This is a genomic window from Allobosea vaviloviae, assembly GCF_001298265.1.
Taxonomy (GTDB): Bacteria; Pseudomonadota; Alphaproteobacteria; order Rhizobiales; family Beijerinckiaceae; genus Allobosea; species Allobosea vaviloviae_B.
Genome location: NZ_LGSZ01000028.1, coordinates 169,047 through 279,818, shown reverse-complemented (window position 1 = coordinate 279,818; position 110,772 = coordinate 169,047). Strand labels below are relative to the sequence as shown.

At 66.4% G+C, this 110,772-nt stretch carries 114 protein-coding genes and 1 other RNA gene (2 of these 115 running past the window's edge); 67 read left to right on the top strand and 48 right to left on the bottom strand.

Features of this window, described 5'->3' with window-relative positions; all coding sequences use genetic code 11:
* From AE618_RS07985 to tkt, 10 genes are all read right to left on the bottom strand, one after another.
* Nucleotides 1–456, bottom strand: the 5' portion of a protein-coding gene (locus tag AE618_RS07985) for a thiamine phosphate synthase (protein WP_054208509.1). The gene continues 198 nt to the left of window position 1, outside the view; the window shows 456 of its 654 coding nt (coding positions 1–456); its start codon is at nt 454–456; the stop codon falls past the left edge of the window.
* Nucleotides 453–1,643: a benzoate/H(+) symporter BenE family transporter gene (locus AE618_RS07980; protein ID WP_282568495.1), complete on the bottom strand. Its 1,191-nt coding sequence runs from the start codon at nt 1,641–1,643 to the stop codon at nt 453–455. The genes AE618_RS07985 and AE618_RS07980 overlap by 4 nt, the downstream gene beginning before the upstream one ends.
* 85 nt (nt 1,644–1,728) lie before the next feature.
* Nucleotides 1,729–2,184 carry a RidA family protein gene (locus AE618_RS07975; RefSeq protein WP_197280713.1) on the bottom strand — a complete coding sequence of 152 codons (456 nt, stop codon included), beginning with the start codon at nt 2,182–2,184 and terminating at the stop codon, nt 1,729–1,731.
* Nucleotides 2,185–2,301: 117 nt separating this feature from the next.
* Nucleotides 2,302–2,625: a low molecular weight protein tyrosine phosphatase family protein gene (locus AE618_RS07970; protein ID WP_054208507.1), complete on the bottom strand. Its 324-nt coding sequence runs from the start codon at nt 2,623–2,625 to the stop codon at nt 2,302–2,304.
* Between the two features lie 61 nt (nt 2,626–2,686).
* Nucleotides 2,687–3,769 carry a class II fructose-bisphosphate aldolase gene (fba, locus tag AE618_RS07965; protein WP_054208506.1) on the bottom strand — a complete coding sequence of 361 codons (1,083 nt, stop codon included), beginning with the start codon at nt 3,767–3,769 and terminating at the stop codon, nt 2,687–2,689.
* Between the two features lie 90 nt (nt 3,770–3,859).
* Nucleotides 3,860–4,117: a hypothetical protein gene (locus tag AE618_RS07960; RefSeq protein WP_054208505.1), complete on the bottom strand. Its 258-nt coding sequence runs from the start codon at nt 4,115–4,117 to the stop codon at nt 3,860–3,862.
* A 65-nt stretch (nt 4,118–4,182) separates the two neighbouring features.
* Entirely contained in the window at nt 4,183–5,376 is a 1,194-nt protein-coding gene (locus AE618_RS07955; RefSeq protein WP_054208504.1) for a phosphoglycerate kinase, read from the bottom strand.
* Nucleotides 5,373–5,831: a hypothetical protein gene (locus AE618_RS27890; protein ID WP_054208503.1), complete on the bottom strand. Its 459-nt coding sequence runs from the start codon at nt 5,829–5,831 to the stop codon at nt 5,373–5,375. Before AE618_RS27890 ends, AE618_RS07955 begins: the two co-directional genes overlap by 4 nt.
* A 68-nt stretch (nt 5,832–5,899) precedes the next feature.
* Entirely contained in the window at nt 5,900–6,910 is a 1,011-nt protein-coding gene (gap, locus tag AE618_RS07945; RefSeq protein WP_054208502.1) for a type I glyceraldehyde-3-phosphate dehydrogenase, read from the bottom strand.
* Nucleotides 6,911–7,091: 181 nt separating this feature from the next.
* Nucleotides 7,092–9,089: a transketolase gene (gene tkt, locus AE618_RS07940; RefSeq protein ID WP_054208501.1), complete on the bottom strand. Its 1,998-nt coding sequence runs from the start codon at nt 9,087–9,089 to the stop codon at nt 7,092–7,094.
* Nucleotides 9,090–9,423: 334 nt separating this feature from the next.
* On the opposite strand from tkt, the gene AE618_RS28780 reads away from it, so the two are divergent.
* The 6 genes from AE618_RS28780 (at nt 9,424) to AE618_RS07915 (ending at nt 12,957) form a co-directional block, all read left to right on the top strand.
* Nucleotides 9,424–9,813 (top strand): DUF4164 domain-containing protein, encoded by a 390-nt coding sequence (locus AE618_RS28780; RefSeq protein WP_349236429.1) that lies wholly within the window; start codon nt 9,424–9,426, stop codon nt 9,811–9,813.
* Between the two features lie 12 nt (nt 9,814–9,825).
* Nucleotides 9,826–10,194: a cell division protein ZapA gene (locus AE618_RS07930; RefSeq protein ID WP_054208500.1), complete on the top strand. Its 369-nt coding sequence runs from the start codon at nt 9,826–9,828 to the stop codon at nt 10,192–10,194.
* 43 nt (nt 10,195–10,237) lie between these two features.
* Nucleotides 10,238–10,394: non-coding RNA, 6S RNA (ssrS, locus tag AE618_RS27230), on the top strand.
* 8 nt (nt 10,395–10,402) lie between these two features.
* Nucleotides 10,403–10,987 carry a 5-formyltetrahydrofolate cyclo-ligase gene (locus AE618_RS07925; protein ID WP_054208499.1) on the top strand — a complete coding sequence of 195 codons (585 nt, stop codon included), beginning with the start codon at nt 10,403–10,405 and terminating at the stop codon, nt 10,985–10,987.
* A 271-nt stretch (nt 10,988–11,258) separates the two neighbouring features.
* On the top strand, nt 11,259–12,083 hold the full coding sequence (locus tag AE618_RS07920) for a TIGR00282 family metallophosphoesterase (RefSeq protein WP_054208498.1): 825 nt from the start codon (nt 11,259–11,261) through the stop codon (nt 12,081–12,083).
* 130 nt (nt 12,084–12,213) lie between these two features.
* Complete coding sequence (locus tag AE618_RS07915) at nt 12,214–12,957, top strand: YebC/PmpR family DNA-binding transcriptional regulator (RefSeq protein ID WP_054208497.1); 744 nt, start codon at nt 12,214–12,216, stop codon at nt 12,955–12,957.
* A 155-nt stretch (nt 12,958–13,112) separates the two neighbouring features.
* Here AE618_RS07915 and AE618_RS07910 read toward each other — a convergent pair whose 3' ends face one another.
* Entirely contained in the window at nt 13,113–13,892 is a 780-nt protein-coding gene (locus AE618_RS07910) for a sulfite exporter TauE/SafE family protein (RefSeq protein WP_054208496.1), read from the bottom strand.
* Between the two features lie 195 nt (nt 13,893–14,087).
* Between AE618_RS07910 and ruvC the strand changes: the two genes are divergently transcribed.
* The 10 genes from ruvC (at nt 14,088) to AE618_RS07860 (ending at nt 20,337) form a co-directional block, all read left to right on the top strand.
* Complete coding sequence (gene ruvC, locus AE618_RS07905; protein WP_054208495.1) at nt 14,088–14,600, top strand: crossover junction endodeoxyribonuclease RuvC; 513 nt, start codon at nt 14,088–14,090, stop codon at nt 14,598–14,600.
* Nucleotides 14,601–14,785: 185 nt separating this feature from the next.
* Nucleotides 14,786–15,403 carry a Holliday junction branch migration protein RuvA gene (gene ruvA / locus AE618_RS07900; protein WP_054208494.1) on the top strand — a complete coding sequence of 206 codons (618 nt, stop codon included), beginning with the start codon at nt 14,786–14,788 and terminating at the stop codon, nt 15,401–15,403.
* Nucleotides 15,400–15,885 carry a GNAT family N-acetyltransferase gene (locus AE618_RS07895; protein WP_054208493.1) on the top strand — a complete coding sequence of 162 codons (486 nt, stop codon included), beginning with the start codon at nt 15,400–15,402 and terminating at the stop codon, nt 15,883–15,885. Before ruvA ends, AE618_RS07895 begins: the two co-directional genes overlap by 4 nt.
* The gene (ruvB, locus tag AE618_RS07890) at nt 15,882–16,928 is read left to right on the top strand and encodes a Holliday junction branch migration DNA helicase RuvB (protein ID WP_054208492.1); all 1,047 of its coding nucleotides are present in this window, start codon (nt 15,882–15,884) and stop codon (nt 16,926–16,928) included. The genes AE618_RS07895 and ruvB overlap by 4 nt, the downstream gene beginning before the upstream one ends.
* 76 nt (nt 16,929–17,004) lie before the next feature.
* Entirely contained in the window at nt 17,005–17,259 is a 255-nt protein-coding gene (locus tag AE618_RS07885; protein WP_054208491.1) for a ribbon-helix-helix domain-containing protein, read from the top strand.
* Nucleotides 17,256–17,555 carry a type II toxin-antitoxin system RelE/ParE family toxin gene (locus AE618_RS07880; RefSeq protein WP_248310786.1) on the top strand — a complete coding sequence of 100 codons (300 nt, stop codon included), beginning with the start codon at nt 17,256–17,258 and terminating at the stop codon, nt 17,553–17,555. The genes AE618_RS07885 and AE618_RS07880 overlap by 4 nt, the downstream gene beginning before the upstream one ends.
* 2 nt (nt 17,556–17,557) lie before the next feature.
* Nucleotides 17,558–18,100 carry a DUF3828 domain-containing protein gene (locus tag AE618_RS07875; RefSeq protein ID WP_197280711.1) on the top strand — a complete coding sequence of 181 codons (543 nt, stop codon included), beginning with the start codon at nt 17,558–17,560 and terminating at the stop codon, nt 18,098–18,100.
* 144 nt (nt 18,101–18,244) lie between these two features.
* Nucleotides 18,245–19,147, top strand: coding sequence for a metallophosphoesterase (locus AE618_RS07870; protein ID WP_054208489.1), 903 nt, complete (start codon nt 18,245–18,247; stop codon nt 19,145–19,147).
* An 83-nt stretch (nt 19,148–19,230) separates the two neighbouring features.
* Entirely contained in the window at nt 19,231–19,635 is a 405-nt protein-coding gene (ybgC, locus tag AE618_RS07865) for a tol-pal system-associated acyl-CoA thioesterase (RefSeq protein ID WP_054208488.1), read from the top strand.
* 42 nt (nt 19,636–19,677) lie between these two features.
* Entirely contained in the window at nt 19,678–20,337 is a 660-nt protein-coding gene (locus AE618_RS07860; protein ID WP_054208487.1) for a TetR/AcrR family transcriptional regulator, read from the top strand.
* Between the two features lie 47 nt (nt 20,338–20,384).
* Here the strand turns inward: AE618_RS07860 and AE618_RS07855 are convergent, their stop codons facing one another.
* The gene (locus AE618_RS07855) at nt 20,385–20,693 is read right to left on the bottom strand and encodes a hypothetical protein (protein WP_156330165.1); all 309 of its coding nucleotides are present in this window, start codon (nt 20,691–20,693) and stop codon (nt 20,385–20,387) included.
* Nucleotides 20,694–20,705: 12 nt separating this feature from the next.
* On the opposite strand from AE618_RS07855, the gene AE618_RS07850 reads away from it, so the two are divergent.
* Nucleotides 20,706–21,143, top strand: a complete 438-nt coding sequence (locus tag AE618_RS07850) for a DUF2852 domain-containing protein (RefSeq protein ID WP_054208485.1) — start codon at nt 20,706–20,708, stop codon at nt 21,141–21,143.
* Nucleotides 21,144–21,255: 112 nt separating this feature from the next.
* Here the strand turns inward: AE618_RS07850 and AE618_RS07845 are convergent, their stop codons facing one another.
* Nucleotides 21,256–21,963: a class I SAM-dependent methyltransferase gene (locus AE618_RS07845; RefSeq protein ID WP_054208484.1), complete on the bottom strand. Its 708-nt coding sequence runs from the start codon at nt 21,961–21,963 to the stop codon at nt 21,256–21,258.
* Nucleotides 21,960–22,412, bottom strand: a complete 453-nt coding sequence (locus AE618_RS07840; RefSeq protein ID WP_054208483.1) for an Rrf2 family transcriptional regulator — start codon at nt 22,410–22,412, stop codon at nt 21,960–21,962. The genes AE618_RS07845 and AE618_RS07840 overlap by 4 nt, the downstream gene beginning before the upstream one ends.
* A 327-nt stretch (nt 22,413–22,739) precedes the next feature.
* Here AE618_RS07840 and tolQ point away from each other — a divergent pair, with 327 nt between their 5' ends.
* Genes tolQ through tolB form a run of 4 tightly spaced genes read left to right on the top strand, consistent with a single transcriptional unit; the run spans nt 22,740 to nt 26,488 of the window.
* On the top strand, nt 22,740–23,450 hold the full coding sequence (gene tolQ, locus AE618_RS07835; protein ID WP_054208482.1) for a protein TolQ: 711 nt from the start codon (nt 22,740–22,742) through the stop codon (nt 23,448–23,450).
* 14 nt (nt 23,451–23,464) lie between these two features.
* Entirely contained in the window at nt 23,465–23,914 is a 450-nt protein-coding gene (locus tag AE618_RS07830) for an ExbD/TolR family protein (RefSeq protein WP_054208481.1), read from the top strand.
* A gap of 28 nt (nt 23,915–23,942) precedes the next feature.
* Nucleotides 23,943–25,145, top strand: coding sequence for a cell envelope integrity protein TolA (gene tolA / locus AE618_RS07825; RefSeq protein ID WP_054208480.1), 1,203 nt, complete (start codon nt 23,943–23,945; stop codon nt 25,143–25,145).
* Between the two features lie 56 nt (nt 25,146–25,201).
* Nucleotides 25,202–26,488, top strand: a complete 1,287-nt coding sequence (tolB, locus tag AE618_RS07820; RefSeq protein WP_054208604.1) for a Tol-Pal system beta propeller repeat protein TolB — start codon at nt 25,202–25,204, stop codon at nt 26,486–26,488.
* Nucleotides 26,489–26,545: 57 nt separating this feature from the next.
* Here tolB and AE618_RS07815 read toward each other — a convergent pair whose 3' ends face one another.
* Complete coding sequence (locus AE618_RS07815) at nt 26,546–26,950, bottom strand: rhodanese-like domain-containing protein (protein ID WP_054208479.1); 405 nt, start codon at nt 26,948–26,950, stop codon at nt 26,546–26,548.
* An 83-nt stretch (nt 26,951–27,033) separates the two neighbouring features.
* Here AE618_RS07815 and ftrA point away from each other — a divergent pair, with 83 nt between their 5' ends.
* The 5 genes from ftrA (at nt 27,034) to ftsH (ending at nt 32,992) form a co-directional block, all read left to right on the top strand.
* Entirely contained in the window at nt 27,034–28,089 is a 1,056-nt protein-coding gene (ftrA, locus tag AE618_RS07810; RefSeq protein WP_054208603.1) for a transcriptional regulator FtrA, read from the top strand.
* A gap of 146 nt (nt 28,090–28,235) precedes the next feature.
* A complete protein-coding gene (pal, locus tag AE618_RS07805; protein WP_054208478.1) occupies nt 28,236–28,754 on the top strand; it encodes a peptidoglycan-associated lipoprotein Pal in 519 nt (172 codons plus the stop codon).
* A 154-nt stretch (nt 28,755–28,908) separates the two neighbouring features.
* On the top strand, nt 28,909–29,874 hold the full coding sequence (ybgF, locus tag AE618_RS07800) for a tol-pal system protein YbgF (RefSeq protein WP_082365078.1): 966 nt from the start codon (nt 28,909–28,911) through the stop codon (nt 29,872–29,874).
* Nucleotides 29,871–30,956, top strand: coding sequence for a tRNA lysidine(34) synthetase TilS (tilS, locus tag AE618_RS07795; protein WP_054208477.1), 1,086 nt, complete (start codon nt 29,871–29,873; stop codon nt 30,954–30,956). The genes ybgF and tilS overlap by 4 nt, the downstream gene beginning before the upstream one ends.
* 110 nt (nt 30,957–31,066) lie before the next feature.
* Complete coding sequence (ftsH, locus tag AE618_RS07790) at nt 31,067–32,992, top strand: ATP-dependent zinc metalloprotease FtsH (protein WP_054208476.1); 1,926 nt, start codon at nt 31,067–31,069, stop codon at nt 32,990–32,992.
* A gap of 110 nt (nt 32,993–33,102) precedes the next feature.
* On the opposite strand, the gene AE618_RS07785 is transcribed toward ftsH, so the two are convergent.
* Nucleotides 33,103–34,860 carry a sensor domain-containing diguanylate cyclase gene (locus AE618_RS07785; RefSeq protein ID WP_054208475.1) on the bottom strand — a complete coding sequence of 586 codons (1,758 nt, stop codon included), beginning with the start codon at nt 34,858–34,860 and terminating at the stop codon, nt 33,103–33,105.
* Nucleotides 34,861–35,014: 154 nt separating this feature from the next.
* Nucleotides 35,015–36,688 (bottom strand): formate--tetrahydrofolate ligase, encoded by a 1,674-nt coding sequence (locus AE618_RS07780; RefSeq protein ID WP_054208474.1) that lies wholly within the window; start codon nt 36,686–36,688, stop codon nt 35,015–35,017.
* Between the two features lie 307 nt (nt 36,689–36,995).
* Between AE618_RS07780 and AE618_RS07775 the strand changes: the two genes are divergently transcribed.
* The gene (locus tag AE618_RS07775; RefSeq protein WP_197280710.1) at nt 36,996–38,504 is read left to right on the top strand and encodes a sensor histidine kinase; all 1,509 of its coding nucleotides are present in this window, start codon (nt 36,996–36,998) and stop codon (nt 38,502–38,504) included.
* A 176-nt stretch (nt 38,505–38,680) separates the two neighbouring features.
* Here AE618_RS07775 and AE618_RS07770 read toward each other — a convergent pair whose 3' ends face one another.
* Nucleotides 38,681–39,373 (bottom strand): glutathione S-transferase family protein, encoded by a 693-nt coding sequence (locus AE618_RS07770; protein ID WP_054208472.1) that lies wholly within the window; start codon nt 39,371–39,373, stop codon nt 38,681–38,683.
* A 40-nt stretch (nt 39,374–39,413) separates the two neighbouring features.
* Complete coding sequence (locus tag AE618_RS07765; protein WP_054208471.1) at nt 39,414–40,172, bottom strand: haloacid dehalogenase type II; 759 nt, start codon at nt 40,170–40,172, stop codon at nt 39,414–39,416.
* A 103-nt stretch (nt 40,173–40,275) separates the two neighbouring features.
* Here AE618_RS07765 and gpmI point away from each other — a divergent pair, with 103 nt between their 5' ends.
* The gene (gene gpmI, locus AE618_RS07760; RefSeq protein WP_054208470.1) at nt 40,276–41,790 is read left to right on the top strand and encodes a 2,3-bisphosphoglycerate-independent phosphoglycerate mutase; all 1,515 of its coding nucleotides are present in this window, start codon (nt 40,276–40,278) and stop codon (nt 41,788–41,790) included.
* 73 nt (nt 41,791–41,863) lie between these two features.
* Here the strand turns inward: gpmI and AE618_RS07755 are convergent, their stop codons facing one another.
* From AE618_RS07755 to AE618_RS07745, 3 genes are all read right to left on the bottom strand, one after another.
* Nucleotides 41,864–42,763 carry an outer membrane protein gene (locus AE618_RS07755; protein WP_054208469.1) on the bottom strand — a complete coding sequence of 300 codons (900 nt, stop codon included), beginning with the start codon at nt 42,761–42,763 and terminating at the stop codon, nt 41,864–41,866.
* A 325-nt stretch (nt 42,764–43,088) separates the two neighbouring features.
* Nucleotides 43,089–44,432, bottom strand: a complete 1,344-nt coding sequence (gene glmM / locus AE618_RS07750; RefSeq protein ID WP_054208468.1) for a phosphoglucosamine mutase — start codon at nt 44,430–44,432, stop codon at nt 43,089–43,091.
* A gap of 253 nt (nt 44,433–44,685) precedes the next feature.
* Nucleotides 44,686–45,723 (bottom strand): L-idonate 5-dehydrogenase, encoded by a 1,038-nt coding sequence (locus AE618_RS07745; protein WP_054208467.1) that lies wholly within the window; start codon nt 45,721–45,723, stop codon nt 44,686–44,688.
* 148 nt (nt 45,724–45,871) lie between these two features.
* Between AE618_RS07745 and AE618_RS07740 the strand changes: the two genes are divergently transcribed.
* Entirely contained in the window at nt 45,872–46,639 is a 768-nt protein-coding gene (locus AE618_RS07740) for an SDR family NAD(P)-dependent oxidoreductase (protein WP_156330164.1), read from the top strand.
* A gap of 15 nt (nt 46,640–46,654) precedes the next feature.
* Here AE618_RS07740 and AE618_RS07735 read toward each other — a convergent pair whose 3' ends face one another.
* The 7 genes from AE618_RS07735 to AE618_RS07705 all read right to left on the bottom strand — a co-directional run bounded on the left by AE618_RS07735 (nt 46,655) and on the right by AE618_RS07705 (nt 51,788).
* Complete coding sequence (locus tag AE618_RS07735; RefSeq protein ID WP_054208466.1) at nt 46,655–47,071, bottom strand: low affinity iron permease family protein; 417 nt, start codon at nt 47,069–47,071, stop codon at nt 46,655–46,657.
* Nucleotides 47,072–47,143: 72 nt separating this feature from the next.
* A complete protein-coding gene (fghA, locus tag AE618_RS07730) occupies nt 47,144–47,983 on the bottom strand; it encodes an S-formylglutathione hydrolase (protein WP_054208465.1) in 840 nt (279 codons plus the stop codon).
* Between the two features lie 208 nt (nt 47,984–48,191).
* Nucleotides 48,192–49,304 (bottom strand): S-(hydroxymethyl)glutathione dehydrogenase/class III alcohol dehydrogenase, encoded by a 1,113-nt coding sequence (locus AE618_RS07725; protein ID WP_054208464.1) that lies wholly within the window; start codon nt 49,302–49,304, stop codon nt 48,192–48,194.
* 25 nt (nt 49,305–49,329) lie between these two features.
* Complete coding sequence (locus tag AE618_RS07720; RefSeq protein WP_054208463.1) at nt 49,330–49,635, bottom strand: metal-sensing transcriptional repressor; 306 nt, start codon at nt 49,633–49,635, stop codon at nt 49,330–49,332.
* A gap of 115 nt (nt 49,636–49,750) precedes the next feature.
* On the bottom strand, nt 49,751–50,008 hold the full coding sequence (locus AE618_RS07715) for a hypothetical protein (RefSeq protein WP_054208462.1): 258 nt from the start codon (nt 50,006–50,008) through the stop codon (nt 49,751–49,753).
* A 119-nt stretch (nt 50,009–50,127) separates the two neighbouring features.
* Nucleotides 50,128–51,054, bottom strand: coding sequence for a hypothetical protein (locus AE618_RS07710; protein WP_054208461.1), 927 nt, complete (start codon nt 51,052–51,054; stop codon nt 50,128–50,130).
* A 167-nt stretch (nt 51,055–51,221) separates the two neighbouring features.
* Entirely contained in the window at nt 51,222–51,788 is a 567-nt protein-coding gene (locus AE618_RS07705; protein WP_197280709.1) for an NUDIX hydrolase, read from the bottom strand.
* A 717-nt stretch (nt 51,789–52,505) separates the two neighbouring features.
* Between AE618_RS07705 and AE618_RS07700 the strand changes: the two genes are divergently transcribed.
* On the top strand, nt 52,506–56,318 hold the full coding sequence (locus tag AE618_RS07700; protein ID WP_054208459.1) for a hypothetical protein: 3,813 nt from the start codon (nt 52,506–52,508) through the stop codon (nt 56,316–56,318).
* 36 nt (nt 56,319–56,354) lie between these two features.
* On the opposite strand, the gene aceB is transcribed toward AE618_RS07700, so the two are convergent.
* Nucleotides 56,355–57,956: a malate synthase A gene (gene aceB, locus AE618_RS07695; protein ID WP_054208600.1), complete on the bottom strand. Its 1,602-nt coding sequence runs from the start codon at nt 57,954–57,956 to the stop codon at nt 56,355–56,357.
* 182 nt (nt 57,957–58,138) lie between these two features.
* On the opposite strand from aceB, the gene AE618_RS07690 reads away from it, so the two are divergent.
* Entirely contained in the window at nt 58,139–59,575 is a 1,437-nt protein-coding gene (locus AE618_RS07690; protein WP_082365076.1) for a VWA domain-containing protein, read from the top strand.
* A gap of 24 nt (nt 59,576–59,599) precedes the next feature.
* Here the strand turns inward: AE618_RS07690 and AE618_RS07685 are convergent, their stop codons facing one another.
* From AE618_RS07685 to AE618_RS07675, 3 genes are read right to left on the bottom strand one after another with little or no spacing between them, the layout of a single operon-like run.
* On the bottom strand, nt 59,600–60,202 hold the full coding sequence (locus AE618_RS07685; protein WP_054208457.1) for a YfbR-like 5'-deoxynucleotidase: 603 nt from the start codon (nt 60,200–60,202) through the stop codon (nt 59,600–59,602).
* 3 nt (nt 60,203–60,205) lie between these two features.
* A complete protein-coding gene (locus AE618_RS07680) occupies nt 60,206–60,850 on the bottom strand; it encodes a DNA-3-methyladenine glycosylase I (RefSeq protein ID WP_082365075.1) in 645 nt (214 codons plus the stop codon).
* Complete coding sequence (locus tag AE618_RS07675) at nt 60,847–61,731, bottom strand: YgfZ/GcvT domain-containing protein (protein WP_054208456.1); 885 nt, start codon at nt 61,729–61,731, stop codon at nt 60,847–60,849. The genes AE618_RS07680 and AE618_RS07675 overlap by 4 nt, the downstream gene beginning before the upstream one ends.
* Nucleotides 61,732–62,066: 335 nt before the next feature.
* Here AE618_RS07675 and AE618_RS07670 point away from each other — a divergent pair, with 335 nt between their 5' ends.
* Entirely contained in the window at nt 62,067–63,404 is a 1,338-nt protein-coding gene (locus AE618_RS07670; RefSeq protein ID WP_054208455.1) for a dihydroorotase, read from the top strand.
* 35 nt (nt 63,405–63,439) lie between these two features.
* Here the strand turns inward: AE618_RS07670 and AE618_RS07665 are convergent, their stop codons facing one another.
* A complete protein-coding gene (locus AE618_RS07665) occupies nt 63,440–63,775 on the bottom strand; it encodes a hypothetical protein (protein WP_054208454.1) in 336 nt (111 codons plus the stop codon).
* A gap of 65 nt (nt 63,776–63,840) precedes the next feature.
* Nucleotides 63,841–64,350: a 2'-5' RNA ligase family protein gene (locus AE618_RS07660; protein ID WP_054208453.1), complete on the bottom strand. Its 510-nt coding sequence runs from the start codon at nt 64,348–64,350 to the stop codon at nt 63,841–63,843.
* A 122-nt stretch (nt 64,351–64,472) separates the two neighbouring features.
* Here AE618_RS07660 and AE618_RS07655 point away from each other — a divergent pair, with 122 nt between their 5' ends.
* From AE618_RS07655 to AE618_RS07620, 8 genes are all read left to right on the top strand, one after another.
* Entirely contained in the window at nt 64,473–65,591 is a 1,119-nt protein-coding gene (locus tag AE618_RS07655) for an ABC transporter ATP-binding protein (RefSeq protein ID WP_349236428.1), read from the top strand.
* 22 nt (nt 65,592–65,613) lie between these two features.
* Nucleotides 65,614–66,744, top strand: coding sequence for an extracellular solute-binding protein (locus AE618_RS07650; RefSeq protein WP_054208452.1), 1,131 nt, complete (start codon nt 65,614–65,616; stop codon nt 66,742–66,744).
* A gap of 165 nt (nt 66,745–66,909) precedes the next feature.
* On the top strand, nt 66,910–67,743 hold the full coding sequence (locus tag AE618_RS07645) for an ABC transporter permease (RefSeq protein WP_197280707.1): 834 nt from the start codon (nt 66,910–66,912) through the stop codon (nt 67,741–67,743).
* On the top strand, nt 67,740–68,555 hold the full coding sequence (locus tag AE618_RS07640; protein WP_054208451.1) for an ABC transporter permease: 816 nt from the start codon (nt 67,740–67,742) through the stop codon (nt 68,553–68,555). Before AE618_RS07645 ends, AE618_RS07640 begins: the two co-directional genes overlap by 4 nt.
* Nucleotides 68,556–68,709: 154 nt before the next feature.
* Nucleotides 68,710–69,510, top strand: a complete 801-nt coding sequence (gene modA / locus AE618_RS07635) for a molybdate ABC transporter substrate-binding protein (RefSeq protein WP_054208450.1) — start codon at nt 68,710–68,712, stop codon at nt 69,508–69,510.
* 12 nt (nt 69,511–69,522) lie between these two features.
* On the top strand, nt 69,523–70,221 hold the full coding sequence (gene modB / locus AE618_RS07630) for a molybdate ABC transporter permease subunit (RefSeq protein ID WP_054208449.1): 699 nt from the start codon (nt 69,523–69,525) through the stop codon (nt 70,219–70,221).
* Entirely contained in the window at nt 70,218–71,306 is a 1,089-nt protein-coding gene (gene modC / locus AE618_RS07625; RefSeq protein ID WP_054208448.1) for a molybdenum ABC transporter ATP-binding protein, read from the top strand. Before modB ends, modC begins: the two co-directional genes overlap by 4 nt.
* Nucleotides 71,307–71,361: 55 nt before the next feature.
* Nucleotides 71,362–71,751, top strand: coding sequence for a winged helix-turn-helix domain-containing protein (locus AE618_RS07620; protein WP_054208447.1), 390 nt, complete (start codon nt 71,362–71,364; stop codon nt 71,749–71,751).
* Nucleotides 71,752–71,846: 95 nt separating this feature from the next.
* Here the strand turns inward: AE618_RS07620 and AE618_RS07615 are convergent, their stop codons facing one another.
* The 4 genes from AE618_RS07615 to AE618_RS07600 form a co-directional block, all read right to left on the bottom strand.
* A complete protein-coding gene (locus AE618_RS07615; RefSeq protein WP_054208446.1) occupies nt 71,847–74,270 on the bottom strand; it encodes an FdhF/YdeP family oxidoreductase in 2,424 nt (807 codons plus the stop codon).
* A 97-nt stretch (nt 74,271–74,367) separates the two neighbouring features.
* Nucleotides 74,368–76,617, bottom strand: coding sequence for a xanthine dehydrogenase family protein molybdopterin-binding subunit (locus tag AE618_RS07610; protein ID WP_054208445.1), 2,250 nt, complete (start codon nt 76,615–76,617; stop codon nt 74,368–74,370).
* 12 nt (nt 76,618–76,629) lie between these two features.
* Nucleotides 76,630–77,655 carry an FAD binding domain-containing protein gene (locus AE618_RS07605; protein WP_054208444.1) on the bottom strand — a complete coding sequence of 342 codons (1,026 nt, stop codon included), beginning with the start codon at nt 77,653–77,655 and terminating at the stop codon, nt 76,630–76,632.
* A complete protein-coding gene (locus AE618_RS07600) occupies nt 77,652–78,170 on the bottom strand; it encodes a (2Fe-2S)-binding protein (RefSeq protein WP_054208443.1) in 519 nt (172 codons plus the stop codon). The genes AE618_RS07605 and AE618_RS07600 overlap by 4 nt, the downstream gene beginning before the upstream one ends.
* Before the next feature lie 172 nt (nt 78,171–78,342).
* Between AE618_RS07600 and AE618_RS07595 the strand changes: the two genes are divergently transcribed.
* Nucleotides 78,343–79,452, top strand: a complete 1,110-nt coding sequence (locus AE618_RS07595; RefSeq protein WP_054208442.1) for a catalase family protein — start codon at nt 78,343–78,345, stop codon at nt 79,450–79,452.
* 125 nt (nt 79,453–79,577) lie between these two features.
* Here AE618_RS07595 and AE618_RS07590 read toward each other — a convergent pair whose 3' ends face one another.
* Nucleotides 79,578–80,585: an alpha/beta fold hydrolase gene (locus AE618_RS07590; RefSeq protein ID WP_432704495.1), complete on the bottom strand. Its 1,008-nt coding sequence runs from the start codon at nt 80,583–80,585 to the stop codon at nt 79,578–79,580.
* Nucleotides 80,586–80,750: 165 nt separating this feature from the next.
* Between AE618_RS07590 and AE618_RS07585 the strand changes: the two genes are divergently transcribed.
* Entirely contained in the window at nt 80,751–81,200 is a 450-nt protein-coding gene (locus tag AE618_RS07585; RefSeq protein WP_054208440.1) for a MarR family winged helix-turn-helix transcriptional regulator, read from the top strand.
* Nucleotides 81,201–81,397: 197 nt separating this feature from the next.
* On the opposite strand, the gene AE618_RS07580 is transcribed toward AE618_RS07585, so the two are convergent.
* The gene (locus AE618_RS07580; protein ID WP_054208439.1) at nt 81,398–82,453 is read right to left on the bottom strand and encodes a flavin reductase family protein; all 1,056 of its coding nucleotides are present in this window, start codon (nt 82,451–82,453) and stop codon (nt 81,398–81,400) included.
* The gene (locus AE618_RS07575) at nt 82,450–83,130 is read right to left on the bottom strand and encodes an SRPBCC family protein (RefSeq protein ID WP_197280706.1); all 681 of its coding nucleotides are present in this window, start codon (nt 83,128–83,130) and stop codon (nt 82,450–82,452) included. Before AE618_RS07575 ends, AE618_RS07580 begins: the two co-directional genes overlap by 4 nt.
* On the opposite strand from AE618_RS07575, the gene AE618_RS28440 reads away from it, so the two are divergent.
* Nucleotides 83,129–83,266 carry a hypothetical protein gene (locus AE618_RS28440; RefSeq protein WP_197280705.1) on the top strand — a complete coding sequence of 46 codons (138 nt, stop codon included), beginning with the start codon at nt 83,129–83,131 and terminating at the stop codon, nt 83,264–83,266. The genes AE618_RS07575 and AE618_RS28440 overlap by 2 nt on opposite strands.
* 237 nt (nt 83,267–83,503) lie before the next feature.
* Here the strand turns inward: AE618_RS28440 and AE618_RS07570 are convergent, their stop codons facing one another.
* Nucleotides 83,504–84,121, bottom strand: coding sequence for a TetR/AcrR family transcriptional regulator (locus tag AE618_RS07570; protein ID WP_054208438.1), 618 nt, complete (start codon nt 84,119–84,121; stop codon nt 83,504–83,506).
* Between the two features lie 103 nt (nt 84,122–84,224).
* Between AE618_RS07570 and AE618_RS07565 the strand changes: the two genes are divergently transcribed.
* The 8 genes from AE618_RS07565 to AE618_RS07530 all read left to right on the top strand — a co-directional run bounded on the left by AE618_RS07565 (nt 84,225) and on the right by AE618_RS07530 (nt 93,952).
* Nucleotides 84,225–84,917, top strand: coding sequence for a PspA/IM30 family protein (locus AE618_RS07565; RefSeq protein ID WP_054208437.1), 693 nt, complete (start codon nt 84,225–84,227; stop codon nt 84,915–84,917).
* Between the two features lie 75 nt (nt 84,918–84,992).
* Nucleotides 84,993–85,271: a YiaA/YiaB family inner membrane protein gene (locus AE618_RS07560; protein ID WP_054208436.1), complete on the top strand. Its 279-nt coding sequence runs from the start codon at nt 84,993–84,995 to the stop codon at nt 85,269–85,271.
* A gap of 131 nt (nt 85,272–85,402) precedes the next feature.
* A complete protein-coding gene (locus tag AE618_RS07555) occupies nt 85,403–88,801 on the top strand; it encodes an acyl-[ACP]--phospholipid O-acyltransferase (RefSeq protein ID WP_054208435.1) in 3,399 nt (1,132 codons plus the stop codon).
* Between the two features lie 5 nt (nt 88,802–88,806).
* Nucleotides 88,807–89,769, top strand: coding sequence for a hypothetical protein (locus tag AE618_RS07550; protein WP_054208434.1), 963 nt, complete (start codon nt 88,807–88,809; stop codon nt 89,767–89,769).
* A complete protein-coding gene (locus AE618_RS07545; protein WP_054208433.1) occupies nt 89,766–90,647 on the top strand; it encodes a ThiF family adenylyltransferase in 882 nt (293 codons plus the stop codon). Before AE618_RS07550 ends, AE618_RS07545 begins: the two co-directional genes overlap by 4 nt.
* Nucleotides 90,644–91,846 carry a hypothetical protein gene (locus AE618_RS07540; RefSeq protein WP_054208432.1) on the top strand — a complete coding sequence of 401 codons (1,203 nt, stop codon included), beginning with the start codon at nt 90,644–90,646 and terminating at the stop codon, nt 91,844–91,846. The genes AE618_RS07545 and AE618_RS07540 overlap by 4 nt, the downstream gene beginning before the upstream one ends.
* Nucleotides 91,843–92,958 carry a hypothetical protein gene (locus AE618_RS07535; RefSeq protein ID WP_054208431.1) on the top strand — a complete coding sequence of 372 codons (1,116 nt, stop codon included), beginning with the start codon at nt 91,843–91,845 and terminating at the stop codon, nt 92,956–92,958. The genes AE618_RS07540 and AE618_RS07535 overlap by 4 nt, the downstream gene beginning before the upstream one ends.
* A gap of 7 nt (nt 92,959–92,965) precedes the next feature.
* Entirely contained in the window at nt 92,966–93,952 is a 987-nt protein-coding gene (locus tag AE618_RS07530) for a hypothetical protein (protein ID WP_054208430.1), read from the top strand.
* Between the two features lie 125 nt (nt 93,953–94,077).
* Here AE618_RS07530 and AE618_RS07525 read toward each other — a convergent pair whose 3' ends face one another.
* Nucleotides 94,078–95,412 (bottom strand): sensor histidine kinase N-terminal domain-containing protein, encoded by a 1,335-nt coding sequence (locus AE618_RS07525; RefSeq protein WP_054208429.1) that lies wholly within the window; start codon nt 95,410–95,412, stop codon nt 94,078–94,080.
* The gene (locus tag AE618_RS07520) at nt 95,409–96,071 is read right to left on the bottom strand and encodes a response regulator (RefSeq protein WP_054208428.1); all 663 of its coding nucleotides are present in this window, start codon (nt 96,069–96,071) and stop codon (nt 95,409–95,411) included. Before AE618_RS07520 ends, AE618_RS07525 begins: the two co-directional genes overlap by 4 nt.
* A 122-nt stretch (nt 96,072–96,193) precedes the next feature.
* Between AE618_RS07520 and AE618_RS07515 the strand changes: the two genes are divergently transcribed.
* From AE618_RS07515 to AE618_RS07490, 6 genes are all read left to right on the top strand, one after another.
* Nucleotides 96,194–96,814, top strand: coding sequence for a DsbA family protein (locus AE618_RS07515; protein WP_054208427.1), 621 nt, complete (start codon nt 96,194–96,196; stop codon nt 96,812–96,814).
* Between the two features lie 20 nt (nt 96,815–96,834).
* Nucleotides 96,835–97,506, top strand: coding sequence for a L,D-transpeptidase (locus AE618_RS07510; RefSeq protein WP_054208426.1), 672 nt, complete (start codon nt 96,835–96,837; stop codon nt 97,504–97,506).
* Between the two features lie 100 nt (nt 97,507–97,606).
* Nucleotides 97,607–98,902: a bifunctional sulfur transferase/dioxygenase Blh gene (blh, locus tag AE618_RS07505; RefSeq protein WP_054208425.1), complete on the top strand. Its 1,296-nt coding sequence runs from the start codon at nt 97,607–97,609 to the stop codon at nt 98,900–98,902.
* A 41-nt stretch (nt 98,903–98,943) separates the two neighbouring features.
* On the top strand, nt 98,944–99,237 hold the full coding sequence (gene bigR / locus AE618_RS07500) for a sulfite-sensing transcriptional repressor BigR (RefSeq protein ID WP_054208424.1): 294 nt from the start codon (nt 98,944–98,946) through the stop codon (nt 99,235–99,237).
* A complete protein-coding gene (locus AE618_RS07495; RefSeq protein WP_054208423.1) occupies nt 99,234–99,641 on the top strand; it encodes a YeeE/YedE family protein in 408 nt (135 codons plus the stop codon). The genes bigR and AE618_RS07495 overlap by 4 nt, the downstream gene beginning before the upstream one ends.
* Nucleotides 99,638–100,075 carry a YeeE/YedE family protein gene (locus AE618_RS07490; protein WP_054208422.1) on the top strand — a complete coding sequence of 146 codons (438 nt, stop codon included), beginning with the start codon at nt 99,638–99,640 and terminating at the stop codon, nt 100,073–100,075. The genes AE618_RS07495 and AE618_RS07490 overlap by 4 nt, the downstream gene beginning before the upstream one ends.
* Nucleotides 100,076–100,094: 19 nt before the next feature.
* On the opposite strand, the gene AE618_RS07485 is transcribed toward AE618_RS07490, so the two are convergent.
* Entirely contained in the window at nt 100,095–100,859 is a 765-nt protein-coding gene (locus AE618_RS07485; protein ID WP_082365073.1) for an acetolactate decarboxylase, read from the bottom strand.
* A gap of 53 nt (nt 100,860–100,912) precedes the next feature.
* On the opposite strand from AE618_RS07485, the gene AE618_RS07480 reads away from it, so the two are divergent.
* Complete coding sequence (locus tag AE618_RS07480; protein ID WP_054208420.1) at nt 100,913–101,536, top strand: Crp/Fnr family transcriptional regulator; 624 nt, start codon at nt 100,913–100,915, stop codon at nt 101,534–101,536.
* An 86-nt stretch (nt 101,537–101,622) separates the two neighbouring features.
* Here AE618_RS07480 and cydB read toward each other — a convergent pair whose 3' ends face one another.
* Both cydB and AE618_RS07470 read right to left on the bottom strand, forming a co-directional pair.
* Nucleotides 101,623–102,624: a cytochrome d ubiquinol oxidase subunit II gene (gene cydB, locus AE618_RS07475; RefSeq protein WP_054208419.1), complete on the bottom strand. Its 1,002-nt coding sequence runs from the start codon at nt 102,622–102,624 to the stop codon at nt 101,623–101,625.
* 15 nt (nt 102,625–102,639) lie between these two features.
* Complete coding sequence (locus AE618_RS07470; RefSeq protein WP_054208418.1) at nt 102,640–104,055, bottom strand: cytochrome ubiquinol oxidase subunit I; 1,416 nt, start codon at nt 104,053–104,055, stop codon at nt 102,640–102,642.
* 97 nt (nt 104,056–104,152) lie between these two features.
* Between AE618_RS07470 and AE618_RS07465 the strand changes: the two genes are divergently transcribed.
* From AE618_RS07465 to AE618_RS07425, 9 genes are all read left to right on the top strand, one after another.
* Nucleotides 104,153–104,659, top strand: a complete 507-nt coding sequence (locus AE618_RS07465; protein WP_054208417.1) for an RrF2 family transcriptional regulator — start codon at nt 104,153–104,155, stop codon at nt 104,657–104,659.
* 83 nt (nt 104,660–104,742) lie between these two features.
* Nucleotides 104,743–104,967, top strand: coding sequence for a YgaP family membrane protein (locus tag AE618_RS07460; protein WP_054208416.1), 225 nt, complete (start codon nt 104,743–104,745; stop codon nt 104,965–104,967).
* 80 nt (nt 104,968–105,047) lie between these two features.
* Nucleotides 105,048–105,941 (top strand): MBL fold metallo-hydrolase, encoded by an 894-nt coding sequence (locus AE618_RS07455; protein WP_054208415.1) that lies wholly within the window; start codon nt 105,048–105,050, stop codon nt 105,939–105,941.
* Nucleotides 105,942–105,958: 17 nt separating this feature from the next.
* Nucleotides 105,959–106,618: a peroxiredoxin gene (locus AE618_RS07450; protein WP_197280721.1), complete on the top strand. Its 660-nt coding sequence runs from the start codon at nt 105,959–105,961 to the stop codon at nt 106,616–106,618.
* 124 nt (nt 106,619–106,742) lie between these two features.
* Nucleotides 106,743–107,330 carry a rhodanese-like domain-containing protein gene (locus tag AE618_RS07445; RefSeq protein ID WP_054208414.1) on the top strand — a complete coding sequence of 196 codons (588 nt, stop codon included), beginning with the start codon at nt 106,743–106,745 and terminating at the stop codon, nt 107,328–107,330.
* A 145-nt stretch (nt 107,331–107,475) separates the two neighbouring features.
* Nucleotides 107,476–107,832 carry a DsrE family protein gene (locus AE618_RS07440; RefSeq protein ID WP_197280704.1) on the top strand — a complete coding sequence of 119 codons (357 nt, stop codon included), beginning with the start codon at nt 107,476–107,478 and terminating at the stop codon, nt 107,830–107,832.
* Nucleotides 107,833–107,887: 55 nt separating this feature from the next.
* On the top strand, nt 107,888–109,561 hold the full coding sequence (locus AE618_RS07435) for a bifunctional protein tyrosine phosphatase family protein/NAD(P)/FAD-dependent oxidoreductase (protein ID WP_054208412.1): 1,674 nt from the start codon (nt 107,888–107,890) through the stop codon (nt 109,559–109,561).
* Nucleotides 109,558–110,352, top strand: coding sequence for a sulfite exporter TauE/SafE family protein (locus tag AE618_RS07430; RefSeq protein WP_054208411.1), 795 nt, complete (start codon nt 109,558–109,560; stop codon nt 110,350–110,352). The genes AE618_RS07435 and AE618_RS07430 overlap by 4 nt, the downstream gene beginning before the upstream one ends.
* 87 nt (nt 110,353–110,439) lie before the next feature.
* Nucleotides 110,440–110,772 carry the start of an efflux RND transporter periplasmic adaptor subunit gene (locus AE618_RS07425; protein ID WP_054208410.1) on the top strand. Its footprint extends 837 nt past the window's final position, so 333 of the gene's 1,170 nt are visible here — the first part of the coding sequence; its start codon is at nt 110,440–110,442; its stop codon lies off the right edge, out of view.

The window sequence follows — 110,772 nt, the reverse complement described above, 5'->3', positions numbered from 1 at the left end:
GCCGGCGCGCTCGATCACGGCCGCGAGCGGCGGCAGGCTGCCATCCGGGCGGGGGTCGCCGAACATGACGTAATCCACGCCGGCCTCGCCGACATCCATGGCGTCGTGGCGGGCGCGCAAGGCCCCGGCGCCGATGATGCGCTCGCCCTTCAGGCTGGAGCGGGCCTCGGCGATCGCCTCGGGGCCGCCAGTCAGGTGGACGCCGTCGGCGCCGCCGCGCGCGGCGACCAGGGCGCTGTCCTCGACCACCAGCGCCACATTGGCGCCCTGGACGGGGCCGGCGAGGCGCTTGACGCGCTCGATGCGGCTGCGCTCGTCGCCATCGGTCAGGCGCAGCAGAACCGCGGCGAGATCGCCGCCGGCCTGGGCCTGCATCAGCTTGAAGGCCATCGCATCGGCATCCGCCACAGGCGGGGTGACGAGCATCAGGCGGGTGGGTGGGTTCTGTGTGGTCATGATCTTGCGCGCAAACGGCCCGCGATGGCGTCCAATGTCAAGACGCCGAGGCCGGCAACGAGGCTCCAGAAGGCCGAGCCCACCCCGAACAGCGACAGGCTGGAGGCGGCGACGGCGAAGGTGACGATCGCCGCGAAGCGGTCCCGGTCGGATGACATCGCCTGTCCGAGCGCGCCGGTCAGCGAGCCGACGAGGCCCAGACCCGCAACGGCGACGATCAGCGCCTTGGGCATGGCGACGATCAGGGCGAGCAGAAGACCGGCCGTCGCGGCGATGGCGAGCCAGGCGAACCCGTAGACGACGCCGGCCTTCCAGCGCTGTGCGGGATCGCGATGCGTGTCGGGGCCCGTGCAGATCGAGGCTGATATCGCGGCCATGTTGACCATATGGGCTCCCAGCGGCGCGGTGAGGAGCGACGTCAGGCCGGTGACGAACAGGCAGGAGGGGACGGGCGGGTGGAAGTCCGCGGCGCGCAGCACGGCGAAGCCCGGCAGGTTCTGCGCCGCCATGGTGACGAGATAGAGCGGGACGCCGACGCCGAGCATGGCCGCGATATCGAGGCGCGGTGTGACGAATTCGAGGCCGGTCAGCGCAAATCCCACCGAGGGCCAGCTGGCGAGCCCGCCCGCGAAGCTGAGCGCGAGGCCGGCGCCGAGCGCGGCGATGACGCCGAGGAAGGGGTTGATCAGCCGTGCCATCAGGAACACCGCCAGCAGCGGCAGGACGAGGCCCGGCGAGAGCCGCATCTCGTCGAACACCGCGACGACGAAGCGGAAGATCACGCCGGCCAGCATCGCGGCGGCGATCGGCATCGGGATGCGCTCGATCAGCGCGCCGAGCGGGCGGAAGGCTGCGGTCAGCATCATCAGTGCGGCCGCAAGCAGGAAGGCGCCGACGGCCGCCGCCATGTCGACACCGCTCGTCGCGGCGATCAGCGCGGCTCCGGGCGTCGACCACGCGCAGATGATCGGCATGCGGTGGCGCCAGGACAGCCAGATGCTGGCGAGGCCCTTGGCGATGGCGAGGCCGGCGATCCAGGAGACGGTCTGCGCCGGCGTCGCGCCCACAGCCTGGGCCGCCGCCAGCACGACGGCGACGGAGGCGGCGAAGCCGACGAAGACCGCGACCAGCGCTGAAAAGACGATCGACATCGGCCATCTGCTGCGAAGACGCCAGACCGCTTCGATGCGCCCCGGCTGGGAGCGTCTTCAACCAGAAATCGTTGCCGGATGGAAGGCGGAAGCGGAACGTCCGCGCTTCCGGGATAGCAGGCTATTCGTCGCCGACGACGGCGACGGCCTGGACCTCGACGAGGAAGCCCGGCACCGCCAGCGCCGAGATGGTGATCTGGGCGCTGGCAGGCGGGTTCTTCGCGAAGAGCTCGTTGCGGACCTTGGAGAGCTGGTCACGGAAGCGCGCATCCGTGAGATAGACCGTCATCGTCACGATGTCCGAGAGCTTGCCGCCTTGCTTGGCGAGCGTGCGCTCGATCTCGCGGAAGATGAAGCGGATCTGGCCCTCGACATCGCCGGCCAGCGACTTGCCCTGCTCGTCGGCGAGCGTGGTCACGCCCGCGAGCCAGATCGTCTTGCCGCCCTTTGTCACGACGCCGGGCGAATAGCTGCGGCCCGCCTGTTCGGGTGGCAGCGGGATGAACTCACGCGCCATGACGGGAGCTGTCGGCGCCATCAGAGCAGCGACGGTGAGGGCAGATGCGATGAGCTTCATGGCGGCGTCCGGGTCGAGGCGAGATGCGCGATCGACGCAAGGATCAGGCCATATGTCGGTGGGCATGACCGGTCAGCGGAGCTTCGATGGCGAGCCCATCGAAAACGCGCCTGCGCGTCAGCGCAGATGCCGGGCGACCTTGCTCTCGAGCAGCGCCACGAGAGCGGGATCCATGAAGGCATAGTCGTCGGGGATGTCGAGACAGACCAGACGGGTCGACTTCATGTGCTTGCCGAAGCGCTGCCGCAGCTTGGCCGCGTGGACGCGCTCCATGACGAAGACGATGTCGGCCCATGCGACGAGGTCGCCCGTCAGCGGCACATCGGCATCGTGATTGGTGCCGGCCGACGCGACCTCAAGGCCGCGCCGCGTCGAGAATACCTGCTCGGCCGTGGGGCTGCGCAGGCGGTTGCGGCTGCAGACGAAGAGGACTTTCCTCATGCGATGCAACGCAGGCGGTCGGCGCGGATGAAGACGGGCAGCGCCCGCGCCGGACGCTGGCTCAAGCGGCCTTCGGCGAACCGAAGGTCGGGTCGAGCTCGCCCTTGGCGTAGCGCTTGGCCATCTCGGCGGTGGTGGCGACGCGCTTGATCTTGCTGGCCTGGCCGGCGGTGTTGAACTCCTGCAGGCGAAGCGAGCAGAGCTTCGTCATCGCCTCCATGGCGGGCTTGAGGTATTTGCGCGGGTCGAACTCGCCGGGATGCTCGGAGAGAATCTTGCGGATCTGTCCGGTCATCGCCATGCGGTTGTCGGTGTCGATGTTGATCTTGCGAACGCCGTGCTTGATGCCGCGCTGGATCTCCTCGACCGGCACGCCCCAGGTCTGGGGCATCTTGCCGCCATACTGATTGATGATGTCCTGGAGGTCCTGCGGCACGCTGGACGAGCCGTGCATGACGAGGTGCATGCTCGGCAGCTTCTTGTGGATCTCCTCGATGACGTTCATCGCCAGGATCGCGCCGTCGGGCTTGCGGGTGAACTTGTAGGCGCCATGCGAGGTGCCCATGGCGATGGCGAGCGCATCGACCTTGGTCTCGGCAACGAACTTCACGGCCTCGTCCGGGTTGGTCAGGAGCTGGTCATGGGAGAGCTTGCCCTCGAAGCCGTGACCGTCCTCCTTCTCGCCTTCGCCCGACTCAAGCGAGCCGAGCACGCCGAGCTCACCCTCGACCGAAATGCCGCCGAGATGGGCCATGTCGACGACCTGCTTGGTGACGCCGACATTGTAGTCCCAATCGCCCGGTGTCTTGCCGTCGGCATGCAGCGAGCCGTCCATCATCACCGAGGTGAAGCCGGCCTGGATGGCGGTCATGCAGGTCGCGGCTTCGTTGCCATGGTCGAGATGCACGCAGACGGGGATGTGCGGATAGATCTCGGTGACCGCGTCCATCATGTGCTTGAGCATGATGTCGTTGGCGTAGCTGCGGGCGCCGCGCGAGGCCTGGATGATGACGGGGGCGTCGGTGGCGTCCGCCGCGGCCATGATCGCCAGGGCCTGCTCCATGTTGTTGATGTTGAAGGCGGGCACGCCGTAGTCGTTTTCGGCGGCATGGTCGAGCAACTGACGGAGCGTGATGCGGGCCACGATGGAACTCCCCTTGAGGCAATGGATCTGGGGAGCGTTTAAAAGCCAACTGCGTCAAAGGTAAAGCGAAAGCGGGGAAAACGCTTAAAATCAGAGGCCGCGCGCTTCCAGCACGCGAACGCGCTCCTCGACGGCGGCAAGGTCCTCGGCAAATTGTCCGGCGGCGCCCTTAGCCATCACCAGCAGTCCGGCGGTGTCGCGGCGATGCTTGCGGACAAGGTCACCCATCTCGTCGAAGCGCTTCTCGAACCCTTCGAAACGAGCGTTCATGTCGGTTCGGAGCGATGACATGTCGGCCTGAATTCTCTTCAGGATTTCGAACATCGCTGTCTGCACGTTCTCGGTCATCGCAGCGCTCCCCGAAGCGATGAGAACATAGCATAAACACGCGCGGCCGCAAGAGGCAGGGGCCGTCAGCCCTTCCGCAGCGCCTCGACGCCCGGCAGGGCCTTGCCTTCCATCCATTCGAGGAAGGCCCCGCCGGCGGTCGAGACATAGGTGAGGTCGTCGGCCACGCCGGCGTGGTTCATGGCCGAGACGGTGTCGCCACCGCCTGCGACCGCGACCAGCGTGCCGGCCTTGACGCGCTTGGCCGCTGCCTTGGCGACGGTGACGGTCGCGGTATCGAAGGGCGGCAGTTCGAAGGCGCCAAAGGGCCCGTTCCAGACCAGCGTCTTGATCGAATCGAGCTTGAGCACGACCTCGGCGACGCTGAGCGGGCCGGCGTCGAGGATCATCTCGTCGGGCGCGACCTCGCCGACCTGGACCACGCGATGACCGGGATGGGCCTTGAACTCGCGGGCGACCAGTGCATCGACCGGCAGCATGATCTCGCAGCCGGCGGCCTTGGCCTTCGCCTCGATCTCGCGGGCGGTGGCGACGAGGTCGTGCTCGCAGAGCGACTTGCCGACATCGATGCCGCGCGCGGCGAGGAAAGTGTTCGCCATGCCGCCGCCGATGACGAGGACGTCGACCTTCTTCACGAGGTTGCCGAGCAGCTCGAGCTTGGTCGAGACCTTGGCGCCGCCGACGATGGCCATGACCGGGCGGGCGGGGTGGTCGAGGCCGGCCGAGAGCGCCTCCAGCTCCGCCTGCATGGTGCGCCCGGCGAAGGCCGGCAGCACATGGGCGAGGCCTTCTGTGGAGGCATGGGCGCGGTGGGCGGCCGAGAACGCGTCGTTGACGAAGAGGTCGCCATTGGCGGCGAGCGCTTTCACGAATTCCGGGTCGTTCTTTTCGTCACCGGCATGGAAGCGGGTGTTCTCGAGCAGCAGGACTTCGCCGTTCTTGGCGCCGGCAATGGCCCGGGCGGCGTCCTCGCCGATGCAGTCGGACACGAAGGTCACGGGCTGTCCCAGCGCATGGGCGAGTGCCGGCACGACCTGCTTCAGGCTGTTCTTGTCGTCGCGGCCCTTCGGACGGCCGAAATGGGCGAGCAGGACCACCTTGGCGCCCTTGGCCGACATCTCGCGGATCGTCGGCAGGATGCGGTCGATGCGGGTGGTGTCGGTGACCTTGCCGTCCTCCATGGGGACGTTGAGGTCGACGCGGACAAGCGCGCGCCGGCCCGCGAGATCGGCGTCGTCGAGGGTCTTAAAGGCGGTCACGGCAGCAGTCTCGGCATCAGGCCCGGCACGCCGAAGCGCAGCACGAGCACGGTGAGGACGACGGTGAGAACCGCAGTGACGATCGCCGTGGTGAAGAGCGTAGCGGCGCGCGGCGTCGCATCGACGCGGTCGCGCAGGGCGGCGATCTCGCCACGGATGGCGGCGAAGTCCATGGTGCCGGCGGCCGCATCGACCTTGTGGGCGCTGCGCTCCAGCGACGCCTCGGCGCGGGTCAGCACGGCCTCGTAGCGGGCGAATTTCTCCTCGATGCGCGCCGCCTTCTCCTCGATGCGGGAGAGCTGGTCGAGCTGGCGCGGGTCGGTGACTGGCGCGGCCTCGGTCGCAGGCGTCGCGCTGCCGACGACATAGGGCGTGCCGTAGGTCGGCGCGGGCGTGAGCGTCGTGGGCAGGGATGCGTCGGCTGTCGATGCGACGGTCGGCTCGATCTTGGCCATGGTCGTTCCGTTCGATTCGAGAAGGGACGAGGCCGCGCCGGAGCGGCGCGGCCTCGAAAGGTGTCGGATCAGAGCAGCTTGCCCATGGCGACGGCGGTGTCGCTCATGCGGTTGGAGAAGCCCCATTCATTGTCGTACCAGGCGACGACGCTGACGAACTTGTCGTCCATGACCTTGGTCTGGTCGAGCGCGAAGGTCGACGAAGCCGGGTCGTGGTTGAAGTCGATCGAGACATTGGGCTGGTCGGTGACGGCGAGGATGCCCTTGAGGGCGCCGCGCCGGCTCGCCTTGAGGATCGCTTCGTTGATCTTCTCGACCGTGGTCTTGCGCTTGGCGATGAACTTGAAGTCCACCATCGAGACGTTGGGGGTCGGCACGCGCACCGAGGAGCCGTCGAGACGGCCCTTGAGCTCGGGGATGACGAGGCCGATCGCCTTGGCGGCGCCGGTCGAGGTCGGGATCATCGACAGCGCGGCGGCGCGGCCGCGGTAGAGATCCTTATGCATGGTGTCGAGCGTCGGCTGGTCGCCGGTATAGGCGTGGATCGTGGTCATGAAGCCCTTGTCGATGCCCACCGCGTCATGGAGCACGCGCACGACCGGCGCGAGGCAGTTGGTCGTGCAGGAGGCGTTCGAGACGACGACATGATCGCTCGAGAGCTGGCCGTCATTGACGCCGAAGACGACCGTCAGGTCGGCGCCGTCGCAAGGAGCCGAGACCAGGACGCGCTTGGCGCCGGCGGCGAGATGGGCCGAGGCCTTCTCCTTGGTGGTGAAGATGCCGGTGCATTCCAGCGCGATGTCGACGCCCAGCGCCTTGTGCGGGAGATCCTTGGGGTCGCGCACGGCGGTGACCTTGATCGGGCCGCGGCCGACATCGATCGTGTCGCCGGAGACCGTCACCGTGCCGGGGAAGCGGCCATGGACGGAGTCGAAGCGGAAGAGATGGGCGTTGGTCTCGACCGGGCCGAGATCGTTGATCGCGACGACCTCGATATCCTTGCGCTTGGACTCGATGATCGCGCGCAGCACGTTGCGCCCGATGCGGCCGAACCCGTTGATCGCCACCTTGATCGTCATCTCAAACCTCTCCTTCGCCTGCCTGTGGCGCTTGCACGCCATTCATGCGGGCAATTCGGCCAAAGCGTGGCGCAACGCAAGTGAAAATCCGTCATTGCGAGGAGCGAAGCGACGAAGCAATCCAGAGCGGCAGAGCTCTACGTCTCCTGGATTGCTTCGCTGCGCTCGCAATGACGGTGTGTCAGCCGTTGTGACGCTTCATCGCGGCATCGACGACGGCTTCCGGCGTGATGCCGAAATGCTTGTAGACCTCCTTGTAGGGGCCGCTCGCCCCGAAGGAGTGCATGCCGACGAAGCCGCCGTCTTCGCCGATCACGGCGTCCCAGCCGAAGCGGACGCCGGCCTCGACCGCGACGTTGATCGGGGCGCTGCCGATGATGGCGGCTTGCGTGGCCTCATCCTGCGCCAGCAGCAATTCGAGCGAGGGCACCGAGACGACGCGCGCCTTGACGCCCTTCTCGGCCAGCAGCTTGCGGGCGGCGACCGCGATCTCGACCTCGGAGCCCGAGGCGAAGAGCGAGACCTCCGCCTTGCCGCCCTCGGCCGGCAGCAGCTCGTAGCCGCCCTTGGCCGAGCGGTTGGTCGCGGTGGCGTCGGTGCGCAGCTGCGGCAGGTTCTGGCGCGAGAGCGCCAGCACCGTCGGCCCCTTGGTGTTCTCGAGCGCGAACTGCCAGGCTTCCGCCGTCTCGATCGTGTCGGCCGGGCGGAAGACATGCATGTTGGGCATGGCGCGCAAGGAGGCGATCTGCTCGACAGGCTGGTGCGTCGGGCCGTCCTCGCCGAGACCGATCGAATCGTGGGTCATGACGTAGACGACGGGTAAGCCCATCAGGGCGGCGAGCCGCATCGAGGGGCGGGCGTAATCGGCGAAGACCAGGAAGGTGCCGCCGCCGGTGCGGAAGCCGCCATGCAGGGTGATGCCGTTCATCGCGGCGGCCATGCCGTGCTCGCGGATGCCGTAGCGGACATAGCGGCCCTTGGGGGTCTTGGGCGTGAAGTCCTGCGCGGCCTTGGTGCGGGTGTTGTTGGAGGGCGTCAGGTCGGCCGAGCCCATGACGAGCTCGGGCATGACCGGCGTGATCGCCTCCAGCGCGAGCTCCGAGGCCTTGCGGGTGGCGACGTTCTGCGGCGTCGCGATCAGCGCCTTCTTGTGGGCGAGGATCGCCTTGTCGAGCTTGGCCGGGATGCCATGGACCTGGCGGCGGTCGAACTCGTCGCGCTTGCGCTCGGACATCGCCTCGTAGCGGCCCTTCCAGTCGGCATGGGCGGCGGCGCCCGCCTTGCCGTAGCCGCGCCAGGCCTTGAGCACGTCGGCTGCGACCTCGAAGGGGCCGCCGGTGATGCCGAGATTCTTCTTGGCGGCGGCGAGTTCCTCGGCTCCGAGCGCCTCGCCATGGGCCTTGGAGGTGCCCTGCTTCTTGGGCGCGCCGAAGCCGATGATCGTCTTGCAGGCGATCATGGTCGGCTTGTTCGACTTCTGGGCACGGCGGACCGCGGCCTCGATCGCGTCGGGGTCATGGCCGTCGACGCGCTCGGCGCGCCAGCCGCACGCCTTGAAGCGCGCGACCTGGTCGACATTGTCGGAGATCGAGAGCGGGCCGTCGATCGAGATGCCGTTGTCGTCCCAGAAGACGATCAGCTTGTTGAGCTTCTGATGGCCGGCGAGCGCGATCGCCTCATGGCTGATGCCCTCCATCAGGTCGCCGTCGGAGGCCAGCACATAGGTGTGGTGGTCGACGATCTTCTTCCCGTACTCCGCTGCGAGCATGCGCTCCGCCATGGCCATGCCGACGGCGGTAGCCAGGCCCTGGCCGAGCGGGCCGGTCGTGGTCTCGACGCCGGCGGTCATGAAGTTCTCGGGATGGCCCGGGGTCTTGGACTCGGTCTGGCGGAACTTCTTGAGGTCGTCGAGCTCCATGCCGGGCACACCGGTGAGATAGAGCAGGGCGTAGAGCAGCATCGAGCCATGGCCGGCCGAGAGCACGAAGCGGTCACGGTCGGGCCAGCGCGGATCGGCGGCGTCATAGGTCATGACGCGGGTGAACAGCACGGTCGCGACGTCGGCGGCGCCCATCGGCAGGCCGGGATGGCCGGAATTCGCCTTCTCGACGCCGTCCATCGCGAGCGAGCGGATGGCGTTGGCGAGCTTGTCGTGCTGGGCGCGGTCGATCGTGGTCATGATGGTCTCAAGTCTCCGTCTGGCGGGGGACGAGGCCGCGGCCACATCCTGCGCAGGCGGCAGGCCGGGGGCGGTCCGAATTCCGATGTCGCGGTTATCGCTGTGAATGGTGGCTCGATTAGGCCGCTGGTCCGCTTCGAGTCAATTCGCCTGGCCTGCTCTCCCTGCGGGGCGCGCTTGCCCCGCCGCCGTCTTTGCTGCAAGTGCGAATACAGCAAGCGGGTGCAAGTCCTTGGGATCGGCCGGCATCGGTCCCGACCGATTCCCGTTTTTCGACGACATGGGCTAGGGTCCGAATCGTGTGAGCCGGCTTCGATCTGAAGGGGGAGCGACGGTGGCGAGCCTGATGCTGGAGAATGCCCTGGCGCGTCTCGACGGAGCGCTGGCGCAGCTCGAGGCTGCGGCGCGGCGACGCGTCGATGCCGAGCGCGGACGGGCCAATCTGGAAACGGAATTGGCCTTGATGCAGGACGACAGGGCGAGGCTGGCGGCCGAGCTCGACGGAGCGACCGCCCGGCTCGGCGATGTCGAGACCGCCGCCGCCGATGTCGACCAGCGCCTGCAGCGCGCGATGAACGTGATCGGCGCCGTGATCGCGCGGGCCCAGCCCGATAGCGAGCCGCAGGTTGGCGATGGCGACGAGCCGGGCGAGCTTGAACCAGCCTATTCGGAACCGGGCGAAGCCGGGGCCGGCCTCCGGGAGCCGGTTCTTCGAGAGCGTTGAGCGGGGAGCGCCATGCCGCAAGTCAATGTCACCATCGCCGGCAAGGCCTATCGCATGGCCTGCGGGGAGGGCGAGGAGCCGCATCTGGAGAGCCTCGCGCGCGCTTATGACGGCAAGATCCAGGAGATGCGCGAGGCCTTCGGCGAGATCGGCGACATGCGCCTGCACGTCATGGCGGCGCTGATGGTCGCCGACGAGGCCTCCGAGCTGCAGCGGCGCGTCGCCAGGTTGGAAGCCGATCTCGCCGCGATCCAGGGCGATGCCGGAGCCGCCGACCAGCGCCTCGGCGAGGTCGAGGACAGGGCGGCCGAGGCGCTGGCCGCAGCCGCCGAGCGGATCGAGGGTATCGCGCGGAGCCTGATTCCGAGCCCGGTGGGGTGAAACCGCACTGGCGCTTTGCCGGCGCATTCCCTACATTGATTTTGCTGGGCTGCCTGGTGCGTGCGAGAACTGTATTCCCGGGCCCATACGACTCCCTAGGGAGCTGTCCCTGACCGGGTCCCTGGACCCGGACACACGGCGCCCACCTACTTTAGTAGGTGTCCCGGGATCGAAATCTCCACGGCCAAGGTGGCTCAGCACTTTACCCATGACCAATCCGTCCTCCTCCGACAGCGCCGCACCGAAAAAGACCGCGCTCCGCGAGGCCGCACTGGCGCTTCGCGACCGCATCGAGATCGACGACCGCCTGGAATGGGATCCGCTCATCGCCGAGCGCGTGCTGGCGCTGCCGGTGTTCAATGACGGCGCAGGCCCCGTCTCCGCCTATTGGCCGATGCGGTCGGAAGCCGATCCGCGCCCGATCCTCGAAGTCCTGCATGAGCGCGGCATTCCGCTGTGCCTGCCGGCGATCGTCGGACAGCGCATGCTGTTCCGGCGCTGGGCGCCCTATGAGCCGATCGTGCCCGGCGGCTTCGGCACGCTGGTGCCGCAGCCGGAGCAGCCCGAGGTCGTGCCTGCGATCCTGATCGTGCCGCTGGCGGCCTTCGACCGGCGCGGCTACCGCATCGGCTATGGCAAGGGCCATTACGATGCCAAGCTCACCGAACTCGGCCCCGTCGTCAGCATCGGCATCGCCTATGCCGCGCAGGAGATCGCCGCCGTGCCCGACGAGCCGCATGACCGGCGCCTCGACTGGATCGTGACCGAGCGCGAGACGATCGCCTGCGGTTGACCGATCTGGCTGGCAATGCCGATCTCGGTAGCCTCGCAGCCCAATGACATCCATGCCGTCATCCCGGACGCAGCGAAGCGGAGATCCGGGATCCATTCCGGAGCCTTGACCGGAGAGGTTCCGGAATGGATCCCGGGTCTCCCTTCGGGCGCCCGGGATGACGCGCGCTTGTTCCATGTGTGTTGGCGAAACGCCGCCGTCTTTGTGCTGCGGTTGATTCCGCGCTGCATTCGCGCGACGGAGGGGTTTGCCTCCTTCCGGACAGTCCCAGATGCGTTTTCTCTTCCTCGGTGATGTCGTCGGCCGTCCCGGCCGGATCGCGGTGCAGGATCGCCTGCCGGGGCTGCGCCGGGCCTGGGCGCTCGACTGCGTCGTCATCAACGGCGAGAACGCCGCCGGCGGCTTCGGCATCACCGAAGCGATCTGCGACGAGTTTCTGGCTGCTGGCGCCGATGCGGTGACGCTCGGCAACCATTCCTGGGACCAGCGCGAGGCGCTCGTCTTCATCGAGCGGCAGGACAGGCTGGTGCGGCCGGCGAATTATCCCAAGGGGACGCCTGGACGCGGCGCCGCCGTGATCGAGGCGGGCAACGGCGCGCGCGTGCTGGTCGTCAATGTGATGGGGCGCATCTTCATGGATGCGCTGGACGATCCCTTCGCCGCGATCGAGCGCGAATTGTCGGCCTGCCCGCTGGGTGAGGTGGCGGATGCCGTGATCGTCGATTTCCATGCCGAGGCGACAAGCGAGAAACAGGCGGCCGGGCATTTCTTCGACGGTCGCGCCAGCCTCGTCGTCGGCACGCATACCCATGTGCCGACCTCGGACACGCGCATCCTGCCGGGCGGCACAGCCTACCAATCCGACGCCGGCATGTGCGGCGACTATGATTCGATCCTCGGCATGCAGAAGGAGGAGCCGATCAGGCGCTTCCTGCAGAAGACCCCGGGCGCGCGGCTCGAACCCGCCACAGGCCAGGGCACGCTGTCGGGCGTCGCGGTCGAGATCGACGATGCGACCGGCCTGGCCAAGGCGGTCTGGCCGGTGCGGCTCGGCCCGCATCTGTCCGAATCCGTGCCGCCCTGGGCTCAGGGCTGAGGCGCAGCGCAGCCGCCCCGCCCTTGCGCGGCTGCGTCCGTCACAGGCCCGTCTTGCATGGGGGTGGAGGCGACGCCTATAAGGCCGGCTTCCGGAGATTTCGCCGCAGCATCAGAGGCAAAGAATACCCATGGCCGGTCATTCCCAGTTCAAGAACATCATGCACCGCAAGGGCAAGCAGGACGCGGTGCGCGCCAAGCTGTTCTCGAAACTCGGGCGTGAAATCACCGTGGCCGCCAAGATGGGCATGCCGGACCCGGCGATGAACCCGCGCCTGCGCATGGCCGTGATCGCCGCGCGCGCCGAAAACATGCCCAAGGACAACATCCAGCGCGCCATCAACAAGGCGGCCGGCGGCGAAGGCGACAATTACGACGAGGTCCGCTACGAGGGCTACGGGCCGGGCGGCGCCGCCGTCATCGTCGAGGCGCTGACCGACAACCGCAATCGCACTGCGTCCGCCGTGCGCTCCTACTTCACCAAATCGGGCGGGGCGCTGGGCGAGAGCAACTCGGTCTCGTTCATGTTCAACCGCGTCGGCGAGATCAGCTATCCGCTGGAAGCCGGCGATGCCGACAAGCTGATGGAAGCGGCGATCGAGGCCGGCGCCGACGACGTCATCACCGACGAGAACGGGCACACCATCCTGTGCGCCTTCGATTCGCTGAACGAGGTCTCGAAGGCGCTGGAAGCCACGCTCGGCGCGCCGGCCTCGGCCAAACCAGTCTGGCGGCCGACGACCTCCGCGCCGCTCGACGAGGAGAAGGCCGCCTCGATGATGCGGCTGATGGAAGCCCTCGACAACGACGACGACGTCCAGAACGTCTTCGCCAATTACGAGATCTCCGACGAGGTGATGGCCAAGCTGGGGTGATGCGGCGTCATTCTCGGGCGAAGCCCTCGGGTCCGATCTTCGATCGACCCAAGGATAAACTCCGCGCAGACCCGAGAATCTCTCGCGGAACGAGGCTCCCAAGGCCTCTGGTCATGAGATGCTCGGGGCAGGCCCGAGCATGACGCGCTTGGTTGTTACCGCCCGTCCACTCCATCCCACAGCGGCAGGCTGACCAGCGCGCTCAGGAAGATCACGGCATAGGCGATGCGGCGGAAAGTGATCTCGTTCGCCAGGCGAAAGCCATGCGTGCCCGCCAACATGCCGGCGCCATAGACCGCCATCAGCGGCAGGGCCATCGTCAGCGCGGTCAGGGTCAGGATGCCGTTGCGCCAGAGGATCGTGCCCGAGATCAGCGTCGAGACGCCGAAGAAGGTCTGCAGATTGGCGCGGGTCTTGTGGCGGTCGTTGCGCTGGGCGCCGAGCCAGAACACGGCGAGCGGCATGCCGCCGATCGAGGCCATGCCGTTGAACAGCCCCGAGAGCACGCCGACGCCAAGCGAAAGCGGGATTCCCGGCCTGCCGTGATAGCGCCAGCCCGAGGCCATCAGCGCCACGGCGGTGAGGATCAGCCCGGCGAGAATCCAGCGCATGGTTTCGCGGTCGAGCCAGATCAGGAGCCAGATGCCGGCGGGCAAGGCGAGCGTCGCGGTCAGCAGCAGCGGCGCGACCTCGCGCCATTCGGCCTGCCTAGCGTTGCGTGCCGCGATCGGCAGGGCGAAGGGCGCGTCGATGCACCAGATCAGCCCGAGCGCGGCGACCGGACCGACCACCATCGAGGCCAATGGCATGAACACCATGGCGAAGCCGAAGCCGGTGAAGCCGCGCACGAGCCCGCCGAGCAGCGTCGCCGCCAGCAGGACAGCCAAACTGGTCGTGGAGACGCCGGGGAAGAGGAGGCTGAGGAGATCTGACATCGGCCTGAGGGATAAGGGAGCAAGGTCCCAGGGAAGGCAGGAGCCATTCGCACCAACAACCTGCCGCGCGCCGGGGCAACCCCCGTCCGCGTGATGCGAGCGATGCGCGGTGTTCATCGATCGGCTGTGGACGGGAAGGGATCGTTAGGACGCCGCATGGAACAAAGCGTGTCCAAGGTTTAGGCTGTGACTGACATGAACCCACCGATTCGCATTCTCGGCATTGACCCCGGCCTCCGAAAGACCGGCTGGGGCGTCGTCGTCAGCGAGGGCAGCAAGCTCGGCTTCGTCGCCTGCGGCTGCGTCGAGAGCGATGGAGCCTTGCCGCTGTCGGAGCGGCTGCGGCAATTGCATGACGGGCTGTCGCGGATCGTCTCATCCTTCTCGCCTGACGAGGTCGCGGTCGAGGAGACCTTCGTCAACCGCGATCCGCAATCGGCGCTGAAGCTCGGCCAGGCGCGCGGTGTGGCTCTGGTGGTGCCGGCACTGGCGGGCCTGAGCGTGGCGGAGTATGCCGCCAACCTCGTCAAGAAGACGGTGGTCGGCGTCGGCCATGCCGACAAGAAACAGGTGCAGATGATGATCCGCGTGCTGCTGCCCAAGGCCGAGACCAAATCGGCCGATGCCGCGGATGCGCTGGCGGTGGCGATCTGCCATGCCCAGCATCGCGGCATGCGCGCGCTGGTCGCGCAGATGCGGGCGGGGTGAAGGCGTGGTCAACGTGGAATTCAATCGTCAGTCGAGGTTTGCGTGACCTTGTTCCAGAGCGCGTCATCCCGGGCGACCGCAGGGAGACCCGGGATCCATTCCGGAGCCTCTCCGAGTCGCGTTCCGGAATGGATCCCGGGTCTGCGCTACGCTTCGCCCGGGATGACATGCGGAGGGGGCAAGGCATGATCGGCAAGCTGAAAGGAATCGTCGATTCCTATGGCGAGGACCATGTCATCCTGGACGTGCAGGGTGTCGGCTATGTCGTGCAGTGCTCGGCCAGGACGCTGCAGCGGTTGCCGAAGCCTGGTGAGGCCGCTGTGCTGTCGATCGAGACGCATGTCCGCGAGGATGCGATCCGGCTCTACGGCTTCCTATCCGACAATGAACGCGACTGGTTCCGGCTGATGCAGGCGGTTCAGGGCGTCGGCGCCAAGGTCGCGCTCGCCATTCTCTCGACGCTCGATCCGGGCGCGCTGGCGACCGCGCTCGCCACAAACGACAAGGCGGCGGTGGCGCGGGCGCCCGGCGTCGGGCCCAAGCTGGCGCAGCGCATCTGCGCCGAGCTCAAGGACAAGGCGCCGGCCTTCGGCCATGTCGATCCGGGCGTGGCGCAGCTCGCCGGTGCGCTTGCCGACCGGAAGCTGCCGCAGCCGGTGGCGGACGCCGTCTCGGCGCTGAGCAATCTCGGTTATCCGCAGGCGCAGGCCGTGGCGGCGGTCGCGGCCGCGTCGCGTGAGGCTGGCGAGGGCGCGGGGACGGCGCAGCTCATCAAGCTGGGGCTGCGGGAGCTGGCGAAGTGAGTGGCGGCGGCCTGACGATCAAGGCGGTCGAGGACAAGTCCGCCTTCCTGGCGGTGATGCTGGCGAGCTGGGGCTCGCACAGCATGATGATCGATTTCACCGTCTATGACTGTGCAGAGCTCGATCTGCTCGGGATCGCCGGCCAGGACGGTGCGTTCATGGCCTATGCGAGCTGGACGATGCATGACGACGTCGCGCTGCTCTGTGCGCTGCATTCGGTGGCGCCCGGGCAGGGCGCTGCGGTCCAGTTGCTCGAAGGGGTCAAAGCGGCCGCGCGGGCGCGGGGTGCCATCAAGCTGAAGGCGATGCTGACCAACGACAACATGCCCGGCATGACCTTCTACCAGAAATGCGGCTTCCGCTTCTCGCGTCTCCACATGGAGGCGATCGACCATTTCCGCTCGGTGGTGCCGACGATCGTGCGGACGGGCTACATGGATATCGAGATCCATGACGCGCTCGAACTGGAGATCGCGTTGTGAGCGAGACCCGCCGCCCCGGCCTGCTCTCCGCCGAGAAGCGCGACGACGACAGCGAGACCTCGCTGCGGCCGCTGTCGCTCGTCGATTTCACCGGCCAGGCGGCGGCGCGCGCCAATCTCCAGGTGTTCATCGAGGCGGCGAAGTCGCGCGGCGATGCGCTCGACCATGTGCTGTTCGTCGGGCCGCCGGGCCTCGGCAAGACGACGCTGGCGCAGATCGTGGCGCGGGAGCTCGGCGTCAATTTCCGCTCGACCTCGGGGCCGGTGATCGCCAAGGCCGGCGACCTCGCGGCGCAGCTCACCAATCTCGAAGAGCGCGACGTGCTCTTCATCGACGAGATCCACCGGCTCAACCCGGCGGTCGAGGAAATCCTCTATCCGGCGATGGAGGACTATCAGCTCGATTTGATCATCGGCGAGGGACCGGCCGCCCGCTCGGTCAAGATCGACCTGCCGAAGTTCACGCTCGTCGGCGCCACCACCCGCGCCGGCCTGCTGACGACGCCGCTTCGCGACCGCTTCGGCATCCCGATCCGTTTGCAGTTCTACACCGTGGAGGAGTTGCAGAGCATCGTCGCGCGCGGGGCGCGGGTGCTGGGCGTGCCGATGTCGGATGATGGGGCCAACGAGATCGCCAAGCGCTCGCGGGGTACGCCGCGCATCGCGGGGCGCCTGCTGCGGCGGGTGCGCGACTTCGCCATCGTCGATGGCGACGCCATCGTGACGCGCGCCGTGGCCGACAAGGCGCTGAAGCTGCTCGATGTCGACCCGATCGGGCTCGACCAGATGGACCGGCGCTACCTGACCACCGTGGCGATCAATTTCGGCGGCGGGCCGGTCGGGATCGAGACCATCGCCGCCTCGCTCTCGGAACCGCGCGACGCGATCGAGGAGATCATCGAGCCCTTCCTGCTGCAGCAGGGCTTCATCCAGCGCACCCCGCGCGGCCGCATCCTGACGCCGCATGCGTTCAGGCATCTCGGCATGCCCGAGCCCAGCCGCGAGGCGGCGCAGTTCGGGCTGTTCGGGGACGGGGAGGCGTGAGCCTGGCTGTTTGCGAGCGCTGCTGCCGAAGCCTATCATGGGAACAGGCGCTGATACGGGACGGAGGTGGGATCGGATGACGCTCAATCTGCCCAAGGATATCGAGACCCTGGTGCTCGCGCGTGTCGAGAGCGGCGATTTTGCCAGCGCGGAAGAAGCGCTACGTGACGCGATGAAGCCTTGGCTCGATGCAGAGCATTCGCGGCAACAGAAGCTGCGCTCGATCAAGGCCAAGATCGCCGAGGGGGACGCCGATCCGGTCGATCTGACGCCGGCTGAGGTTGCTTCTCGCCTCGACAAACTGGCCGAGACGCTGACCACGCGCGCATGATGCCGCATGAACTGGTTTATTCGGCGACCGCATTATCCGATCTCGAAGCGATCCTGAACCATGTCGCGCTGGACAGTCCAAAGCAGGCGCGCCGGTGGGTGGCCGCCATCGAAAGACGCTGCGCCCTCCTGTGCGAATTTCCAGAACTCGGGGTCGAGCGGCCGGATGTCTCGCCGGGCCTGAGGATTTTCCCTTACAGACGGGCTGTCATCGCCTACCGCATTCAGATGACGCGGGTCCGGATCGTTCGTGTCTTCTATGGCGGTGAGGACTATTCGGCGCTGATGGAGGTATGACGATGCAATTGGCTCCGCATACGCAGTTCGTCGCGGCTGCGATGCTGGTGATGTCGGCCACGCTGACGCTTGCCGCCGAGCCGTCTCCCGAGACCCCTGTCCGCGAGGCCTATGCGATCACCATCCGCCAGCTCGCCAGTTCTGGCCCCAAGCCGGTTCCGGCACCTTGGCAGGCGCCCAACCGCGACAGGCTGATGAGCAAGGGGCTGGCGGCGCTGTTTGCGCGCGACGAGCTTTATCAGAAAGAAGCCGGCGAGATGGGCAATCTCGGCTCCGATCCTTTCCTCAGCGGGCAGGATGGCGACGTGAAGAATCTGCGTGTCACCGTGACCGAGGTGCCCACCAACGGACGTTCGCTCGTCACCGCCTCCTTCCGCAGCTTCAAGCAGCCGGTCAGCGTGCGCTTCCGCATGGTCGAGGAGGGCGGCGCCTGGAAGATCGACGACATCATCAACCGCGTCGAGGGCAAGGATTATCCGGTTCGCGAAGTGCTGGCGCAGCCCTATGAGTGCGGCTCCTTCATGAAGAAGCCCTGCAAGCGCTGAGCGTCGGCCGGCGCGGGCTTCACCGGAGTCGCGTTCGGCGCACGCCACAGAATGCGCCGACTGAGATATGTATGAATATCAATATTTTACGGCGCCGATCGTTCGGAGAGCGTCGCGGTCCATCCTGTTTCTGAGGAGCGATGATTGATCACGCGGCGTGGCTTGCTGAAGATCTTTGGGGGGCTCGTTACTGCGGGCTTTGCATCATCTGCCTATGCGGTTGTCTTCGAGCCACTTCTGCGGCTGCGTGTCACAACCCACCGGATTGTACCATCGGGTTGGCCTGAGGGGTTGAAGCTCAGGATTGTCGCTCTGGCAGATATTCATGCGTGTGAGCCGTGGATGAGCGCGCGGCGGATCAAAGCGATCTGCGACCATGCGAATACTCTTGACGGAGATCTGATTGTCCTGCTCGGCGACTATGCTTCGGGCATGAATCTGGTGACGGACTACGTCCATTCGCAAGATTGGGCGCGTGCGATGTCCGGGCTTTCGGCCCCCCTCGGCGTGCATGCTATCCTCGGCAACCACGATTACTGGGAGGATCTGACCTTCCAGCGAGATCCGAGTGTCCAAACGTTCGGGGAAACGGCTCTGAAAGCTGTTGGAATCCCGGTCCTCGTCAATAAGGCGCTGCCACTTCGAAAGGACGGGATTGGCTTCTGGCTTGCCGGCCTTGGTGATCAACTGGCGTTGCTGCCTGGAGCGCGCTTCGGGCGGCGCAGTTTTGCTGGCGTCGACGATCTGCCTGGCACCTTGGCCCAGGTGACCGATGATGCGCCGGTCATTTTGTTGGCGCACGAGCCGGATATCTTTCCACGCATACCAGATCGTGTGGCCGTGACTTTGTCGGGCCATACGCATGGCGGACAGGTGCGCCTATTCGGTTACTCGCCGGTTGTTCCGTCTCGCTTCGGTAACCGGTTCGCATATGGGCATGTTGTCGAGAATGGCAGGCACCTCTGTGTGTCCGGCGGTCTCGGTTGCTCGATCGCGCCGTTTCGGTTCGGTTCACCACCTGAAATCATGGTCGTTGAACTCGGTTAGCGCTTTCATCTTGCAATCGTCGCGCTTTCCGAAGACGTCAGCGATGGTCTATGTGCGCGCATCGTCCCCGTGATCGAAACGCCATGAGCCAGATCCACAGCCTCTCCGTCCGCGTCTACTACGAGGACACGGATTTCTCCGGCGTGGTCTATCACGCCTCCTATCTGCGCTTCATGGAGCGCGGGCGCACCGAGCTGATCCGCTCGCTCGGCATCGAGCAGCGCGAACTCTTCGATGGCGCGACGGCGCTGGGTTTTGCTGTGCGAACGATGACGATCGAATTCCTGAGGCCGGCTGTTATGGACGACCTGTTGACGGTCGAGACGCGTTCGGTCGCGGCGCGCGGCGCGACCATGGATGTCGAGCAGCGCGTCCTGCGGGGCGAAGAGGTGCTGGTGACGGCGCAGGTCAAGGTCGCCTGCGTCGGTGGCGGGCGGGCGCGGCGGATTCCCGACAGCTTGCGCCTGCGGCTGGGGATCGAGAGCTGAGCTGATCGACGGGATGGGCCGCCGCATGTTAGCGCTCGTCACATGAGCTGGAAACGCGACAAGCCCGATCCGACACCGCCGCGCGGCTATCACCATGGCAACCTCAAGGAGGAGCTGGTGCGCGCCGCGATGGGGCTGATCGGCGAGAAGGGGCCCAACGGCTTCACCTTCGCCGAGGCCGCGCGCGTCGCGGGCGTCAGCCCGGCCGCGCCCTACCGGCATTTCCGCGACCGGGACGATCTTCTGGCCGATGTCGCCGCGCGCGGCTTTGCCGTGTTCGAGGCGGCGCTGGCGCGGGCCTGGGACCAGGGGCGACCGGATCCCGAAGCCGCGTTCCACCGGTTGGGCCGAGCCTATCTCGGCTTCGCGCATGACGAGCCGGCCTACTACTCGGCGATGTTCGAGGCGGGCGTGTCGCTCGATGCGAGCCCCGAGCTGCGCGCTGCCGCCGACCGCGCCTTCCAGAACCTCCGGGCTGCGTCCGAGGCGCTGATCGCCCTGCTGCCGGCTGGAAAGCGCCCGCCGGCGCTGATGATGGCGCTGCATGTCTGGTCGATGTCGCATGGCGTCGCCGCGCTGTTCGGCCGAGCCGATGGCGGACGGCGACCGTTGCCGATGTCGGCGGCCGAGCTGCTGGAGGCCGGCATGCTGATCTATCTGCAGGGGCTTGGGTTCAATTCCGGCAAGGATGCGAGCCCGTGAACGATGCCGAGCTCCGCGTCACGGCGCAGTAGCCGCCACGCCGGGTCTCAATGGCAGACGATCCTGATTTTGCCGTTCCGCGTCGTCTCGCTTTCGCAGAGCCCCTGATCGGCCGGGTCGGTTCGCTGCGTGATGCAGCCGGACAGGGCCAGCAGGCCCAGGATGAGGGCCAGCATGCGGGTCATCACGGCGTTGTAGCGGAGCAGACGCCGTGCCGCCACGGCGGGTTCGAGCCCGAGCGGACGGCTCACACCCTGTCGCAAACCGATCTTCGCGCGGTTCTGCGACGTGGTTCTTGACAAACCGCCGGCCTGCATCCATTTATGTAAATGTGATTTACATTCACGCTCTGTCATGGTGAGGGATCAATGCCGATCGTCGAGAAGCTCGATGACTATGGGAAGGGAGCCTGGATCGCCTTCGCGGTTCTCGGCTTCATCGTGTTCTGGCCTCTGGGTCTGGCGACCCTGGCCTTTCTGTTCTGGAGTGGACGCATGGGTTGCGGAATGGGCGGCGCCGGCCGCTACGAACATCGGATGAACCGTCTGCAGAGCAAGATGGAACGTCTCAAGGAACGCATGGGCGGTCGCGAGAGCGGCTTCGGCGGCTGGGGCCGCGGCCCGTCGAGCGGCAACCACGCCTTCGACGAGTATCGTCAGGAGACGCTGCGCCGTCTCGAGGACGAGCAGAAGGAGTTCCAGGACTTCCTCGGCCGGCTGCGCATGGCCCGCGACAAAGCCGAGTTCGACCAGTTCATGGCCGATCGCCGTGGCAACGGCGCCGAGCCGCAGGCGAACGCCGGCTGACGCTTCCGGGGCCGAAAGCTCTTTAACCTCGAGCGCCCGTCCCGGGAAACCGGGGCGGGCGTCTTCGTGTGACCGCAGTCGGATGTTGGCTTCGCCTTTGGCGGCAGCCTGCTCAGGCGCGGGCGGTCCAGCCCCGCCAGGTGAAGGCGGCGTAGAACATCGCGACGTCGGAGAACCCCGCATCGCGCAGAATGGCTTCGTCCTCGCCGGGGTCCAGCAGGTCGAGATGCCCATCGACCGCAACGCGCGCCGAGGCCGCCTGCTCGGGACTGGCGCCTGCCGCGACTGCATAGGCGGCGTAACGCGATAGCCATGTTGGTCGCGACGCCGGATCCTGCGGGAAGCTGCTATGGGCGGCGACGAATGGCGCACCGGGCTTGAGCCGGGCGTGGATGGCTTGCGTCGTGCGCAGGCGCTCGGCTGCATCGAGGAAATGCAGCGTCAGCAGGCAGGTGGCCGCATCGAACGGACCGGCCGGCGCGTCGTCGATATAGCCATGCACCAGTTCGATGCGTGCCATCAGCGGCCCGAGCGACTTGCTGGCCAGGTCGAGCATCGGCTGCGAGGGATCGACGCCGACGAAGCTCCAACCGGGCTGCGCCCGTGCCAGCGTGCTGAGTTCGAGCCCGCCGCCGGCTCCCAGCACCAGTACGCGTGCCGTGGCGGGTGCATTCTCCGCGAGCAGGATGGCCGTCATGCGGTGCAGCGCCTCGAAGCCGGGGACGAAACGCGGCGGACCTTCGGCGTAGTTGGCGATGGCCTCCGCATTCTTGAAGCTGTCGGCGGCGTTGCGGCCAGGCTGGATGCAGTCGGTCGTCATGGGCAGGAACCTTCCGGGCGTGCTCTCAGCGCGAGACGCGTACTGAAATCGGCATGGAGCATGGCGAGCGTGATGGTGCCGAGACGCGCCAGCAGCATGGCTTCGGCCTCTCGGAAGCTGTCGGCGAGCGCCGCGTTGACCGCCTGTTCGACGAGGCAGGAGGGCGCTTCGGTTCGGTGACCGATCGCGAGGAGTTGGGGCTCGCCGAGCGCCTCATGGACGTCGCGCAGGGTGATGTCTGCGAGGTCGCAGGCCAGCACCCAGCCACCGCCATGGCCCTTCCCGGAGCGGACATGGCCGCGCTCGCGCAAGCCGGCCATGATCCGCCGGATGACGACCGGGTTGGTCTGCATGATGCGGGCGAGGGTCTCGGACGTCACCGGCTCTTCGCGCCCCGCCATATGAAGGAGCACGTGGAGAAGGCCCGACAGGCGGCTGTCTCTTTTCATGTAACTTTTATAATTACATGATGTCGGGAAAGCTAGTCTCTGCTGCAAATGGCGGGGAGATCGCTGCATGCGACAGCGACGAAACACCGCCGAACGCCTGTGCGTATACCCGGCATTAACCTTGCCGGAGGCTTAACTCGATCGCGAGCATGCGTTTCGCAGGAAACCCCGTTTGCGCCCATCTTTCGCCGGATTCAAAAGCGATTGAAGGGCACGGCATTTCCCCGGATCGCGGATCGGGCGGCGTCGCGGGGTCACCCGTGGTGCGTATGGCGGGGCGTTGGCCGTAAGAACGGCCCGAATCGCCGAGGCAAAAGGATGGCATAGATGAACCCCGTCGACCTCGCGCAGGCCGCGCCGCCGATCGACATGTCGTTCTGGACCCTGTTCTGGCACGCCCATATCGTCGTCAAGCTGGTGATGATGGGCCTGCTCGGCGCCTCGATCTGGTGCTGGTCGATCATCATCGACAAGACGCTGCTCTATCGCCGCACGCGCAAGGACATGGACGCATTCGAGGAGGTGTTCTGGTCGGGCCGTTCGCTGGAGGAGCTTTATCGCGACCTCGCGGCCAAGCCCGCCAACGACATGGCCGCCGTCTTCGTCGCGGCGATGCGAGAGTGGAAGCGCTCCTTCGAGAATGGCGGGCGCTCCGTCGCCAGCCTGTCGCAGCGCATCGACAAGGTGCTCGACGTCACGATCCAGCGCGAGACCGAGCGGCTCGAGAACAAGCTCCTGGTGCTGTCGACGATCGCGTCGGCCGCTCCTTTCATCGGCCTGTTCGGCACGGTCTGGGGCATCATGCACTCCTTCACCGCGATCGCTGTGTCGAAGAATTCCTCGCTCGCCGTGGTGGCGCCCGGCATCGCGGAGGCGCTGTTTGCCACCGCGATCGGCCTGTTCGCCGCGATTCCGGCGCTGATGGCCTACAACAAGCTCCAGGCCGAGGTGGCCAAGGCCTCGAGCCGTCTGGAAGCCTTCGCCGACGAGTTCTCCGCGATCCTGTCGCGGCAGATCGACGAGCGGCTGGCGGCTTGAGGGAGCACTGACTCATGGGCATGTCCGCAGCATCCGGCGCGAAGTCCGGGGGCCGTCGCGGCCGTCGCGGCCGCAAGCATGGCGCCATCGCCGAGATCAACATGACGCCGTTCATCGACGTCATGCTGGTCCTGCTGATCATCTTCATGGTGGCGGCGCCGCTGATTGCGACCGGCGTCCCGCTCGACCTGCCGCAGACCGGCGCCAAGCCGATCAATGTCGATCAAAAGCCGGTTACCATCGCGATCGACGCGAAGGGCCAGATCTTCCTGCAGGACCAGCCGACGCTGGAGCCCGATCTGGTGAACAAGCTGCAGGGGCTGGCGAAGCAGGGCTTCGACGAGCGGATCTATGTGCGCGGCGACCGCATGGTCGATTACGGCCGCGTCGCCTCGGTGATGTCGACGATCACATCGGCAGGCTTCAAGCGTGTCGCGCTCGTGACCGAGCCGGCGGCGCGCTGAGGACGATGAAAGCGAGGACTCAGCGGCTGTGAAGCTCACGACCTCCGAACCGGGCATGGTGATGTCGGCGCTCGGCCACGCGACGTTTCTCGTCGCGGGGCTGCTGGCGTTTTCGTCGCCTGCGCCGCTCCCGGAGAACGTGGAGGCGATCGCGGTCGAGATGGTCGATGCCAGCGCGCTGAACCAGGTGACGCGCGGCGAACGCAAGGCCGAAAAGGTCCAGGCGCAGCCGCTTCAGCGTGCCGAGCGCAAATCCGAGATCGTCGAGCGCAAGGAAGAGGGTGAGGCCAAGCAGGACACGCCGGCGCCGCCGACCCGCCCGGCCGAACTCAAGACCGCCGACGACAACGCCTCGGCACCGCTGCCGCCGTCGCGCTCGCTCGCCAACCTGCCCAAGCCCGAGCCCAAGCCGCCGGAGCCGGTGAAGCAGCCGCCCCAGAAGACCGGGCCGAGTGCGGCCGAGATCGCCGAGCAGAAGCGCGAGGAGCTGGCGAAGCTCGCCGAAGAGGCCGAGATAGCGTCCAAGGCCAAGCAGGCCGAAGAACAGGCCAAGGCCGCCGCCAAGGCGAAATCCGAAGCCGAGGCGCTGGCGCGGCAGGAGGCTGCCGCCAAGGCGAAGGCGGAAGCGCAGGCCAAGGCGGAAGCTGCCGAGGCCGCCAAGGAAAAGGCTGAAGCTGCCGCCAAGGCGAAAGCGGATGCCGAGGCGAAGGCCAAGATCGCCGCGGCCGCCAAGGCCAAGCAGGAGGCCGAAGCCAAGGCCAAGCGCGAGGCCGAGATCGCCAAGAACTTCAACCCGAGCGACATCTCCAAGCTGCTCCAGTCGAAGGAGCAGGCCCAGTCGACCGGCTCGGCCGCGCCGCAGGTGAACCGCACCGCATCGCTGGGGACCGAGCGCGGCTCCTCGCAGAAGCTCAGCCCGTCGCTGCGCGGCCAGTTGATCGGCATCATCCAGGACCAGCTGATCAAATGCTGGAACGTGCCGATCGCGCTCGCCAATGCGCGCGGCTCGGTCGTGCCGCAGGTCCGGATGAAGCTGAACACGGACGGCTCGCTCGTCGGCCAGCCGGGCGTGGTCAATTCCTCATCCGATCCGCTCTTTGCGGTCGCCGCCAGCTCGGCGCTGACCGCGACGCGCCGCTGCGCGCCTTTGCGCATTCCGGCTCAATTCGCTGCCTATTATGACGACTGGCGCGATGTCGTCGTCAATTTCGACGCAAGGGACGTGCTGTGACCCTGATCGACCGCAAGGTTCTTCCTTCTCTCATCGTGGCGCCGACGCGCCGCCGGATGCTGGCGCTCGCCGGCGCCTCGTTGCTCGTGCCGGCCGCGGCGCGAGCCGAGCTCGTCATCGACCTGCGTGGCGGCTCGTTCCAGCCGTTGCCGATCGCCATCGCGGATTTTGCCGGCGAGGGCGGGGTGCTGGTGTCTGGCGTCATCACCAACAATCTCAAGCGCTGCGGCTATTTCGCCCCGATCGACAAGGGTCGCCACCCGGACAGGAATCCGCCCTTCGATGCCGCCCCCGAGTTTGGCGCCTGGAAAGCTGCCGGCGTGCAGGCGCTGGTGACCGGCCGCGTCTCGCGCGACGGTTCGGGCCGAATCAAGGCCGAGTTCCGGCTCTGGGACGTGACCACGGGCACGCAGACCGACGGACAGCAGTATTTCACCGACCCCAACAATGCCCGCCGTGTCGGCCACATCATCTCGGACGCGATCTTCACCAAGATCACCGGGGTCGGCGGCTTCTTCGACACCCGCGTCGTCTTCGTCGATGAATCCGGTCCGAAGGAAAACCGCCGCAAGCGGCTCGCCATCATGGACCAGGACGGCGCCAATGTGCGCTACCTGACCGACGGCTCCGTCTCGGTGGTGACGCCGCGCTACTCGCCGGTCTCGCAGGAGGTGACCTATATGTCGCAGCGGCTCGGCGAGCAGCCGCGCGTGCATGTGCTGAACATCGAAACGGGCCAGCGCCAGATCGTCGGCAACTTCCCCGACATGACCTCGAGCCCGCGCTTCTCGCCGAGCGGCGCGCGTGTCGCGCTCTCGCTCCAGCAGGGTGGAAATGCCAATCTCTACGCCATCGACATCGGCTCGCGCACGACGCAGAGGCTGACCTCGACGGCCGCGATCGACACCTCGCCCTCCTATTCGCCCGACGGCACGCAGATCGTCTTCGAGAGCGACCGGGGCGGCTCGCAGCAGCTCTATCTGATGGGCGCGGGCGGCGGGGAGGGCAAGCGCCTGTCCTTCGGGCAGGGCTCCTATTCGCAGCCGTCCTGGTCGCCGCGCGGCGACCTCATCGCCTTCACCCGCCAGAGTGCCAATGGCTTCGCCATCGGCGTGATGCGCTCGGACGGCTCGGGCGAGCGCCTGCTGACCGAGGGCTTCCACAACGAGGCGCCGAACTGGGCACCCAACGGCCAGTACATCATGTTCTTCCGCGATCCCGGCGGGCAATCCGGCGGGAAACTGTACATGGTGGACATCACCGGCCGCGTCGAAGTGCCGGTGCCGACGCCGGCCTTCGCATCCGATCCGACCTGGTCGCCGCTGCTGACGGCGGCGCGCTGAGGGGCGAAACCGGCGCATCACCGCCCGCGAGAGCCGGCGGTGGTAGCGCGACGAGGTTCATGCCGCCGCCTCCCCGGGCAGCAGGGCAAAGCCCTCGTCGATCCAGCCGGTGATGCCGCCGGCCATGATCTTCACGGGCCGGCCCAGTTCGGCCAGCCGCAAGGCGGCCTTCGCGGCGCCGTTGCAGTGCGGGCCGGCGCAATAGGTCACGAAGACCGCGTCCTGCGGCCAGTGTAAAAGCTTCGACGCCACGATCTTGCCGACAGGCAGATTGATCGCGCCCGCCACATGGCCGCGGGCGAAGAGCGCGGGGCTGCGGACGTCCAGCAGCACGAAGTCGGGCTGCTGCGACAGCGCGTCGTGGACATCCCAGCAATCGGTCTCGAAGGCGAATTCGGCGGCGAAATGCGCGCTGGCGAGATCGCTAGGGGCAGGGGGGACGGCGGTCACGGCGGTGGTCATGGCGGGCTCCTGTTGGACCCCCTCATTTCGCGGTGTGCTGCGCCCTCTTGCAATTGGCATGAACGACAGAGTACGTGCAGATCATGCCAAACACGACCGGCCCCCTCGTCGTCGCGCTGCTCTATGACGGACTCTGTACCTTCGAGTTCGGCATCGTCGCAGAGATATTCGGTCTCCCCCGCCCGGAGATGGGCCAGGGTTGGTATCGTTTCGCCAGCTGTCCGATCGAGGAGGGTCCTCTGCGGGCGCATGGCGGTTTGATGCTGACCCCGCAGCACGGCCCCGAGCTGATCGACCAGGCCGATCTCATCGTGGTGCCCGGCTGGAAGGGCGCCGGCGAGCCGGTGCCGGAGGTGCTGTGCCAGCGCCTGCGTCAGGCCCACGCCCGCGGTGCCCGGCTCGCCTCGATCTGCTCGGGGGCCTTCGTGCTCGCGGCGACGGGCCTTTTGGACGGCGGAGTGGCGACCACACATTGGCGTTATGCCGATGCGCTACGCGCAGGTCATCCTGACATCGACGTCGATCATTCCTCGCTCTACAGCGCGCATGAGCGCATCTTCACCTCGGCCGGGAGCGCCGCCGGCATCGACCTGCTGATCGAGATCGTCAGGCGCGATTTCGGAGCCGAGGCGGCCAACTCCGTCGCACGCCGCCTCGTGATGCCCGCCCATCGCACGGGCGGGCAGGCGCAGTTCCTGGAGCGGCCGGTGGCCCGCCACCGCCATTCCCAAGTGGCGCCGCTGCTGGACAAGCTGCGGGCGCAACTGAGCGCCCCTTGGACGACTGCGGAGATGGCCGCGGACTGCCGCATGAGCCTGCGGACCTTCCTACGACGGTTCCAAGAGGCCACCGGCTCGTCTCCGGGCGAGTGGCTGATCGGCGAACGCGTCGAAGAGGCGAAGCGCCTTCTGGTGGCCGGCAAGCTTGGAACGCAGGAGACCGCGCTCGCGGTCGGCCTGGGGACGCCGGACACGCTGCGTCACCATTTCCGCAAACGGGTCGGCATCAGCCCGCGGGAATTTCAGGCCCGGTTCGCTTCCGGTCCGCCGGAGATCGCGCCGACGGTGTCCGAAGCGCCACCGGCTGTGCCTCCCGCGCCACAACCGGGCCGCGAATGTCGTATTGCAGGATTTGGTTAACCATACGCCGCAATGCCGCCACTTCGCCTTGTTCTGGCAAGGTCTCGTTTAGGTTGACGCTTCATTGATGATCGCAAGGGCAATGCAGTCCATGCAACGCCGTCCGTGAACCGCGCCTCGCACCGATCGAACGTCCGGAGTCCATCATGCTCGCCACCCTTTTCGCCGGCGGCCGCGCCGTCCGCTTCGCCGCTGCCATCGCAGCCTCGCTGGCGCTCGGCGCCTGCGCCAACAATCAGAACGCCGATGCCAATGGCGGCTTCGGGGCAGGCGGCGCCGCGACGCCGGGCAGCGCCCAGGACTTCGTCGTCAATGTCGGCGACCGCGTCTTCTTCGAGACCGACTCCACCGACCTGACCCAGACGGCGGTCGCGACGCTCGACAAGCAGTCGGCCTGGCTGCAGCGCTATCCGCGCTACAGCTTCACCGTCGAAGGGCATGCCGACGAGCGCGGCACGCGCGAATACAACTTCTCGCTCTCGGCGCGTCGCGCCCAGACGGTGCGCGACTACCTCGCCTCGCGCGGCATCCAGGGCAACCGCATGCGGATCGTCTCCTACGGCAAGGAGCGGCCGGTGGCGGTCTGCAACGACATCTCCTGCTGGTCGCAGAACCGCCGTTCGGTGACGGTGCTGGACGGCGCGGGCGGCGGCGCCGGCGTCTGACGCAGGCGGGCCACGACAGGCCTGGCTGGATAAGCATGCGAAATAGCGACAGGGCCGGCATTTCCTTTCGGGAAGGCGCCGGCCCTTTCATATTTTGGCCGTGGTCATGACGTGTTATAGGCCCAGCCGTCACGCTCAACCCCGGTTTTAGACAATGCTCCGACTGCTCCGCCTCGATCATCGGGTTCTCCCACGCCGAGCCCTTGCCGGACTGGCCGCTTTCGCGTTCGGCGCGGTCGTGTCCTGCCTGAGCGTGGCCTGCCTGAGCCTGCCCGCGCAGGCGCAGGACGCGGCCGATCTGGTGGTGCGGACCTCGCGGATGGAAAACCAGATCCGCCAGCTCTCCGGCCAGATCGAGCAGTTGCAGTTCGAGAACAAGCGTCTGAGCGAGCAGCTCCGCAAATTCCAGGAAGACGTCGATTTCCGCCTGAACGAGCGTGCCGGTGCGCGCCCGAACGGTGCGGCCGCGCCGGGCAACGCCGCGCCGCCAGCCGGGGCCGCTCCGCGGCCGCAGCGTCGGGGCGACGCCTTCGATCCGAGCGTCCAGCAAGGCGCGGCCGGTGCGCCGCGTCCGCTCAATGGCGGCATCAGCGGCATCATCGAGGACGAGTTCGCCGAGGGCGGGGCGGCCCAGGGGCCGCTCGACCTCCAGGGCGTCGGCCGCAACGTGCCGCAGGGCGCGCTGCCGCCATCCGTTCCGCGTGGGGCGAGCGTGGCCGCCGCCAGCGGACCGGCAAGCGCCAAGGAAGCCTATGACCTCGCCTATGCCTCGATCCTGCGCAAGGAATACGAACAGGCCGAGATGGGCTTCCGCCAGTTCCTGCAGAGCTATCCGCGCGACCGGCTCGCCGTCGATGCGACCTACTGGCTCGGCGAGAGCTATCTCCAGCGCAAGCGCTATCGCGAGGCGGCAGAGCAGTTCCTCAAGGTCAGCAACGACGCGCCAAGATCGACCAAGGCGCCCGAAAGCCTGCTGCGGCTCGGCATCGCCCTGAACGGTCTCGGCGCCAAGGACCAGGCCTGCGCCACCTATGCCAAGGTCGGGATCGATTATCCGTCCGCGCCGAATTCGGTACGGCAGGGGATCGAGCGCGAGCGGCGGCGTTCCGGCTGCGCTTGAGCGCGGTTGCGCAGAGCGATCCTGCCGATCTCCCGATCGGGTGCCGCGAGGCCGCCGATCTGTTCGCGGGGCTGAGCGCCGAGGCGAGGCTGCTCGTCGCCGTCTCCGGCGGCCCTGACTCGGTGGCCCTGCTCGGCTTGCTCGCCGAATGGGCGCGGGAGGCGGGCCGTCCGGCGCTTCATGCCGCGACCGTCGATCACGGCCTGCGGGCCGCCTCCGCTGCGGAAGCCGAAGGCGTCGCTGCCCTGTGCGCGCAACTCGGTGTGCCCCACCGGATTCTGCTCTGGGATGGCGCCAAGCCTGCGACGGGCGTGCAGGAGCGCGCGCGCAGGGCTCGCTATGCGCTGCTCGTCGAGGAGGCGCAGCGGCTCGGCGGAGCGGTTCTGGTGACGGCTCACACCCAGGACGACCAGGCCGAGACGATGCTGATGCGCATGGCGCGGGGCTCCGGCCCGTCCGGACTCGCCGCGATGCGCGAGCGTGTCCGCAAGGGGCCGATCGTTCTGGCGCGGCCGCTTCTGAGCATCCCCAAGGTGCGGCTGCTCGCAACAGCGCAGGCGCGGGCTCTGCCCTTCGTCACCGATCCGAGCAATGGCGACCTTCGCTTCGAGCGGGTGCGCTGGCGCGCCCTGATGCCGGGCCTCGCCCAGGAGGGGCTGAGCGCGGAGCGGCTGGCGCTGCTGGCGAAGCGCATCGCGCGGCTCGACGAGGCGGCAGCGCAGCGGGCGAAGGTCTTGCTGCAGGAACTTTCGCTGCAGGAACCCTCGCTGCCGGCGCTGCTCCTGCCGGTCGATGACGCGCCAATGCTGCGGCTGCGGTTCCGCGCGCTGTTGTCCGAGCCGGAGGAGATCGGGCTGCGTGTCGTCGCGCTGGCGCTGGAGCAGATCGGCGGGGAGGGTGGTGTCGCGAACCGACTTGAGCGGCTCGAGGCCTGTGTCGAAGCGCTCCGCGACGCGGCCCGCGAGGCGCTTGCGACGCGGCGGACCTTGTCGGGCTGCGTGCTCTCGCTGGCCGCCGACGGAGTCCTGACCTTGCGGCGCGAGGGGCCCCGCAGACGCGGTGTTCACCCTGCGATCTCATAGCTCAGGCATCGTGCCTTGTTTCCCTTGGCAAGGGCCCCTGTCGCACCTAGATTAGTCTTTGCAACTCTTGGCCTCTTCCGGTTGGTCCGGCAGGCCCGATCGGACTGGTGATGAATCCGAACTTTCGCAATTTCGCCCTCTGGGTGGTGATTTTCCTGCTGGTTCTGGCGCTCGTCACGCTGTTCCAAAGCCCGAGCCAGCGTGCCAGCACGAACGAGATCCCCTACAGCCAACTGATCAACGAGTCGGATGCGGGTCGCATCTCGAACGTCGTCGTGGCCGGGCAGGAAATCTCAGGCACCTTCTCGGACGGCCGAAGCTTCGTCACCTACGCGCCTTATGGCGATCCGGCCTTGCTGAAGACGCTCGCGCAGAAGGGCGTTCAGGTCTCGGCCCGCGCTCCCGCCGAGGGCACACCCTGGTTCGTGGCGCTTCTGGTCAACTCGCTGCCCTTCGTCATCTTCATCGGCCTGTGGATCTTCATGTCCCGCCAAATGCAGAGCGGCGCCGGTCGCGCCATGGGCTTCGGAAAGTCCAAGGCCAAGCTCCTGACCGAGGCGCATGGCCGCGTCACCTTCGAGGATGTCGCGGGCATCGACGAAGCCAAGGAAGACCTGACCGAGATCGTCGAGTTCCTCCGCGACCCGCAGAAGTTCCAGCGGCTGGGCGGGCGCATCCCGCGCGGCGTCCTGCTCGTCGGCCCTCCCGGCACCGGCAAGACCCTGACGGCGCGCGCCGTCGCGGGCGAGGCCAATGTGCCGTTCTTCACGATCTCGGGTTCGGACTTCGTCGAGATGTTCGTCGGCGTCGGCGCCAGCCGCGTGCGCGACATGTTCGAGCAGGCCAAGAAGAACTCGCCCTGCATCATCTTCATCGACGAAATCGATGCCGTTGGCCGTCATCGTGGCGCCGGCCTCGGCGGCGGCAATGATGAGCGCGAGCAGACGCTGAACCAGCTCCTGGTCGAGATGGACGGCTTCGAGCCGAACGAGGGCGTCATCATCATCGCGGCCACCAACCGGCCCGACGTGCTAGACCCCGCTCTGCTGCGTCCCGGCCGCTTCGACCGCCAGATCGTGGTTCCGAACCCCGACGTCGCTGGCCGCGAGAAGATCCTCAAGGTCCATGTCCGCAAGGTGCCGCTGGCGCCGGATGTCGATCTGCGCATCCTCGCCCGCGGCACGCCCGGCTTCTCGGGCGCCGATCTGATGAACCTCGTCAACGAGGCGGCCCTGCTGGCGGCCCGCCGCGGCAAGCGCATGGTCACCCATGCCGAGTTCGAGGACGCCAAGGACAAGGTCATGATGGGCGCCGAGCGCAAATCCATGGCGATGTCCGAGGAAGAGAAGAAGCTGACCGCCTATCACGAGGCCGGCCACGCCATCGTCGGCCTTTACGTGCCTGCCGGCATTCCCGTCCACAAGGCCACCATCATCCCGCGCGGTCGCGCACTCGGCATGGTCAAGTTCCTGCCGGAGGGCGACCGCTACTCGATGAAGTACAAGGAGTTCACCTCGCAGCTCGCGGTCGCCATGGGCGGACGCGTGGCTGAGGAGATGACCTTCGGCCGCGAGAACGTAACCTCGGGCGCGACCGGCGACATCCAGCAGGCGACCAAGATGGCCAAGGCCATGGTCACCCAGATGGGTTACTCCGACGAGCTCGGCATGGTCGCCTATGGCGACAATCAGGAGGAAGTCTTCCTGGGCATGTCGATGGGGCGCAGCCAGAGCGTCTCGGAGTCCACGGCGCAAAAGATCGACGCCGAGGTCAAGAAGCTGGTCGACACCGGCTATCAGGACGCCAAGAAGATCCTCACTGACAATCACGAGCAGTTCGTGGCGGTCGCCGAGGCGCTGCTCGAGTTCGAGACGCTGACCGGCGAGGAAATCCGCGACCTGATCGCCGGCAAGCGCCCGACGCGCGATCTCGACGATACGCCGTCGGCGCCGCGCGGCTCGGCCGTGCCGAGCGCGGGCAAGGGGCGCAAGCGCGACGAGCCCGATGCCGGGCTGGAGCCGCAGCCGCAGGTCTGAGGCTTCGCTTCGGGCATTTCCATCGGAAGGGCGCCTCGCAAGGGCGCCCTTTTTTGTTGTCGGCCAGCGAGGCAAGGCGCGTCCGGAAGAGCGTTGGTTCCCGGCCCGTGTCAGCGGGTGGTGCTCGGCTGACCATGGCGCGCCGTATCGTCGATGACGAAGGTGTCGCGGCCGCCCTTCTTGGCAGCGTAGAGCGCCATGTCGGCATGGCCTGCGGCTTCGGCGAGCGTCGCCCTCTCCGCCACGAGGCAGGCGCCGATGCTGACCGTGACCGGCAGCGACAGGCCGTCGGCGAGGATAACCGGCTCGGCCCGTACAGCGGTGATGATCTTGGCTGCGACCGATGACAGCGAGGCCGGGCCTGCATCGCCGAGCAGCACGATGAACTCGTCACCGCCCCAGCGCGCGCAGATGTCGTAATTGCGCAGAACGCCCGTCAGGCGCGCGACGATCTCGACGATGACGGCGTCGCCCGCATGATGGCCGTGACCGTCGTTCACCGGCTTGAAGTTGTCGATGTCGACCAGCAGCAGGCCCGCCTGCCTGCCGCTGCGCCGTGCCCGGTTCTGCTCGGTCTCGAAGGCGCGCTCGAAGCCCCGGCGGTTGAAGATACCGGTCAGCGGGTCGAGATGGGCGAGGCGGTCCAGGGTGTGCGTGCGCTCGCGCACCATCTGCTCGAGCCTGTCGGTGTTGTCGCCGACCGTCCTGGCCATCTCGCCGAACGCCCTGACGAGCCTGCCGATCTCGTCGTCGCCGCGGTCGGTCGCGACATCGTCGAAGCGGCCGCTCCGGACTCGTTGGACCGCGCCCTCGACGCGCGCCAGCCGGTCGAGCACGCTGCGCTTGAACAGCAGGGTCATCAACGCCGCCGCGGCTAGCAGCATCGCCGCCAACAGGACAGCGATCGGCACGAAGAGGCGCCGGTCGATGATCTCGTCGAGATCCATGATGGTGATGTTGAACCAGCCGATGCGGTCGAGATAGCCGACGCCCACGAGAGCCTGACGGCCCTCGATCTGCATGAAGCGGGAGCGGACCAGCACCCCGCCGGCCGCGACCTGTTCCATCATTGTCGCCAGCGCGCTGCGGTCGCGCTCGCGGTCGAGCAGCGTGAAGACCGTCGTCTTGGCCTTGAGGTCCTTGGTGAGGCTGTGGAAATCGACCAGCTTGGGGTCGCGATGCGCCTGCACGGCGCCGTTGCGGTCGACGAACATGCTCTGCACCCCGGTCTGCGGGATATCGACGACCTCGCGGATGAACTGCGTGAGGTCGACGCCAGTGCCGATGATGCCCAGAACCCGTTCGCCCCGGCGGATGATGCAGTTGATCCAGACTTTCGTGACTTTGAGGTTGTCGTCGTTGTCGACATTGAGATGGCAACCCGATCCAAGCCCTACGGTCTTGTAGTACCAGCCATCGCGTGGGTTATCGCGCGCAAGGGTGTAGCGCCTGCGATCGTGCTCGTAGCTGTTGTCCTTGTCGTTGAAATAGTAGTTGCCGGAGCCGTCGAGCACGACGAAATAGCTCCGGTCCTTGAAGGAGAGCCGGTAGTGCTCGAGTTCGGCCAGGCCGCGCTGCGCCTTGGCGGGATCGGCCTCGTCCAGTGCCCATTCGAGGATGGCGGGTGAGCGCGCCACGGTCTCGGCGAGCGAGACCTCCCGCATCAGCGAGTCCAGGCCGCGATAGCGGTCGAACAGAATCTGCTTTTCGGCGAAGAGGGTGCCGAGCTTCATCACCGTGCCGTCGACGAGCCAGATGAAAGCGCCTGCCGCAGGCAAGGCGACCGCGATCAGGATCGCCAGGGTCCAGCCCAGCACTTTCGCCCTCAGGCCTCGGGGCAGCAGCGCGGCTCCAGTGGCCGGTCCCATGGTCGCGACGTCTCCTGGATGATCCGGAGATGTCGTCTGGAAGCGCTAAGCACCCCGGGCGACATCTGAATCCGGCTCTCATCAAAACTTGGAGCAACCCTGTCGCCGAGGGCTTAAAAATCCGCCAATGCGACGGATCTGGCGCGAGGCCTTGTCAGAACAGGCCCTCGATGCGCCCTTGCTCATCAATATGGATGCGCTCGGCAGCGGGTACGCGCGGCAGTCCGGGCATCGTCATGATGTCCCCGCAGATCGCCACGACAAAGCCGGCTCCAGCCGAGAGCCGGACCTCTCGCACCGGGACGATGTGGCCCGTGGGCGCGCCGCGCAAGGTCGGGTCGGCGGAGAAAGAGTACTGCGTCTTGGCCACGCAGACCGGCAGATGGCCATATCCGGCCGCCTCGAGTTCGGTGAAACGGGCGCGCACCTTGGCGTCGCCGGATATGCCATCCGCGCCGTAGATCTCGCGGGCGACCGTCTCCAGCTTGTCCCAGAGCGGCATCGCGTCGGGATAGAGCGGCGCAAAATCCGCTTCCCCGCCCTCGGCGAGTGCGACGACCCTCTGCGCCAGTTCCTCCGTGCCGGCGCCGCCATCGGCCCAGTGCCGGCAGATCACCGCCTCGACACCGAGATGGTTGCGGCAGAAATTCGCGATCAGCGCATGCTCGGCCGGGGTGTCGCTGGTGAAGTGGTTGATCGCGACGATCGGGGGCACGCCGAATTTGCGGATATTGCCGACATGGCGGGCAAGATTGGCGAGACCAGCCTCGAGCGTCGCCAGATCCTCCTGGCCCAGCACCTCCTTCGAGGCGCCGCCATGCATCTTCAGCGCCCGGACGGTGGCGACGATCACGGCGGCCGCCGGCTTCAGGCCAGCCTTGCGGCATTTGATGTCGAAGAACTTTTCGGCCCCGAGATCGGCGCCGAAACCAGCCTCGGTCACAACATAGTCGGCGAGCTTCAGCGCGGTGCGCGTCGCGATCACCGAGTTGCAGCCATGGGCGATGTTGGCGAAGGGGCCGCCATGGACGAAGGCGGGCGTGCCCTCCAGCGTCTGCACCAAATTGGGCATCAGCGCGTCCTTGAGCAGCACGCTCATCGCGCCCGTGGCCTTGAGGTCAGCCGCCGTCACGGGGCGCTTGTCGCGGGTGCGGCCGACCACGACCTTGCCGAGCCGGGCTTCGAGATCGTCGAGGTCGGTCGCCAGGCAGAAGATCGCCATCACCTCGGAGGCGACGGTGATGTCGAAGCCGTCCTCACGCGGGAAGCCGTTGCTCGCGCCGCCGAGCGAGGAGACGGTCGAGCGCAAGGCGCGGTCGTTCATGTCCATGACGCGCCGCCAGGCGATGTGGCGGGTGTCGATGCCGAGTTCGTTGCCCCAGTAGACATGGTTGTCGATGAGGGCGGCCAGCAGGTTGTGCGCGCTGGTGATGGCGTGAAAATCGCCGGTGAAATGCAGGTTGATCTGCTCCATCGGCACGATCTGCGCATAGCCGCCGCCGGCGGCGCCGCCCTTGACGCCGAAGCAGGGGCCAAGCGAGGGCTCGCGCAAAGCGATCATGCAGCGCTTGCCGATGCGCGAGAGGCCGTCGCCGAGGCCCACCGTCGTCGTCGTCTTGCCCTCGCCGGCCGGCGTCGGGTTGATCGCGGTGACGAGGATCAGCTTGCCGTCGGGCCGCGCGGCGAAATCAGGGATTTCGTGCGTGTCGACCTTGGCGATGAACTTGCCGTAGGGCTCGAGGGCTGCGGCGGGAATGCCGGCCTTGGCCGCAATATCCGCAATCGGTTGAAGTGTCGCCGCGCGCGCAATCTCGATATCGGTCGGCATCCTGCCCCTCCGCTGAAACACGTCCGGCGGCCGAGATGCACGCGGAATCGTTTTGGTGACACTGCCGCGAAACCGTTTGAGCTGCCACTGCTTTCGCCGAAACCGAGAGCCTCCGCGGTCCTCGAACCTGCCAAACAGAACCATGTCTTTTGATGTGTAGGCATTCCACGGAGCCTGCTAGTGCTGCGCGCGTGCCCGATCCGGGCTTGCCGGGCCCTCCAGAGGCTGGCATCAGCATGGGCGGGCGTCGGAACAGGCGAGGCTCGGAAACACGAAGAGCATGTCGGTCGGTTCGGGGGGAAACGGCATGGCTGGGGGATCATGGCCGGTTGGCGGCGGCGAGGTCGGAGCCATGCTGCGCGCATGGTCGGGGGCGGAAACGCCGCTTGGGCCACCGCCGCAATGGCCGGAACGCCTGAAATCGACCCTGCAGCTCGTCCTGGCCTCACCGACGCCGATGGTGATGTTCTGGGGCGAAAGCGGCCTGCTGCTGTACAACGATGCCTATGCCGTGATCGCGGGAGCAAAGCACCCCGCGATCCTCGGCTGCAATCTGCTCGACGCTTGGCCGGAAGTGACCGACCTGCATGACGAGGTCATGCGGACCGTCTTCGCCGGTGGCTCGCCGCTTTCCTATCGCGACCTGCCGCTCGTGCTGCACCGCAACGGCGTGGCCGAGGATGTCTGGCTGAATGTCGACTACAGCCCGATCTTCGGCGACAGCGGGGTGGCGCTTGGCGTGCTGGCCGTCGTGACCGAGACGACAGCGCTGGTCGGTGCCCAGCGCGAGCGCGATGCGGCCGAGCAGGCGCTGCGCCGCCGCGAGCAGCAACTGGCCCAGGTCCAGAAGATCGGCAAGGTCGGCGGGCTTGAGGTCGATCTCCGCGATGGTTTCCGCAACCGGCGCTCGCCGGAATATCTGCTGATCCATGGACTGCCGCCCGAGGCCGAGCATGAGAGCCATGAGGACTGGGTCCGCCGCATCCATCCCCAGGAGCGGTCCATGGTCGAAAGCCATTTCCGCGAGACCGTGTTGGGGACGGCGCGGGACTACCAGATCGAATACAGGATCGTGCGCCCGTCGGACGGGGCGGTGCGCTGGATCTCAGCCTTGGCACAGATCGAGCGCGACGAGAGCGGGCGGGCGCTCCGACTGATCGGCGCGCATCTCGACATCACCGAGCGCAAGGAAGCCGAGGCGCAGCAGCGGCTGCTGATGCAGGAACTGGCGCACCGCGTGAAGAACACGCTGGCGATGATCCAGGCCATCGCCTCGCAGACCCTGCGCGGCGCCACTTCGCTGGAGGCCGCCAACGAGACCTTCAGCGCCCGGCTTGCTGCGCTGTCGCGTGCCCATGATCTGCTCGTTGCCGGCCAGAGGGCCAATGCGCCGATGGCGGGCATCGCCGAAAGCGTCGTCGGCCTCCAGGGCGATGCGCAGCGCTTTACGATCGGCGGCCCCGATCTCGTGGTCGGGCCGAGGCCGGCGTTGGCGCTGACCCTCGTGCTGCATGAACTGGCGACCAACGCCGTGAAATATGGCGCGCTGTCCAACCAGACCGGCAGGGTCGCCCTGTCATGGCGTGTCGACGAGATCGAGGGCGTATCCCATTTCCGGCTGCGCTGGCAGGAGAGCGGCGGGCCGCCGGTCGTCGCACCGTCACGGCGCGGCTTCGGCTCCCGCCTGATCGAACGGACCTTCCCTTCGCAGGGAGCCCGGTCCGAGAGCGCCTTTCTTTCGACCGGTCTCGTCTTCACGCTCGACGCGCCGCTCGACGCCCTCAAGGACGGCGACGGCGAGAACGATCCGGGTTGAGACGCGCGACCGGTCACAGCGCGCCCCAGCGACATCACCGGAGGGATACGGAAGACGTTCCATCACGCTCGCCGGGCCGATCCCGCGATCACATCGCGGGACCGGATGGTCCGGAGACCTGAAGCTGCATCGACTCGTCGGGCGATCTTTGTCGTTCCTTCACTGCCGCGCGCGGCTTACCCCTGGCTGGCGAGATGGGCGTTCTGCGGGAACAGGAACTTGCGCGCCTCGTCGTCGAAATCCGTCTTGAAGGTGAAGGCGTCCTTCAGCGCGACGGCGCGCTGCGCGGCCGGCCGCGCCGAGATCTCGTCGAGATGGCGCTTCACATTCGGGAATTTCGTCACCCATTCGTCGCCGACCGCAAAGGACAGCCGCGTCGCCCAGCCCCAGACCGACATGTCGATCAGGGTGTAGGTGTCGCCGAGCATGTAGCGGTGCTCGGCGAGGCGCGCATCGATGATGCCCCAGTGGCGCTCCGCCTCGCGGGCATAGCGGTTGATCGCATAGGGGATTTTCTCCGGGGCGAAGCGGGCGAAATGCACGGCCTGGCCGCAATAGGGGCCGATGCCTGTGGCGACGAACATCAGCCAGGACAGCATCTCGCCGCGGGCCTTGGGCGTGTTCTCCGGCAGGAATTGGCCGGTCTTCTCGGCGAGGTAGAGCAGGATCGCGTTGCTGTCGAAGACCGTGACATCGCCATCGGTCAGCGCCGGCGTCTTGGCGTTGGGGTTGATCGCCAGGAACTCCGGCTTGAACTGCTCACCCTTGCGGGTGTCGACCGGCACCATCTCGTAGGGCAGCCCGGCCTCTTCGAGGAAGAGGGCGATCTTCGCCGGGTTGGGCGAGGGGTGGTAGTAGAACTTGATCATTGGTGGGGCTCCTCGGACGGCGTGCTGATCGCGAGACGGCTCATCCTGGATGGCCGTCGCCATGGGCGGCGGCATAGGAGACGAGATCGGTCAGGGCGGCAATGGTCAAATCCGCATCGAAGCCGAGCTGTTCGGGCCGCATTCGCAGGGCCTTGAACATCAGCCCTGGCCCAATCGTGCCGGCGGTGCCGAATTCGGTCTGCAAGGTTTCCTGGGGGATGCGTGCGATCCGCGCGACGCGAAAGCCGTGGGCCTTGGCTCCGGCAATGTCGAAACCGTTGGAGGAGACGAAGAGGATCTCCTCCCGCTCCAGGCCAAGACGCGTCTCGACATGGCGGTAGCCGCGCGGATCGGGCTTGTAGACGCCGATCTCGTCGACGCTGATCACGGTCTCCAGCAGCGCTCCGATGCCGGCCTGCGCGACGAGACGCTCCAGCATTGCCGCGCTGCCGTTGGAGAAGATCGCCAGGCGCAGCGGCGCCAGCTGTTCGAGGGCTTGCCGCGCCTCCGGATACAGCGACAGCGCGTCATAGGCCTCCGCGATCTTCGCGACGAGTTCCGGCGTCGCGCGCAGGCCCAGCGTTTCCAGCGTATAGGAGAGCGAGTCCTGCGTGACCTGCCAGAAATCCGCGTAACGGCCCATCAACCCGCGCAGCCAAGTGTATTCGAGCTGCTTCAGGCGCCAGATCTGGGTGATGACCTCGCCATGGCCAGGGAAGGCGGCACCGGTGACGCGCGCCACGGATTGAACGTCGAAGAGCGTGCCATAGGCGTCGAACACCAGAGCCTTGATCGCCATGCCTGCTCTCCCGACGGGTCCAGACCGTCTTCTTAGCACTCGCATTTGCGCCTGACGGCATGATATTCGCACAACAGTTTTCACGAATGCTCACAGGTCCACCATGTCCCTGCGCCCCGTCATGCTGATGATCCTCGATGGCTGGGGCTGGCGCGAGGAGGCTGAGAACAACGCGGTACGCCTCGCCCATACCCCGAATTTCGACCGGCTCTGGGCCCGTTCGCCGCGTGCCTTCCTGAAGACCTCGGGGCTCGATGTCGGTTTGCCGCCAGGTCAAATGGGCAATTCCGAGGTCGGCCATCTCAATCTCGGCGCCGGGCGCGTGGTGATGCAGGACCTGCCGCGCATCAACCAGGCGATCGAGGACGGCTCGATCGCCAAGGCGCTCGACACCTCCGGCCTGATCGCCGCGCTCAAGGCCAGCGGCGGAGCCTGCCATCTGCTCGGCCTGGTCTCGCCCGGCGGCGTGCATGCGCATCAGGACCATGCGGCCGCGCTGGCGCATATCCTGGTCGGGCAGGGCATCCCGGTGCGCGTCCACATCTTCACCGATGGGCGCGATACGCCCCCCCGCTCGGCAGCCGGCTTCATCGCCGACTTCATCGCCGCGCTGCCGCCGCAGGCTGTGATCGCGACGGTGTCGGGCCGGTACTATGCGATGGACCGCGACAACCGCTGGGAGCGCGTCGAGCAGGCCTGGCGGGCCATGGTGCTGGGGCAGGGGCATGGCTTTCCCGACGCGCCGGCCGTCATCGCAAGCGCCTATGCGGGCGGCGTCAATGACGAGTTCATCAAGCCGGCCGTGATCGGTGGCTATGCCGGCATGTGCGATGGCGACGGTCTGCTGAGCTTCAACTTCCGCTCCGACCGCATCCGCGAGATCCTCGACGCGGTGCTGTTTGCCGATTTCGCCGGCTTTGCGCGGCCGCGCCTGCCCGTGCTGGCGAAGGCCGTCAGCATGACCTCCTACAGCGCCGAGCTCGACGCGATCATGCCGGCGCTTTTTGCGCCGCAGACCCTGGCCAACGGGCTCGGCGAGACGGTGGCGAAGGCGGGTCTGGCGCAGGTCCACATGGCCGAGACGGAGAAATATCCGCACGTCACCTATTTCTTCAACGGCGGCGAGGAGACGCCGTATCCGCGCGAGGACCGCATCATGGTGCCCTCGCCGAAGGTCGCGACCTATGATCTCCAGCCGGAGATGTCGGCGCCGGAACTGACCGACCGCGCGGTCGAGGCGATCGAGTCAGGGGCTTACGACCTCATCGTGCTGAACTTCGCCAATCCCGACATGGTCGGTCATACCGGCATCCTGGCCGCCGCGATCACGGCGGTCGAGACGGTCGATGCCGGACTCGGCCGCATCGCTGATGCGATCGCGCGGGCCGGCGGGGCGATGCTGGTCACCGCCGATCACGGCAATTGCGAGCTGATGGTCGATCCTGTGACGGGTGCCCCGCACACCGCCCACACCACCAATCCCGTGCCGGTCATGGTCGTCGGCAGCGCCGCGACGGGGCTGGCGGATGGGCGGCTGGCCGATGTCGCGCCGACGCTGCTGGCGCTGCTGGGCGTCGCCCAGCCGGCTGAGATGACGGGCCGGTCGCTGCTGCGCTGAGTTCAACCGTTCATCCATACGAAAACGGCGCGGACCGTGGTCCGTGCCGTCAAGATCGTGTCGGCGTTGTGCCTCAGTACTTGCGCACCGTCGGGGCCGGCGCATAGGCGATCGGCCGCTCGACTGGGCCGCAGCAGCTCGGGTCGCTGAAGTTCCAGCGCATGCCGATCCGGACGTCGTGGCTGTCGATGCCCTTGAAGCGCACCGACGAGCTGGGGTTGGCGAGCAGTCCGTTGGCGCCGCCGAGGCCGATGGTCGGACCGTCGCCCATGTTCAGGTAGCGGTAGCCGATGTCGAGCTTGAGGTTCGAGGTCACGTCGTAGGAGACGCCGGCCATCAACGCCCAGGCGAAATCGGTCTTGTTGGCCGAGTCGCCATAAGCATAGGAGGCGTTGCCGAACTGGGCGCCGACCGCCTGGTTGATGCCTTGATCGGACAGTCCGTTGACGGTGTGGTTGGCGAAGCCGACGCCGACGCCGAGATAAGGCGTCAGGCAGTTCCAGGTGCCGAGGTCGATATAGGCGTTGACCAGGCCGACGAAGGTCGCGACGTCGGCGCGGTAGATATTGGTCTGGTTGGTCGGGACGCCGAAATTGTAGGAGAGCTGGTCGCGGCCGTTGGCGGTCGCACCACGATACTCGCCGGTGATGTCGAAGCGCAGGTAGTTGTTGAACTGATAGCCGATGCCGACGCCTGCGAAAGCCGCGAAGCTGCGATCCGGCTTGACCGTGGTGAAGGAGGTGACGCCCTGGGTGGCGATCACCGGGCCGTTGTTGAGCTTGATGTCGAGCTCGTCATAGGACTGCGAACCGACGCCGACGTCGCCACGCAGATAGAAGCCGCTGTTGATCGTGCCGCGAAGGGCGGGCGCCTCGGGCGGCGGCGGAGGCGGGTAGGCGAGATCGGCGGCGGTGGCGGCGGACGCCCCGAGCGCCAAGGCGCCTGCCAGCGCAAAAGTTTTCAGGCTGCCCATGGCAGTGTCCCTCGAGTTTGCGCGGCGCAGAGAACGCAGCCCACGCTTGTTACCGACAGGACAAACATGCCGGCAATTTCTTAAACGAGGCTTAACCTTAGGAATTAACCTCAAAAAAGTCTGAAGGGGGCCCGAATACTTGATGAGAGGTTAAGAGCAGGCGGGCCGATGCGGAGCGGAGCGCAGCAGGCAGTCCGTGTCATCCTGGACAAGCCGCGTGACGGAGCCGATGCCGGATCCATGCCTGAGCCGTTCCGGAATGGACCCCTCCTCTGCGCTTCGCTTCGGCCGCGATGACCGGGGAGGGTCTGAAGACGGCTTGGCCTTACGCAGCCGCCTTCGTCACGGCATCGACGATGTCGTCGACGGCGCGCATGACGAGGTCGCGGTCGTCGCCCTCGGCCATGACGCGGATCACCGGCTCGGTGCCGGATGGGCGGATGACGAGGCGGCCGCTTTCGCCGAGCATCTCGCGCGCCGCTTCGATGGCGGTGACGACCGGCTTTTCCGCGAGGGGCTGGCCCTGCTTGTAGCGCACGTTCTTGAGGATCTGCGGCAGCGGCTCGAAGCAGTGGCAGACCTCGGAGACCGGGCGGTCCTGGCGCTTGACCGCCGCCATGAGCTGCAACGCCGCGACGAGACCGTCGCCCGTCGTGCCGAAATCGGACAGGATGATGTGGCCGGACTGCTCGCCGCCGAGATTGAAGCCGTGGCTGCGCATATGCTCCAGCACGTAACGGTCGCCCACCGCGGTGCGGGCGAGGCTGAGGCCCAGACCCGCCAGATAGCGTTCGAGGCCGAGATTGGACATGACTGTGGCGACGACGCCGGGCTGCGTCAGGCGGCCGTCTTCCTGCCAGGTCCGGGCGATCACCGCCATGAGCTGGTCGCCATCGACGACCTGGCCGAGCTCGTCGACGATCAGGACGCGGTCGGCGTCGCCATCAAGCGCGATGCCGATATCGGCGCGCAGTTCCTTCACCTTGGCGATCAGCGCGTCGGGCGCGGTCGAGCCGACATCCTTGTTGATGTTGAAGCCGTCGGGCTCGACGCCGATCGAAATCACCTCGGCACCGAGTTCCCAGAGCGCCTCGGGCGCGACCTTGTAGCCGGCGCCATTGGCGCAATCGATGACGATGCGCAGGCCTTCGAGGCTCATATTGCGCGGCAGGGTGCGCTTGGCGAACTCGATGTAGCGGGCATGGGCGCTCTCGATGCGCTTGGCGCGGCCGAGCGTCGGCGAGGTCGAGAGGCGCGGCGAGAGATCGGAATCGATCAGCTTGGAGATCGCGCTCTCGACTTCGTCGCTGAGCTTGTAGCCGTCGGGGCCGAACAGCTTGATGCCGTTGTCCTCGTAGGGGTTGTGGGAGGCCGAGATCATCACGCCGAGATCGGCGCGCATCGAACGCGTCAGCATCGCCACCGCCGGCGTCGGCATCGGGCCGAGCAGCATCACGTCCATGCCCACCGAGGTGAAGCCCGCGACCATGGCGTATTCGATCATGTAGCCGGACAGCCGGGTGTCCTTGCCGATCACGACGCGGTGGCGGTGGTCGCCGCGGCGGAAGGCGAGGCCCGTCGCCTGGCCGACCTTGAGGGCGAGGTCGGGCGTGATCACGCCATTGGCGCGGCCGCGGATGCCGTCGGTCCCGAAATATTTGCGTGTCATCGTCGCTCTTCGTCCACATCGGGCGATCAGCCCGTTCGGCTGCGTTTTATAGCCGGAATTGGTTTCCGCCTTCTCACAATTTGTGACGGATCGTAGACGGCGGGCGTCGTGGGACGGCGACCGAGGTTTCCAACAGTCACGAAGTCACTGCGCCGTCATCCTGGGCGGAGCGCAGCGCAGACCCGGGATGACGGCGCGGATCGATGATGCTCGTGGCGACGCCGTCGCGCCAGACTGGGTGGAAGCCTCGCCTTCACCCAAAGGCGAGCTGGACCTTCATCGCGCGGGACTTGTCGGCGGCGAGGTCGAAGGCCTCGATCGCGCGTTCGACGGGGATCGTGGCGGTCAGCAGCGGCGAGAGGTCGATCGTCCTGGAGCCGATCATGGCGACGGCCCAGTCGAACTCCTCATGGAAGCGGAAGGAGCCGCGCAGGTCGAATTCCTTGGCGACGACGACGTTCATCGGCAGGGTGAAATTGCCGCCGACGCCGATCTGCACGATTGTCCCGCCCGAGCGGACGACGTCAAAGGCGCCGGTCAGCGCGTGCTGGTTGCCCGAGGCCTCGAACATCACGTCGAAGGCGCCCTTCTCGGCGCCGTACTCCGCCTTCAGCCGGTCAGGCTCGGCCATCGTGTTGATCGCATGGGTGGCGCCCATCTTCAGCGCGGTCGGCAGGGGACCATCGACGACATCGGTCGCGACGATCTCGGCGGCGCCTGCGGCCTTGGCGGCGACGATGGCGAGGATGCCGATCGGCCCCGAGCCGGTGACGAGGACGCGCTTGCCGAGCAGCGGGCCGGCGCGCTTGGCGGCGTGCAGGCAGACCGCCAGCGGCTCGGCGAAGGCTGCTTCCGCGGCCGTGACATGGTCGGCGACCTTCACCGCCTGCCGCTCCTCGACGACCAGCATCTCGCGGAAGCCGCCCTGGACATGGGGGAAGCGCATCGCGCTGCCATAGAACAGCATGTCCGTGCAGTGCTGCTGCTGGCCCATCTGGCAGTAGCGGCAATGGCCGCAGGCGCGGCTGGGATTGACCGCGACGCGGTCGCCGACCTTCACGCGCGTGACCTCGGACCCGACGGACTCGACGCGGCCTGCGATCTCGTGGCCGAGGATCAGCGGCTCGCGGACCCGGATCGTGCCGAAGCCGCCATGCAGGTAGTAGTGCAGGTCGGAGCCGCAGATGCCGCCGGCCTCGATCTTCACGCGGACCTGGAGCGGGCCGGGTTCGCCGACCGCGACGTTGTCGACGCGCAGGTCCTTCTCGGCATGGATGACGACGGCGCGCATGGCGGCTTCTCCCTGCGAGGGGGCCGCAGCCTGTCCCTCGGTCTCTTCTGGTCGGATTGTCTAATCGTTTGAAAGATGCTTACCGAAAGCGGCGGCACCCGCGCAAACGCAAACTGCCGCGCCGTCCCGATCGTCGCGAGGTTCCGTCATGTCTCTGTCGCTGTTCAGTCTGGAGGGCAAGATCGCCCTCGTCACCGGTTCGGGCCAGGGCATCGGCCTGGCGCTGGCCGAAGGGCTGTCGGAGGCCGGCGCGCATGTGGTGCTGAACGGCCGCGACAAGGCCAAGCTGGAGCGGGCGGCAGAGGCGATGTCGGCAGCCGGGCGCAAGGTCTCGGTCGCGCCGTTCGACGTCACCGACCATGCCGCCGTGGAGGCGGGCGTCGCGACCATCGAGGCCGAGATCGGGCCGATCGACATCCTGATCAACAATGCCGGCATGCAGATGCGCGCGCCGATAACCGAGTTCCCGATCGAGGGCTGGCACCAGGTGATGGCGACCAACCTGCATTCGGTGTTCTACGTCACCCAGGCCGTGACCAAGCGGATGCTGCCGCGCAAGCGTGGCAAGGTGATCAGCATCGGCTCGGTGATGAGCGAACTCGGCCGCGCCACCATCATCCCCTACACGGCCTCGAAGGGCGCGGTGAAGATGATGACGCGCGGGCTCGCCGCCGAGCTCGGCAAGCACAACATCCAGGCCAATGCGATCGGGCCCGGCTATTTCACCACCGAGATCAACAAGGCGCTGATCGCCGACGAGGCCTTCACCGCCTGGGTCTGCAACCGGACCCCTGCCGGACGCTGGGGCGAGACGAAGGAACTCGTCGGGGCCGCGATCTTTCTGTCCTCGGCGGCCTCGGACTACGTCAACGGCCATCTGCTGATGGTTGATGGCGGGTTGACCGCGGTGGTGTGAACCGGGTCGGCGGCCTCAGCCCCGCTCCTCGGCAAGGGGGCGGCCTTCACGGGCTGCGCGGGCCCGTTTTTCGAACTCCTTGCGGATGCCCTCGATCTTCTCCTCGTCGAGCTCCTCCAGATCCATCAGCTCCTGACGCGCACCCTCGACCTTGGCGAGCAGCTCGTCGAGCTTGATCTGCATGGCTGCGGTGTCGCGGTTCTGGCTGTTCTGGATGATGAAGACCATCAGGAAGGTGATGATCGTGGTCGAGGTGTTGATAACCAGCTGCCAGGTGTCGTTGAAGCCAAAGAAAGGGCCTGACAGGCCCCACAGGATGATGGCCGAGACCGCCACGGCGAAGGTCTGGGGCTTGCCGGCCCATCTCGCGATGGTCTGCGACAGGCGGGTGAAGAGCGTGCGGTTGGTGAGCGGATCGGAACGCGCTGCCATAACGATATCCCCCTGACCCGAGCGGGTCGGAGGGCTCAACGTCCGGCGGGCCGCTGCGTTCCCGCAGGCTCCTTAGCCCTTCACCAGCCGCTGCGCATGCCAGGCGACGTGCTGGGCCATGAAGGTCGAGATGAAGTTGTAGGAGTGGTCGTAGCCGTCCCGCATTTGCAGTTCGAGCGGAATGCCGGCCGCTGCGCAGGCGACCTCCAGAAGCTGCGGCCGCAGCCCCTCGTCGAGGAAGCCGTCAGCGGTGCCCTGATCGACGAGCAGATCACGGAGGCGATGGCCGTCGGCGATCAGCAGTGTCGCGTCGTAAGGGCGCCAGGCGCGCTCATCGGTGCCGAGATATTTCTCGAAAGCGGGGCGCGACCAGCCGGCGGTCGAGGGCTGGGCGATCGGTGCGAAGGCGGAGACGGAGGCGTAGCGCTGCGGATTCTTCAGCGCGAGCGTGATCGCGCCATGGCCGCCCATCGAATGACCGAAGATGCCCTGGCGAGTCATGTCGACCGGGAAATGGCGGGAGACGAGGTCTGGAAGCTCGTCGCGGATGTAGGTCTCCATTCGGTAGTTTTTCGCATAGGGCTCCTGCGTGGCGTCGAGGTAGAACCCCGCGCCGGAGCCGAACTGCCAGTTCTGCGGCTCGTCGGGAACGCCTTCGCCGCGCGGGCTGGTGTCCGGGCAAATGATCGCGATGCCGTTGGCGGCAGCGGCCGCGCGGTATTCGCCCTTGTCCATGACGTTCTGGTGCGTGCAGGTCAGCCCCGAGAGATACCACAGCAGCGGAACCGGCCCGTCCTCGATCTGGTGCGGCAGGTAGATCGCGAAGGTCATCGGGCAGGCGCAGGCCGCGCTGTCATGGCGATAGACGCGCTGCGAGCCGCCGAAGGCCTTCGAGGAGGAGAGGAGTTCCATGGGGTGTCCTTCTTGATGCGGCGCGCTTGTCTTTCCGGGGCGGCCGAAGGCCGAACCCGGAACCCACGACTTGGTGCAGCCCTCGTCGAGCCGGCTCGTTTGAAGCGTCCTACCTAGTCGTGGGTTCCGGGTTCAGCGCTATGCGCTGCCCCGGAATGACAGAGGTCGTGTTTCCCTGCCTGATGGATAAGGCCGGAAAGCGGCGGCCTCAGTAGACCACCACGCTGCGGATCGACTTGCCCTCATGCATCAGGTCGAAGCCGTGGTTGATCTCGTCGAGGCTCAGCTTGTGGGTGATCAGGTCGTCGATGTTGATCTTGCCCTCCATGTACCAGTCGACGATCTTGGGCACGTCGGTGCGGCCGCGTGCTCCGCCGAAGGCCGTGCCTCTCCAGACGCGGCCGGTGACGAGCTGGAACGGCCTCGTCGCGATCTCCTTGCCGGCCTCGGCGACGCCGATGACGATGGATTCACCCCAGCCGCGATGGCAGCATTCGAGTGCCTGGCGCATCACGTCGGTGTTGCCGGTGGCATCGAAGGAGAAGTCCGCGCCGCCGCCGGTGAGATCGACGATCGCCTGCACGACCTTGTCGTTGCCGATTTCCTTCGGGTTGATGAAATGCGTCATGCCGAACTTGCGCGCCATCTCCTGGCGGGCCGGATTGATGTCGACGCCGATGATCTTGTCGGCGCCGACCATGCGCGCCGCCTGCAGCACGTTGAGGCCGATTCCGCCCAACCCGAAGACCACGACATTGGCGCCGGGCCAGACTTTCGCCGTGTAGATGACCGCGCCGATGCCGGTCGTCACGCCGCAGCCGATATAGCAGATCTTGTCGAAGGGCGCGTCCTCGCGGACCTTCGCCAGCGCGATCTCGGGCAGGATGGTGAAGTTCGCGAAGGTCGAGCAGCCCATATAATGGAACACCTCGCCGCCGTCGCAGGAGAAGCGCGAGGTGCCGTCGGGCATGACGCCCTGGCCTTGCGTGGCGCGGATCGAGGTGCAGAGATTGGTGCGGCGCGACAGGCAGCTTTTGCACTGGCGGCATTCGGGCGTGTAGAGCGGGATGACATGGTCGCCGACTTTCAGCGAGGTCACGCCGGCGCCGACCTCGCGCACGATGCCTGCGCCCTCATGGCCGAGGATCGCCGGGAACTTGCCCTCCGAATCCATGCCCGACAGCGTGTAGGCGTCGGTGTGGCAGATGCCGGTGGCCATGACCTCGACCAGGACCTCGCCGGCCTTGGGGCCGCCGATCTCGACGGTCTCGATGGTGAGCGGCTTGCCTGCCTCCCAGGCGACGGCGGCGCGTGTCTTCATCGGGTGTTTCCTTCTTCTCGCGGCGTTATTTCAGATAGGGGCGGATGATACGCATGATCTCGGAGATCTCGGCGTCGCCGTCGGCGATCGCTGCGTCGCCATTTGCGATCGCGGCAGACCGGCCCGTCGACGCGTGCAGCGTCTCGCGCAGATGGCTTTCCAGCACCTCCGCCATCAGGCCGGTCGCCGCGCCGCGCAACGCTGCGATCTGCTGGAGCAGGGCGCCGCATTCGGCGCCGGCCTCCACCGCAAGCTCCAGCGCCTGCGCCTGGCCCTTGATCCGGCGCAGCCGGGCGATGGCGCGCCGCTTCTCCGATGGGGTATGCGGCATGGCGTTTATACTGGGAGGGAGTATCCTGATGCCGTTTTAGGATGCCGGTCCCGAGCCGTCAACAGAGCGCGCGCGACATCGGCAGCCCGACGATGCTGAAGATCGCGGCCGAGGCTCAGCTCTGCCGCCTTGCGTCCAGAAAGGCTTTGCGACGCCGGTAGGATACGAAGGAGCGGGCGGCATAGCCGGCCAGAATGCCGGCAGGGAGCAGCACGAACGCGCCCAACGGTCGGGCGAGCGCGGCGCCGATGACGATGCCCACGACCAGCGTGGCGATCGCATAGACCATCACCGTCTTGCGGGGATCGCCGCCGGTGATGCGCGCGACCAGCGCGATACGCGTCTGGTCGAGCCAGGTCTTGAAATGCTGCATGCTGCCCTCGGTCGAAGGGCAGGCTTCTAACAGGCAGGTCTCGCCACTTCAATTTGGCCCCGCCAAGATCGTAAAGAGGGCTTTCGCTCCAGTGCCGAGCCGAAATCCCTCTCCCCGTCTCAAAAGCTGTAGGCGGCCTTCACCTTGACGAGATGCTGGCTGAAATTGGTCAGGTCGAGATCGCCTGGCTGGCCCTTGGCCTTGCCGGCGACTTGGACATTATAGGCCGCCGAGATCGCGAACTGCTTCGTGGCCTGCCAGAACACGCCGGGGCCGGCGAAGGTGGCGTAGCCCGCCTGCCTGTCGAAGCCGAGCGTGTTGTGGGCGCGCTGGTGGCGGACCTCGCCTGAGAGATAGACGCCGTCCAGCACCTGCCAGGCGAGCGAGCCGCCGACCGTGAAGGTCGAGGAGCGGGCGTAGGGGTCCGGACCCGTCCAGGTCAGGTCATGCGAGAGGTTGAGCGCGGCGTAGAGCTTGCCGGGGATCAGCGTCTTGTCGGCGAAGAGGCGCAGGCCCGTGTTGTAGGTGGTGAAGCGGCCGGCTCCCTGCGGGTCAATGCGGTTGAAGCTCGGATCGATCACAGCGGTGAGGCCGATGCCGTGCATGTCGCGGCCGAGGATCTTGTATTTGGTCTCGATGCCGGCGCCGAAGCTGCGCTCATCGGCGCTGACGCCGCCGAGCGACGCCTGCGAGAAGCCGCCGAGCAGATAGGGCCCGACCTCGAGGCAGGGCGCGAGGCCGTATGACCCCTGCAGCATCAGGGCATGGCTGTTGGACGTGCCCAGCCTTGTGCCATAGGCGCCGCCATAGGTCAGGCTCGGGCCGAAGGAACCGAGATCGGCGACGTCCGAGCCGGTGGTGAAGCCGAAGGCATCGGTCGGGATGCCCTCGCTCTCGGTGCAGGCGGAGACAACCGGCGGCGCGGCAGGTGCGCCCTTGCGGGAGGGCAGATCGGCGGCATGGCCCGTCACGGCAAGGCTCGTCAGGCCAAGGGTCGTGGTGGCCAGCAGGGCCAGCGCGGCGTGGCGGAGCGAAATCGAGGTCATGGCGCGGCCTGAGCTGATGCGTTCACAGGGTGTGAACGAAGATGGTGGAGGAATCCTTGCGCGGTCGCCCGCTGCACCAAGACTGCCGTGGCCGCACGACGGCGTCGAGACGCCAATGCGGTGCTGATTTGTAATATTGTTACATGTTGCGCCGCCGCAACAGCGTGTCAGGGCAGGGGCACCGTCTGCAGCCGCGCAAAGGCTGTCGGCGCGATCCCCGCGAGCTCGTCGATCGGCTTCCAGGCGGCGGCATGGACCTCCTCGACCTGCGCGACGAGCGGGAACGCCGGATCGGCGATGAAGAGATATTGCAGGTCGTGATGGATATGGGCGGGCTCAGCCCTCGCCGGCTTGCCCGGCACGTCATGGCTGTCGATCGTGAAGGGCAGGTCGGTGCCCTGATGCCAGGGATGCAGGCGCAATCCCTGCACGCCGGTCTCCTCGAGCGCCTCGCGCGCGGCCGAGTCATGGAAGGTCGCCGCGTCTTCCCAATGGCCGCCGGGCTGGAGCCAGCGGCCGATCACGACATGGTCGATCAGCAGGATGCGGGCATGGTCGGGCGAGAGCACGATGGCGCTGGTCGTGACATGGCCGGGGAAGGTGTCGCGCGAGTCGAGCGCATGACCCTCCGCAATCTGCCAGCGCAGGAGCGACAGGTGCTCGAGCGGGGTGGCGATGTCCGCGCGGTAGCGGGTGAGGGCTTCGACGAGGCGGGGAAGGAAGGGGCTGATCATGGCTTCGGGATAGCCGATTCGGCAGGGCTTTGCAGGAGGCTCGCCAGTCCGCGAGCCTTTGCGCGTCATGCTCGGGCTTGACCCGAGCATCTCGAGACAAGAGGGCTCTGGTGCCGCCGCCTCATCCGGCCTGAGATTCTCGGGTCAAGCCCGAGAATGACGGCCAGCCGAAATCCCCGCCCGCGTTTCCGCGTCAGGTGATGATGAGGGGCAGCGGAGCGCCGCGAGGCGCGAGGGTATCAAGGCCGCAACCATTGAGCCAGGCTGCGGCGCGGATGGATTGAGCCACCATCCGCACGCCCCGTGGCGCTCCGCTTATCGGCGATTTCAGTCTCCGGGCCGCGCTTATCGGGTCGAAAGCCAGCCTCCGCCGCGAGCCGTTTCGACGCCAGTTCGGCTCATCGCCTTGTCGCGTCTACTCCGGCATGGGACGCAGGCGTGATGCCGCCAACCGTTCCAGCGAGCTCCTCGCACAGGGGCCGTAGTACCCCCAGGGCGGTGCCCCGAAGCCTCCCGAGTCCGGCTTGTGAGACCGGCCGCAGGCGCCGCCCCCACCCCCACCAACGGCACACCTCCGGATGGCTGCCCCTCGGGGATGAGGTGGTGCACCGTAGTGCGAGAGAGAAGCGGAGGGGATAACTTTGATACGCAACAAAGAAAATTTCTGAAGTTCAATTCGGGCTGATAGACTTCATCGTACCGCATCAAGAGATAGCCATGCTTGATATAGGTAGCGATGACGTTGCACGTCTCGACGACGTGGCCTTGCGTGAATTGATCGCGCTGCTCTGCGAAGCGGAGTTAAGAGCTGTTGGTTTGCCGGTGACTGCCGTCACATGGGGCGGCGAGCAGCGTGCTGCGGATGGCGGCGTTGATGTCCGCGTTGAGCTTCCAACCGCTGTCGCTAGGTTAGGCGCGTTTCCCAGATCGATCGTCGGCATACAGGTAAAAGCCACCGACATGCCGCGAGCTGATATTCGCGGCGAAATGCGTCCTGGCGGCGTGATACGCCCGTCGGTGCTCGAGTTGATTGCAGCGCGAGGCGCCTACGTCATCGCATCATCTCGCGGTAGTTGTTCGGACACGGCGCTGAAAGCCCGTCGCAAAGCAATGCGCGAAGCGCTGGAGGGCGTTCGCGACGCTGACAAACTGCACACGGATTTCTTCGACCGCAACCGCATCGCCACGTGGGTGCGTTCTCACCCCGGGATGGTGGCTTGGCTTCGCACCAAAGTCGGCCGACCGCTTCAGGGATGGCAGAGCTACGCATCGTGGGCAAATCCCGACGAAGAAGTCGAAGCCCCATACATCGTCACGGACGCGGCACGGGTGTTTGATGACCGCCAACCTAACGGCGAGCCGATGGAGGTTGCACGCGGCATTGATGTGATGCGCGAGGCGCTGCGACCGGCGCGCTCGACGGTTAGGCTCGTCGGCCTATCGGGCACCGGCAAGACGCGCATGGTGCAGGCCTTGTTCGATGACCGTATTGGCAATCTCTCTCTCAATCCCCGTCACGTTCTTTATACGAATCTCAACGACGAGCCCAACCCGGGGCCCGTTGCCCTTGCGTCGCAACTTGTCACAGAAGGGCGCAGTGCGATCCTTGTTGTCGATAATTGTCCTCCTGATCTCCATGGCAGGCTCGCGCATATCTGCTCTCAAGCCCACTGCAAGATTAGTATCCTGACCGTTGAGTACGATGTGAAGGATGACCTGCCCGAACGCACATCGGTGTTCAGGGTGGAGCCGTCCTCAGACGATATGATCGTGACATTGGTGCGCGCGCGCTATCGGACCATGTCTGGACGCAGCGCTGAACGTATCGCGGAGCTCTCGGGTGGCAATGCGCGGGTGGCTTTGGCCTTGGCGGAGCATGTCGGTGTCAGCGAAGACGTCAGCAGTTTGCGTAGCAAAGAGCTGTTTGATCGCCTGTTCCGACAGCGCAACCCCCATGATCCGAACCTGCTGCAAGCCGCCAAGGCATTCGCCTTAGTCTACTCATTCCAAGGAACGGATCTCGCTGGCAATGCTGCGGAACTTCCGCTGTTCGCGCAGCTTGCAGGCATGAGCGCGCCCGAAGCTCTTCGCTCGGCAACGGAGTTGCGCCGTCGCAATCTAGTCCAGGCGCGAGGACCATGGCGGGCCGTGTTGCCTCATGCCCTTGCCAACAGGCTGGCGGCGGAAGCCTTGCAGGAGCAATCAATCGAAGTCCTTGGCGTAACCTTCGTTGAGGCAAGCGAACGCTTGCTGCGGTCGTTTTCGCGGCGTCTTGGCTTTCTGCACGAGAGTTCAGAAGCACGCGCCCTCGCTGAGGCTTGGCTTTCGCCTGCTTCGCTGATTGGCGACGTGGCACAGCTAAACGAGCTTGGTTTGACCGTTCTACGCAATATCGCTCCGCTGACACCGCTGAGTGCGTTGGACGCTATCGAGCGATCGCTTGGACTGCTAAATGCGGAAGAATTGACGACCAAACCTCGCTCATGGCGCGAGCGCTTGGCCAGTTTGCTCCGTTCGCTCGCATATGACGCAGCGCTGTTTGATCGAGCCATCGACTTGATCGTCCGCCTCGCCGAAGCGAACGAGGAGCCGGACGGCTCAAAGCCGATCACGCAGCTATGTGAATCTCTGTTCCAGGTGGTGCTGTCGGGAACGCATGCCAGCATCCAACAGCGTTCGCAGTGTATCCGAGCATTCCTATCTGCCGACAGCCCCTTTCGGCACAAGCTCGGCGTGCGCGCGTTGCGCGCCATGATGACGACCACCGGTCTGTCATCGGGATACGCATTCGAGTTCGGAATGCGTCCCCGCGATTATGGCTACACGCCAAGAACGGTAGACGAAGGTCTGGCATGGTTTACGGAAGCACTTGCTATCGTCATGACATTTGCTGAAACAGCGGACCCGCTGGGATCGGAGATCAAGACCCTGCTGGCGCAATCCATGCGCTCGCTATGGCATATAACCTATATGCGCGACCCTCTCCTAGACCTCGTGGTGACGATTGCAAACGATGCGCATTGGCCGCGCGGATGGATGGGGCTAAGACTGATCCAGCGCTACCTTGAAGGAAATGAGACGCCGGACATCTCCGCCCGGTTAGCCGTGGCGATTGAGGCGCTCCGACCAAAGAACCTGCCTGAGTTGATCCGCACGATTGTCTTGTCGCCGGGAGGCGCCTATCCCAGCTTGGACGATGGCGACGAGGACGGCGATGACGCTGCGCCGATGGCGTCGCATGAGCGTCGTGCGAAACAAGCGCAAAGTCTTGGCTTTTCCCTCGCTAGCGATGGTCCGACGCTCAGAGTCCTTTTGCCGGAGTTGGTTCAGGGTGCCCACGGACGCCAGTTCGAGTGTGGCATGGGGCTTGCGGAAGGCGCTCTTGATCGAGGCGCCATTTGGCATGATCTTCTTGAGGCCTTCTGCAACGCCGCTCCAGATCAACGGCACGCTGGGATGCTGGCTGGGTTTCTCCGATACTTGAAGTCTGTAGATGCGGACTTCGTAGAAGCGCAGCTCGACGCAATTATGGCTGTGCCCGAGTTGATGGATGCGAGCCCCTATATCCATTGCGCGCTTGGTCTCGATGACCGTGGCATGGCCAGGCTCGTCAAGTTGATCGAGGCTCGTCCCGAATCCGCCAGATTTTTTGACGTGCTCCAATATGGGGGCGCGACCGCTCCGGTGGCTGCGGCGAGCCTTGCTGCGCTGCTTGATCGAATTGCAGTCGCTCCCAACGGCATGCGTATCGCGCTTGGCATCCTGCACATGCGCTGCTTTCATAATAGGTCGAATAAGCGTCCTTTTGAACCAGATCTGATCGCCTTCGCCCAAACACTCATCCTGCAATGGCGGCCCCACAACGACGACCAGCAGCTCGATTATCGGTTGGCCGATCTTATCGTTGCATGCGCCAAGGCGCGCGTTCCTTCAGGATTTGGGAGAGAAATCTGTGCCAATATTGTAGAGGCTTGCGCGAAAAACCACTTTTACAGCTTCTATTTCCCTCGGGTTGTAGCGAGTTTGTACAAATTCTATCCAATGGAAGTGCTGGAGGTCTTTTACGGTGATGATAACATCAAGCGCTTTACGCTTGGTTTTCACCGCGACAGCGAAAATCGTGACAATCCCGCTGGCAAGCTGCCAGCCTGGGCTATTCACGAATGGTGCAGCAAATCCCCGGCCACACGCTACCCGTTGGTCGCGGGGATCATGCCCCTCTTCGGCAAGCAGGAAGAGGGGCCCGTGCTTGGGCGGCATCCGATCGCTGACGAGATTCTCGACAGCGCACCGGACAAACTGGCCGTCGTCGATGCAATTGTCGAAGCGCTACCACCAACAAGCTGGAGCGGGTCGCGCGCCGAAATCATAGCTGCACGGGCCAATGTGCTGCGCGAATGGCAACGTCACTCGGATCCAAATGTTGCAAGTTATGTAACCAAAAAGCTTCTCGCGATTGACGAAGAAGTTGCCAAGCTGCGAGCGTGGGAACTAGAACGAGATCGTGAGCAGGATGAGCGGTTCGAGTAGCGCGGTTGCGCTTTGATTTGATGCCAGCACTCAAATTCACAGCTTCCCATAAGCCGGCAGCGTCAAAAACTCCTCGAACTGCGGCGCCAGCGAGAGCTCCGAGAACAGCGCGATGGCCTCCGGGAAGCGGCCCTTGGCGTAATTCTCGGCGCCGACTTCACTCTTCACGCGCTCCATCTCCTCGGTGAGGCAGCGCTTGAAAAGGTCGGGGGTGACCTTGGTCTTGCCGTCGACCTCGACGCCGTAGCTGACGAACTGCCAGATCTGGGCGCGGCTGATCTCGGCGGTCGCGGCGTCTTCCATCATGTTGTAGATCGGCACCGCGCCGCGGCCGCGCAGCCAGGCTTCGAGATATTGCACGCCGACGCGGATGTTCTCGCGGAAGCCCTCTTCCGAGCGCGTGCCCTCGTGGATTTCGAGCAGGTCCCTGGCGGAGACGCTGACGTCCTCGCGCAGATTGCCGAGCTGGTTGGGCTGCGGCATCAAACGGTCGAAGACCTCCGTGGCGACGGGGACGAGGTCGGGATGGGCGACCCAGGTTCCGTCATGGCCGTTGCCGGCCTCGCGCTCCTTGTCGGCCTTGACCTTGGCGAAGGCCGCGGCATTGGCCTCCGGATTGTTCTTGACCGGGATCTGCGCCGCCATGCCGCCCATCGCGAAGGCGCCGCGCTTGTGGCAGGTCTGGATCAGCAGCAGCGAATAGGCGCGCAGGAAGGCCTTGGACATCACCACCTGCGCCCGGTCCGGCAGGACATAGGCCGGGTTGCGGGCGAGCTTCTTGATGAAGGAGAAGATGTAGTCCCAGCGGCCGCAGTTGAGGCCGGCCATATGGTCGCGCAACTCGTAGAGGATCTCGTCCATCTCGAAGGCCGCCGGCAGGGTCTCGATCAGGACGGTCGCCTTGATCGTGCCGAGCTTGAGGCCGAGCGCGTTCTGGGAGGCCACAAAAACGTCGTTCCAGAGCCTGGCCTCGATATGGCTCTCGAGCTTGGGCAGGTAGAAATACGGGCCGGAGCCGGCGGCGATCGACGCCTTCGCATTGTGGAACATGTAGAGCCCGAAATCGACCAGCGCGCCGGACGCCGTCTCGCCGTCGATCTCGATATGGGCCTCGGGCAGATGCCAGCCGCGCGGGCGGATGATCAGCACCGCAGGCTTGGGGCCGATCTTGTAGGCCTTGCCGGTGTTGGCGTCGGTGAAGTCGATCGCGCCGGCCCAGCGGTCTTTGAGGTTGATCTGGCCCTCGATCATGTTGGTCCAGAGCGGCGAGGAGGCATCCTCGAAATCGGCCATGAAGACCTTGGCGCCGGAGTTCAGCGCATTGACGATCATCTTGCGGTCGACGGGGCCGGTGATCTCGACGCGGCGGTCCTGCAGGTCGGCGGGGGTGGGGGCAACCGTCCAGTCGCCTTCGCGGGTATGGCGGGGGTCGGCCAGGAAGTCCGGGGTCTCGCCGGCGTCGAAGCGCTTCTGATGCGCGGCGCGGATCGAGAGCAGGCGCTTGCGGGTCTCGTTGAAGCGGCGATGCAGGTCGGCGACGAAGGCGAGCGCGTCATGGCTCAGGATCTCGTCATAGCGCGCGGCCAGCGCGCCCTTGACGACGACGCCTTGGGGCAGGTTCAGAGAAGGCTGCGACATGACCGTTTCCTTGATGAGGCGGGCGCCCGTTGCGGCGTTGCCGTCCTTATGCCGGGAAAGCAGGCCTTCCGGAATCCGCAAAAGAGAGCGATCACCTTTTCCAATCTGGAACAAATGATGGGGCACTTGATCCGAACTCGGACGGTTTTCCATGTCAGGGCTCAGGCCCGCTGTTGCGCGGCATGAGGGCGGGCCGACGGTTCTGGGATCGCTGTTCCCCAGCAATTTCGATGATCCGTCAAATGCGTGCAGTTGATTTCATCGGCCCGCAAGAAAGGGGGGAGCACTTCAGCTGTCGTAGCGTCAAAAAGGGTTGCGACATGAAGGCTGTGCGTCGCCTGCTTCCCCGTTTGTATTGTTCGATCCGGCGACGGTTGCGGACGGCGACGTCCGACGAACGCGGCAATGTCATGGTGATGTTCGGTTTCGCTGTGGTCCCGGTGATCGGGCTGACCGGCGCGACGATCGACTACTCCCGCGCCACGAATGTCCGCCAGGTCCTGAACGCAGCTGTCGACTCGGCCGCGCTGATGGGGGCTCGTGATGCCGCCAAGCTGTCGGACACCCAGGTGCGCGACCGCATCAACACATGGGTCAAGGCCAATCTGCACGGCGATGCCGCCAGCAAGTTCACCTCGGCGACGATCGGCATCGACCGCGTGGCCCGCATCATCACGGTCGAGGCACAACTGGCCATCGACACCAGCCTGACGCGGTTGATCGGCCAGGACGCGGTGACGGTCAGGAGCAAGTCGCAATCGACCTGGGGCACCAACACGATCGAGCTCGCGCTGGCGCTCGACAACACCGGTTCGATGGCGTCCTCCAACAAGATGACCGCTCTGAAGGCGGCCTCGCTCGATCTCATCCAGATCATGAAGGATGCGACGATGGCGACGGACCAGATCAAGATCTCGGTCGTGCCCTTCGCCACCCAGGTCAAGGTCGCGACCACGCTCAAGGACGAGAGTTGGCTGCGCTTCGACCAGACCAAGCAGAGCTGCAAGACCGATAAATGGGGCAACCAGACCTGTACGCAGATCCCGATCACCAAATCGACCTGGACGGGCTGCATCAGCGACCGCGACCAGCCCAACGACGTCAAGGACAACGAGGCGGTCGGCTCCTATGCGACGCTGTACCCGGCCGATTTCTGCGCCCAGTCGACGCTGGCGCCGATCCTGCCGCTGACGTCTGACTGGACGGCTTTGACCAATGCCATCAATTCGATGACGCCGATCGGCAATACGAACGTCACCATCGGCGCAAACTGGGGCATGGCGACGCTGACGCCGGGCGTTCCCTTCCCCGAGGCGCGGCCCTTCACGACGCCGCGGCTGAGCAAGTACATGATCCTGCTCACCGACGGCGACAACACGCAAAACCGCTTCACCACCAATGGCAGCCAGATCGATGCGCGCACGACGCTGGCGTGCCAGACCGCCAAGACGGCCGGAATCAAGGTCTACACCGTGCGCGTGATCAACGGCGACCGCACCCTGCTGCAAAACTGCGCCACCGATCCGAGCATGTATTACGAGGTCAGCAGCGCCTCGCAGCTGACGCCGGTGTTCCAGCAGATCGCACGGGAGATCAGCCAGGTCCGCTTGACGCAGTGAGTGCGCCTGACGCCTTCAGGCGCTTCAGCCGGGGCTGAGCGCGGCGAAGCGGGCGAGGAAGAGGTCCTGCGCGGCTTGCGTGTCGAGGGGCGCGAGCAGGGCGGTGATGGCGCGGGGCAGGGCTTGAGGGCGGCCGAAATAGCGCAGCGCCTCCTCGCGGGAAAAGCCGGCGAGTTCCGTCGCTTCCATGAAGGCGGCGATGGTGTCGGCCTCCTTGGTCTTGCGCTTCTGCATCGCGGGTGGGGCCGCCGGCAGGCCGAAGCGCAGATGGATGGCGCCCAGAAGCCGCGTCTCCACCGCCTTGTAGGCGTCGCCCATCACGACCTTGAAGGGCGAGATCATGTCGCCGATGACGTATTCCGGCGCATCGTGCAGCAGCGCCATCAGCCGCCAGCCGTCGGACCAGTCCGGGTTGAGATGTCCGGCGATCGCCTCGACCAGCAGGCTGTGCTGTGCGACCGAAAAGGAATGAGGCCCTTTCGTCTGGCCGTTCCAGCGCGCGACGCGGGCGAGTCCATGGGCGATGTCCTCAATCTCGACATCGAGCGGGGAGGGGTCGAGCAGATCGAGCCGGCGCCCCGACAGCATGCGCTGCCAGGCGCGCGGCGGGTCGGGAGCGCGTGCCATGGCTCAGGCGGCCGGCCGCACGTCGCGCGCCAGCGCCGCGCATTCAGCGTGTCGGAAGCAGCCGGTGAGGTGATCGTTGACCAGCCCGCAGGCTTCCATGAAGGCGTAGACGATCGTCGGGCCGCAGAAGGTGAAGCCGGCCTTCTTCAGATCCTTCGCGATCGTCTCGGAGAGGGCGGTCTGCGTCGGCACCTCGCCTTGGGTGCGGAAGTTGTTCTGGAGCACGCGGCCGTCGAGACGCTTCCAGAGGAAATCGGCGAAGGGCTCGCGCTCGCTGATCCGCAGATAGGCCTGGGCGCTCTTGATCGTGCCCTCGATCTTGCCGCGATGGCGGATGATGCCGGGGTCGGCGAGCAGGCGTGCGACATCGGCCTCGCTGAAGCGAGCGACCTGCTCGGGATCGAAATTCGCGAAACCGGCGCGGAAGGCGTCGCGTTTGCGCAGGATGGTGATCCAGGACAGGCCGGCCTGGAAGCCGTCGAGGATCAGCTTCTCCCAGAGCGCGCGGGACTCATATTCCGGCACGCCCCATTCGGCGTCGTGATAGGCGAGATAGAGCGGATCGGTGCCTGGCCAGCGGCAGCGGAACTTGCCGTCCGGCCCCTCGATGGCGATGCGCTCCTTGCCCGCACAGGTCGTGTCGCTCATGCCGCCGCTCCGAAGCCGGCCTCGCCGGGGAAGGGGAAGTGTATGAAACCGGGCTTGGCGAGGGTGAAGGGCATGCCGCCGCCGAGCAGGGGCTCGCCCGCGGCCATCGCATCGGCGACGCGGTCGAGCCGCAGCAGGGCCAGCGCGCGGCCGTCCACACCGGAGCCGACCTTGCCCAGGGGCTTGCCGCCGGCCATCGCTTCCGCGCCTGCCTCGGCTGCGATACCGCCTTCGAAGACGATCGGCACGACGCGGGTGCGAGCGGTGCCGCGATGCTGCATGCGCGAGACGATCTCCTGGCCGATATAGCAGCCCTTCCTGAAGGAGACGCCGCCGAGCTGGTCCAGCAGCGCCTCATGCGGGAAGGCGTCGCCATAGGCGAAGTCGCGCCCGCCATCGGGTATGCCCAGCGCAATGCGGCGCGCGTGCCAGGCCTGCGCCGGGGCCGTGGCCAGGTCGGCCGCTCCATGCCGGTCCGTCATGGCGCGCTGACCGAGTTCCGGCAGCCGCGGGTCCGCATAGACCAGTCCGGCATCCTCGGGCAATTGCGAGCCGTCCGTCGAGGCGATCACCGCAGTCGCTTCCGTCAGGTCGTCGAGCGCGACCTTGGCGCGCAGCTTGTAGAGCTTCAGGCGTTTCATGAGAGCGGCTGTCTGGAGCAGGGGCGTGTCGAGCAGGAAGCCGCCGCCCTCGCCCTCGGGAACCGCGACGATCAGGAAATCGCAGATGATCTTGCCTTGCGGTGTCAGCAGCGCGCCATAGCCGGCCTGATCCTGTGTCACCGTTCCGAGGTCGTTGGTGACCAGGTTCTGGAGGAAGTCGCTGGCATCCTCGCCGCTGACGCGGATGACGCCGCGATCGATGAGATGGGTGGCGGGCATGCGGGGTCTCCTACGTCTCCGTCATGGCGAGCGCAGCGAAGCCATCCGGAGTGGCAGAGCACGCGGCTCCTGGATTGCTTCGCTGGGCTCGCCATGACGATTGACCTGATAGGTAGGCGGCTTCGCTCGTGTTCTCAACTCGCCACCGCGTGATGTTTCGGCTAACTGCGTTTCATCCGTTCAACCGCGCCGTCATCCCGGACGAAGCGAAGCGGAGATCCGGGATCCATGCCTGAACCGTTCCGGCATGGATCCCGGATCGGCGCCGCATACGCGGCTGGTCCGGGACGACGGCGTGGTTCCGAGCCAAGATTGTCCCAACCCGGAGACCCGTCATGCCGCAGACCTTCGACGTTATCCTCAAGGGCGGCACCGTGGTGAACCATGACGGGCGCGTGCAGCGCGACCTCGGCATCAGCGATGGCAAGATCGTCGCGCTGGGCGATCTCTCGCGGGCCTCGGCCGGCGAGGTGGTCGATTGCACCGGCCTGCACATCCTGCCCGGCGTGATCGATAGCCAGGTGCATTTCCGCGAGCCGGGCCTGGATCACAAGGAGGATCTGGAGACCGGATCGCGCGCGGCCGTGCTGGGTGGCGTCACCACCGTTTTCGAGATGCCCAACACGATTCCCCAGACCACGAGCCCCGACGCGCTGGCGGACAAGATCAAGCGCGGGCGGCATCGCATGCATTGCGACTTCGCCTTCTGGGTCGGTGGCACGCATGAGAACGTCAGGGACGTGCCCGATCTGGAGCGCCTGCCGGGCGCGGCCGGCATCAAGGTCTTCATGGGCTCTTCCACCGGCGACCTGCTGGTCGAGGACGATGCGGGCGTGGCCGAAATCCTGAAGCGCACGCGCCGGCGCGCCGCCTTCCATTCCGAGGACGAGGGCATGCTGCGCGAGCGGATGCCCTTGCGCGTGACGGGCGATCCGTCGAGCCATCCGGTCTGGCGCTCGCCCGAGGTCGCGCTGACCTGCACCAAGCGGCTGGTGCGGATCGCGCGCGAGACCGGGGCGCGGGTGCATATCCTGCACATCTCCACCGGCGACGAGATGGTGTTTCTCAGGGACCACAAGGATGTCGCGACCGTCGAGGTGCTGCCGAACCACCTGACGCTGGTCGCGCCGGACTGCTACGAGCGGCTGGGCACCTATGCCCAGATGAACCCGCCGATCCGCGACGACAGCCACCGCCAGCGCATCTGGTGGGGGGTCGAGCAGGGCATCGTCGACGTGCTCGGCTCCGACCATGCGCCCCATACCCATGAGGAGAAGCATCACGCCTATCCCGCCAGCCATTCCGGCATGCCGGGCGTGCAGACACTGGTGCCGATCATGCTCGACCATGTGAATGCCGGCAGGCTTTCGCTGGAACGGTTCGTCGATCTCTCAAGCCATGGACCGCAGCGCATCTTCGGGATGGAGGGCAAGGGCCGGATCGCGGCCGGCTACGATGCCGACCTCACCATCGTCGATCTGAAGCGGCGCGAGACCATCACCAATGCCTGGGGCGCCTCGAAATGCGGTTGGACGCCCTATGACGGCGTCACCGTCACCGGCTGGCCGGTCGGCACCTTCGTGCGCGGCAACAAGGTGATGTGGGAGGCGCAGATCGTGACGCCGGCGCAGGGCGAGCCGGCACGGTTCCTGGAGGCGCTGCCGCGGGGTTGAGAGCCGGGCGCTTCACGCGACAGTCCAAGCGTCGGTCAATCGTCGCGAGGGTCGGAGCGTTTGGTGCTTGCCTCGATATCGGCTTCGCGACGCAGCATCGCGGCGCCGAACACCACAATAAACAGCACCCAGCTGGCGATCAGCGCAAGCACGCTCGCCCAGAGCGGGATCGTGACCCAAAACCACGGCCAATCGATGGCGCCCCCCAGCCTCAACATCGTCAGCACGAGAGTCAGCGCTGCAACGGCAGCTGCTACCGCTCTCACCATTTCCTGCCCCTGCCGCACCTCGCCCCGAACCTGGCGATGGATGTTCTTATGCAGGTCAGCGTAGCCGCCTTCGCATGTCGCGCGAAACAGATCCGTGGTCACATCATCGCGTGGTCGCCGTGTTCGCCGTTGCCCGATCCAGCCTGGGTGCGCAGACCCGGCTGCGTTCATGCGAGCCGGGCCGTCTCGACCACGCGCCACTGCTCGATCGGGACGTCCTGGCCCGAGGTGACGACGCAGAGGCGGTCGAAGCGGATCGGGCGGCCGGTCAGGGCGGTCGAGACCTCCGCGGCGGCTTGCGCCTTCGGCGCGGCCTCGACCGGACCGTAGAGCAGCGAGACATGGGGCATGAAGGGCTCGCGCGCCTGCCCGTCGAGCTGCCGCTTCAAGGCCGCCAGCGGCGGGCTGACCGCGAAGCGCGCATAGAAGGAGCGGAAGAAGGCTTCGCTCGTCTCGATTCCGGTGACCGTTTCCGAGAATGCCGCGACCTTTTTGGCTGCTTGCGCGATCGCCGCAGCAAGGGCTGTCACCGGCCTGTCGGTATCGCCCGCTATCGTCAGGTGAGGCGTGAACAGCGGCGTGCCGAAGCGCTCCGACTGATCGGAGACGATGCCGGCGAGCAGGGTCGCGTCCGGCACGGCCGGCATCAGCCAGATGGAGTGGATCGGCGCTGTCATCAGAGCTTCATAAACCTATTGCACACGGTCGCTGCGGAGCGTTATGTTTGATCCAAGCGTATCGGAAATGGAAGACACATTCCATTCATTCCGCATAAGATCGCGACCTGGGAGATGGCATCTTGCCAACGGATTTGCCGAACGGGCCGCAGAGCGGCGCGTCGATTGCCGTGCGCGATCTGCATGTCGCCTATGGCGGGACGCGCGTGCTGCACGGCGTCAACATCGATTTCACGCCCGGCAGTTTCACCGCGCTGCTGGGCTCGTCGGGCTGCGGCAAGACCACGCTGCTGCGCGCGCTATCGGGGTTCGTTCCGGTCGAATCCGGCTCGATCATCGTCGGCGGCCAGGATGTCGCCGGCCTGCCGCCGGAGAAACGCGGCATGGCCATGGTGTTCCAGTCCTACGCGCTGTGGCCGCACATGACCGTGCTGCAGAACATCGGCTACGGGCTGAAGCTGCGCGGCAAATCCAAGGCCGAGATCGCGGCCAAGGTCTCGCAGATGCTGAGCTTCCTCGGGCTCGCCGGCTATGAGGACCGCAAGGTCACGGCCCTGTCGGGCGGCCAGCGCCAGCGCGTCGCGCTCGGCCGGGCTCTCGCCATCGACCCCGGAATCCTGCTGCTTGACGAGCCGCTGTCCAATCTCGACGCCAAGATCCGCATGGTGATGCGCCACGAGATCCGGGCGATCCAGCAGCGGCTTGGCCTCACCGCCGTCCATGTCACGCATGACCGCGAGGAGGCCATGACCATGGCCGACCGGCTGGTGATCATGCAGGCGGGGCGGATCGCGCAAATCGGCACGCCCGAGGAGGTCTATGACCGGCCGGCGACCGCCTTCGTCGCGAACTTCATGGGTGCCGAGAACATCCTGCCGCTGCGCGTCGCGCGGTCGGAGACCGGTGCGACGCTCACCACCGGCGATGCGACCGCCCAGGTCGCGACCGGCGCGGGCGCAGCGCAGGCTCTGCCGGCGGGCGAGGCGGTCGCCTATTTCCGCGACGACGTCGCCCGGCTCGATGCCAGCGATGCGGCGGCGGGCGAGGACCTGCTGGTGCCCGGACGGATCGCGGCGCGCGCCTATCCAGGCGGCGTCTACCGCTACCGCGTCGAGGCCGCCGGCCGGCAGATCACGGTCGACGACGCCGACCGTCACGAACTCGGAACCACGATCGGCCTGCGCATTCCGCTGCAGCGCCTCCACATCTTCCCGGCATCCGAGGCCGGGATCGCCGCCTGACATCCCACCACAGGAGTCTTCCATGCGCATCCTCACGATTGCCTGCTCGCTCGCGGCGCTGATGGCGGCATCCCCGCTCGCCGCCCAGACCCTCAACGTCGCCTCGGCCGGCGACCAGAACATGGTCGACTACGTCAAGGACTATCTCGGGCCGATGTTCGAGAAGGCCCATCCCGGCGTGAAGGTCGTCTCGGTCGGGACCGGGGCCGGTGACTCCGGTTCGCAGAAGATCCTCGAGAAGCTCGACGCCCAGAAGAGCGCCGGCGCCAGCGATTTCGACGTCGTCGTGATCCACCAGAAGGCCGCCGGCCAGATGGTCAAGGACGGTCTGCTCGACAAGTACACGGCCAATGTCGCGACCGCGAAGCTCGCCACCGGCGAAGCCACGCGCAACGCGCTCGGCACCGACGTTTCGGGCTACGTCATCCCGATGTTCCAGTCGCAGACGGCGCTCGCCTACAACGCCGACATGGTCAAGTCGCCGCCGTCGACCTTCGCCGAGCTCGCCGACTGGGCCAAGAAGAACCCCAAGCAGTTCGGTTATAACGGCATCAAGGGCGGCATGTCCGGCGTCTCCTTCGTCGCCGGCTGGGTCTATGCCTTCGGCGGCGACGCCGACAAGCTGATGAAGGGTCCCTATGACGCCGCCACCAAGGCGAACTGGGACAAGGCCTTCGCCGATCTGAAGGAGTTCAACAAGGTCGCCACGATCACCCCCGGCAATGCCGGTACGCTCGACATGCTGAACCGCGGCGAGATCGCCATCGGCCCGGTCTGGGTCGACATGTTCTATTCCTGGCAGGCCGACGGCAAGCTGCCGCCGAACATGAAACTCAAGCTCGTTTCGCCCGGCATGCCCGGCCAGCCGATGTATTATGCGGTCGCCGGCAAGTCGGCCCAGAAGAAGCTCGCGGAGGAATTCATCGCGCTCGCCACCAGCCCGCAGGTGCAGGCCGACGGCATCGTCAAGAAGTTCAACTGGTATCCCGGCATCGACGCGGCCAATCTCGAGGGCAAGCTCGACAAGGCCGCCTGGGACAAGCTCTTCACCGACGTCACCCCGGCCGATCTCGCCAAGAACGGCAAGGTCTTCCCGATCGCGCCCTACTTCAACGACATCCTCGAGGGCTACGAGAAGAAGGTCTCGAACTGAGCCGGCGTCCACGCCACGTCATTCTCGGGCGAAGCGTAGCGCAGACCCGAGAATCTCATCATCCAGCCCGCTGGTTTGAGAGATGGTCGGGTCAAGCCCGACCATGACGCAAGCCTCCGGCCCGGCACGATGCCGGGCCGATCTTCCTCCAAAAAGCGCGTTCGAATGAACCTTTCCCAACGCCATCTGGGACTGATCCTGATCGCGCCCGGCCTCATGCTGGTCGCGGCGCTGTTTCTGTACCCGCTGTGCTTCTCGCTGATCTCGGCCTTCAGCAAGGATGGCGCGTTCACGCTGGAATGGTTCGCCAAGGCCTTCGAGCTCTACTCCACCGACATCGTCTTCACGGTCGTGATCGTGCTCGCCTCCTGCGCGCTGACGGGGCTCGCCGCCATCGTCATCGCGGGCACGCTGACGCTGGGCGAGAACCGCTACATCGTCGGTACGCTGAAGGCGATCTATCGCTGGCCGCTGTTCATACCCTTCATCGTCGCGGCGCAGTGCATGCGCACCTTCCTCGCCAAGAACGGGTTGATGAACAACACATTCGTCTCGATGGGGCTGATGGAGCCGCTGCAGGCGATGAGCTTTCTCGATTGGCGCGGCATCATCGCCACCTTCGTCTGGAAGCAGACGCCGTTCGTCGCCCTGCTGCTGGCGGGCGCGCTCGCCTCGATCGACCGGGCGACGCTGGAGGCCGGGCGCAATCTCGGCGCCTCTCGTCCGCGCGTGCTGTTCGAGCTCGCTTTGCCGCAGGTGATGCCGACGCTGATGGTCGCGCTCGTGCTCTCCTTCGTGACGATGCTCTCGGTGCTGTCGGTGCCGATGATGGTGTCGGGCTCGCAGCCGACCATGCTGACGGTCGACATGGCCTTCCGGATCAACGCCTATGGCGACTATGCGACGGCCAATGCGCTGGGCGTCATCACCTATCTGATCTCGGCCGGCGCCGCGATCCTCTACCTCAAGCGCGGCCTGTCCGAGGGGGCGCCGCGATGATACGGATCGCTTCCTCCGCGCGCATGGTGCTGGCGGTCTCGCTGCTCGCGGCCTTTGCCTTCGTCCTGATCGGGCCGCTGCTCAATCTCGCGCTCTGGTCCGTGGCCGAGCGCTGGTACACACCCTTCAAGTTGCCGGTGACCTATGGCACGCGCTACTGGGAGCAGGTCTTCCGGCCGACCGGCGATGCGATGGCGTCGCTCGGAACCAGCGTCTGGATCGCCGTGCTGACGGTGGTGTTCGCGCTCGCGCTCTCGATCCCGGCCGGCTACGCGCTGGCGCGGCTGAAGCTGCCGATGCGGGCGCTATTCATGCTGATGTTCCTGCTGCCGCAAGCGTTTCCGTCGGTGGCGATCTACATCAATGTCGCCCGGATCTTCTACCAGATCGGCATCAACGGCACGGTCTTCGCGGTGGTGCTGGTCCATGCCGCGCATGGCCTGGTGTTCTCGGTCTGGATCGCGGCGGCGGCCTTCGCCGCGGTCGACAGGGACCTCGAACTCGCGGCCCGCAACATGGGCGCCTCGCCGCTGCGCACCTTCTTCACGGTGACGCTGCCGCTGGCGGCGCCCGGCATCATCGCATCAGGGATCTTCGTCTTCCTGGAGTCGCTCGACGAGTTCACCGGCACCTTCTTCGTCGGTGTGCCGCAGGTCACGACGCTGCCGCTGCTGCTCTACAATGCGGCGATGGGCGGCAACTACCAGGTCGCCTCGATCACGGCGCTGATCCTGCTCGTGCCGTCGGTGCTGTTCATGCTGTTCATCGAGCGCTTCCTGCGCGCCGACGTGCTGGCGAAGGTCGGCGCTTAGGCTGGCAGTGCCTTGACCCGGCGAGGCCCTGCCAGCCTACGGTGAATTCGGCGATCATTGTCGCGTTTTTTCGCCCCATCACTCGACCTGTCGTGCCGTTGGCTATATTCAATGGTATAGAGCGCAGGGCAGGCCGAGGAGGGCGACAGCCGTGATGATCCGCCGTGATGTGATGGGGTTCGCCGCCGCATTGTTCCTAGGGCTCGCGCCCCCGTTCGGAGCGGCCCAGGCCCAGCCGAAGGATCTGGTGATCTTCGCCGCCGCCAGCCTGAAGAACGCACTCGACGAGGCGAGCGCCGCCTGGGTCAAGCAGACCGGCAAGCCCGCCCCGAAGATCTCGTACGCCGCCAGCAATGCGCTTGCCAGGCAGCTCGAACAGGGCGCACCCGCCGACCTGTTCCTCTCGGCCGATCTCGACTGGATGGATTATGCGGCCAGCAAGACCCTGATCAAGCCGGAGACCCGTGTCACCCTGCTGGCGAACCGCATAGCCCTGATCGCGCCGTCGGACTCGACCGCGACGGTCGCGCTGGCGCCGGGGGTCGATCTGTCTGCCGCACTCGCCGGCGGCAAGCTCGCCATGGGCAATGTCGATTCCGTGCCGGCCGGCAAATATGGCAAGGCGGCGCTCGAGAGGCTCGGCGGCTGGGACAAGGTCAAGGGCCAGGTCGCGCAGGCCGACAATGTCCGCGCCGCGCTGCTGCTGGTCTCGCGCGGCGAGGCGCCGCTCGGCATCGTCTACATGACCGACGCTGCCGCCGACCCCAAGGTCAAGGTGCTGGCGACCTTCCCGGAGGATTCGCATCCGCCGATCCTCTATCCCGTCGCCGTGACCCGGGATTCGACCCATCCGGACGCGCAGGGCTTCCTGACCTATCTGCGCGGCGCCGGTCCCAAGGCCGCCTTCGAGAAGCAGGGCTTCACCGTCCTGAACAAGGCTGCCAATGCCAGTTGAGTTCGTGGCGACGTGAGCGACTGGCTCTCTCCCGAGGAATGGTCGGCGGTCCGTCTGAGCCTGATCGTCGCGACCACGGCGATGCTGGCGAGCCTGCCTTTCGGGCTCGCCGTGGCGTGGCTGCTGGCGCGGGGTCGGTTCTGGGGCAAGTCGATCCTCGATGCGGTGGTGCATCTGCCGCTGATCATGCCGCCGGTCGTCACCGGCTATCTGCTGCTGATCTGGTTCGGTCGACGCGGGCCCATTGGGCAGTTCCTGTATGAGTATTTCGGCATCGTGCTGTCGTTCCGCTGGACGGGCGCGGTGCTGGCGAGCGCGGTGATGGGCTTTCCCTTGATGGTGCGGGCGATCCGGCTCTCGATCGAGGCTGTCGACCGCAAGCTCGAGGATGCGGCCGGCACGTTGGGCGCCAACCGGGCATGGGTCTTCCTCGTTGTCACCCTGCCGCTGTGCCTGCCCGGGATCCTCGTCGGCATGATCTTGTGCTTCGCCAAGGCGATGGGCGAGTTCGGCGCGACCATCACCTTCGTCTCCAACATTCCCGGCGAGACGCAGACCCTGCCTTCGGCGATCTACACCTTCACCCAGGTGCCCGACGGCGATGCCGGCGCGATGCGGCTGACCTTGATCTCGATTGCGATCTCGGTCTGCGCGCTGTTCGTCTCGGAGTGGCTGGCAAGGCTCGTCGCACGCAGGATCGCCGTGACATGAACCCGGTCATCGAGGTCTCGGTCCGGCATCGCCTCGGCGCGTTCGAACTGGATGCGAGCTTTGAATCGACCGGCCGTCTGACCGCGCTGTTCGGGCGGTCGGGCTCCGGCAAGACTTCGCTTGTCGAGATCATCGCCGGCCTGATCTCGCCCGCACAGGGACGGGTGGTCGTCGACGGGCAGGTTCTGGTGGATACGCAGGCCGGCGTGTTCGTGCCCAAGCACAGGCGCCGCATCGGCTACGTCTTCCAGGATGCGCGGCTGTTTCCGCATTTGAGCGTGCGGCAGAACCTGCTCTTTGGCCGCTGGTTTTCTCCGCGCGACGCCGCGAGCGGCAGCGAACTCGCGGGCGTGCTCGATCTGCTCGGCATCGGCCATCTGCTCGAACGCCGGCCCGGCGCGCTGTCGGGCGGCGAGAAGCAGCGCGTCGCGATCGGCCGCGCGTTGTTGTCGAAGCCGCGTCTCCTGCTGATGGACGAGCCGCTGGCCTCGCTCGACGAGGCCCGCAAGGCCGAAATCCTGCCCTATATCGAGCGGCTGCGCGACGAGATCGGCGTGCCGATCGTCTATGTCTCGCATTCGGTGGTAGAGGTGGTGCGGCTGGCGACGACGCTGGTCACCGTCGATCAGGGCCGGGTCACCGCCTGCGGACCGACCGGCGAGGTGATGTCGCGCCTCGACGTCGCCGGGCTTTCGGGCGCCGTCGAGGCGGGCTCGATCATCGAGGCGCGTGTCGCCGGCCATGAAGAGGGCTACGATCTGACCCGGCTGGAGACGCGCGCGGGCACGCTGCAGGTCGCGCGCAGCGCCGTGCCGCCGGGGGGCAGGGTCCGCGTCCGCATCCTGGCGAGCGACGTGTTGATCAGCCTCGGTCCGCCCGTCGGCGTCAGTGCGCTCAACATCCTGCCGGGCAGGGTGGTCGAGATCGGCGCGCGGGGGCGCAGCGGCGCCGTCGAACTGCTGATCGATTGCGGTGGGGAGACGCTGCTGGCCCGCCTGACCGTCAAATCGGTCGATGCGCTGGGGCTCGCCGCCGGCAGCCCCGTCCATGCCGTGATCAAGAGCGTCTCGATCGAGGGCCCGTGACGATGCGAGCGGACAGATCATGACCCGACGTGGAGCAAGCCCGGAGCCGGCCGCCATGCCCGCGATCTCCGGCCAGAAGCCGGTGATCAGCATCCGGGTCGACCTGGCGCCCGCCGGCCGACTCGGGCCTGGCAAGATAGACCTGCTGGAGGCAATCGAGGAGACCGGCTCCATCTCGGGCGCGGGGCGGGCCATGACGATGTCCTACCGGCGCGCCTGGCTGCTGGTCGACAATCTCAACCGCATGTTCCGGCAGCCGCTGGTCGAGGCGTCGCCGGGCGGCGCCAAGGGCGGCGGCGCCCGTCTCACGGCGATGGGCCGCGAGGTTGTGGCCCATTATCGCGCGATCGAGAGCAAGGCGCTCAAGGCAGCCTCGCTCCACATCGATGCGTTGCAGGACGCCGTTGCGGAGCCCAGTTCAGCGGAGCCTGCCGGCACGTCATGAAACGCTCGAGGTCAGGATGTCTGAGCGTCATTCCCCGAAGCCTTGGCCAACCCATCGTCGCGAAATGGATCGCGCCGGCATGCGATGGTGCCGCATCAGTTCGCGTCGCCGACGGCGGTGTCGGCGCCGGCGACCGCCGGCGTCACTTTGACGGGGATCGCCTTGTAGGCCGGCGTGTGAGCCTTGCGGTCGTGATGACCGAGCGGAACAAGCGGGTTGGCCTCGGGAAAATAAGCACCCGCCACGCCCGCCGGCAGGTCGTAGGCGACGATGCGAAAGCCACGGACGATCCGTTCGATTCCGTCTCGCGACGCCGTCTGGAGATCGACCCTATCGCCATCCTTCATCCCGCGCGCGGCGATGTCGGCCTTGCTCATGAACACGACCATCCGCGTTCCCGAGACGCCGCGGAAACGATCGCGATAGCCGTAGACGGTCGTGTTGAACTGGTCGTTGCTGCGCAGCGTGATGAGCTGGAGGATGTCGGGATCGTCCAGGCTTTCGACATCGCCGGCGAAGAGGTGAGTCGGCTTGATGAAGTTGGCCTTGCCGCTGCGGGTGTTCCATTTGCGCTCGCGCGCCGCCACCGGCCGGACGAGGCCGCCGGGCATCAGCATGTCATTCTCGAGGCCCTGGAAGGTTGCGGGCCAGACCGCTTCGATTTCGGCACGCACGCGCCGGTAATCGCCGGTCCAGGCGGCCCAGGGCGTGGCGGGATTGGCCGCCAGTGTCGCCTGGGCGAGGCCGGCAACGATCGCAGGCTCGGACATCAATGTGCCGCTCGCCGGCTTCACGCCGCCGCGCGAACCGTGGAAATGCGCCAGGCTGCTCTCAACCGTAACGGTCTGCGGGCCGGACGCCTGTGCGTCGATTTCGCTGCGCACGAGGCAGGGCAGCAGATAGGCGCATGTGCCATGCAGGACGTGGCTGCGATTGAGTTTGGTCGCGATCGAGACGGTGAGGTCGAGGCCTCGCCAGGCGGCCTCGACGCGCGGCTGGTCGGGCGCGGCGCGCAGCAGGTTGCCGCCGAGCGCGACGAAGGCCTTGACCTCTCCGGTGATCATTTTCTCGCAGGCCTGGACCGTCGCAAGGCCTTGATGGCGCGGCGGCTCGAAGTCGTAGCGCTCCTTGAGCATGTCGAGCGGCGCCAGTTCAGGCTTTTCGGTGATGCCGACGGTGCGCTGCCCCTGGACGTTGGAATGGCCGCGGATCGCGCAGATGCCGGCGCCGGCCTTGCCGATATTGCCGCGCAGCAGCAGGAGATTGACCAGCATCTGCACGTTCTCCACGCCTCCGACATGCTGCGTCAGGCCCATGCCGTAGAGGGCCATGACCCGGTCCGATGTCGCATAGAGCGCGGCGACGTCTTCGAGCGCCGGGCGCTTCAGGCCGCTGATCTGCTCGATCGCCTCCCAATCGGCGGCCCGGCAATGCGCGGCGAAGGCCTCGAAGCCATCAGTGTGTTCGGCGATGAAATCATGATCGAGGATGTTGCGGCTCGTCTTGCCGGCAGCGGCGGCCTTGATCGAGAAGCCGGCGTCGTTTTCGGTGCTGTCGAGCAGCCCCTCGCGATCGGTCGGTCCCGCCTGGCCCGCGTCGCGCGCCAAGTCGTCCATGGCGATCAGCGCCTTGCAGATGCCGGTGAGGGCGGCAATGTCGCCGCCATTCTTGACGGGATGGATCGCCGAGGACATGCGGGTCTCGTCGAGCGTCAGCATCTGCCCGGGCGATTGCGGGTTGGTGAAGCGTTCCAGCGCCCTTTCGCGCAGGGGATTGAAGGCGATCAGCGGCACGCCGCGCCGTCGCGCGTCCTGGAGTTGATGCAGGAGGCGGGGCGTCGAGGTCCCGGGATTATGGGCGAAGTGCAGCAGCAGGTCGGTCTGCTCGAAATCCTGCAGCGAGACGGTGCCGACCGCGACCCCGATCGATTCCGGCAGGGCGACGGACGTGCTCTCATGGCACATGTTCGACGAGTCCGGCAGGTTGTTCGTGCCGTAGATCCGCGCCAGCAGCTGGTACATGAAGCTGGCCTCGAGGCTCGCCCGGCCGCTCGCATAGAACACGGTCTGATCCGCGTCGCTTTGGAGGGCCTTCAGCCGGGCGCCGATCTCCGTAAACGCCGTCTCCCAATCGACGGGCTCGTAACGGTCGGTGGCCGGGTTGAAGCGCAGCGGTTCGGTCAGGCGTCCGGCCTTCTCCAGCTCGTAGTCGGACCAGCTTTCGAGCTCGGTCAGCGTATGCGCGGCGAAGAATTCCGTGCCGGCCCGCTCCGTCGTCAAATCCCAGGCCGTGGCCTTGGCGCCGTTCTCGCAGAACTCGAAGGGGTGGGGCGTCGCCGGCTTGCCCCAGGCGCAGCTGGTGCAGATGAACCCGTCCGGCTTGTTCTGGCGCAGGAGCTGCGCGGCGGACGTGGGCCGCACCTTTTCCGCCACCAGCACCTGCGCGACCGACTTGAGCGAGCCGTAGCCGCCGGCTGGCCCCTTATAGGGCGTAATGGTGATCTTGCGGTCGTCGGTCATCGGGTGCGCCTCGTTGCCGAGAGCCAACGCGGCGGGAGGGGAGCGGTTCGCGCGACCAGGCGCGGCAAATCGCGCGCAACCAATGCCCTGGAGGTCCTCAGCCCGCGAGGATCTTGTCGATGGTGATCGGCAGGCTGCGGATGCGCTTGCCGGTGGCGTGATGCACGGCGTTGGCGATGGCGGCCGCGGTGCCGACGATGCCGATCTCGCCCAGGCCCTTCACGCCGATCGGGCTGGTCTTGTCGTCGTGCTCCTCGACGAAGATCACCTCGATGTCCTGGATGTCGGCATTGGCCGGCACGTGATATTCCGACAGCGAGTGGTTCATCATCCGCCCGAGACGATGGTCGGTCAGGGTTTCCTCGTGCATCGCCATGCCGATGCCCCAGACCACGCCGCCGATGATCTGGCTGCGGGCCGTCTTGGGGTTGAGGATGCGCCCCGCCGCGACGGCGTTGACGACGCGCGTTACCCGCATCACGCCGAGATCCTCGTCGATGCGTACTTCGACGAAGACGGCCGCATGGGTGTAGGACGCGTGGCTCTTGGGCAGCATCATGCCGATGAGGCCCGGGCCGGCCGCTTCCTCGGCCTCGACCTTGTCATGGCCGCCCGCGCCAACCGCATCCGCCAGCAGGACGGACCTTGCCGCATCGGTGCGCAGCACGATGCGACCGTCGCTGAAGGCGACGTCGTCGATCGCGGCATCGGCGAGCGGCGACCCGTCGATCTTCGCGGCCTGTTTGAACAGTGTCTCGCGCAGGGTCTGGCAGGCCGCCATGACGGCGCTTCCGGCCGAGGCCGCCGTCCAGGAGCCACCTTGCACGGGCGAGGTCGGCAGTGAGGAATCGCCCAGTTCGACGGTGACGTCCTCCATCGCCAGGCCGAGTGCGTCGGCGGCGATCTGCGTGAGGATCGTGTAGGTCCCGGTGCCGATGTCGGAGGTCGCGCAGGAGATGGCGAGCCTTCCGTCGGCGCCGAGCACGGCCCGGGCGGAGGTCTTCATCATGTTGGCTTCCCAGACGCCGCTGGCCATGCCCCAGCCGATCAGCTCGCGGCCCTCGCGCATCGAGCCGGGCTTAGGGTTGCGCCGGCTCCAGCCGAACTGCTCGGCGCCCTGGCGGTAGCAGGCGCGCAACTCCTTGGAGCTGAACGGCACGTCGTCGTTCTCGTCGCGCTCCGCATAGTTGCGCAGGCGCAGCTCGACCGGATCGACGCCGGTGGCGATCGCCAGTTCGTCCATTGCGCTTTCTAGCGCGAAGACGCCGAGCGGCGCGCCGGGCGCGCGCATGTCTCCGGGCGAGTAGGTGTCGAGCTTGGCAAGTTCGTAGCGCAGATCGACGTTCTCAGCCGGATAGAGCAGTCCCGACCAGTTGACGACGACTTCCTGGTGATCCTCGAAGCGCGACGTCGCCGCCACGGCCTGATGCTGGATCGAGCGCAGCTTGCCGTCGCGATCGGCGCCCAGCGACAGGACGTTGATCGTCTCGGGGCGGTGGACATGGGAGAACATCTGCTGGCGCGTCAGCTCCAGCCGGACCGAGCGTTCGAGCGCCAGCGAGGCCATCACCGCCAGGAAGAGCTGATGCTGGGGGCGCAAGCCGGAGCCGAAGCCGCCGCCGACATAGGGCGAGACCACCCGGACATCGTCGCTCGACAGGCCGAAGACGCTGGCGACATAGGCTTGGCTGTTCTGAACGCCCTGCGTCTTGTCATGGACGGTGATCTTGCCGCCGCCGTCCCAGATGACGGTCGTGGCATGGGGCTCCATCGGATTGTGGTGCTCGGTCGCGATCGTGTACTCGGCGCTGACGCGCACAGGCGCCTCGCCGAAGGCCTTGACCGCGTCGCCGCGCGGCTTGGGAGGCGGCGCGATCCCGGTCCGCTTCCTGGGCGGCTCGTAGCTGTCGTGGCGCGCCCGGCTCAGATCGGTCTCGTGCGGCTGCTGCTCGTAGCAGACGCGCACCAGCGACGCCGCATGGCGTGCGACGTCGAAGCTCTCGGCCACGACCAGCGCGACCGGCTGGTCGCTGAACTGGATCTCGTCGCTGGCGAGAGGCCGGAAGGGATCGCCCGGCGGGCCCACCATGTCCTGATATTTGTACGAGAACCAGGCCGTCCCGGGCCGGTTCTCATGGGTGAAGACCTTGATGACGCCGGGCACGGCCTCGGCTTCGGTCGCATCGATGGCGGTGATCGTGCCGCGCGCGATGCCCGAGCCCACGACATAGGCGTGGGCGAGATCGGGCGCCGTGAACTCGGCGGCATAGGTCGCCTGTCCCGTCACCTTCGCAGGGCCGTCGACGCGGCTGCGGGGCGAGCCGACATGGGTGTCGTTCTTCAACATGGTCGTGGCCTCTCAGGCGATGCGCTTGTCGGTCTGCGATTGCGGCGTGCCCGCGGCGGCTTGCGACAGGGCGCGGATGACGGCGCGCCGCGCCAGATCGATCTTGAAGGCGTTGTGCTCGTGGCCGAGGGCGTCTTCGAGCAGCAGATCGGCCGCGACGGCAAAGCTCGCCTCATCCGCCGGCCGCCCGACCAGCGCCGCTTCAGCCTCGGCGCGACGCCAGGGCTTGTGCGCCACGCCACCCAGCGCGAGGCGAGCCGAGGCAATGGAGCCGCCCTCCATCTCCAGAGCCGCGGCGACCGACACCAGGGCGAACGCATAGGACAGCCGGTCGCGCAGCTTCAGATAGCTGTAATGGCCGGCATAGGCCTGGGCCTGCTCGGGCAGGACGACGGCCACCACCATCTCGCCGGGCTGGAGCGTGTTGTCGCGCTCCGGCGCGTCGCCGGGCAGGCGATGGTAGTCGGCAAAGGGGATCACGCGCTCGCCCGCGGGCCCGGCGATGTGGATCTCCGCCGCGAGCGCCGCGAGCCCGACGCACATGTCTGACGGGTGCGTGGCGATGCAGTGCTCGCTTGCGCCCAGGATCGCATGGATGCGGTTCAGGCCCCCGATGGCCGAGCAGCCCGAGCCGGGCTCGCGCTTGTTGCAGGGCGTCAGCTTGTCGTTGAAGTAATAGCAGCGGGTGCGCTGGTTGAGATTGCCGCCGGTGGTGGCGGCGTTGCGCAGCTGAGGCGTGGCGCCGGCCAGGATGGCGCTCGCCAGCAGCGGGAAGCGCTCGGTGACCCGCTCGTCATAGGCGACGGTGGTGTTGGGAACGAGCGCACCGATGCGCAGGCCGCCGCCTCGCGTTTCGCCAATGCCTTTCAGCGCCTCGATCCGGGTCACGTCGACCAGGGTCGAGGGCGTCTCGACGTCGTATTTCATCAGGTCGACAAGATTGGTGCCGCCGGCGATGATGCGGGCGGCGGGCTCGGCCGACAGCGCCCTGATCGCGTCCTCGACCGTGCTGGCGCGGTGATAGGAAAACCGGTTCATTCGGCGGCCTCCTTCATGAACTGACCGCGCTGCACGAGCACGTCCTCGATCGCGTCGACGATGTTGGGATAGGCGCCGCAGCGGCAGATGTTGCCGCTCATATGCTCGCGGATCTCCTCGCGGCTCTTGGCATGCCCTTCCTCGATCAGGGCCACGCCGGAGCAGATCTGGCCGGGCGTGCAATAGCCGCACTGGAAGGCGTCGCGCTCGATGAAGGCGGACTGCAGCGGATGAAGCGCGCCGTCCCGTGCCAGCCCCTCGATCGTGGTGATCTCCTTGCCGTCCTGCATCACGGCGAGCTGCAGGCAGCTGTTGATGCGGTGCCCGTCGATCAGGACGGTGCAGGCGCCGCACTGGCCGTGATCGCAGCCCTTCTTGGTGCCGGTCAGCGCCAGATCGTGCCGCAGCAGATCGAGCAGCGTGGTGGCGGGAGAGACGTCGAGCGACCGGCTTTCGCCGTTCAGCGTGATGTCGATGGGGACGGTCTGCGTCCCGACAATGGCGTGAACGGGCAAGGTTGATCTCCTGCGATGGCGGCGCAGCGCGCGGGATGAAGGCGTTGGAAGGCGTTGGATGCCGTCACAACAAGGCGGACGGCTTCAGGTTCCCAAGTTTCGAACTGGAACAGTTTGAGTTTGCCAGTGTTGGGACACGACGCGACGACAGCCCAATTCGTGGAGACCCGACGTGACGCATTCAGCCCCGCCAAGCGCCCCGCTGCGATACCACCCCGCTGTCGAGCAGCCCGAGGCCGACGAGGCGGCGACCGCCGATGGTCTCGTCGCCGCGCTTTTGTCGATCAGCGAGACCACCTACCGCGATAGCGGGCGCCCGCTGCGTAGCGTCCACGCCAAGAGCCATGCTCTGCTGACCGGCGAGATCGAGATTCTTGCCGATCTGCCGCCGGTGCTGGCCCAGGGCCTGTTCGCGCAGCCCGCGCGCTATCCCGTCGCGATGCGGGTCTCGACCATCCCCGGCGATCTTCTCGACGACAACGTCTCGGTTCCCCGCGGGATGGCCCTGAAGATCATGGGCGTTCCGGGCGAGCGGCTCGCGGGCTCGGAGGACGATGCGACGCAGGACTTCGTCATGGTCAACGGCCCGGTGTTCGCGGCGCCGACCGGAAAAGCCTTCCTGGGGAACCTCAAGCTGCTCGCCGGCACCACCGACAAGGCCGAAGGCGCCAAGAAGGCCCTCTCGACCGTTCTTCAGAGCGTCGAGAGCGTCGTCGAAGCGTTCGGAGGCAAGAGCGCGACGCTGGTGCAGTTGGGCGGGCATCCCGAAACCAACCCGCTCGGGGAGACCTATTTCACGCAGGCGCCGCTGCTCTATGGCGACTATATCGCCAAGTTCGCGCTGGTCCCGGTGTCGCCGGAGCTGACCGCGCTGACGAATGCCAAGGTCGATCTGTCGGGCAAGCCAGACGGGCTGCGCCAGGCTGCCATCGCCTTCTTCCATGCCCATGGCGGCGTCTGGGAGTTGCGCGCCCAGCTGTGCTGCGATCTGGAGACGATGCCGGTCGAGGATTCGACGGTGGAATGGCCGCAGGAGACAAGCGCCTATGTGCCCGTGGCGCGCGTCACGGTGGCGTCGCAGGAGGCTTGGAGCGCGGCCAAGTCCAAGGCGTTCGACGACGGGCTGTCCTTCAGTCCCTGGCACGGCTTGGCCGCGCATCGGCCGCTCGGCTCGATCATGCGATTGCGCAAGCCCGCCTACAGGATGTCCGCCCGCTTTCGCTTCGAGCGCAACGGTTGCCCGATGATGGAGCCGAAGGCCTCGAAGGATATCTCCGGCTGAACAGCCGAGGCGCTTGCTGCGCCTATCCTGGACCGTGCAAGCCTGCGCGACCTCATCGGCCGCGTCCGCGACACGGCAGCGGGGGCGAAAGCCGCCCCCGCCTTCAATGTCCCTCTTGGTGCGGCTCAAGCCTTGAGGAAGGCCAGCATGTCCTGGTTCAGGCGGTCCTTGTGGGTCTCGGAGAGGCCGTGCGGGGCGCCTTCATAGACCTTCAGGATCGCGTTCGGCAGCAGCCGCTTGACGGCCCGCGCGCTGGTCTCGATCGGGACGATCTGGTCGTCGTCGCCATGGACGACCAATGTCGGCCGGTCGAGCTTCTTCAGGTCATCCACGAAATCGGTCTCCGAGAACGCCTTGATCGAGTCGTAGGTGTTCTTGAAGCCGGCCTGCATGCCCTGCGCATACCAGGCCTCGATCGCGCCCTGGCTCACCTTGGCGCCGGGGCGGTTGTAGCCGAAGAAGGGTCCCGCCGCGATGTCGCGGAAGAGCTGGGCGCGGTCGGCGAGGAAGCCCTTGCGGATGCCGTCGAAGACCTCCATCGGCACGCCGTCGGGGTTTGAGGGCTTGCGCAGCATGATCGGCGTCACCGCGGAGATGAAGCCGGCCTTGGCGACACGGCCGGTGCCGTGGCGGCCGATATAGCGCGCGACCTCGCCGCCGCCGGTCGAGAAGCCGAAGGCCGAGACGTTTCTGAGGTCGAGCGCCTCGATCACCTCCGCCAGATCATCGGCGTAGTGATCCATGTCGTTGCCGTCCCAGACCTGGCTGGAGCGGCCATGGCCGCGGCGGTCATGGCTGATCACCCGGAAGCCGTTATTGGCGAGGAAGAAAGCCTGGTTCTCCCAGCTGTCGGAGGACAAAGGCCAGCCATGGCTCAGGGTCACGACCGGTCCATCCTTCGGACCCCAATCCTTGACGTAGAGCCGCACGCCTTCGCGGGTCACGACATGGTCGCCATCGACCACCGGCTTGGCCCGGCGCCCTTGCGCCTTCGCGGCGGGCCGGGCCTGGGCAGCGGCATCGTTGGCAGGCAGGGATGCGGCCGTTGCGGTGGCGGCAGCGAGCGCGATGCCGGTCAGCAGGTCGCGGCGGGCAGGGCCGTTGGCGGCGGCTTCGGTGCGGTTCGACATGATCTCGTCTCCTTCTGGTTCGGGTGGCCCGGCGGAGGACCGTCGGCAGATCTTTAAATCGCTTACGATTAGATCGTGAGCGATTGAATAAGGATGGCTTGGATCGCTGTCAATCCCTTGCGATTGGATCGCGCACGATTATTTTGAGGAGGCGCCGAGGAGATACCGATGACCGCCCCTGTCCCGCAATCCGATCCAAAGCTCGACGACTTCCTGTGCTTTGCGGTCTATTCCGCCAGCCATGCCTTCAACCGGCTCTACAAGCCGCTGCTCGACGAACTCGGCCTGACCTATCCGCAATATCTGGTGATGGTGACGCTCTGGGAGCGCGACGACCGCACCGTCGGCGACATCGGCGAGCAGCTTTTCCTCGAATCGAACACGCTGACGCCGCTGCTCAAGCGCATGGAGGCGGCGGGGCTGGTGTCGCGCAGCCGCGACCCGGCCGACGAGCGCCAGGTCCGCCTGCGGTTGACGGATGGCGGCAGGACCCTGCTCGACAAGGCCCGTCGCGTCCCGCCCTGCGTGCTGGAGGCGACGGGGCTGACCGCCGATGAAGCCCGCAGCCTCACCGACCAGATCGCGACCCTGCGGACGCGGCTGTCGGCATCTGCGTGAGGCGGGAACGTCCTTGCTCGCGGCCAGGCTCGACGGTCATGCTGCCATGCGGCGGGGGAAGACGAGCAGGATGGCGAGCACCGTGCGCAACACCAACCAGCACGTTCCGGTCGGCCGGTCTCGACAACGCGAACCCAACTGGCGTCCATTCCCGAGCTGTCAGACCCCGGATACGCAGGAGTCCGTTGCGCCTTGCCTTACAAGACGATCGTCACATCCGAGCGCGGGCGTGACGAGCAGGCCAGGATATAGCCCTGCGCCTCTTCCTCAGCCGAGAGTCCGCCTTCGTGCCGCATCGCGACCGAGCCTTCGACCAGCATGACGCGGCAGGTGCCGCACATCCCCGAGGCGCAGCCGCAGGGGATGACGATGGTCTGACGCGTGGCGGCCTCCAGTAGCGTCTCGTCGGCGCGGGCGCGGAAGCGCTTCTCGCCCATCTGGATCGCAAAGCCCTGCTGCGGCGCGTCGTCGGGATTGGCAACCGGCGCGGCAGGCGCGACCGCACCGAAATGCTCGATGTGAAAATGCTCGCGCAGGCCGCCTTCGGCAGCGTGGATCAGGCGTGCCTCGTCCATGAAGCCGGTCGGACCGCAGCAGAACACCTCGCGCCGGCCGAAATCCGGCAGCGCGACCGAGACCAGCCTGCGGCTGAGGCGGCCGCGGAAGCCGAACCAGCCGGGCTCGGCTCGGCTGGCGATCATCGCCACGGTGAGATTGGGCATGGGCGCCTGCAACTCCGCGAGCTCGCGCGTGAACAGGATGTCGCGCGGCATGCGTGCGGCGTGGAGCCAGCAGACATCGCTGTCCGGTGCGGCCGCCGCCAGATGGCGCAGCATCGCCATCAGCGGGCTCGCTCCCGAGCCGGCCGAGACCAAAGCGAGCCTTTGGGTGGCGCGGGCGTCGATGGTGAAGCGCCCCTTGGGGGGACGGCTTTCGAGGACGCCGCCGACCGCGAGTGCGTCATGCAGCCAGCGTGTGGCGCGGCCCATCGGATGGGATTTGATCGTCATCGCCAGCGTGCCGGATGCGTCCGGGGCCGAGCTCAGCGAGAAGGTGCGGAAGAGGGTCTCGCCATCGACCGAAAGCCTCAGCGTCATCGACTGGCCGGCGGAGTAGGGGGGCATAGCCCCTTCCGGCCGGAAGACGAAGGTCTTCACGTCATGCGTCTCTTGCCGGATCTCGGCGACGGTCAGCGTCAGCCGCCCCGCCGTGGGGGCGGTCGCGGCAGGGACTTCGAGGATGGCCTCGCTCATTCCGCTGCCATCCTGACGGGCGTCGGCCCGGCGACGAAATCCGCCATCTTCCCCGCGTACCAGTTGGCGAAATTCGTCAGCATGAACTCCGAGGGCGCATAGGGGCCGGGCCGATAGGCCATCGAGCGGATGCCGCGATGATTGACCTCGGCGAGTTCGGCATCCTGCGCATTGGTGGCGATCCAGACCTCGGTCAGCCGCTCGATGTCGTAATCGACGCCCTCGACCGCATCCTCATGCACCAGCCAGGTCGTGCGCACGGCGGTGCGATCCTGGCCGAGCGGCAACACCCGGAAATGGATGATGTGGTCGGACAGGAAGTGGTTCCAGTTGTTGGGCGCGCGGAACATCCTGACCGAACCGAGATCGGCTTCCGTGAAATCCGCCAGCAGCTTCCTGCAGGCCGGCCCGCCATCCAGGGTGAAGGAGACCGCGCCCTCATGGAAGGGCAGGCGGATGCAGCGGAATTCCTGGCCGCCATCGGCAGGCTTGTGCGGCAGCCCCAGCGCGTCCCATTTCGCGGTCTTGGCGTCCATCAGCGCCTTGAACTGGGCCGGACCGCGCGGATCGTCGGGCAGCGCGAATTCGACCAGGGCCATCGACGGCACGGTCGTGACGTCCGATGTGACCGCGGCACGGGGTGATGCCTCCGCGCCGCTGTCGGATGCTGAGCTCATGGCGAAATTCCTGGCCTCGGGGAACGGCTGCGACGCCGAGGCGTGGCGTTCGGTTGCCGAGAGCTGCATGCAGCTCGGTACGGACTCCAGCGTTGCGCCCGGTGCGCTGGCCATGATTCTGACGGGGCTCATCTAAGCCCGCTCGTCGTAATCTTTGTATGGCGGAATGCGGCGTCGATATCGGTGTCACCGCCAAAGCTCGCGACGGCCACCGATTTCCTTTCGGCGCATAGAGCGCCAAGACCATCAAGCGCCTGCATCCTGGGGAGTGCGGCTGATCTCATGCGAGTCCGTGTGCACGGTCGAGTGTGAGGCTCACAAATAAGTCGGGTTGGCGTGGCGGCGTGCAGGCTGAACCACATTTGCGCCCGCTCTATGCGCCCGCCGTCAGCCCTTTGCCGATCACACGCACAAGAGCCTCGATCTGGCCGTCGAGCGCGGCGGCGGGCACCGCCACGAGCTTTTCTTCAAGCCCCAGCATGACGACGCCGTGGACAGCCGAGAACAGGGTGCGGCTCAGCAAAATCAGCTCCGGTTCGCTCGCCCGGGGCTGAAGCGCCCGCAGTGGCGCCAGGATGTAGCGGAACATCGTCATTTGCTCGCTGATCGCCCATTCCGGCACAATCGAGCCTTCCGCCATGCGATGCTCGAACAGGGTTCGCCAGAGCTGCAGGTTCTCGCGCGCGAAGGCGCAATAGGTCTGTGCGATCGCGACCAGGGTGTCGGTCGCATCCCCGCTTGAGGCCGACGCGCTGCCTTTCGTCGCCTCGGCCAAGGCGTCGTCGAGCCGCGCAAGCGTGCGCGAGCCGACGCGCAGCACAAGCTCGTCCATATCCTGCACGAGGTTGTAGATCGCGCCCAGCGAGCAGCCGATCGCATCGGCGAGGTCGCGTGCCTTCAGACCGCTGAGGCCTTTCTCCGCAATCGCCTTCTCTGCAGCCAGCACCAGCGCCTCGCGCTGCCGATCGCGGCGTTCTGTCGTCTTAACCATCTCGCACCTCATTCATGAACATCGTTCAAAATATCTCTTGAACATCGTTCAGGACCATGTCATTCCTATTTCCATGAACAACGTTCATAACAGGGAGCCAGCCATGTTCAAGATGTTTGTGACCCTCTTTCGCGGCGGCGTCGCCGAGGCGGGCGAGGCGATAGCCGACCGAAACGCGCTGCTGATCCTCGATCAGCAACTGCGCGACGCAACCGCCGCCTTCGACCGCGCCAAGAAGGCGCTTGCGGTTGCCATCGCCCAGGACCAGCAGGAAACGGTTCGCCTCGACGCCACCAAGGCGCGGATTGCCGGACTGGAACTGCGCGTCGGTGCCGCGCTCGATGCCGGCGACGAGCTTCTCGCCCATGAAGGGGCGGAAGCGATTGCCGCACTCGAGGCCGATCGCGATGCCGCCGCGACCGCGCAGGCGCTTTTCGCCGCAGAAATCCTGCGGCTCCGGCGCCATGTTGCCCAGGCGCAGACGCGCATCGCCGAACTCGATCGCGGTCGTCGCCTGGCGCGGGCCTCGGAAGCCGTCCGCGATATGCGGCGCGGGCGTGTCGAGGGCGCGCGGCCTCACGAGGCGACGCTCGCGGAAGCCGAGCAGACGCTGCGGCGCCTGCGCGAGCGGCAGACGCAGGCTGAAGCCGCCGATCTGGCGCTCGAAGAACTCGACGGCGCCGCGACCGCTTCGATCACCGAGAAGCTCGCGGCGCGGGGCTACGGCCCAAGGCTGAAGCCGACCGCCGAGGACGTGCTCGCCCGCCTGCGCAGCAAGCCCGCCAAGACCGCCTGACGACGTCCTGCCTGACGACGTCCTGCCTCACGACGTCCTGCCCTTCCCAATCCCTCACATCGACGGAGACACATGATGAACCCGAATTCCCAACCTCATAGCGGCGCCTGGGTCAGCTTCACCTATGCGTCCTTCCTCGCCGCCGCCGTCATGGTGGGCGCCGGTATCCTGTTCCTGCCGCTCGACTGGTGGGCCAAGGGCTATCTCGGCATGGGCGTGGTCATGCTCGTCCAGTCCTGCGTCACCATGACGAAGACCGTGCGCGACATGCACGAGGCCTCGCGCATGGTGAACCGCATCGAGGATGCCCGCACCGAGCGCCTGCTGATGGATGTCGGCAAGCCTGTGCTGTGAGGCGGCCGATCGCGCGCAATTCCGGCAGGCCGGTAAGCGCGACTTAACCGAGAACACGCATCGCCATTCGCCAGAAACGATTGTTTTCCCATGGCGATGCAACTCTCCCTCGAACCCCTTGCGAGCAGGCCATGACCGACACCTTGTTGCTGAAGCGGCGCTTCGCGCCGTTGTTCTGGGCGCAGTTCTTCTCCGCCTTCAACGACAATTTTCTCAAAAACGCGCTGGTCTTCATCATCCTCTACAAGCTCGCCGGATCGCATGGCGAGGCGCTGGTGACGCTGGCGGGCGGGCTCTTCATCGCGCCCTTCTTCCTGCTGTCGGGGCTCGGCGGCCAGCTCGCCGACCGCTTCGACAAGGCGATGATCGCACGTCGCCTGAAGCTGGCCGAGATCGGTGCCGCCGGCATCGCGGTCGCAGGCTTCACGCTGCAATCCGTGCCCGTGCTGTTCGTGGCGCTGGTCGCCTTCGGCATCATCGCGGCGCTGTTCGGGCCGATCAAATACGGCATCCTGCCCGACCACCTGAAGCGCGAGGAGCTGCCGGCGGCGAATGCGCTGATCGAGGGCGCGACCTTCATCGCCATCCTGCTCGGCACGGTCGCCGGCGGCCTAACGGCGCGCCAGGGCGGCAATGTCGTCTCGCTCAACGTCATGATCATGGCTTTCGCGGTGCTGTGCTGGGGCGCGACGCTGTTCATTCCCAAGACCGACGCCGCCGCGCCCGATCTCAGGATCGACGCGAACATCTTCCGCTCGACCGCCGGCCTTCTGAAGGATCTCTGGCTGGATGCCAGGCTCTGGCGCACCGGCGTCATGGTCAGCCTGTTCTGGCTGATCGGCGCGGTGGTGATGTCGCTCCTGCCGTCGCTGGTGAAGAACGGCATGGGCGGCACCGAGATCGTCGTCAGCGTCTATCTCGGCCTCTTTGCCATCGCGATCGCGATCGGCTCTGGCATCGGTTCGTTTTTGTCGAGCGGGCGCATCGTGCTGCTGCCCGTTCCGGTCGCCTGCGTCGTCATCGGCCTGTTCGCGCTCGATCTCGGCTGGGCGATCTCGGGCGTGGTGGCGCATCAGCCGGCGCGCGACGTCGCGGGCTTCTTCAGTGATACTCTGGCCTGGCGCGTGGGCGTCGATCTCGTCGGGCTGGCCATCGCAGGCGGCATCTTCATCGTGCCGTCTTTTGCGGCGACCCAGGTCTGGGCTCCGGCCGAGAAGCGCTCGCGCATCATCGCCGCCGTCAATGTGCTCTCGGCGGCCTTCATGGTGGCGGGCGCCGTCGTCGTGGCGCTGCTGCAGGCGGCGGGTTTGAGCCTGTCGCAGCTCTTCCTGCTGATCGGTTCGGGTGCGCTTGTCGCCTCGGTCTGGATCTTCAAGGTGCTGCCGACCAACCCGGCGCGCGACTTCCTCTCGATCCTGCTGCGCGCCTTCTACCGGCTCGAGATCATCGGCCAGGAGAATGTCGCCAAGGCCGGGCCCAACGCCATCATCGCGCTGAACCATGTCAGCTTCCTCGATTGGGCGGTCGCGCTCGCCGTGCTGGACAAGGACCCGGTCTTCGCCATCGACCACGGCATGGCGCAGCGCTGGTGGGTGAAGCCGTTCCTGCGCTTCACGCGCGCCATGCCGCTCGACCCGACGCGGCCGCTGGCAACGCGCTCGCTGATCAACGCGGTCAAGGGCGGCGAGACGCTGGTGATCTTCCCCGAAGGCCGCCTGACGGTCACCGGCAGCCTGATGAAGGTCTATGACGGTGCCGCCATGATCGCCGAGAAATCGGGCGCGATGGTCGTGCCGGTTCGCATCGAGGGGCTGGAGGCGACCGTGTTCTCGCGGCTGACCCGCGAGCAGGTCCGCCGCCGCTGGTTCCCGAAGGTGCGCGTCACCGTGCTGGAGCCGGTCGGGCTCACCGTCGACGACGCCTTGAAGGGCAAGGCGCGACGCCAGGCGGCGGGGGCCGGTCTCTATCAGATCATGTCCGACCTGATCTTCAAGACCACGGATATCGACCGCAGCGTCTTCCAGGCCGTCGTCGAGGCGGCGAAAATCCATGGCATGGGCCGCACCGCCGTCGAGGACCCGATGACGGGCCAGCTCTCCTACAAGCGCCTGCTGATCGGCGCCGAGGTGCTCGGCCGCAAGCTCGCTCCCCTGGCGCGCGCAGGCGAGGCGGTCGGTGTGATGCTGCCCAACGCAAACGGCTCGGCGGTCACGGTGCTCGGCCTGATCTCGGCCGCCCGCGTGCCGGCGATGATCAACTTCACGGCTGGAGCCACCAACATCCTCGCCGCCTGCAAGGCTGCCGAGATCAGGACGATCGTGACCTCGCGCGCCTTCGTCGAGAAGGGCCGGATGGGGCCGCTGGTCGAAACGCTGAGCGGGAGCCTCGGGATCGTCTATCTGGAGGACGTCCGCGCCACGGTCTCGACTGGCGACAAGCTCAAGGCGGTGTGGCGCCATGGCCGGCCGATCGTGCCGGCGCGCGGCGAGGACCGGGCTGCGATCCTGTTCACCTCGGGCTCGGAAGGCACGCCCAAGGGCGTCGTCCTGTCCCATTCCAACATGCTGGCCAACGCCGCCCAGGCCGCGGCGCGGATCGATTTCGGCCGCCGCGACAAGGTCTTCAACGTGCTGCCGGTGTTCCACTCCTTCGGGCTGACGGTGGGCCTCGTGCTGCCGCTGGTCTCGGGCGTGCCGGTCTATCTCTATCCTTCGCCGTTGCATTACCGGCTGGTGCCGGAGTTGGTCTACGGCTCCAACGCCACCATCCTGTTCGGCACCGACACCTTCCTGGCGGGCTATGCGCGTGCCGCTCACCCTTACGATCTGCGCTCGCTGCGCTACATCCTGGCCGGAGCCGAGCCGGTGAAGGAGGCGACGCGCCGGACCTATATGGAGAAGTTCGGGCTGCGCATCCTCGAGGGCTACGGCGTCACCGAGACGGCGCCGGTGCTGGCGATCAACACGCCGATGTTCAACCGCTTCGGCACGGTCGGGCGGATCATGCCGGGCATGGAGGCCAGGCTCGAACAGGTGCCCGGCGTCGAGGAGGGGGGGCGCCTGCATGTGCGCGGTCCCAACGTCATGATGGGTTATCTGCGCGCCGAGAACCCCGGTGTGCTCGAGCCGCCCGCGGAAGGCTGGCATGACACCGGCGACATCGTCACCATCGACAGGGACGGCTTCATCGCGATCAAGGGGCGCGCCAAGCGCTTCGCCAAGATCGCGGGCGAGATGGTCTCGCTCGCCGCGATCGAGACCTTCGCCGCCGAACTCTGGCCCGAGTCACTCTCGGCGGTGGCCAGCGTCCCCGATGCCCGGAAAGGCGAGCGCCTCGTGCTGGTGACGGCGCAACGCGACGCCACGAAGGCCGCGTTCCAGGCCTATGCCAAGAGCAAGGGCGCCTCGGAGCTGATGGTGCCGGCGGAGGTGATGGTCGTGCCCGCCGTGCCGGTTCTCGGTTCGGGCAAGCTCGACTTTGCCGGCGTCACCCGGCTAGTGCGCGAGCGCTCGCCGGCCATTGCAGCTTAGACGCGATGCTGCGCTTCTGGCTCAAGGCGCTGAGGAGGCCGGCGCTCGATCTGACGCTGACCACCCATCCCGGGTTGGTGACGCGAATCATCGAGCGGCCGGGCCGGCAATTGGACGACGCGGCGTTGGCCGCGCTGGTCGAACAGTTGCGCAGCGTCGCGGGCCGGACGTTGGGCAGCGGCGCGCTGACCTATGGCGTCTTCTCCGGCGAGCGGGAGCGGCTGTCGCAGACCATCGTGACGCTGATCACGGAAAAAGAGAGCGGCCGGCCGATCGCCTTCAACGCGCTGGCGCAGATGGGTGTCACCCTGAACGGCGAGCCGCAGGAGGTCACCCATCTCGGGCTCGTCATGGTCGATCCCGACGCCCGCGGCCGTGGCCTCTCGGGCGTCCTCTACGGCCTGACGGTGCTGGTGCTCTTTATCCGGGGCGGCTTGCGCCCGCGCTGGATCTCGAATGTCACGCAGGTGCCGGGCGTCGTCGGCATGGTCTGCCAGACCTTCTCCGACATCTATCCCTCGCCCGATGCCGGAGCGCGCCAGAGCTTCGCGCATCTGACGCTCGCCCGGCAGATCATGCGCGATCACCGTCACGTCTTCGGCGTGGGCGGCGAGGCTGGCTTCGATGAGGGCCGCTCCGTCATCACCGATGCCTATACCGGTGGCTCGGACGATCTGAAGAAGAGCTTCGATGCCGCGACCCAGCATCGCGAGCCGCGCTACAATGCCTTCTGCGCGAGCGAACTCGACTATGGCCGCGGCGACGACCTGCTCCAGATCGGCCGGATGGATCTGGCGGCGGCGCGCCGATATCTCCTCGGCCAGCTCCCGCGCGCGTCGCTGCCCGGTTTGCTAGGGGCGGGCGTCTTTCTGCTGTTGCAGCGGCTGGTGCTGCCGGTGCTCTACTGGCTCGATGATGGCCGGCGCTTCGGCCTGCTGCGTCCCCGCCCTTCAAAGCAGACATCATGACCGAGCCATTCGCCTACGCGACCTTCACCACCCGGAATATCGGCTTCGTCTCGGCGCAGGAGCAGGAGAAGCTGCGCGAGGCGCGGATCTTCGTCTGCGGCGTCGGCGGCATGGGAGGTGCGGCCTTCATGGCGCTGGTGCGGGCCGGCGTCGGCCATTTCGTCATCGCCGATATCGACCGCTTCGAGACCTCGAACCTCAACCGGCAGGTCTTCGCGACGGCGGCCACGCTCGGCCTCGGCAAGGCGCAGGCCGCGGCGGAGGCCGCCCGCCAGATCAATCCGCTGGTCGAGATCGAGGTTCTCGGCGCCGAATGGATCGACCAGTTGCCTGCGATCGCCGCGCGCTGTGCCGTGCTGGTCAACGGCATGGACGACATCGCTGCCGGCGTGCAGCTCTATCGCGAGGCGAAGCGCGCCGGCGCGACCGTGATCGACGCCTATATGTCGCCGCTGCCTTCGGTGATCGTGGTGCGTCCGGACGATCCGCGTCCGGAGGAGCGGCTCGGCTTTCCGACGCTGGGCAAGGACTGGCGGGCCATCGACGAGGCCGACAAGCGCGCCGCCATGCTGTGCGAGGTCGAGCATGTCATGCTGCATTCGCGCTCGCGCCATCATGTCGACCTCGCCATCGCGGCCGAGGTCGCGGCCGGGCGCCGCAGCCGGATGTCCTTCGCGCCGATGGTCATCACGACCGGCATGATGATGGCCTATGAGGCGATCGCGCTCGTCTTGGGCAAGACCAGCGGCACCGACTGCCGCGGCTGGTTCTTCAACCCGCACAAGCCGGCCGTCGAGCGGCCCTGGCCGGCGCCCATCGCCGCGCTGCTGCGCCCGCTGGTGCGGCGCGCACTGCGGCAGATGATGGCTGGCTCATGAACCCCGCGCTCGTCGCCGATTCCGTCGTCGATCTCTGCGGCGCTCTCGGGCTCGGCGTCGCCATGCTCAGCCTGCGTCGGCGCGATCCGCGCGGGGCGATGACGCAGCGCTTCCTCTGGGCGCTCGGCCTGGTCGCGAGCGTCTTCCTGCTGCGCGGCCTTGGCTGGTGGCTGGGGAGCGTGCTGCTTTCGCGGCTCGCACTCGCTTGCGCCGCCGCCATTCCGCTCGGCGTGCTGGCCGTGACGGAAGGGACGCTGCGCCGGCATGCGCCGCGCCCGGTCAAGCTCGCCGTGCTGACCGGCTCGGGGCTCCTGATACTCGCCAGCCTCGCCGGGCTCGCCGACGTCACACCGATCTACGATGTCGCGCTCGCAGGCCTCCAGCTTGCGACCTTCGCCGTCTGCGGTGTCCTGCTGCACCGGCGCGACCGGGCCTCCCTGACCAGCGCCGAGAATGCCGGCGTCGGCCGGCTCGGGCTCTGCGCCTTCCTGATGCTGCCGTTCCTGCTGACCGATTTTCGCGACCTGATGCCCGATATGCCGGTCAGGCTCGGTGGCCTGGGCGCGCTCATCCTGGTGAGCCTCGTGCTGGTCCAGAGCGGCGGTGCGCCCTCGCGTCGCCAGGGTTTCGCGATGCTGTCCCTGCGCATCCTGGGCGCGTTCCTGCTGGCGGCTGCGGCGGCGCTGGTGGCGGATTCGAACTGGGGCGAGGCCATCCGCCTGGGCGCGATGATCCTGGCGGGCATGCTCGCCACCGGCCTGGTCGTCGATGCGCTGGGCGGAGCCTTCGAAACCAATGCGCCGGGCGTGCTGGCCTCGATCGCCCAGTCGCGGGCACAAAGCCGCGATGCCCTGATCGCCGATCTCTCCGCCCATCCGCTCTTCGAGAATGCCCGGCGCCTGCAGGAGCCGGCGCTCTCGGCATTCGATCCCGAGATCCTGCGCCCGGCCTTGCGCGATGTCGCCGTGCTGCGTGCCGCTCAGCAGCCCTGGGGCACGCCGGCAACCGACCCGGCGACGGAAAGGCTGGCGGCCCTGATGGCGACCCATGCGGCGAGCCACATGCTCGTCATCGCCGACCGGCCGCTCGATCTCCTGTTGCTGACCATTCCCGTCGTCTCGGCCGATCCCGCGACCGAGACCGCGCTCATCCTGGTTCGCCGCATGCTGGCGACCTCCCCGCAGGACGCCCAGGCATGATCGAGATCGTCAGCAACGACCGCCGCAAGGCCTTCGCTGTCACCGGAACCGTCTATGGCGCCGCCAGCGCCTATGTTCCGCCGATGTGGTCCGACTTCGACCGCATGCTCGACCCCGCCCGCAACCCGCTGGTGAAGAACGGCCATGGCCGCTTCGAACTCTTCGTCGCGCTGCGCGATGGCGTGCCGGTCGGGCGCATCGTCGCCGCCATCCACGATGTCTCGAATATCAGGCACGGCACCAGCCGGGCCCAGTTCGGCTATTTCGACTGCGCCGACGATCCCGAGGTGGCGCAGGCGCTGCTGGGCGCCGCCGAAGGCTGGGCCCGCGCCCGGGGCATGAGCGAGATCGCCGGGAATTTCAATCTGACCGCCATGCAGCAGGTCGGCATCATGACCGCGGGCTTCGAGCACGCGCCCTATACCGACATGCTCTGGACGCCGCCGCATCTGGTCGGGCTGCTCGAGGCCAATGGCTATGCCCGCACCTTCCCGATGACGACCTTCGAGATCGCCCTGCCAGCGATCGATCCCACATTGTTGCTCGGCCCGAAGCAGCAGGAGGTGCTGGCCGATCCCGATTATCGCTGGATGCCGATCGACCGCCGTGATTTCGAGGCGCGGCTGGAGGAGTCGCGGCTGATCCTGAATGACGGCTTCGACGGCAACCCGCTGTTCGTTCCGCCGACGCAGGAGGAATACCGCTTCCAGGCCGGGGACATGATGTGGGTGATCGACAAGCGCATCTCGACCGTCGTCCATCACAAGGGCGAGCCAATTGGCGCGATCATCGCGATCCCCGATCTCAACCCGCTGGTGAAGGCGGTCGGCGGGCGGCTTAGGCCCGGTTTCCCGCTGCGCTTCCTCTGGCATCGCTGGACGAACAAGCGCGCCGTGATCGTCTATCAGTCGGTCAGCCGTGCGGCGCATAATCGCGGCATCAACGGCGCCATGCTCTTCAAGGTCGCGACCGCGCTCAAGGCGGCCGGCTACACGACGCTGGGCGGCACCTGGATCGCGGATGTCAACGGGCCAAGCCTGCGGCAGGCCGAAAAAGCGGGTGCCAGGCCGCTCCACCGCCTGCACCTCTTCGCCAAACCGCTGAGCGCCTGAGGCGGCCATGCTCGATCCCCAACTGTTTCAAGATCTGGTGGCGGAAGCCCGGCTCGCGCCCAGCGTCCACAACATCCAGCCGACGCGTTGGCGGCGGGAGGGCGACAGCATCCTCGTCCTTGCCGACGAGAGCCGCCGCCTGCCGGCTGCCGATCCGAGCGGTCATGACATCAGGCTCTCGCATGGCGCCGCGATCGAGGGCTTGAGCCTCGCGCTCGGCCTGCGCGGCCTGCGGATCGGGGGCATCGAGACCGCCGTCGATGGCATGCCAGCTCAGGGCGTGGTCGCACGGATCACGCTCGCGCCAGGCGGCGAGGCGGACCCGCTGGCCGGTGCCGTCGCGAGCCGAGCGAGCTGGCGCGGCGCCTTCCGGCAGCGTGATCCGGACCTGCCGTCACGGCTCGCGCATCTGGACGAGGTCACTGACGATCTCGTCATCATCGGCGTGTCGGATGCCGTGTCGGAGGTGGCCGACCTCGCCGACCGCGCCGCCTTCCATTTCCTCTGCGACGATGCGCATCGCAGGGAGTTGCTGCACTGGATGCGACTGAGCCGCGCCGACCCGCGCTACGGGCTGGACGGCTTGGACGCGCAGGCGCTGGCGCTCGGGCGGATCGAGGCCATCGCTGCGTCGCTGGTGCTGGGTCCGCTGTTTCCGGCGCTGCGACGGGTCGGGCTGGCTGCACCACTGACAAGCGAGCGCGGAAAGACGGCGTCGGGCGTGATCGCCCTGTTTCACCGCCCGATCGGCGAAGACGTGCTGCAAACGGGGCGAGCATTTTACCGAGCCTGGCTGGCGATGGAGCGAGCTGGACTAGCCGCCTGTCCCATCTCGGTTCTGGCCGATTGGCCCCTCAGCAATGCCGCCCTCGTCGAGCGCTTCGCCGTACCGTCCGACCGGAGGCTTGTGAACGTCTTTCGAATGGGCTCCCCGCCGCAGCGAGGCCCGGCGCGCCATGCGCGTCTTGCGTTACACGATCTGATCGTTCGCTGAGCGGGCGCCGCGCCGGTTCAGCTGGGCTGTTCTGGGGTTTGGCGCTGGATACCAAGCATGGGCCGCATGGCACTGCTCGTCGAATGCCCCAAACCCATAGCTTCCCTATCCCAGGATACGCACGCTCAGGCGATTTGAACGAAGGACACGGCCGCTCTCAAGCCCCGCCCGCTCGGAGGTGTGCCTAAGGTGAGCTCCGCTCGTACGTTGTGCAGGGCGACATCAACAATCGCGAGCCCGAGCCCGCTTCCGGCATTTCGAGCCGCGCGTCCGCGATAGAAGCGCTGCCTGACGAGGGCCATTTCGTCCGCGGGGACGCCGGGACCTTCGTCATCGACAGCCAGCACGACGTCTTCGGTCCTAAGCCATCTGACGCGACCGCCCGGCGGGCTATGGCCGCATGCGTTTTCATGGAGGTTACGCAGGGCCAGTTTCAAGTTGTCGCGGTCTCCCTCCACCGTCATCCCATCGATCGCGGCGTCGAATTCGACGGAGATTGATGCCGGCCGCTGTCCTTCGCGATCGATCTCGCGCAGCAGCTGCCCGAGATTGACCGGCTCTCGCCGGTTGAGAGCGGCGGCGGACTCGAGTCTTGCCAGCGCCAGCAACTGACTGATCAGGCGGGCCGTCCGGTCGACGCCCTGCATGATGTGGTCCAGTGCGGCAGTCCGCATCTCGATCGTATCGGCGGCCTTGGCGATCTGGGCCTGGGTCCGGATGCCGGCGAGCGGCGTGCGCAACTCATGAGCCGCGAAGGCGGTGAATTCGCGCTCGTGCCGGCGTGCTGCATCGAGGCGCGTGAACAGGCCGTTCAGCGCATCCGTCACTGGCAGGATCTCGTCGATGACCTTTGCCTGAAGTGGCGCGAGGTCGTCGACGGCACGCTGCTGCAGGTTGCGCGCGATGCCGCGCAGCGGCGACAGGCCACGCCCGACGCTGATCCAGATCAGCCCGGCGAAGAGTGGGAGCATCAGGAACGTCGGAGCGACGAGGCCCAGGACGAGGTCGTTGACGAGGCGATCCCGCAGGCCGAGACGATCGCCGACCAGCACCCGGACACCTTTGGCGGCGTCTTCGATGGCGTAGACGCGCCATTGCTCGCCGTTGATGACGCTGTCGGTGAAGCCGGCGGCATGGCCAGCCAGCCTCTCTGCGGGGGCCGCTGTCGAGGCTGCGACGAGCCGCCCGCCCATCGACCAGATCTGGCAGGAGAGCTGGCGCTCGTATCCGCCGGAATCACTGGTCGAAACCTGTGGCGTCGCGGCGATCGCGGAGCTTGGCGAGGCATCCGCATCCCGGACGAGCGAGGAGACCATGCGCGCCGCCTCCTGCAGGCGCGTGTCGAGGACGCGTTCGAGCTCGGCCTTGGTGCCGAGATAGATCCAGGCGGTCGCAGCCAGCCAGATCAGGCCGGTGGTGGCGACGAGGATGACGAACAGGCGCGCGCGCAGCGAGGTCATGGCGTCATCCTCAGTCGATAGCCCAGGCCGCGTACGGTCTCGATGAGCTCGCGTCCGATTTTCTGCCTGAGATTGTGGATGTGGACCTCGATGGCGTTGCTCTCGACGTCCTCGTGCCAGCCATAGAGGCGCTCCTCCAGCTCGCTGCGCGAGCGGATCACGGCGGGCCGCTCGGCGAGCACGCGCAGGATCGCGAATTCGCGCCTCGTGACCTCGATGGCAAGGCCGTCGCGCGCAACCGAATGGCTCGCCGGGTTCAGGACGAGGCCCGCCACCGCGATGGTCGCCGTCGCCCGGCCCTCGCGCCGGCGCACCACAGCACGCAGGCGGGCGGCGAGCTCGTCGAGGTCGAAGGGCTTGCCGAGATAATCGTCGGCGCCGCGGTCGAGCCCGGTGATCCGGTCGCGCGTCTCGTCGAGCGCCGTCAGGAGCAGGATCGGGCTCTCGTCGCCAGCCTGGCGCAGGCTGGCCAGCAGGTCGAGGCCAGAGCCGTCCGGCAGCATGATGTCGAGGACGATGGCGTCGAAGGCGCCTGCCGCGAGTGCATGCCGGCCATCGGCGCAGCTGCCGACGACCTCGGCGCTGACGCCGTGGAGCTTCAGCCCGACGGCGAGGCCGTCGGCCAGAATGGGGTCGTCCTCGACGATCAGAACACGCATCGTTTCTCCACGACGGGCACCATCCCTGCGCAGCTTAAGGCTGGCTTAAGCTGGGACGCGCCAATGGCGGCACTCACGGCCGGACAGGCCGCCGTCTCCATCAGCCGACAAGGACCAGACCGATGCAGCAGGATCGCCGGACGATCATCAGCGGCCTGGCATTGCTCCTGGCCGCCACGCCCGGATTGGCGCTGGCTCAGGGACGCGATCCCGATGTCGAGGCCATCCTCAACGATCCGGAGGCGCCGGTCTCCGGCAACCCGAAAGGCAATGTCACGATCGTCGCCTTTCTCGATTACAACTGCCCCTTCTGCAAGAAGGCGGCGCCCGATCTCGCCCGTGTTGTCCGAGAAGATGGGCAGATCAGGCTCGTCTACAAGGACTGGCCAGTGATCGCGGAGACCTCGGTCTATGCCGCGCAGCTCGCGCTCGCCGCCGCCTATCAGGGCGCCTATGCCAAGGCCCATGATGCGTTGATGGCGACCAAGGGGCGGCTCAGCCGCGAGCAGATCGCCGCTGCGCTGAAGGGCGCTGGCATCGACCTGGCCCGGCTCGAGGCGGATGTAAACGGCAAGGCCGCCCAGATCACGGCACTGCTCCAGCGCAACATGGCGCAGGCGGACTCGCTCGGGCTCCAGGGCACGCCGACATACCTCATCGGCCCGTTCCGGACCTCGACCCAGGATTATGCCGGCTTCAAGCAGGTCGTCGCCGACGCGCGCAAGAAGCAGGCGTTACCGTGATCGACCGGCACGCATCCCCCATGACCGACCTCTCCAAGCCCACGCGCCGCCTCGGCGGCCTCATGATCGTCCTGGCGGCAGCCGGCTGTACGACTATCGCGCAACAGCCGGTTCCGGCGACGCCTCCAGCGCCGCAGTTCAGCGCCCTCGATCTCAGGCGCTATGGCGAGGTCGGCGGCGAACCGTTCCATGTCCCCGCCGTCTCGCTCGAAGACCTGCAGCCACGCAATCTGCGCCAGCTCGTGGATTATCCGACGCCGCATCAACCCGGCACGCTGATCGTCGATCCCGCCAACCGGTTCCTCTTCCTTGTGCAAGAGCATGGCAAGGCGCTGCGCTATGGCGTCGGCGTTGGCCGGGAGGGGCTGGAGTTCACCGGTTCTGCCACGGTCCAGCGCAAGGCGCAGTGGCCGCGCTGGACCCCGACACAGGACATGATCAAGCGCGAGCCCACCCGCTATGCCCAGTGGGCCGGCGGCATGAAGGGCGGCGACGCCAATCCTCTGGGGGCCCGGGCGCTCTACCTGTTCAAAGACGGCAGGGACACGCTCTATCGGATCCACGGCACGAACGAGCCCGACACCATCGGCGAGGCTGTATCGTCGGGCTGCATCCGGATGATGAACCAGGACGTCATCGACCTCTACAACCGCATCCCCAGGGGCTCCAAGGTCGTGGTGCTGCCGGCCTGACTCTACGCGCTTTGGCATGGTGCGACGTTCAGGCCGCTTGCAGAAAAGGCATGGACACTCTACATTATATTTTATTATATAATGTCTATGTGAGTGTTCCATGACCTCGATCGACCTCTCCCCGAAGCTGGTGGCCGCCGGCCAGCCCGACGCGGCTGTGATTGCCGGTCTCTCCGACTCGCGCATCGCCGGCATCGTCAATGTCCGGCCCGATGGCGAGGAGGGCGGGCAGATCGGTCACGAGCGCGCTGCCGCGATCGCGGGGGAGGCCGGGCTGGGCTACGCCTATATCCCGGTCACCTCGGCAGCTATCACCGAGGCCGACATCAGGGCGTTCCAGCGGGCCGTGGCCGAGACGAAAGGTGCGGTCTATGCGCATTGCCGCTCCGGCACGCGCGTCGCGATCCTGCATGTCCTCGGCGAGGTGCTGGACGGGCGGATGCGCGCCGAGGACATCGTGCCGTTCGGCGCGGGGCTGGGCCTCGACCTGTCGGCGGCTACAGCTTGGCTCGACCGCGACCGCACGCGCTCGCCGCGCGTCAGGGGCTTCCATGATCCGCGCACCGGCAGCATCCAGTATGTCGTGTGGGACGCGGCGACGAAGCGCTGCGCGATCATCGACCCGGTGCATGATTTCGACGAGAAGTCGGGCGCGACGCGCACGATCCATGCCGATGCGATCCTCGCCTTCTTGGCGGAGCAGGGGCTGACGGTCGAGTGGATCCTCGACACCCATCCCCATGCCGACCATTTCTCGGCGGCCCATTATCTCAAGCAGAAGACGGGGGCGCCCACGGCGATCGGCGCCCGCGTCACGCAGGTTCAGCAGCTCTGGCAGCGTCTTTACAACTGGCCGGCGCTGAAGACCGACGGCTCGCAATGGGATCGTCTGTTTGCAGAAGGGGACAGCTTCATGCTCGGCGGCATCGAAGGGCGCATCATGTTTTCGCCCGGGCACACGCTGGCCTCGGTGAGCTATGTCATCGGCGATGCCGCCTTCATCCATGACACCATCTTCATGCCGGACTCCGGCACGGCACGGGCGGATTTCCCCGGTGGCAGCGCTGGGGCGCTGTGGGCCTCGATCCAGGACATCCTGGCGCTGCCGGACGAGACGCGGCTGTTCACCGGACATGACTACGAACCCAGAGGTCGGCATGCGCGCTGGGAGAGCACGGTCGGCGAGCAGAAGCGCAGCAACGCGCATCTCGTCGACATGACGCAGGAGCGCTTCATCGCCCTGCGTGAGGCCCGCGACGCGACACTGCCCATGCCCAAGCTGATCCTGCCCTCGCTGCAGGTCAATCTTCGCGGCGGCCGCCTGCCGGAGCCCGAGGATGACGGGCGGCGCTATCTCAAGATCCCGCTCGACGCCTTGCCGGGAGCGGTCTGGTGAGCGGCGCCGCGTCTCCCATAGAGGCCGACGCACGCCGGGAGATGGCGGCGCGGGCCGAGGAGGTCGCCGCGCTTCTGAAGGTGATGGCCCATCCCGTTCGCCTGATGCTCGCCTGCAAGCTGGCGGAGGGGGAGTTCTCGGTCGGCGAGCTGGAGCGGCTTCTCGACATCCACCAGCCGACGCTGTCGCAGCAGCTCGGCATCCTCAGGGAGACCGGGATCGCCGAGACGCGCCGCGACGGCAAGCAGATCTTCTACCGCCTCACCCAGCAGAAGGCCTCGCAACTGATCGCGGCCCTCTACGCCATTTTCTGTCAGAAGGACGACGTCTCATGAGCGCCTATTGGCCTTCCCTGTTCGGCGGCATGGTGCTGGGCCTGTCGGCCGGTCTGCTGCTGCTGCTCAACGGCCGGATCGCCGGCATCAGCGGCATCGTCGGGCGCCTGCTCGGCGGCCATCAGGCGCTGGTCAACGGCGCCTTCGTCGTCGGCCTGCTCGCCGGACCGACGCTGTATGCCGCGGCCCATGGCGCGCTGCCCGCGATGACGGTCTCCGCCTCCTGGCCGGTGGTCATCCTGGCGGGGCTGATCGTCGGCATCGGCACGCGGATGGGCTCGGGCTGCACCTCCGGTCACGGCATCCTCGGGCTGGCGCGGCTGTCGAAGCGCTCGATCGTCGCCACCGCGAGCTTCCTCCTTGCCGGCGTCGCCACTGCCACCCTCACAGGATTGCTGTCATGAGCCCGCTCGCCATCGCCCGCGTCACCGTGGCGCTTCTGTCGGGCGCGCTCTTCGGATACGGCCTGTCCTTGTCGGGCATGGTCGACCCCGCCCGTGTCCTGGGTTTCCTCGACATCGCCAGCGGTCACTGGGATCCGAGCCTGATGTTCGTGCTCGGCGGGGCGGTCTGCGTCGCCTTCGTCGCGGTTGCGATCCAGCGTCGCCTGCCCAAACCCGTCCTCGACACGCAGTTCCACATCCCCGAGCGAACCGACATCGACGCCCGCCTGGTCGGCGGTTCGCTGCTGTTCGGCATCGGCTGGGGGCTGGCCGGTTTCTGTCCCGGGCCGGCACTTTCGGCCCTGACGACGGGCCTGACGCCGGTGCTGCTGTTCGTCGCGGCGATGATCGCGGGCATGCTGTTGCACGACCGCGTGCTCGCAAAGTCGTCCTAAACGGGATTGACGCGGCATATCAACGAGCGCGCGGCAGATAGAGGACCGCGCCGGCACTGACGGTGTAGTCATCAACATGGCCGGAGCGGGTCAGGCTTTTGTCGACCACATGGAGGTGAAAGCGCTCGTTGGGATGGCTGACGACCCCTTCCAGCGCCGCGCCGCTGTAGATGCCGACGAGCATGCCGGTGCTGCCTGACTCCTTATGCACATGCATGCCGGCATGTTTGTTGGCATGAGTTCCGCCATATCCGGCGCCATGGCCGAGGGTCGCGGCTGCGCTTGCAGCCTGCCCCGTGACGACATGCCAGGTGAGCGACGGCAAGATTCCCTCGAGGCGGAAGGCGAAGGGTGCGTCCCGGGACAGGCCGATTTCGATGGCGCTGACCTCAACAAAGCGTTCGAACACCGCGCGGGTCATCGTGTTGGGCACGATGCGTTCATGCCAGCTTTCCACGACGGCGCCGGCATAAAGCACCGCCGCGTCCGAGGTTTGCGCAGGGCTGGTCCGCCCCTGAGGGTCGCTGCCGCGCGAAACCAGAATGCGTCCGTCCACAACGACAATCTCGCCTGTCAGGCCAGCCAAAGCGCCGACCCCCCAGCCTCCAGGCCCGGTTCGGATGGCGTCGAGCTTCACTTGCGCTGACGTATCGCCCGTATGGGCAAGGCGTCGAAAGCTACCATGCACCTCCAAGGGCGAGCCTGCAGACGGGTTTGTTGGCTGTGCTGACACGGATGCAGGCGTCAGGAGCAGAACGGCGACGATGGTGGTGGAGCAGCGCATGGCGGAACACTCGGTTTGCAAGACCTGACTGGCATATCCGAGCACTGCGTTGCATGATCATGATCATGATCATGTTGGAGCAGTTCACGACCCAGTTTGCAGTCGCCGATCTGCGCCACCGGCGCTTCGCGGCAGGCGCGCTGCTGTTTCGTCGGGGCGAGCGGATCCATTGGCTCCACGTTGTCGTGACGGGGCGCGTTCATCTGGTGCGCCAAACGCTGCAAGGCAGCGACCTCGTCCTGCAGCGGGCACAGGCCGGATCGCCGCTGGCGGAAGCTTCGCTGTTTGCTGAGCGTTATCACTGCGACGGCCGAGCTGAGGTGGCGACGGAGACGCTCGGCATTCGTATCGCAGCGGTTCGCGAGCGTCTCTCGCGGGAACCGGAATTCGCGCGATGGTGGGCCGAGCATCTCGCCAGAGAGGTACAAGTCGCCCGGCTGCGCGCTGAATTGCTGACGTTAAAGACCGTGGCCGAACGCCTGGACGCCTGGCTAAGCCTGAGCGGCGGCACTGTGCCTGGCCGAGGCGCGAGGGCGCGTCTCGCAGCCGAACTCGGTGTTTCGCCGGAAGCGCTCTATCGCGAGATCAACCGGCGCGCGCGATGTATCGCCGCTGTTGGAGAGGGCTCAAACCTTGAGCGCCAAGCGGATGGCGAGGCCGACGACGGTCAGGCTTAGGACGCCGGCGGCCCAATAGACCACGAACCAGCCCAGGCGCGCGAGCGCCCGGGGCTTGTCGGCCACGTTCCGGTTGCCGGCGGCCATCAGTGATAGCCTCCGACCGCATTCACCTTCCCTCGAAAGACCCAATAGGAATAGGCGGTGTAGGCAAGGATCAGCGGGATCAGGATGGTGGCGCCGACCAGCAGGAAGGACAGCGAGTTATCCGGCGCTGCCGCCTCCCAGATGGTGACGCTGTTGGGCACGATGTGCGGGTAGAAGCTGATGCCCAGCCCGATGAAGCAGAGCACAAACAGCCCCAGCGTCGCCAGGAAGGGGCTGAGTTCACGCCTTTGGGTCAAGCCCCGCAGGAGGACGTATGCCAGCCCGATTACGGCCAGCGGCACGGGGCCGACGAGCAGAATCTGAGGCCAGACCAGCCAGCGTTCGAGATAGCTGGCGTTCAGGGTCGGCGTCCAGGCGCTGACTGCGCCGATCAGGATCAGAGTCGCCGGCGCTGCCCAGAATGCGATGTCATAGGCACGGCGCTGGACATGGTTCTCGGTCTTCAGGATCAGCCAGGTCGCGCCGAGCAGGGCGTAGCCGATGACCAGCGCCACGCCTGTGACGAGGCTGAACGGGGTCAGCCAGTCCCACCAGCCGCCGGCATAGGCGCGCCCGACGACGGGGATGCCCTGCACCAAAGCGCCGAGCGCGACGCCCTGCGCGAAAGCGGCGACGATCGAGCCGAACGCGAAGGACCAGTCCCAGAGAAACTGGCCGCGACGTGTCTTCCAGCGGAACTCGAAGGCGACGCCGCGGAAGATCAGGCCGAGCAGCATGACGGTCAGCGGTACATAGAGCGCCGGCAGGATGATGGCATAGGCGAGCGGGAAGACGGCCAGCAGGCCGCCGCCGCCGAGCACCAGCCAGGTCTCATTGCCGTCCCAGACCGGCGCCACCGAGTTCATCATCTCGTCGCGATGGGCCTCACCGCTGACGAACGGAAAAAGAATGCCGACGCCGAGATCGAAGCCATCCAATACGACATAGGCGAGGACGGCAAAGGCGATCAGTGCCGCCCAGATGAAGGGAAGGTCGAGCATGGTGGCCTGGCTCCTTTATTGGGCAACCGGAAGGGCGCCGGTCGCGTCCATGACGGGGCCGGGCATGATGCCGCCGGCGCGAACCGGCTTGTCGGGCGCGAGCCCGCTTTCGGCGACATGCGGCGGGTGGTTCATCAGACGCAGGACGTAGAAGGTGCCAGCGCCGAACAGGGCAAAATAGACGACGATGAAGGCGAGCAGAGAGGCCCCGACGGCTGCGGCATGGATCGGCGAAGCGGACTGCGCCGTCGTCAGCAGGCCATAGACCGTATAGGGCTGGCGGCCGACCTCGGTGGTGATCCAGCCTGCCAGTACCGCCACGAAGCCCGCAGGGCCCATCAGCACGGCAGCCCGCAGGAAGGGCTTGACGTCGTAAAGCTTCCGACGCCAGCGCAGATAGAGGCTCAGAGCGCCGATGCCGAGCATAGCGAAGCCGATCCCGATCATGACGCGGAAGCTCCAGAACACCACACCAACGGGCGGTTGGAGGTTTTCGGGGACCGTGTCGAGCCCTGCGAGCGGCGCGTTCAGATCATGCTTCAGGATAAGGGACGAGGCCTTGGGGATCTGGATCGCGTAGTCGATCCGCTTTTCGGCACTGTTGGGAATGCCGAACAGGATCAGCGGCGCGCCATCGGGATGGCTCTGGAAATGGCCTTCCATCGCCATGACCTTGGCGGGCTGGTGCTCGAGGGTGTTCAGCCCATGCAGGTCGCCGGCGAAGATCTGGATAGGCGCGACGATCGCCGCCATCCACATCGCCATCGAGAACATGATGCGGGCACCCTCGTTGCCGCGGTCCCTCAGGACGTGCAGTGCCCCGACCGCACCGACGACAAAGGCCGTCGTCAGATAAGCGGCGAGCACCATGTGCACGAGCCGGTAGGGGAAGGAGGGGTTGAAGATGACGGCCCACCAGTCGGTGACGACGAACTGGCCGACCGCATTGATGGCGTAGCCGGCCGGCGTCTGCATCCAGCTGTTCACCGACAGGATCCAGAACGCCGACATGAAGGTGCCGAGCGCGACCATCAGCGTGGCGGCGAAATGCAGGCGCGGACCGACACGCGACAGGCCAAACAGCATGACCCCTAGGAAGCCCGCCTCAAGGAAGAAGGCGGAGAGCACCTCATAGCCCATCAGCGGCCCGATCACCGGGCCGACCTTGTCAGAGAACACGCTCCAGTTCGTCCCGAACTGGTAGCTCATGACGATGCCGGAGACGACGCCCATGCCGAAAGCGACGGCGAAAATCTTCTTCCAATAGTTGAACAGGTCCATGAAGACCGGGCGCCCGGTCGCCAGCCAGAGCGCATTGAGGACCGCGAGATAGCTCGCCAGGCCGATCGAGAAAGCCGGGAAAATGATGTGGAAGCTGATGGTAAACGCGAACTGAATGCGCGCCAGCATGAGGGCTTCTAAACCGAACATCTCAGCCTCTTAAATGTTGTATTTGAAATGATGATTATTGCGGGCGGCTGCTAAAAGCAATATGTGGAATGTACCTATTTATCGCAGGAGGTCGCGTTTGCGCCTGACCCAGTATTCCAATTTCGCCTTGCGGACGCTCCAGCTATTGGCTCTGCGCGCTCCCGCGATCGTCTCGGTCGAGGACGTGGCGCGTGCTCACCGGATCTCCCGCTCGCATCTGGTCAAGGTCGCGCATGAGCTGGGACGGCGCGGCTATGTCGAGACCATTCGTGGGCGCAATGGCGGGATGAGATTGGCGCGCCCGGCAGAGGAAATCACGGTCGGAGAGATTATTCGCTGGACCGAGGCGCCGCTGGAGCTCGTCGAATGCTTCAATTCCGAGACCAACACGTGCCCTCTCCTGGGGGCCTGTCATCTGTCGCGCGGCATTCAGCGGGCCTTGAGAGCATTCCTTTCCGTGCTCGACGACATGACGATTGCCGATATTGCCATCAACCGGGTCGCCTTGCTGGAGCGGCTCCAGGATGCCGGCGGCGTGGATTCGGGACTCCCTATCGAAGGTGAGGCAGACCCGTTCGTCAGCGGGGTGGTTGCGATAAAATAATCATCGTGAGTGATTATTTTAATTGACACATGCGAATTCTCGAATGTTAATGGCGGGGTCATCGCCATTCACGGGAGAGAGTCATGACCAATGTTGGCACACTCGATCGCACCTTGCGTTTCATACTGGGGGCGGTGCTCGTCGCCGCCGTCTTCGTTCCTCCCGTCGCAGATATGGTCGCGCCCTGGGGTGCCTGGAAATACGCTCTGACGGCCTGGGGCGTGGTCATGCTGGGGACAGCGGCGTTCCGCTTCTGCCCCGCTTATACGCTGCTGGGCGTCAGAACATGCCCGCTCGCCAGGCCTTGAGCCTCGGAAGTGGGCGGCGCCCCGTCGCCCACTGAGCGCAACAATCTCCACATCGCCACAGTCAGCCCGCGAGGCCAGCCATGTCGCACACTCCGCACGCCGTCGATCTCGCCGTGAAACCCGAGGTGACGGCGTTTTTCGACGCGCCGACCAATACCGTCAGCTATGTCGTCAAGGACCCCGGCTCCAACGCCTGCGCCATCATCGACTCGGTGATGGACATCGATTACGCGGCCGGGCGCATCTCGTATGAATCCGCCGACGCGATCATCACTTTCGTCGAGAAACACGGCCTCAGGCTCGAATGGTTGATCGAGACCCATGTCCATGCCGACCACCTCTCCGGCGCGCCCTATATCCAGGGCAAGCTCGGCGGCAAGATCGGCATCGGTGAGAACATCACTATCGTCCAGGATACCTTCGGCAAGGTCTTTAACGAAGGCACCGAGTTCCAGCGCGACGGCAGCCAGTTCGACCGTCTGTTCAAGGATGGCGACAGTTATGAGATCGGCTCGCTGACCGCCTTCGCGATGCACACGCCCGGTCACACCCCGGCTTGCATGACGCATGTGATCGGCGATGCAGTCTTCGTCGGTGACACGCTGTTCATGCCCGATGGTGGTTCCGCCCGTGCCGATTTTCCTGGCGGCGATGCCCGCACGCTCTATCGCTCGATCCGGCGCGTGCTCGATCTGCCGCCCGCGATGCGGCTGTTCATGTGCCACGACTACGGCCCCAACGGGCGCAAGATCCGCTGGGAAACCACGGTCGCCGAGCAGCGCGCCCACAACATCCATGTCCGCGACGGCATCAGTGAGGACGAGTTTGTCAGGACGCGCGAGGCGCGCGACGCCACGCTGGCGATGCCGAAGCTGATCATCCCGTCGCTGCAGGTCAACATGCGCGCCGGCGCACTGCCCCCGGCCGACGCAGGCGGGAAGGTGTTCCTCAAAGTGCCGGTGAACGCGCTGTGACGATCAACCCTAAGGACATGACCAGCATGACGGCGTCCGATCTCAATGTGGGCCTGCCTGGGATCAATCGCCGGGCTCCCCATTTCGCGGCACAGACCACCGACGGGCCGCGATCCCTGACCGACTATCAGGGCAAATGGCTTGTTCTGTTCTCGCACCCTGCCGATTTCACGCCCGTCTGCACGACCGAGTTCGTCGCGTTTGCTCGCCATCATGCGGCATTCCAGGCGCTCGATTGCGAGTTGCTGGGTCTGTCGATCGACAGCGTCTATGCGCACATCGCGTGGCTCAGAAACATCGAGGAGAAATTCGGGGTCGAGGTTCGCTTCCCTATCATCGAAGACCTGTCGATGACGGTCGCGCATGCCTACGGCATGGTACAGCCCGGTGCCAGTGACACCTCCGCCGTGCGCGCGACCTTCGTCATCGACCCTCAGGGCATCCTGCGTGCCATGCTCTATTACCCCATGAGCAACGGACGCTCGGTGCTGGAAATCCTGCGCTTGGTTGGCGCGCTTCAGATGAGCGATCTGCACAAGATCGCGACGCCTGAAGGATGGACAGCCGGTGAGAGCGTGATTGTGCCCCCGCCGAAGACGGCCGAGGAGGCAAGGCGTCGTAGCACCCAGGGGTTCGACACGACGGATTGGTATTTCAGTACCCGCAACGTTGCCTGACATCGTCCCTACCTACCCTCTCGTGTCGTAGCCGACCGATCCGCTAGCGGTGCCGGGGCGCGACGCTCTGCGGCGAGCGCTTGAGCGACTGAACCATTCCAACAACCCACCGAAAAGGCCCGTCATGTCTAAGGGCATTATGCTGCTTGTTGCTGTGAGCCTTCTGGGCACGGCTTCTGCCCATGCCGCTCCGGAACCTGCCAACCCCGAGCGCCAGACGCCCTGGAAGCTCTATGTGGATTCCAGGGAGGCCTTCGCCATGAAGCAGGCGCAGGGCAACAAGGTCCTGCTGGTCGATGTGCGCGACCCGATCGAGATCATGTTCACCGGCTTTGCTCCGGCCGTCGACGTCGTCGTCCCTTTCATGTCGGCCAACCTGTCGAAATGGAACGAACAGCGCTCCGTCTATCAGGTGGAGCGCGATCCCGCCTTTGCCGAGAAGATCGCCAAGGCCCTGACCGACCGCGGCCTCGGCAAGGACACGCCGATCCTGCTGATGTGCCGCTCGGGTGGCGAGAGGGGCGCGCCCTCGGCCAAGGAGCTGTGGGGTAAGGGCTTTGCCAGCGTCTACGTCGTCGTCGATGGCTTCGAAGGCGACACGATCAAGGATGGGCCGGAGAAGAACTGGCGGCGCGTCGATGGCTGGAAGAACTCCGGCTTGCCATGGGGCTACACGCTCGACCGCGCGAAATTTCCAATGGGCCAGAAATAATCATCGTCACGCCGCGACAGGTTCTTGTGGCGCCTCCCACCCCTAGACCTTCCAGGACACACAAATGACACCCGTTTCCAAGGCCGTTTCGACGGCAGTGCTAGCCACGGCGCTGATCACCTCCCCAGCTGTCGCCGGTCAAACGATGCTGATGCTGCTGAGCGCGCCGGCCGCGGAGGCTCAGGCGTTCAATCTGGTGCTCGCAAACCAGCTGCAGGCGAGCGGACACGGTGTCCACATGCTCCTCTGCGGCGAAGCCGGCGATATCGTCCTGAAGGCCGTTCCGGCAGCGGCGACGAAACCCGTGACCCCCCAGGGGATGACGGTGCGCTCGCTGCTGGAGGGGCTCATGACGAAGGGCGCAACAGTGCAGGTCTGCGCCATCTATCTGCCCAATCGCAAACTCCAGGCCGACGCTCTCATGGAAGGCGTGAGCGTCGCTCGCCCGCAGGATGTCGCCACCATGATCGCCGACCCGTCGGTCAAGGTCATCGGCCAATAAGGTCGGCAGAGATAGCCGACCAAAAAACAAAGTCCGATTCTGGGAGGACTAACCCGTGAAGATCAAGACAATATCCGACCAACTGTCGGTCTCTGAGCAAATCCTGCCTGCGCAGATTGCCGAAATTGCAGCGGCAGGGTTTAAGTCGATCATCTGCAATCGCCCCGACGGCGAAGGAGCCGACCAGCCTGGGTTTGCCGAGATCGAAGCCCAGGCCAAGAGTGCCGGCCTCACGGCTGTCTACCAGCCAATCATATCCGGGAAGGTCGGCGACCAGGACGCGTCGTCATTTGCCAAGCTGATAGACGCCCTGCCCAAGCCAACTCTCGCTTATTGTCGCACGGGAACGCGGTCGACGACCTTGTGGTCTCTTGCGGAGGGCGCGCGAGGGCGCCCTCTGCCTGATATCTTGTCGGCAGCAAAAGTGGCTGGCTTCGACATGAACGGTGTCGCGCGCCGCATCGCCAGCAAGGGGCTGGTCGGCACCGAGACGGTTGAAGCTCATGCCGAAGTCGTCATCATCGGTGGCGGTGCCGCTGGCATCGCGCTTGCCGCGAGCCTGAAGGCGCGTCGGCCGGAACTGGACATTGCCATCATCGAGCCTGCCGACGTCCATTATTACCAGCCTGGCTGGACAATGGTGGGCGGCGGGATTTTCGATCCCGCGACGACAGCGAAAACGATGGCATCGCTCATTCCTGCTGGCGTGCGCTGGATCAAGGCCGCCGTCGCAGCATTCGAGCCGCAGAAAAACGCCGTCATCCTGGAAGGCTGCCGGCTGGTCACCTATCGGGCGCTCGTGGTTGCCGCGGGGCTGAAGCTGAATTGGGCTGGTATCGAGGGCCTGTCCGAGACGCTTGGCCGGAATGGCGTCACCTCCAACTACCGCTATGATCTCGCGCCCTACACGTGGGAACTTGTACAGTCCCTGAAGCGCGGACGTGCCGTATTCACCCAACCGCCCATGCCGATCAAATGTGCCGGCGCGCCTCAGAAGGCACTCTACCTCTCTGCCGACCATTGGTACCGTCAGGGCCTGCTCAAGGACATCGATATCGACTTCTTCAATGCCGGGGCGGTGCTTTTCGGCGTGAAGGAGTACGTACCCGCTCTGATGGCCTATATCGAGCGCTATCAGGCCCAACTTCATTTCCAGCATACGCTGACCCGGATCGACGGCGAGAAAAAGCGGGCCTGGTTCTGGAAGGCAGATGCCGACGGTACCAAGTCTGTGATCGAAACCGACTTCGACATCATCCATGTCGTTCCGCCGCAGGTTGCGCCGGACTTCGTGCGCGTCTCGCCGCTAGCCGACGCCGCTGGCTGGGTCGACGTCGATCAGAGCACGCTGCGCCATAAGACCTTCGGTGGTGTCTTCGCGCTCGGCGACGTCGCAAATACGCCCAATGCCAAAACCGCCGCCGCCGCTCGCAAGCAGGCTCCTATTGTAGCTCACAACCTGCTTCGTGACCTGGGATATGGTGGTGATCGAGACGCGATCTACGACGGTTACGGGTCATGCCCACTGACCGTCGAGCGAGGCAAGATCGTACTGGCGGAATTCGGTTATGGCGGCAAGCTTCTGCCGAGCTTCCCCGGTTGGCTGCTCGACGGCACCAAACCATCCCACTTGGCTTGGCTGCTGAAGGAGCGCGCACTGCCGCCGATTTACTGGCAGGCGATGCTGCGCGGACGCGAATGGATGGCCAAGCCGGAACTCGTGGCATGATCGTCGGACCCGATATCGCCTCGGTCGGCTCCGGCTCGCTGGTCGGCTTCGTACTCGGCCTCATCGGCGGCGGCGGCTCGATCCTGGCCGTGCCGCTGCTCGTCTATGTCGTTGGCGTGGCCTCGCCACATGTTGCCATCGGCACCAGCGCGGTCGCGGTTGCGCTCAGCGCATTTGCCAATCTGCTCGGCCATGCCAGTGCCGGCAATGTCCGCTGGCCCTGCGCGCTGGTCTTCTCAGCGGCCGGCATCGCCGGAGCCGCGGTCGGCTCGACCATTGGCAAGAGCTTGGACGGGCAGAAGCTGCTGCTCCTGTTCGGCGTGCTGATGATCGTGATCGCGGTCATGATGCTCGTCCGCAAGGGCGGCGATGGCGCGGCCTTTCAGCCACTTGGACGCACAACGGCATCGAGGCTGCTGCCGCGGTTGCTCGGCATGGGTGGGCTCGTCGGTGGAATGTCGGGCTTCTTCGGGATCGGCGGGGGTTTTCTGATCGTGCCCGGCCTGATGGGGGCGGCGCGCATGCCGATGATCATGGCGATCGGCTCCTCGCTCGTCGCCGTGACGGCCTTCGGGATCACGACCGCAGTGTCTTATGCGTTGTCGGGCCTTGTCGACTGGCGCATCGCCACTCTGTTCGTGGCTGGCGGAATCGCGGGAGGCGTCGGCGGCACCTTTCTCGCGCAGCGCCTGTCAGGCCATAAATCAATGCTTTCTCGGGTCTTTGCCTCGATAGTCGCGGCCGTTGGGTTGTATGTCGTGGCGCGCGGTTATGCAGCCGTCTTTGGCTGATCAGTCACTTAAGCAAGTTGGGGCATTGATAGAGCCTGGTCCTCAAAGGCTGCTGACAGGCTCGCTAGTCCGAGATCGAAATAGCTCATGTCCAAACGCATCGCGCTGCTTGCCGTTCTGATCCTCGTCGCGATGGCGGTGGCTGGCTTCTTCTATTTCCGCAAGCTGAGCCCCGTCACCGTCGACGTCGCGCGGGTCGAGCGCGATGTCGAAGTCCGGGTTTTCGGGCTAGGCATCGTCGAGGCGCAGGTGTTGTCGCGCATCGGCTTCCAGGTCGGGGGCAGGATCGTGCAGCTTGCCGCCGACCAGGGCGAGATCGTCCCGGCGGGCACCGTGCTCGCCACCCTCGAGGACAGTTCGCAGCGCGCCCGCGTCGCCAAGGCGCAGGTGGCGACGCTGCAGGCGCAGGCGGCCCTCGCC

Coding starts and splice junctions, on each gene's coding strand:
- AE618_RS07975 (WP_197280713.1), bottom strand. CDS start 2,184: ATGAAGCTCATCGCATCTGCCCTCACCGTCGCTGCTCTGATGGCGCCG.
- AE618_RS07970 (WP_054208507.1), bottom strand. CDS start 2,625: ATGAGGAAAGTCCTCTTCGTCTGCAGCCGCAACCGCCTGCGCAGCCCC.
- AE618_RS07960 (WP_054208505.1), bottom strand. CDS start 4,117: ATGACCGAGAACGTGCAGACAGCGATGTTCGAAATCCTGAAGAGAATT.
- AE618_RS27890 (WP_054208503.1), bottom strand. CDS start 5,831: ATGGCCAAGATCGAGCCGACCGTCGCATCGACAGCCGACGCATCCCTG.
- gap (WP_054208502.1), bottom strand. CDS start 6,910: ATGACGATCAAGGTGGCGATCAACGGGTTCGGCCGCATCGGGCGCAAC.
- tkt (WP_054208501.1), bottom strand. CDS start 9,089: ATGACCACGATCGACCGCGCCCAGCACGACAAGCTCGCCAACGCCATC.
- AE618_RS07930 (WP_054208500.1), top strand. CDS start 9,826: ATGCCGCAAGTCAATGTCACCATCGCCGGCAAGGCCTATCGCATGGCC.
- AE618_RS07925 (WP_054208499.1), top strand. CDS start 10,403: ATGACCAATCCGTCCTCCTCCGACAGCGCCGCACCGAAAAAGACCGCG.
- AE618_RS07920 (WP_054208498.1), top strand. CDS start 11,259: ATGCGTTTTCTCTTCCTCGGTGATGTCGTCGGCCGTCCCGGCCGGATC.
- AE618_RS07915 (WP_054208497.1), top strand. CDS start 12,214: ATGGCCGGTCATTCCCAGTTCAAGAACATCATGCACCGCAAGGGCAAG.
- AE618_RS07910 (WP_054208496.1), bottom strand. CDS start 13,892: ATGTCAGATCTCCTCAGCCTCCTCTTCCCCGGCGTCTCCACGACCAGT.
- ruvC (WP_054208495.1), top strand. CDS start 14,088: ATGAACCCACCGATTCGCATTCTCGGCATTGACCCCGGCCTCCGAAAG.
- ruvA (WP_054208494.1), top strand. CDS start 14,786: ATGATCGGCAAGCTGAAAGGAATCGTCGATTCCTATGGCGAGGACCAT.
- AE618_RS07885 (WP_054208491.1), top strand. CDS start 17,005: ATGACGCTCAATCTGCCCAAGGATATCGAGACCCTGGTGCTCGCGCGT.
- AE618_RS07880 (WP_248310786.1), top strand. CDS start 17,256: ATGATGCCGCATGAACTGGTTTATTCGGCGACCGCATTATCCGATCTC.
- AE618_RS07875 (WP_197280711.1), top strand. CDS start 17,558: ATGCAATTGGCTCCGCATACGCAGTTCGTCGCGGCTGCGATGCTGGTG.
- ybgC (WP_054208488.1), top strand. CDS start 19,231: ATGAGCCAGATCCACAGCCTCTCCGTCCGCGTCTACTACGAGGACACG.
- AE618_RS07860 (WP_054208487.1), top strand. CDS start 19,678: ATGAGCTGGAAACGCGACAAGCCCGATCCGACACCGCCGCGCGGCTAT.
- AE618_RS07855 (WP_156330165.1), bottom strand. CDS start 20,693: ATGACAGAGCGTGAATGTAAATCACATTTACATAAATGGATGCAGGCC.
- AE618_RS07850 (WP_054208485.1), top strand. CDS start 20,706: ATGCCGATCGTCGAGAAGCTCGATGACTATGGGAAGGGAGCCTGGATC.
- AE618_RS07845 (WP_054208484.1), bottom strand. CDS start 21,963: ATGACGACCGACTGCATCCAGCCTGGCCGCAACGCCGCCGACAGCTTC.
- AE618_RS07840 (WP_054208483.1), bottom strand. CDS start 22,412: ATGAAAAGAGACAGCCGCCTGTCGGGCCTTCTCCACGTGCTCCTTCAT.
- tolQ (WP_054208482.1), top strand. CDS start 22,740: ATGAACCCCGTCGACCTCGCGCAGGCCGCGCCGCCGATCGACATGTCG.
- AE618_RS07830 (WP_054208481.1), top strand. CDS start 23,465: ATGGGCATGTCCGCAGCATCCGGCGCGAAGTCCGGGGGCCGTCGCGGC.
- tolB (WP_054208604.1), top strand. CDS start 25,202: ATGCTGGCGCTCGCCGGCGCCTCGTTGCTCGTGCCGGCCGCGGCGCGA.
- AE618_RS07815 (WP_054208479.1), bottom strand. CDS start 26,950: ATGACCACCGCCGTGACCGCCGTCCCCCCTGCCCCTAGCGATCTCGCC.
- ftrA (WP_054208603.1), top strand. CDS start 27,034: ATGCCAAACACGACCGGCCCCCTCGTCGTCGCGCTGCTCTATGACGGA.
- pal (WP_054208478.1), top strand. CDS start 28,236: ATGCTCGCCACCCTTTTCGCCGGCGGCCGCGCCGTCCGCTTCGCCGCT.
- ybgF (WP_082365078.1), top strand. CDS start 28,909: ATGCTCCGACTGCTCCGCCTCGATCATCGGGTTCTCCCACGCCGAGCC.
- ftsH (WP_054208476.1), top strand. CDS start 31,067: ATGAATCCGAACTTTCGCAATTTCGCCCTCTGGGTGGTGATTTTCCTG.
- AE618_RS07785 (WP_054208475.1), bottom strand. CDS start 34,860: ATGGGACCGGCCACTGGAGCCGCGCTGCTGCCCCGAGGCCTGAGGGCG.
- AE618_RS07780 (WP_054208474.1), bottom strand. CDS start 36,688: ATGCCGACCGATATCGAGATTGCGCGCGCGGCGACACTTCAACCGATT.
- AE618_RS07775 (WP_197280710.1), top strand. CDS start 36,996: ATGGCTGGGGGATCATGGCCGGTTGGCGGCGGCGAGGTCGGAGCCATG.
- AE618_RS07770 (WP_054208472.1), bottom strand. CDS start 39,373: ATGATCAAGTTCTACTACCACCCCTCGCCCAACCCGGCGAAGATCGCC.
- AE618_RS07765 (WP_054208471.1), bottom strand. CDS start 40,172: ATGGCGATCAAGGCTCTGGTGTTCGACGCCTATGGCACGCTCTTCGAC.
- gpmI (WP_054208470.1), top strand. CDS start 40,276: ATGTCCCTGCGCCCCGTCATGCTGATGATCCTCGATGGCTGGGGCTGG.
- AE618_RS07755 (WP_054208469.1), bottom strand. CDS start 42,763: ATGGGCAGCCTGAAAACTTTTGCGCTGGCAGGCGCCTTGGCGCTCGGG.
- glmM (WP_054208468.1), bottom strand. CDS start 44,432: ATGACACGCAAATATTTCGGGACCGACGGCATCCGCGGCCGCGCCAAT.
- AE618_RS07745 (WP_054208467.1), bottom strand. CDS start 45,723: ATGCGCGCCGTCGTCATCCATGCCGAGAAGGACCTGCGCGTCGACAAC.
- AE618_RS07740 (WP_156330164.1), top strand. CDS start 45,872: ATGTCTCTGTCGCTGTTCAGTCTGGAGGGCAAGATCGCCCTCGTCACC.
- AE618_RS07735 (WP_054208466.1), bottom strand. CDS start 47,071: ATGGCAGCGCGTTCCGATCCGCTCACCAACCGCACGCTCTTCACCCGC.
- fghA (WP_054208465.1), bottom strand. CDS start 47,983: ATGGAACTCCTCTCCTCCTCGAAGGCCTTCGGCGGCTCGCAGCGCGTC.
- AE618_RS07725 (WP_054208464.1), bottom strand. CDS start 49,304: ATGAAGACACGCGCCGCCGTCGCCTGGGAGGCAGGCAAGCCGCTCACC.
- AE618_RS07720 (WP_054208463.1), bottom strand. CDS start 49,635: ATGCCGCATACCCCATCGGAGAAGCGGCGCGCCATCGCCCGGCTGCGC.
- AE618_RS07715 (WP_054208462.1), bottom strand. CDS start 50,008: ATGCAGCATTTCAAGACCTGGCTCGACCAGACGCGTATCGCGCTGGTC.
- AE618_RS07710 (WP_054208461.1), bottom strand. CDS start 51,054: ATGACCTCGATTTCGCTCCGCCACGCCGCGCTGGCCCTGCTGGCCACC.
- AE618_RS07705 (WP_197280709.1), bottom strand. CDS start 51,788: ATGATCAGCCCCTTCCTTCCCCGCCTCGTCGAAGCCCTCACCCGCTAC.
- AE618_RS07700 (WP_054208459.1), top strand. CDS start 52,506: ATGCTTGATATAGGTAGCGATGACGTTGCACGTCTCGACGACGTGGCC.
- aceB (WP_054208600.1), bottom strand. CDS start 57,956: ATGTCGCAGCCTTCTCTGAACCTGCCCCAAGGCGTCGTCGTCAAGGGC.
- AE618_RS07690 (WP_082365076.1), top strand. CDS start 58,139: ATGAGGGCGGGCCGACGGTTCTGGGATCGCTGTTCCCCAGCAATTTCG.
- AE618_RS07685 (WP_054208457.1), bottom strand. CDS start 60,202: ATGGCACGCGCTCCCGACCCGCCGCGCGCCTGGCAGCGCATGCTGTCG.
- AE618_RS07680 (WP_082365075.1), bottom strand. CDS start 60,850: ATGAGCGACACGACCTGTGCGGGCAAGGAGCGCATCGCCATCGAGGGG.
- AE618_RS07675 (WP_054208456.1), bottom strand. CDS start 61,731: ATGCCCGCCACCCATCTCATCGATCGCGGCGTCATCCGCGTCAGCGGC.
- AE618_RS07670 (WP_054208455.1), top strand. CDS start 62,067: ATGCCGCAGACCTTCGACGTTATCCTCAAGGGCGGCACCGTGGTGAAC.
- AE618_RS07660 (WP_054208453.1), bottom strand. CDS start 64,350: ATGACAGCGCCGATCCACTCCATCTGGCTGATGCCGGCCGTGCCGGAC.
- AE618_RS07650 (WP_054208452.1), top strand. CDS start 65,614: ATGCGCATCCTCACGATTGCCTGCTCGCTCGCGGCGCTGATGGCGGCA.
- AE618_RS07645 (WP_197280707.1), top strand. CDS start 66,910: ATGAACCTTTCCCAACGCCATCTGGGACTGATCCTGATCGCGCCCGGC.
- AE618_RS07640 (WP_054208451.1), top strand. CDS start 67,740: ATGATACGGATCGCTTCCTCCGCGCGCATGGTGCTGGCGGTCTCGCTG.
- modA (WP_054208450.1), top strand. CDS start 68,710: ATGATCCGCCGTGATGTGATGGGGTTCGCCGCCGCATTGTTCCTAGGG.
- modC (WP_054208448.1), top strand. CDS start 70,218: ATGAACCCGGTCATCGAGGTCTCGGTCCGGCATCGCCTCGGCGCGTTC.
- AE618_RS07620 (WP_054208447.1), top strand. CDS start 71,362: ATGCCCGCGATCTCCGGCCAGAAGCCGGTGATCAGCATCCGGGTCGAC.
- AE618_RS07615 (WP_054208446.1), bottom strand. CDS start 74,270: ATGACCGACGACCGCAAGATCACCATTACGCCCTATAAGGGGCCAGCC.
- AE618_RS07610 (WP_054208445.1), bottom strand. CDS start 76,617: ATGTTGAAGAACGACACCCATGTCGGCTCGCCCCGCAGCCGCGTCGAC.
- AE618_RS07605 (WP_054208444.1), bottom strand. CDS start 77,655: ATGAACCGGTTTTCCTATCACCGCGCCAGCACGGTCGAGGACGCGATC.
- AE618_RS07585 (WP_054208440.1), top strand. CDS start 80,751: ATGACCGCCCCTGTCCCGCAATCCGATCCAAAGCTCGACGACTTCCTG.
- AE618_RS07580 (WP_054208439.1), bottom strand. CDS start 82,453: ATGAGCGAGGCCATCCTCGAAGTCCCTGCCGCGACCGCCCCCACGGCG.
- AE618_RS28440 (WP_197280705.1), top strand. CDS start 83,129: ATGGCGAAATTCCTGGCCTCGGGGAACGGCTGCGACGCCGAGGCGTGG.
- AE618_RS07575 (WP_197280706.1), bottom strand. CDS start 83,130: ATGAGCTCAGCATCCGACAGCGGCGCGGAGGCATCACCCCGTGCCGCG.
- AE618_RS07570 (WP_054208438.1), bottom strand. CDS start 84,121: ATGGTTAAGACGACAGAACGCCGCGATCGGCAGCGCGAGGCGCTGGTG.
- AE618_RS07565 (WP_054208437.1), top strand. CDS start 84,225: ATGTTCAAGATGTTTGTGACCCTCTTTCGCGGCGGCGTCGCCGAGGCG.
- AE618_RS07560 (WP_054208436.1), top strand. CDS start 84,993: ATGAACCCGAATTCCCAACCTCATAGCGGCGCCTGGGTCAGCTTCACC.
- AE618_RS07555 (WP_054208435.1), top strand. CDS start 85,403: ATGACCGACACCTTGTTGCTGAAGCGGCGCTTCGCGCCGTTGTTCTGG.
- AE618_RS07550 (WP_054208434.1), top strand. CDS start 88,807: ATGCTGCGCTTCTGGCTCAAGGCGCTGAGGAGGCCGGCGCTCGATCTG.
- AE618_RS07545 (WP_054208433.1), top strand. CDS start 89,766: ATGACCGAGCCATTCGCCTACGCGACCTTCACCACCCGGAATATCGGC.
- AE618_RS07540 (WP_054208432.1), top strand. CDS start 90,644: ATGAACCCCGCGCTCGTCGCCGATTCCGTCGTCGATCTCTGCGGCGCT.
- AE618_RS07535 (WP_054208431.1), top strand. CDS start 91,843: ATGATCGAGATCGTCAGCAACGACCGCCGCAAGGCCTTCGCTGTCACC.
- AE618_RS07530 (WP_054208430.1), top strand. CDS start 92,966: ATGCTCGATCCCCAACTGTTTCAAGATCTGGTGGCGGAAGCCCGGCTC.
- AE618_RS07525 (WP_054208429.1), bottom strand. CDS start 95,412: ATGACCTCGCTGCGCGCGCGCCTGTTCGTCATCCTCGTCGCCACCACC.
- AE618_RS07520 (WP_054208428.1), bottom strand. CDS start 96,071: ATGCGTGTTCTGATCGTCGAGGACGACCCCATTCTGGCCGACGGCCTC.
- AE618_RS07515 (WP_054208427.1), top strand. CDS start 96,194: ATGCAGCAGGATCGCCGGACGATCATCAGCGGCCTGGCATTGCTCCTG.
- AE618_RS07510 (WP_054208426.1), top strand. CDS start 96,835: ATGACCGACCTCTCCAAGCCCACGCGCCGCCTCGGCGGCCTCATGATC.
- blh (WP_054208425.1), top strand. CDS start 97,607: ATGACCTCGATCGACCTCTCCCCGAAGCTGGTGGCCGCCGGCCAGCCC.
- bigR (WP_054208424.1), top strand. CDS start 98,944: ATGGCGGCGCGGGCCGAGGAGGTCGCCGCGCTTCTGAAGGTGATGGCC.
- AE618_RS07495 (WP_054208423.1), top strand. CDS start 99,234: ATGAGCGCCTATTGGCCTTCCCTGTTCGGCGGCATGGTGCTGGGCCTG.
- AE618_RS07490 (WP_054208422.1), top strand. CDS start 99,638: ATGAGCCCGCTCGCCATCGCCCGCGTCACCGTGGCGCTTCTGTCGGGC.
- AE618_RS07485 (WP_082365073.1), bottom strand. CDS start 100,859: ATGCGCTGCTCCACCACCATCGTCGCCGTTCTGCTCCTGACGCCTGCA.
- AE618_RS07480 (WP_054208420.1), top strand. CDS start 100,913: ATGATCATGATCATGATCATGTTGGAGCAGTTCACGACCCAGTTTGCA.
- cydB (WP_054208419.1), bottom strand. CDS start 102,624: ATGCTCGACCTTCCCTTCATCTGGGCGGCACTGATCGCCTTTGCCGTC.
- AE618_RS07470 (WP_054208418.1), bottom strand. CDS start 104,055: ATGTTCGGTTTAGAAGCCCTCATGCTGGCGCGCATTCAGTTCGCGTTT.
- AE618_RS07460 (WP_054208416.1), top strand. CDS start 104,743: ATGACCAATGTTGGCACACTCGATCGCACCTTGCGTTTCATACTGGGG.
- AE618_RS07455 (WP_054208415.1), top strand. CDS start 105,048: ATGTCGCACACTCCGCACGCCGTCGATCTCGCCGTGAAACCCGAGGTG.
- AE618_RS07450 (WP_197280721.1), top strand. CDS start 105,959: ATGACCAGCATGACGGCGTCCGATCTCAATGTGGGCCTGCCTGGGATC.
- AE618_RS07445 (WP_054208414.1), top strand. CDS start 106,743: ATGTCTAAGGGCATTATGCTGCTTGTTGCTGTGAGCCTTCTGGGCACG.
- AE618_RS07440 (WP_197280704.1), top strand. CDS start 107,476: ATGCTGATGCTGCTGAGCGCGCCGGCCGCGGAGGCTCAGGCGTTCAAT.
- AE618_RS07430 (WP_054208411.1), top strand. CDS start 109,558: ATGATCGTCGGACCCGATATCGCCTCGGTCGGCTCCGGCTCGCTGGTC.